The sequence below is a fragment of the Cellulomonas iranensis NBRC 101100 = JCM 18110 genome (genome assembly GCF_001552375.1).
Lineage (GTDB): Bacteria > Actinomycetota > Actinomycetes > Actinomycetales > Cellulomonadaceae > Cellulomonas > Cellulomonas iranensis.
Genome location: NZ_BCRB01000006.1, coordinates 1 through 80,763 on the forward strand (window position 1 = coordinate 1; position 80,763 = coordinate 80,763).

The 80,763-nt window shown below is 74.6% G+C and carries 78 protein-coding genes, 3 tRNA genes, 1 other RNA gene, 1 pseudogene and 1 riboswitch; of the genes and pseudogenes, 42 read left to right on the plus strand and 41 right to left on the minus strand.

Translation table 11 applies throughout. The features are described from left to right. The 3 genes and pseudogenes from CS2_RS01690 to CS2_RS01700 form a co-directional block, all read right to left on the minus strand. Positions 1-796: pseudogene (locus CS2_RS01690) on the minus strand (hypothetical protein); the annotation flags it as partial. A gap of 80 nt (positions 797-876) precedes the next feature. Beyond that, the gene (locus tag CS2_RS01695; RefSeq protein ID WP_070318686.1) at positions 877-1,923 is read right to left on the minus strand and encodes a Gfo/Idh/MocA family protein; all 1,047 of its coding nucleotides are present in this window, start codon (positions 1,921-1,923) and stop codon (positions 877-879) included. Positions 1,924-1,933: 10 nt separating this feature from the next. Beyond that, on the minus strand, positions 1,934-4,246 hold the full coding sequence (locus CS2_RS01700) for an MMPL family transporter (protein ID WP_233421031.1): 2,313 nt from the start codon (positions 4,244-4,246) through the stop codon (positions 1,934-1,936). A gap of 48 nt (positions 4,247-4,294) precedes the next feature. On the opposite strand from CS2_RS01700, the gene CS2_RS01705 reads away from it, so the two are divergent. Together CS2_RS01705 and lipB are read left to right on the plus strand one after the other, a co-directional pair. Beyond that, positions 4,295-4,792 carry a MarR family winged helix-turn-helix transcriptional regulator gene (locus CS2_RS01705; protein ID WP_156441946.1) on the plus strand — a complete coding sequence of 166 codons (498 nt, stop codon included), beginning with the start codon at positions 4,295-4,297 and terminating at the stop codon, positions 4,790-4,792. Positions 4,793-4,797: 5 nt separating this feature from the next. Continuing rightward, a complete protein-coding gene (gene lipB, locus CS2_RS01710) occupies positions 4,798-5,481 on the plus strand; it encodes a lipoyl(octanoyl) transferase LipB (protein WP_070318637.1) in 684 nt (227 codons plus the stop codon). 24 nt (positions 5,482-5,505) lie between these two features. Here the strand turns inward: lipB and CS2_RS01715 are convergent, their stop codons facing one another. Next, positions 5,506-6,009 (minus strand): flavodoxin domain-containing protein, encoded by a 504-nt coding sequence (locus tag CS2_RS01715; protein ID WP_070318638.1) that lies wholly within the window; start codon positions 6,007-6,009, stop codon positions 5,506-5,508. Between the two features lie 165 nt (positions 6,010-6,174). Between CS2_RS01715 and lipA the strand changes: the two genes are divergently transcribed. After that, on the plus strand, positions 6,175-7,188 hold the full coding sequence (gene lipA / locus CS2_RS01720) for a lipoyl synthase (RefSeq protein ID WP_070318639.1): 1,014 nt from the start codon (positions 6,175-6,177) through the stop codon (positions 7,186-7,188). A 29-nt stretch (positions 7,189-7,217) separates the two neighbouring features. Next, on the plus strand, positions 7,218-7,943 hold the full coding sequence (locus CS2_RS01725; RefSeq protein ID WP_070318640.1) for a DUF4191 domain-containing protein: 726 nt from the start codon (positions 7,218-7,220) through the stop codon (positions 7,941-7,943). Between the two features lie 18 nt (positions 7,944-7,961). Here the strand turns inward: CS2_RS01725 and CS2_RS01730 are convergent, their stop codons facing one another. Continuing rightward, complete coding sequence (locus tag CS2_RS01730; protein WP_046528593.1) at positions 7,962-8,456, minus strand: RDD family protein; 495 nt, start codon at positions 8,454-8,456, stop codon at positions 7,962-7,964. A gap of 177 nt (positions 8,457-8,633) precedes the next feature. Between CS2_RS01730 and glnA the strand changes: the two genes are divergently transcribed. Beyond that, entirely contained in the window at positions 8,634-10,058 is a 1,425-nt protein-coding gene (glnA, locus tag CS2_RS01735; protein ID WP_046528594.1) for a type I glutamate--ammonia ligase, read from the plus strand. Positions 10,059-10,168: 110 nt separating this feature from the next. Here glnA and CS2_RS01740 read toward each other — a convergent pair whose 3' ends face one another. The 3 genes from CS2_RS01740 to CS2_RS01750 all read right to left on the minus strand — a co-directional run bounded on the left by CS2_RS01740 (position 10,169) and on the right by CS2_RS01750 (position 16,303). Continuing rightward, a complete protein-coding gene (locus CS2_RS01740; protein WP_070318641.1) occupies positions 10,169-11,773 on the minus strand; it encodes a methyl-accepting chemotaxis protein in 1,605 nt (534 codons plus the stop codon). 148 nt (positions 11,774-11,921) lie between these two features. Beyond that, complete coding sequence (locus tag CS2_RS01745; RefSeq protein ID WP_070318642.1) at positions 11,922-14,963, minus strand: bifunctional [glutamine synthetase] adenylyltransferase/[glutamine synthetase]-adenylyl-L-tyrosine phosphorylase; 3,042 nt, start codon at positions 14,961-14,963, stop codon at positions 11,922-11,924. 2 nt (positions 14,964-14,965) lie between these two features. Then, positions 14,966-16,303, minus strand: coding sequence for a glutamine synthetase family protein (locus tag CS2_RS01750; RefSeq protein WP_046528597.1), 1,338 nt, complete (start codon positions 16,301-16,303; stop codon positions 14,966-14,968). Between the two features lie 163 nt (positions 16,304-16,466). Between CS2_RS01750 and panB the strand changes: the two genes are divergently transcribed. Then, complete coding sequence (gene panB, locus CS2_RS01755; RefSeq protein ID WP_070318643.1) at positions 16,467-17,288, plus strand: 3-methyl-2-oxobutanoate hydroxymethyltransferase; 822 nt, start codon at positions 16,467-16,469, stop codon at positions 17,286-17,288. Positions 17,289-17,313: 25 nt separating this feature from the next. Here the strand turns inward: panB and CS2_RS01760 are convergent, their stop codons facing one another. Continuing rightward, complete coding sequence (locus CS2_RS01760) at positions 17,314-17,496, minus strand: hypothetical protein (protein ID WP_070318644.1); 183 nt, start codon at positions 17,494-17,496, stop codon at positions 17,314-17,316. 58 nt (positions 17,497-17,554) lie between these two features. Here CS2_RS01760 and map point away from each other — a divergent pair, with 58 nt between their 5' ends. The 5 genes from map to CS2_RS01785 all read left to right on the plus strand — a co-directional run bounded on the left by map (position 17,555) and on the right by CS2_RS01785 (position 21,719). Continuing rightward, positions 17,555-18,424 (plus strand): type I methionyl aminopeptidase, encoded by an 870-nt coding sequence (gene map / locus CS2_RS01765; protein WP_070318645.1) that lies wholly within the window; start codon positions 17,555-17,557, stop codon positions 18,422-18,424. Next, positions 18,421-19,215: a polyphosphate--glucose phosphotransferase gene (ppgK, locus tag CS2_RS01770; RefSeq protein ID WP_082739648.1), complete on the plus strand. Its 795-nt coding sequence runs from the start codon at positions 18,421-18,423 to the stop codon at positions 19,213-19,215. Before map ends, ppgK begins: the two co-directional genes overlap by 4 nt. A 1-nt stretch (position 19,216) precedes the next feature. Continuing rightward, positions 19,217-19,522: a DUF6191 domain-containing protein gene (locus CS2_RS01775; RefSeq protein WP_070318646.1), complete on the plus strand. Its 306-nt coding sequence runs from the start codon at positions 19,217-19,219 to the stop codon at positions 19,520-19,522. A 74-nt stretch (positions 19,523-19,596) separates the two neighbouring features. After that, entirely contained in the window at positions 19,597-20,688 is a 1,092-nt protein-coding gene (locus tag CS2_RS01780; protein WP_070318647.1) for a fatty acid desaturase family protein, read from the plus strand. Positions 20,689-20,834: 146 nt separating this feature from the next. Beyond that, on the plus strand, positions 20,835-21,719 hold the full coding sequence (locus CS2_RS01785) for a DUF817 domain-containing protein (RefSeq protein WP_070318688.1): 885 nt from the start codon (positions 20,835-20,837) through the stop codon (positions 21,717-21,719). Positions 21,720-21,731: 12 nt separating this feature from the next. Here the strand turns inward: CS2_RS01785 and CS2_RS01790 are convergent, their stop codons facing one another. The 4 genes from CS2_RS01790 to CS2_RS01805 form a co-directional block, all read right to left on the minus strand. Beyond that, on the minus strand, positions 21,732-22,328 hold the full coding sequence (locus CS2_RS01790) for a PilZ domain-containing protein (RefSeq protein WP_070318648.1): 597 nt from the start codon (positions 22,326-22,328) through the stop codon (positions 21,732-21,734). A 120-nt stretch (positions 22,329-22,448) separates the two neighbouring features. Then, entirely contained in the window at positions 22,449-22,730 is a 282-nt protein-coding gene (locus CS2_RS01795) for a hypothetical protein (protein ID WP_134850791.1), read from the minus strand. A gap of 125 nt (positions 22,731-22,855) precedes the next feature. After that, positions 22,856-23,238: RNase P RNA component class A (rnpB, locus tag CS2_RS01800), an RNA gene on the minus strand. Between the two features lie 24 nt (positions 23,239-23,262). Beyond that, positions 23,263-23,646, minus strand: coding sequence for a tautomerase family protein (locus tag CS2_RS01805; RefSeq protein ID WP_070318650.1), 384 nt, complete (start codon positions 23,644-23,646; stop codon positions 23,263-23,265). Between the two features lie 52 nt (positions 23,647-23,698). Between CS2_RS01805 and CS2_RS01810 the strand changes: the two genes are divergently transcribed. Then, positions 23,699-24,481, plus strand: a complete 783-nt coding sequence (locus CS2_RS01810; RefSeq protein ID WP_070318651.1) for a YaaA family protein — start codon at positions 23,699-23,701, stop codon at positions 24,479-24,481. A 146-nt stretch (positions 24,482-24,627) separates the two neighbouring features. On the opposite strand, the gene CS2_RS01815 is transcribed toward CS2_RS01810, so the two are convergent. The 4 genes from CS2_RS01815 to CS2_RS01830 all read right to left on the minus strand — a co-directional run bounded on the left by CS2_RS01815 (position 24,628) and on the right by CS2_RS01830 (position 28,506). Further along, positions 24,628-25,431, minus strand: a complete 804-nt coding sequence (locus CS2_RS01815) for a histidine phosphatase family protein (protein ID WP_070318652.1) — start codon at positions 25,429-25,431, stop codon at positions 24,628-24,630. 107 nt (positions 25,432-25,538) lie between these two features. Continuing rightward, positions 25,539-26,276: a zinc ribbon domain-containing protein gene (locus CS2_RS01820; protein ID WP_070318653.1), complete on the minus strand. Its 738-nt coding sequence runs from the start codon at positions 26,274-26,276 to the stop codon at positions 25,539-25,541. Beyond that, positions 26,273-27,460 (minus strand): Nif3-like dinuclear metal center hexameric protein, encoded by a 1,188-nt coding sequence (locus tag CS2_RS01825; RefSeq protein ID WP_070318654.1) that lies wholly within the window; start codon positions 27,458-27,460, stop codon positions 26,273-26,275. Before CS2_RS01825 ends, CS2_RS01820 begins: the two co-directional genes overlap by 4 nt. Then, on the minus strand, positions 27,457-28,506 hold the full coding sequence (locus CS2_RS01830; protein ID WP_062102356.1) for a zinc-dependent alcohol dehydrogenase family protein: 1,050 nt from the start codon (positions 28,504-28,506) through the stop codon (positions 27,457-27,459). Before CS2_RS01830 ends, CS2_RS01825 begins: the two co-directional genes overlap by 4 nt. 88 nt (positions 28,507-28,594) lie before the next feature. Here CS2_RS01830 and CS2_RS01835 point away from each other — a divergent pair. Continuing rightward, a tRNA-Val gene (locus CS2_RS01835) sits at positions 28,595-28,671 on the plus strand. A gap of 66 nt (positions 28,672-28,737) precedes the next feature. Here the strand turns inward: CS2_RS01835 and CS2_RS01840 are convergent. Then, on the minus strand, positions 28,738-29,205 hold the full coding sequence (locus CS2_RS01840; protein ID WP_070318655.1) for a peroxiredoxin: 468 nt from the start codon (positions 29,203-29,205) through the stop codon (positions 28,738-28,740). Continuing rightward, on the minus strand, positions 29,202-29,624 hold the full coding sequence (locus tag CS2_RS01845; RefSeq protein ID WP_046528613.1) for a DUF3052 domain-containing protein: 423 nt from the start codon (positions 29,622-29,624) through the stop codon (positions 29,202-29,204). Before CS2_RS01845 ends, CS2_RS01840 begins: the two co-directional genes overlap by 4 nt. 298 nt (positions 29,625-29,922) lie before the next feature. Here CS2_RS01845 and aceE point away from each other — a divergent pair, with 298 nt between their 5' ends. Further along, the gene (aceE, locus tag CS2_RS01850) at positions 29,923-32,670 is read left to right on the plus strand and encodes a pyruvate dehydrogenase (acetyl-transferring), homodimeric type (protein WP_046528614.1); all 2,748 of its coding nucleotides are present in this window, start codon (positions 29,923-29,925) and stop codon (positions 32,668-32,670) included. Between the two features lie 105 nt (positions 32,671-32,775). On the opposite strand, the gene CS2_RS01855 is transcribed toward aceE, so the two are convergent. Beyond that, complete coding sequence (locus CS2_RS01855; RefSeq protein ID WP_070318656.1) at positions 32,776-33,462, minus strand: hypothetical protein; 687 nt, start codon at positions 33,460-33,462, stop codon at positions 32,776-32,778. Positions 33,463-33,578: 116 nt separating this feature from the next. On the opposite strand from CS2_RS01855, the gene CS2_RS01860 reads away from it, so the two are divergent. From CS2_RS01860 to CS2_RS01880, 5 genes are all read left to right on the plus strand, one after another. Next, positions 33,579-34,832: a PucR family transcriptional regulator gene (locus CS2_RS01860; protein ID WP_046530607.1), complete on the plus strand. Its 1,254-nt coding sequence runs from the start codon at positions 33,579-33,581 to the stop codon at positions 34,830-34,832. A 121-nt stretch (positions 34,833-34,953) separates the two neighbouring features. After that, positions 34,954-35,925, plus strand: coding sequence for an ACP S-malonyltransferase (locus tag CS2_RS01865; protein WP_070318657.1), 972 nt, complete (start codon positions 34,954-34,956; stop codon positions 35,923-35,925). Next, on the plus strand, positions 35,922-36,926 hold the full coding sequence (locus CS2_RS01870) for a beta-ketoacyl-ACP synthase III (protein ID WP_070318658.1): 1,005 nt from the start codon (positions 35,922-35,924) through the stop codon (positions 36,924-36,926). The genes CS2_RS01865 and CS2_RS01870 overlap by 4 nt, the downstream gene beginning before the upstream one ends. A gap of 81 nt (positions 36,927-37,007) precedes the next feature. Next, entirely contained in the window at positions 37,008-37,256 is a 249-nt protein-coding gene (locus tag CS2_RS01875; RefSeq protein ID WP_070318659.1) for an acyl carrier protein, read from the plus strand. Positions 37,257-37,340: 84 nt separating this feature from the next. After that, on the plus strand, positions 37,341-38,585 hold the full coding sequence (locus CS2_RS01880) for a beta-ketoacyl-[acyl-carrier-protein] synthase family protein (protein ID WP_046528619.1): 1,245 nt from the start codon (positions 37,341-37,343) through the stop codon (positions 38,583-38,585). Positions 38,586-38,672: 87 nt separating this feature from the next. On the opposite strand, the gene CS2_RS01885 is transcribed toward CS2_RS01880, so the two are convergent. The 4 genes from CS2_RS01885 to CS2_RS01900 all read right to left on the minus strand — a co-directional run bounded on the left by CS2_RS01885 (position 38,673) and on the right by CS2_RS01900 (position 41,144). After that, positions 38,673-39,173: a DUF3145 domain-containing protein gene (locus CS2_RS01885; protein ID WP_046528620.1), complete on the minus strand. Its 501-nt coding sequence runs from the start codon at positions 39,171-39,173 to the stop codon at positions 38,673-38,675. Between the two features lie 143 nt (positions 39,174-39,316). Beyond that, a complete protein-coding gene (gene def, locus CS2_RS01890) occupies positions 39,317-39,805 on the minus strand; it encodes a peptide deformylase (RefSeq protein ID WP_046528621.1) in 489 nt (162 codons plus the stop codon). Between the two features lie 156 nt (positions 39,806-39,961). Further along, positions 39,962-40,186, minus strand: a complete 225-nt coding sequence (locus CS2_RS01895) for a BldC family transcriptional regulator (RefSeq protein ID WP_046528622.1) — start codon at positions 40,184-40,186, stop codon at positions 39,962-39,964. 19 nt (positions 40,187-40,205) lie between these two features. After that, positions 40,206-40,280, minus strand: a riboswitch (cyclic di-GMP riboswitch). A gap of 81 nt (positions 40,281-40,361) precedes the next feature. Then, entirely contained in the window at positions 40,362-41,144 is a 783-nt protein-coding gene (locus CS2_RS01900) for a DUF1206 domain-containing protein (RefSeq protein WP_070318660.1), read from the minus strand. Positions 41,145-41,286: 142 nt separating this feature from the next. Here CS2_RS01900 and CS2_RS01905 point away from each other — a divergent pair. The 7 genes from CS2_RS01905 (at position 41,287) to CS2_RS01935 (ending at position 47,433) form a co-directional block, all read left to right on the plus strand. Continuing rightward, a tRNA-Ile gene (locus tag CS2_RS01905) sits at positions 41,287-41,360 on the plus strand. Between the two features lie 113 nt (positions 41,361-41,473). After that, positions 41,474-42,652 (plus strand): IS481 family transposase, encoded by a 1,179-nt coding sequence (locus CS2_RS01910; protein WP_070318661.1) that lies wholly within the window; start codon positions 41,474-41,476, stop codon positions 42,650-42,652. Positions 42,653-42,832: 180 nt separating this feature from the next. After that, positions 42,833-43,024, plus strand: coding sequence for a hypothetical protein (locus CS2_RS01915; RefSeq protein WP_156441947.1), 192 nt, complete (start codon positions 42,833-42,835; stop codon positions 43,022-43,024). 364 nt (positions 43,025-43,388) lie between these two features. Next, on the plus strand, positions 43,389-44,228 hold the full coding sequence (locus tag CS2_RS01920; RefSeq protein ID WP_070318663.1) for a PrsW family intramembrane metalloprotease: 840 nt from the start codon (positions 43,389-43,391) through the stop codon (positions 44,226-44,228). A 5-nt stretch (positions 44,229-44,233) separates the two neighbouring features. Then, positions 44,234-45,772, plus strand: a complete 1,539-nt coding sequence (locus tag CS2_RS01925) for a hypothetical protein (RefSeq protein WP_156441948.1) — start codon at positions 44,234-44,236, stop codon at positions 45,770-45,772. Continuing rightward, positions 45,772-46,206 carry a hypothetical protein gene (locus CS2_RS01930; protein ID WP_046528627.1) on the plus strand — a complete coding sequence of 145 codons (435 nt, stop codon included), beginning with the start codon at positions 45,772-45,774 and terminating at the stop codon, positions 46,204-46,206. Before CS2_RS01925 ends, CS2_RS01930 begins: the two co-directional genes overlap by 1 nt. Before the next feature lie 174 nt (positions 46,207-46,380). Next, positions 46,381-47,433, plus strand: a complete 1,053-nt coding sequence (locus CS2_RS01935; protein WP_070318665.1) for a tyrosine-type recombinase/integrase — start codon at positions 46,381-46,383, stop codon at positions 47,431-47,433. Here CS2_RS01935 and CS2_RS01940 read toward each other — a convergent pair. Continuing rightward, positions 47,390-48,610, minus strand: coding sequence for an MFS transporter (locus tag CS2_RS01940; protein WP_156441949.1), 1,221 nt, complete (start codon positions 48,608-48,610; stop codon positions 47,390-47,392). The two genes, CS2_RS01935 and CS2_RS01940, sit on opposite strands and share 44 nt — an antisense overlap. Positions 48,611-48,690: 80 nt before the next feature. Here CS2_RS01940 and CS2_RS01945 point away from each other — a divergent pair, with 80 nt between their 5' ends. From CS2_RS01945 to CS2_RS01965, 5 genes are all read left to right on the plus strand, one after another. Next, positions 48,691-49,149, plus strand: a complete 459-nt coding sequence (locus CS2_RS01945) for a winged helix-turn-helix transcriptional regulator (RefSeq protein ID WP_070318666.1) — start codon at positions 48,691-48,693, stop codon at positions 49,147-49,149. 68 nt (positions 49,150-49,217) lie between these two features. After that, entirely contained in the window at positions 49,218-49,922 is a 705-nt protein-coding gene (locus CS2_RS01950) for a phosphatase PAP2 family protein (protein ID WP_082739653.1), read from the plus strand. Further along, on the plus strand, positions 49,919-50,671 hold the full coding sequence (locus CS2_RS01955; protein WP_082131369.1) for a phosphatase PAP2 family protein: 753 nt from the start codon (positions 49,919-49,921) through the stop codon (positions 50,669-50,671). Before CS2_RS01950 ends, CS2_RS01955 begins: the two co-directional genes overlap by 4 nt. A 55-nt stretch (positions 50,672-50,726) precedes the next feature. Then, a complete protein-coding gene (locus tag CS2_RS01960; protein ID WP_070318667.1) occupies positions 50,727-51,239 on the plus strand; it encodes a hypothetical protein in 513 nt (170 codons plus the stop codon). Between the two features lie 89 nt (positions 51,240-51,328). Beyond that, positions 51,329-51,401: transfer RNA gene (locus tag CS2_RS01965), tRNA-Asn, on the plus strand. Positions 51,402-51,425: 24 nt separating this feature from the next. Here CS2_RS01965 and CS2_RS01970 read toward each other — a convergent pair. Beyond that, positions 51,426-51,998, minus strand: coding sequence for a metallophosphoesterase family protein (locus tag CS2_RS01970; protein ID WP_217997348.1), 573 nt, complete (start codon positions 51,996-51,998; stop codon positions 51,426-51,428). 225 nt (positions 51,999-52,223) lie between these two features. On the opposite strand from CS2_RS01970, the gene CS2_RS01975 reads away from it, so the two are divergent. Together CS2_RS01975 and CS2_RS01980 are read left to right on the plus strand one after the other, a co-directional pair. Further along, entirely contained in the window at positions 52,224-52,646 is a 423-nt protein-coding gene (locus CS2_RS01975) for a phage holin family protein (protein WP_070318668.1), read from the plus strand. Between the two features lie 363 nt (positions 52,647-53,009). Further along, positions 53,010-53,804 carry a transglutaminase-like domain-containing protein gene (locus CS2_RS01980; RefSeq protein ID WP_046528633.1) on the plus strand — a complete coding sequence of 265 codons (795 nt, stop codon included), beginning with the start codon at positions 53,010-53,012 and terminating at the stop codon, positions 53,802-53,804. A gap of 45 nt (positions 53,805-53,849) precedes the next feature. Here the strand turns inward: CS2_RS01980 and dnaG are convergent, their stop codons facing one another. Beyond that, on the minus strand, positions 53,850-55,805 hold the full coding sequence (gene dnaG, locus CS2_RS01985) for a DNA primase (RefSeq protein WP_046528634.1): 1,956 nt from the start codon (positions 55,803-55,805) through the stop codon (positions 53,850-53,852). Positions 55,806-55,934: 129 nt separating this feature from the next. On the opposite strand from dnaG, the gene CS2_RS01990 reads away from it, so the two are divergent. Then, positions 55,935-56,276, plus strand: a complete 342-nt coding sequence (locus tag CS2_RS01990; protein ID WP_070318669.1) for a YciI family protein — start codon at positions 55,935-55,937, stop codon at positions 56,274-56,276. 25 nt (positions 56,277-56,301) lie between these two features. Here the strand turns inward: CS2_RS01990 and CS2_RS01995 are convergent, their stop codons facing one another. From CS2_RS01995 to CS2_RS02010, 4 genes are all read right to left on the minus strand, one after another. After that, positions 56,302-57,591, minus strand: a complete 1,290-nt coding sequence (locus CS2_RS01995; RefSeq protein ID WP_070318670.1) for a deoxyguanosinetriphosphate triphosphohydrolase — start codon at positions 57,589-57,591, stop codon at positions 56,302-56,304. Positions 57,592-57,761: 170 nt separating this feature from the next. Beyond that, positions 57,762-58,670 carry a sugar ABC transporter permease gene (locus tag CS2_RS02000; protein ID WP_070318671.1) on the minus strand — a complete coding sequence of 303 codons (909 nt, stop codon included), beginning with the start codon at positions 58,668-58,670 and terminating at the stop codon, positions 57,762-57,764. Further along, positions 58,670-60,304, minus strand: coding sequence for an ABC transporter permease subunit (locus CS2_RS02005; protein WP_070318672.1), 1,635 nt, complete (start codon positions 60,302-60,304; stop codon positions 58,670-58,672). The genes CS2_RS02000 and CS2_RS02005 overlap by 1 nt, the downstream gene beginning before the upstream one ends. Before the next feature lie 109 nt (positions 60,305-60,413). After that, positions 60,414-61,649: a sugar ABC transporter substrate-binding protein gene (locus tag CS2_RS02010; protein ID WP_070318673.1), complete on the minus strand. Its 1,236-nt coding sequence runs from the start codon at positions 61,647-61,649 to the stop codon at positions 60,414-60,416. Positions 61,650-61,819: 170 nt separating this feature from the next. Here CS2_RS02010 and CS2_RS02015 point away from each other — a divergent pair, with 170 nt between their 5' ends. Together CS2_RS02015 and CS2_RS02020 are read left to right on the plus strand one after the other, a co-directional pair. Further along, entirely contained in the window at positions 61,820-62,899 is a 1,080-nt protein-coding gene (locus CS2_RS02015; protein WP_070318674.1) for a LacI family DNA-binding transcriptional regulator, read from the plus strand. Positions 62,900-62,998: 99 nt separating this feature from the next. Next, positions 62,999-64,714 (plus strand): glycoside hydrolase family 13 protein, encoded by a 1,716-nt coding sequence (locus CS2_RS02020; RefSeq protein WP_070318675.1) that lies wholly within the window; start codon positions 62,999-63,001, stop codon positions 64,712-64,714. Positions 64,715-64,771: 57 nt separating this feature from the next. Here the strand turns inward: CS2_RS02020 and CS2_RS02025 are convergent, their stop codons facing one another. Further along, positions 64,772-65,869, minus strand: a complete 1,098-nt coding sequence (locus CS2_RS02025; protein WP_070318676.1) for a carboxylate-amine ligase — start codon at positions 65,867-65,869, stop codon at positions 64,772-64,774. A 62-nt stretch (positions 65,870-65,931) separates the two neighbouring features. Here CS2_RS02025 and CS2_RS02030 point away from each other — a divergent pair, with 62 nt between their 5' ends. Then, entirely contained in the window at positions 65,932-66,600 is a 669-nt protein-coding gene (locus CS2_RS02030; RefSeq protein WP_070318677.1) for a class I SAM-dependent methyltransferase, read from the plus strand. Positions 66,601-66,646: 46 nt separating this feature from the next. On the opposite strand, the gene dusB is transcribed toward CS2_RS02030, so the two are convergent. Next, positions 66,647-67,840 (minus strand): tRNA dihydrouridine synthase DusB, encoded by a 1,194-nt coding sequence (dusB, locus tag CS2_RS02035; RefSeq protein ID WP_046528644.1) that lies wholly within the window; start codon positions 67,838-67,840, stop codon positions 66,647-66,649. Positions 67,841-67,930: 90 nt separating this feature from the next. Here dusB and CS2_RS02040 point away from each other — a divergent pair, with 90 nt between their 5' ends. Next, positions 67,931-68,593 (plus strand): hypothetical protein, encoded by a 663-nt coding sequence (locus CS2_RS02040; RefSeq protein ID WP_070318678.1) that lies wholly within the window; start codon positions 67,931-67,933, stop codon positions 68,591-68,593. 67 nt (positions 68,594-68,660) lie between these two features. Here the strand turns inward: CS2_RS02040 and CS2_RS02045 are convergent, their stop codons facing one another. Both CS2_RS02045 and CS2_RS02050 read right to left on the minus strand, forming a co-directional pair. Continuing rightward, positions 68,661-69,515 (minus strand): nucleotidyltransferase domain-containing protein, encoded by an 855-nt coding sequence (locus CS2_RS02045; protein ID WP_233421033.1) that lies wholly within the window; start codon positions 69,513-69,515, stop codon positions 68,661-68,663. Positions 69,516-69,519: 4 nt separating this feature from the next. Beyond that, positions 69,520-70,908 carry a glycine--tRNA ligase gene (locus CS2_RS02050; RefSeq protein ID WP_070318679.1) on the minus strand — a complete coding sequence of 463 codons (1,389 nt, stop codon included), beginning with the start codon at positions 70,906-70,908 and terminating at the stop codon, positions 69,520-69,522. Positions 70,909-71,071: 163 nt separating this feature from the next. On the opposite strand from CS2_RS02050, the gene CS2_RS02055 reads away from it, so the two are divergent. The 4 genes from CS2_RS02055 to CS2_RS02070 are packed head-to-tail and all read left to right on the plus strand — an operon-like array spanning position 71,072 to position 74,389. Beyond that, on the plus strand, positions 71,072-72,040 hold the full coding sequence (locus CS2_RS02055; protein WP_156441950.1) for a metal ABC transporter substrate-binding protein: 969 nt from the start codon (positions 71,072-71,074) through the stop codon (positions 72,038-72,040). Then, positions 72,037-72,807 carry a metal ABC transporter ATP-binding protein gene (locus CS2_RS02060; RefSeq protein ID WP_052748231.1) on the plus strand — a complete coding sequence of 257 codons (771 nt, stop codon included), beginning with the start codon at positions 72,037-72,039 and terminating at the stop codon, positions 72,805-72,807. The genes CS2_RS02055 and CS2_RS02060 overlap by 4 nt, the downstream gene beginning before the upstream one ends. Before the next feature lie 41 nt (positions 72,808-72,848). Beyond that, entirely contained in the window at positions 72,849-73,772 is a 924-nt protein-coding gene (locus CS2_RS02065) for a metal ABC transporter permease (RefSeq protein ID WP_163275799.1), read from the plus strand. A gap of 32 nt (positions 73,773-73,804) precedes the next feature. Continuing rightward, a complete protein-coding gene (locus CS2_RS02070; protein ID WP_233421034.1) occupies positions 73,805-74,389 on the plus strand; it encodes a DedA family protein in 585 nt (194 codons plus the stop codon). A gap of 22 nt (positions 74,390-74,411) precedes the next feature. Here CS2_RS02070 and CS2_RS02075 read toward each other — a convergent pair whose 3' ends face one another. The 6 genes from CS2_RS02075 to CS2_RS02100 all read right to left on the minus strand — a co-directional run. Next, a complete protein-coding gene (locus CS2_RS02075; RefSeq protein WP_046528648.1) occupies positions 74,412-74,768 on the minus strand; it encodes a VOC family protein in 357 nt (118 codons plus the stop codon). A 34-nt stretch (positions 74,769-74,802) separates the two neighbouring features. Then, positions 74,803-75,588 carry an isoprenyl transferase gene (locus CS2_RS02080; RefSeq protein ID WP_070318681.1) on the minus strand — a complete coding sequence of 262 codons (786 nt, stop codon included), beginning with the start codon at positions 75,586-75,588 and terminating at the stop codon, positions 74,803-74,805. 48 nt (positions 75,589-75,636) lie between these two features. Next, positions 75,637-76,368 (minus strand): DNA repair protein RecO, encoded by a 732-nt coding sequence (gene recO / locus CS2_RS02085; protein ID WP_070318682.1) that lies wholly within the window; start codon positions 76,366-76,368, stop codon positions 75,637-75,639. Positions 76,369-76,578: 210 nt separating this feature from the next. Beyond that, positions 76,579-78,351, minus strand: coding sequence for a 2-isopropylmalate synthase (leuA, locus tag CS2_RS02090; protein ID WP_070318683.1), 1,773 nt, complete (start codon positions 78,349-78,351; stop codon positions 76,579-76,581). Positions 78,352-78,556: 205 nt separating this feature from the next. Beyond that, on the minus strand, positions 78,557-80,032 hold the full coding sequence (locus CS2_RS02095; protein WP_070318684.1) for an outer membrane protein assembly factor BamB family protein: 1,476 nt from the start codon (positions 80,030-80,032) through the stop codon (positions 78,557-78,559). Between the two features lie 78 nt (positions 80,033-80,110). Next, the coding region (locus CS2_RS02100) for an FHA domain-containing protein (protein ID WP_217997349.1) at positions 80,111-80,763 on the minus strand (653 nt) is incomplete at its 5' end.

Consider the following 80,763-nt stretch of genomic DNA (forward strand, 5'->3'; position numbering starts at 1 on the left):
GCCGCGACCGCCGCGCGGGCACCGGGCCCCCCGCGGCCTCGCGCGGCGCGGACGTGCGGCCGTGCGCGAGCGCGACCTGCGCACCGGCGAGCACGTCCGGGTCGGGCACGAGGACGGGCTCGGCGTCCGCGCACGCGAAGGCGGCGTCGACGACGTCGCCCGCCGCGGCGTTCGTGCGCAGCAGGCGCTCGAGCGCGTCGCGCAGCCGCAGCGTGCCGTCGAGACCCGCGGCGAGGTGCGCGTCGAGGGGCGCCATGAGCCCCAGCAGCGTCGCGAGGAGCCGGTGCACGTCACCGGTCGGGCTGCCGTCGCCGCGCAGCGCGCCGCGCAGGTCGACCAGGACGGGCATGCCGCCCGGCCGCACGACCACCCGGTCGGCGCCGACCGCCCCGTGCGCGAGGCCGGCGGCGTGCAGCGCCCCGAGCGCCTGCGCGACCGGCACCGCGAGCGTCACGACCTCGCCGTCCGCGAGCGGCGGGCGCGCCGCCCGGACGGCGGCGACGGTCGGGCCGGGCACGTGCTCGCAGACCACCGCGACGCGACCCGGTGCGAGCGGCTCGACCGCGTGGACGCGCGCGAGGTGCGGGTGGTCGAGCGCCAGGAGCGCCGCGGCGCGCGTCGCGAGGGTCGCGTCCGCGGGTGCGTCGAGGACCTGGACCTCGAGCCAGCGCTCGTCCGCGTCGTCGAGGGGCCGCGCGACCCACCAGGACCCGTCGGTGCCGACCGGGGACGCGGGCCGTGCACCGAGCGCGTGCAGCAGCCGGAGGACGTCGTCAGGGGGCGGGACCGTGGGCACGGCCGTCATCCAACACGCGGTGCCCGGCGGCGCGTGCGCGTCGTCCACAGGCCCCGGCACGGCGGCGGGCGCGCCGCGGGTCAGCCCAGGAGCTGCGGCACCCCGGTCTCGGCGGCGACGCGCGCGGCGTCGAGCACGCGCGCGGTGGCCACGGCGTCGGCGGGGTCGACGGGCACGGGGCCGTCGGCGCGCAGCCACGCCTGGATCGCGCGGTACACGTCCTCGTGTCCGCCGGGCGCGCGAGGCACGGGGGTGCGCTCGGCGCCGCGCACCAGCCAGCCCTCGTGCGCCGGCTCGTCGGGGCCGCGCTGCGCGTCGAGCGCGTCGTCGAGCACGGCGAACGGCGTCGGCTCGCCCTCGAAGCTCGTCACGAGGTACGCCCCGCGCTCCCCCAGCACACGGGTGCGCGGCCCGGGCGCGCCGACGAGCCCGCCGGCCCACAGGTGGGACACGACGTGGTGGCCGTCGGCGTCCGCCGCGTGCTCGAGCGCGAGGAACACGTCGTCGAGCGCGGGCGTCGTCAGCGCGCGCAGCTCGGCGTGCACGCGGCGCACGGGGCCGAACAGCTGCACCGCCGAGTCGACGAGGTGCGCGCCGAGGTCGAGCAGCAGGCCGCCCGCGACCGCGTCCTGCTCCTTCCAGCGGTGCTGCGGCTCGGGGCGGTACCTCTCCCAGCGCCGTTCGAACCGGTGCACGCGACCGAGCTCGCCGGCGTCGAGCAGCGCGCGCAGCGTGAGCTGCTCGGGGTCCCAGCGACGGTTCTGGAACACCGTGAGCCGCCCGCCGCGCTCCTGCGCGAGCCGCACGAGCGCCGCGGCCTGCACGCGCGTGGTGGCCAGCGGCTTGTCGACCAGCACCGCGACGTCCGCGTCGAGCGCGGCGCGGACGTGCGCCGCGTGGTCGCCCGTCGGGCTCGCGACGACGACGAGGTCGAGCTCGTCGCGCAGCGCGAGGAGCGCCTCGACGTCGGGCACGACGTGCGCGCCGGGCCAGTCGGCCACGACCTGCTCGCCGCGGTTCCGCGTCACCACGGCCACGACGCGCTGGCCCGTCGCGCGCGCGAGGCGCGCGTGGATGCCGCGCCCCGCGCCGCCGTACCCGACCAGTCCGATGCGCAGCGGCTCCATGCCCGCCACTCTACGAGCGGCGCGCGGGATCCTCGTCCGCCGCGGTCCGTGCGGTCGCCGCGTGGACGCCGTGCTCGGGACGTCGTGCGAGCGCCGACGGCCACCAGGTGCGCGCCCCGAGGTCGTGCACGAGCCCCGGCACCAGCAGGCTGCGCACGACGAACGTGTCGAGCAGCACGCCGAACGCGACGATGAACGCGAGCTGCGCCATGAACAGCAGCGGGATCACCGACAGCGCCGCGAACGTCGTGGCGAGCACGAGGCCGGCGGACGTGATGACGCCGCCCGTGACCGCGAGGCCACGCACCACGCCGGCGCGGGTGCCGACCGCCGCGGACTCCTCCCGGACGCGCGTCATGAGGAAGATCGAGTAGTCGACGCCGAGCGCGACGAGGAACACGAACCCGTAGAGCGGGACGACGGGGTCCGCGTCGGGCAGGTCGAGCACGTGGTCGAACACGAGCGCCGAGACCCCGATCGCGGCCGCGAACGACAGCACGTTGGCCCCCATGAGCAGCAGCCCGGCGGCCACCGAGCGCAGCAGCAGCATGAGGATCAGCAGGATCACCGTGAGGACGACCGGGACGATGACCCGCAGGTCGCGCGCACCGGCGACCTGGGTGTCGAGCGTCTCGGCGGCGGGGCCGCCGACGAGCGCGTCGGGGGCGACCGTGACGACCGCGTCGCGCAGGTCGGCGACGGTGTCGACCGCCTCCTGGCTGTCGGACGGCGCCTCGGTCGCCACGTCGACGCGGACCCGGCCGTCGACGACGACGGGGTCGGCCGGGGCGGCACCGGGGCCGCCGGGGGCGGCGCCGGCGGGTGCGCCGGTCGAGCCCGTGTAGGGCGTGGCGGACGCGACGCCGTCGACGTCCTGCGCCGCGGCGACGACGGCGTCGAGCTCGTCCTGCGCGACGATCACGACCGCGGGCTGCACGGCTCCCGCGGGGAAGTGCTCGGCGAGCACCTCCTCGCCCGCGACCGAGTCGACGGGGGTGAGGAACACGTCGGTCTGGCTCGTGCCGGACGCGCGGAACGTCGGGACGAACGCGGCCGCGACCAGCAGCACGGCGGCGCTGACGAGCCACACGGGACGGGCGCGGCGCGCGACGAACCGCGCCCAGCGCGCCCACAGGCCGGTGCCCTCGGAGGGGTCGGCGGCGGCGGGCGGCACCGTGGCCGCGTGCTCGCCGTGCGTGGCGGCGGTGGTCGTCGCCGTGGCAGGCCGGGGCGCGCGGGGCCAGAACAGCGCGCGCGAACGACGACCGGCGACGAGGAGCATCGCGGGCAGGAACGTGAGCGCGGCGAGCAGCGCGGCGCCGATGCCGATCGCGGCCACGGGGCCGAGGCTGCGGTTGGACGCGAGGTCGGACAGCAGGAGGCACAGCAGCCCCGCCACGACGGTCCCCGCGCTGGCGGCGACGGGTTCGAGCGTCTGGCGCCACGCGACGCGCATCGCGTCCGCCGGGTGCTCGGCGTGCCGCAGCTCCTCGCGGTAGCGCGCGACGAGCAGGAGCGAGTAGTCGACGGCGGCGCCGACGACGAGGATCGACAGGATGCCCTGCGCCTGGCCGTTGAGGACGAGCACGCCCGCGTCGGCGAGCTCGTAGACCACCAGCCCGGCGAGCGCGAGCGCGAACACGGCCGTGAGGATGACGACGAACGGCAGGAACGGGGACCGGTAGACGACCACGAGGATGAGCAGGACCGCGCCGAGCGCGACGAGCAGGAGCAGGCCGTCGATGCCGGCGAACGCGGTGCCGAGGTCGGAGACGAAGCCGGCGGGTCCCGTGACCCACGCGTGCAGGCCGACGTCGCCGGCGGTGGTGGGGGTCGCGCCGAGGTCGTCCGCGAGCGCGGTCCGCAGGTCGCCGACGAGCAGGTTCGTGAGGGACTCGTCGTCGACGAGCTGCTCGGCGGCCTGTCCGTCGAGCGGGACGGGCACGAGGATCGCTGCGCCGTCCTGCGACGGCACCGGCACGACGGGTCCGGTGAGGTGGTCGGCCCACGTGCCGCCGTCGACGGGCAGGGCCGGGACCTGCTCGGCGAACCGCGCGACGGCCTGGAGCTGGGCGTCGGTGACGTCCGAGCCGTCCGCCGGGGCGAGCACGACGAGCGCAGGTAGGGTCTGCGTGTCGACGAAGTCGCGTGCGGCCTCGGCCGCGCGGGTGGACTGCGCCGACGACGGCAGGAACGCCGCCGCGTCGTTCGTCTGGACCTGGGAGAGGCGTCCTTGGGCCATGCCGCCCACGGAACCGAGACCGAGCCAGACGACGAGCACGACGGCGACGGCGACCGCGCGCGCCACGGGATTCCTCAGCATGCTGAGCATCATGACGCCGCGGCGACGCCTCGGCAACCTGGAGGACGAGTGAGCACGCAGCAGCCGCGGGGCCGGCCCGACCACTGGCCGGTCGGACGCCTGCTGTCGACGGCCGCGCGCCGCGTCGAGCGCGCGTGGGACGCGCACCTCGCGTCCTGGGACCTCAACCACGCGAGCCTGCCCGTGCTGGTGCACGTCTCCATGGGCGCTATGTCCCAGCGCGAGCTCGCCGACGCGTGCGGCGTGACCGAGCAGACCATGAGCCGCGTCGTGGCCCGGCTCGAGCGCACGGGGTACGTCACACGGCGCCGTCACGACGACGACCGACGCCGGCACGTCATCGCGATCACGCCCGACGGCGCCCGCGCGCTGGCCGCGTGCGCCGATCCGGGGCCCGCCCAGGAGAGCGTGCTCGGACACCTGGCGCCCGAGCGCCGAGCGCTGCTCGACGAGCTGCTGCGCGAGGTCGTGCGCCCCGAGGACCTCGACCCCGAGGGCGTCGCGGCCGCCGCCCGGCCGGGGACCGCCGACGAGGGCTTAGCCTGACGTGCATGCGCGTCGAACCGCTCGACCTCGGCACCCGCCTGCAGCCGTACGTGCCGACCTGGGACCTGCAGCGCGAGGTGCACGCGGCCGTCGCCGCGGGCGAGCGCGAGGACACCCTGCTGCTCGTCGAGCACGAGCCCGTGTACACCGCGGGCAAGCGCACGGCCCGCTCGGACCGCCCCGTCGACGGCACGCCCGTCGTCGACGTCGACCGCGGGGGTCGCATCACGTGGCACGGCCCCGGGCAGCTGGTCGGCTACCCGATCGTGCGGCTCGCCGAGCCCGTCGACGTGGTCGCGTACGTCCGCGCGCTCGAGGACGCGCTCATGCGCACGTGCGCCGACGTGGGCGTCGCGACCGTGCGCGTCGAGGGTCGCAGCGGCGTGTGGCTCCCGGCCGACCCCGCGGACGCCTCCCCCGCACCCCGCCGCGAGCGCAAGGTCGCCGCGATCGGCGTGCGCGTGGCCCGCGGCGTCACGATGCACGGGTTCGCGCTGAACTGCACGGCGTCGCTCGACTGGTACTCGCGCATCGTGCCGTGCGGGATCGACGACGCCGACGTCACGACCCTGAGCGCCGAGGCCGGGCGCGAGGTCACGATCGCCGAGGTCACGCCGCTCGTCGTCGCCCACCTGCGCGACGCGCTCGCGCCGCTGCTGGCCGCGGGCGCGGCGGTCGCCGCGGGTTGAGACGGCGGTTCCGACCCCGGGCCGCTACGCCTCCTGGCCCACGGTCCGCAGCTCGCGCGCGACGCCCTCCGCCCACGTGCGCACGACGTCGAGGTCCCGGAAGTCCCCCGCGTCCGCGCGCGTGAGCGCGACGAGCGCGCGCTCGGAGATGTTCAGGCCGTCGCGGTCCAGCCGGCCGGCGAACGTCGCGACGTCGCGCACCCCGACGGTCTCGGCGATCCGCGTGACGTCGTCCGGCACCGTCGCCGGCACCGGCGGGTCGCCGACGGGTCCCGACCAGAAGAGCCACACCGGGCGCTGCCGCAGCTGGCCGCCCTGCCGGTCCACGAGGTCGCGCAGGCCGAGCGCGAGCCGCCCGACGTACACCGCCGAGCCGAGCACGACCGCGTCGTACGGCTCGACGTGCTCGACCTCGTCCGGCTCGACCTCGTCGACGTCGTGCCCGGCCGACCTCAGGACCTCGGCGACCACGTCGCCCATCTCGCGCGTCGCGCCGTGCCGCGACGCGACCGTCACCAGGACGTGCACCGTGCCACCTCCTCGCCCGGTCGCTCGGCGACCACGGACCCCCCGCGGGTCGCGGACCGGTATCTGCCCAGCGTCCCTCCCGGTCGTCGCGCCCGCCCGGGACGGAGGTCCCCGTCACACCCGGACGACGGGCCGGGCGCCGACCGCGCGGGTTAGTCTGGCCGCGTGACGATCGCACCCGAGGGACGCCGCATGCTCCGGGTGGAGGCCCGCAACGCCGCCACGCCGATCGAGAAGAAGCCCGAGTGGATCCGCACGCGTGCGACCACCGGCCCCGAGTACAGCGAGCTCAAGGGCCTCGTGCGCCGCGAGGGCCTGCACACGGTCTGCGAGGAGGCGGGCTGCCCCAACATCTTCGAGTGCTGGGAGGACCGCGAGGCGACGTTCCTCATCGGCGGCGACCAGTGCACGCGCCGGTGCGACTTCTGCCAGATCGACACCGGCAAGCCGGCCGACTTCGACGCCGACGAGCCGCGGCGCGTCGCCGAGTCGGTGCAGGCCATGGGGCTGAAGTACTCGACCGTCACGGGCGTCGCGCGCGACGACCTGGCCGACGGCGGTGCGTGGCTCTACGCCGAGACCGTGCGGCAGATCCACGCGCTCAACCCGGGGACCGGCGTCGAGCTGCTGATCCCCGACTTCAACGCGGTGCCTGAGCTGCTCGACGTCGTCAACGAGTCGCGCCCCGAGGTGCTCGCGCACAACCTCGAGACCGTGCCGCGCATCTTCAAGCAGATCCGCCCCGGCTTCCGCTACGAGCGGTCGCTGTCGGTCATCACGCGCGCCCGCGAGGCCGGGCTCGTGACCAAGTCGAATCTCATCCTCGGCATGGGCGAGACGACGCAGGAGGCCGCGGACGCGCTGCGCGACCTGCACGAGGCCGGCTGCGACCTCGTCACCATCACGCAGTACCTGCGCCCCTCGGTGCGCCACCACCCCGTCGACCGCTGGGTGCGGCCCGAGGAGTTCGTCGAGCTGTCGGCCGAGGCCGAGCGCCTCGGCTTCCTCGGCGTCATGTCCGGGCCGCTCGTGCGCTCGTCGTACCGCGCCGGACGGCTCTGGGGCCAGGCGATGCGCCGCCGCGGGCTGCCGATCCCCGACGCGCTCGCGCACCTCGGCGAGCCGACGACGTCGCGCCAGGAGGCGTCGTCCCTGCTGGCCCGCGCGACCGTCGGCTGACCGGCCGCACCCCGGTAGACTCCTGACCCATGGCACGCGAGCGCTCCACGTCCCCCGACGCCCCCGCCAAGGGCGGCAAGGTCAAGAAGACCCGGTGGTACCACCAGGTCTGGCAGGCGTACCAGGTCACGCGGCAGACCGACCCGGCGGTGACGTGGATCATCCTCGCCGTCTTCGCCGGGGTGCTCGCGCTCGGCGTGCTCATCGGGGCCCTGACGGGCCACGTCGTGTACCTGCTGGTCATCAGCGTGCCGTTCGCGCTGCTGGGAGCGATGTTCGTGCTCGCGCGCCGCGCCGAGACCGCCGCCTACGCGCGGATCGACGGGCAGCCGGGCGCGTCGATGGCCGCGCTCAGCACGCTGCGTCGCGGCTGGACGTTCACGCAGGAGCCCGTCGCGGCCGACCCCCGCACGCAGGACCTCGTGTTCCGCGGCGTCGGACGCCCGGGCGTCGTGCTGATCGGCGAGGGCCCCGCGCACCGCATCGGCCGGCTGCTCGAGTCGGAGCGCAAGCGCACGGCGCGCGTCGTCTCGGGCGCGCCGATCCACCTGATCCAGGTCGGTGACGGCGAGGGCCAGGTGCCGCTGCGCAAGCTCCCCCGCACGGTCACGAAGCTCAAGGGCAACCTCACCAAGGCCGAGGTCGGCGAGGTGCTGCGCCGCGTGACGTCGCTCGGCGCGGTCAAGCTCCCGGTGCCCAAGGGCATCGACCCGATGCGTGCGCGCCCCGACCGCAAGGGCATGCGCGGCCGCTGACGTGCGAGGCGTCCGCCGTCAGCGACGGACGAGCACCGTGCCGGCGGCACGGTCGTGCAGGCCGCGCCCGTCGCCGTCCCAGACGACCGCGGGGATCACGAGGCACACGAGCAGCGTCCGCACGGCCGCGGCGACGATCCCGGGCGGGCCGTCGACGGGCGCCGGCGGCGTGCGCAGCGACGTCTGCGCGAGCCGGCGCACCTGCAGACCGAGCAGCCGGTGGCCGAGCGTGTGCCCGAGCGTGGCGACGAGCACGAGGTTCTCGACGGCGAACACCGCGAGCGTCGCGAGCTCGTGCCCGCGGAACAGGAAGAGCCCGTCGTCCCGCACCGGCAGCAGCACCGCGGAGACGGCGAGGCACGCGACCCAGTCGATCGCGAGCGCCACCAGGCGCCGGCCGGGCCGCGCCAACGAGCCGCTGCCCGACGCGGGGAGCCCGAGCCTGCTGCCGCGGTCCCCGTCGGAGCCGGGTCCGCCCTCGAGCCACGAGCCCACCGAGTCACGCGTCGCCATGCCACCAGCGTACGTGCGCCCTGCACGTCGCCCGCCCGGTGCACGGGACGCGAGATCGTTACACGGGGGCCCAGCGCGTAACCTGCCGGAAACAACGGGGCCACGGCGGGGAAACCCCCCGCTCCTAGCCTCGTCAGCGCCCGGGTCGACCGGGCACCACCGACCGAGGAGCAGCGGATGTTCACGAAGCCAGAGGAAGTCCTGGCGTTCATCAAGAGCGAGGACGTCAAGTTCGTCGACGTGCGGTTCTGCGACCTGCCGGGTGTGATGCAGCACTTCAACGTGCCGGCCGCCTCGCTCGACGCGGACTTCTTCACGGACGGCCAGATGTTCGACGGCTCGTCGATCCGCGGCTTCCAGGCCATCCACGAGTCCGACATGAAGCTCGTGCCCGACGTCACGACCGCGTACGTCGACCCCTTCCGCGTCGAGAAGACGCTGAACATCAACTTCCACATCGTCGACCCGTACACCGACGAGCCCTACAGCCGCGACCCCCGCCAGGTCGCCGCGAAGGCCGAGGCGTACCTCAAGTCGACCGGCATCGCGGACACCGCGTTCTTCGCGCCCGAGGCCGAGTTCTACATCTTCGACGACATCCGCTTCGAGACGAAGCAGAACGCGTCGTACTACTACATCGACTCGATCGAGGCCGCGTGGAACACGGGCCGCGAGGAGGAGGGTGGCAACCTGGGGCACAAGACGCCCTACAAGGGGGGCTACTTCCCCGTCCCGCCGGTCGACCACTTCGCCGACCTGCGCGACCAGATCTCGCTGCAGCTCGACGCCCTCGGCCTGCAGGTCGAGCGCGCGCACCACGAGGTCGGCACCGCCGGCCAGGCGGAGATCAACTACCGCTTCGACACGCTGTCCAAGTCGGCCGACAAGGTGCAGCTGTTCAAGTACGTCGTGAAGAACGTCGCTCACGAGAACGGCCGCACGGCGACCTTCATGCCGAAGCCGCTGTTCGGCGACAACGGCTCGGGCATGCACGTGCACCAGTCCCTGTGGAAGGACGGCGAGCCGCTGTTCTTCGACGAGAAGGGCTACGGCGGCCTGTCGGACATCGCCCGCTGGTACATCGGCGGCCTGCTCAAGCACGCGCCGTCGCTGCTCGCGTTCACCAACCCCACGGTGAACTCGTACCACCGCCTGGTGCCGGGCTTCGAGGCGCCGGTCAACCTGGTCTACTCGGCCCGCAACCGCTCGGCGTGCATCCGCATCCCCGTCACGGGCTCGAACCCCAAGGCCAAGCGCGTCGAGTTCCGCGTGCCGGACCCGTCGTCGAACCCGTACCTCGCATTCGCGGCCATGCTCATGGCCGGCCTGGACGGCATCCAGAACCGCATCGAGCCGCCGGAGCCGGTCGACAAGGACCTCTACGAGCTGCCCCCCGAGGAGCACGCGCTCATCCAGCAGGTCCCGGGCTCGCTCGCCGAGGTGCTCGACAACCTCGAGGCCGACCACGACTGGCTGACCGCCGGCAACGTGTTCACGCCGGACCTCATCCGCACGTGGATCGACTACAAGCGCTCGGCCGAGGTCGACCCGATCCGGCTGCGCCCGCACCCGCACGAGTTCGAGCTGTACTACGACGTCTGATCGTCAGGTGTCACGGCTGCTCCCGTGAGCGCCTGACCTGCAGGAAAGCACCCCCGTCGCCCTCGAGGCGACGGGGGTGCTCCGCTGTGCGCACCCGGTCCCGGTGGCGCTCAGTACCGGAAGTGCGACACCCGGGCGCGCAGGTCCTCCGACGTGCGGGCCATCTCGCCGATCGCGGCACCCATCTGGTTGAGGGTCTCCGACGACGAGCTCGCGGCCGTGGCGACGCCCGTGATGTTCGAGGCGATCTCCCCCGACCCCGCGGCCGCCTCGCCGACCGACCGCGACATCTCGGTGGTCGTGGCGGTCTGCTCCTCGACCGCCGACGCGATCGTCAGCTGGTAGTCGTTGATCGACGCGATGATCTCGGCGATCTCGCCGATCGCACCGACGGCGCCGGACGTGTCGGTCTGGATGGCCTCGACACGCCGCACGATGTCCTCGGTGGCCTTCGCGGTCTCCTGCGCGAGCTCCTTGACCTCGCCCGCCACGACCGCGAACCCCTTGCCCGCCTCGCCCGCGCGGGCCGCCTCGATGGTCGCGTTGAGCGCCAGCAGGTTCGTCTGCTCCGCGATCGACGTGATCACCTTGACGACGTTGCCGATCTCCTGCGACGACGTCCCCAGGCGCGAGACCTGCTCGTTGGTCGCCGCCGCGGCGTCGGTGGCCTGGCCCGCGACCTTGGCGGCCTGCGACGCGTTCTGCGCGATCTCGCGGATCGAGGCACCCATCTGCTCGGCGCCCGCCGCGACCGACTGCACGTTGCGCGACACCTGCTCGGCCGCGGCCGCCACGACGCCCGCCTGAGCCGACGTCTCGTCCGATCCCGCGACGACCTGGGTCGACGCGGCGGCGAGCTCCTCGGCCGCCGACGCGACGGTGTGCGCGGACTCCGCGACGCCGGACACGACCTCGCGCAGGCTCGTCTGCGCGAGGTCCAGCGAGCGCGCCATGTCACCGAGCTCGTCGGTGCTGCGCACGTGCGCCGTGTGCGTGAGGTCGCCGTCCGCCATGGCCTCGAGCGCCGTGCGCACCTCCCCGGCGTCCAGGGCGAGCCGCCGCGCGACCCGCAGACCGACCACCACGACGACGGTCAGGCCGAGCAGCAGCACGCCCACCACGGTCGCCAGCGTGCGGTTGACGTTGGCGCCCGACGCAGCGGCGTCCGCGTCGGCGGCCGCAGCGACGGCCGCGTTCTCGGCGGCGATCGCGTCCGCACCGATCGTCGTCTGCGGCAGGATCGCCGCCCGGTAGAACGCCGCGGCCCCCGCGACGTCCCCGCCGTCGGCCATCGGGAACAGCTCGTCCTTCGCGAGGCCGACCATCTCGGTCCAGGCGCCCTCGAACGCCGCGAACGCGTCGGCGTCGGCGGCCTGGTCCTCGTACGCCGCGAGCTGCTCGGCGATCGTCGCGACGTAGCCGTCGAGCTGGTCGCGCAGGTCGCCGCGGACCTGCTCGGAGGCCGCCGGGTACTCGACCATGCGGGCCCGTCCGGCCTGGAACGCGCGCGCGAGGTCGCTGACCTGGCTCAGCTGGGCGACGTTCGCGCTGGTCCGCTCGACGTCGGCGCGCAGCTGCGTCAGGCCCAGCGCGGCGGACACCACGACGACGACGCCGACGAGGCCCGCGGCCGCGAGCAGTCCGAGGACCTTCCCCGCGATGGACAGACGCCGACCGCGGCGACGGGTGTGCGGGGCGACGGAAGGGTACGACATGGGTCTCCTGACGGTGGGCCGCGACGGCGCGCGACAGCGACCGCACACGGAGGGGGTTCACCTCTCCATCGGTTGCCCCGGGCGAAGGGTGAGCGCTCGTGGGCCGCGACCTGCACGGACGCCGCCTCGCGTCGGGACCGGGACCGCGTCAGCCGTAGAAGACGCGCTCGACGACGGCCCGCGCGCGCCGCGCGCCGCGCAGGTACGTGTCCTCGAGCTCGGCGCCCGAGCCCGGGGGCATCCCCAGGACGCGGGACACGCCGGCGAGCGCGACCCGGTCGTGCGGCAGGACGTCGGCGTGCGCGCCCTCGGCGCGGCCCGTCCACAGCACGTTCGCGTCCCGGATGCGCGACGCGAGCTCCCACGCCTCGCGCAGCACGGTCGCGTCGTCGGCGTCGAGCAGCCCGGCCTCGGTGGCGGCGGCGAGCGCGTCGAGCGTCGACGTCGTGCGCAGCGCGGGCACGGCGTGCGCGTGCAGCAGCTGCAGGAGCTGCGCCGTCCACTCGACGTCGCTGATGCCGCCGCGGCCGAGCTTGAGGTGGCGGGTCGGGTCGAGGCCGCGCGGCAGCCGTTCGGCCTCGACGCGCGCCTTGATGCGACGCACCTCGCGGACCGCGGCGGGGTCGAGCCCGCCCTCGGGGTAGCGCAGCGGGTCGACGAGCGCGACGAACCGCTCCCCCAGCCCGGTGTCCCCGGCGACCGGTCGGGCCCGCAGCAGCGCCTGGCTCTCCCAGGTCGCGGACCAGCGCGCGTAGTACTCGGCGTACGCGTCGAACGAGCGCGCGAGCGGTCCGTTGCGTCCCTCGGGGCGCAGGTCCGCGTCCACGCTCAGCGTGGGCTCCGGCCCGACCGACCCCAGCAGCTGCCGCAGCTGCGACGCGACCGCGACCGCGAACTGCTGCGCGGCCTGCGGGTCGGCGCCCGGCACCGGGTCGTGCACGAACAGCACGTCGGCGTCGGACGAGTACCCCATCTCACGGCCGCCCATGCGCCCCATCGCGACGACGAGCAGACGCGTCGGGCTCGCGTCGACCCCCGCGGCGGCGCGCGCCTCCGCCTCGGCGACACGCAGCGTGCCCGCGAGGACGGCGTCGGCCGCGTTCGTGAGGCTGTGCGACGCGCGCACGCCCGTCGTGCCGCCGAGCACGTCGGCGACGGCGGTCCGGGCGAGCTCGCGACGGCGCAGCGCGCGCAACGCCGTCACGGCGGGCACCGGTTCGCTCGCCCGCCGCAGCACGGCGTCGGCCTCCGCGACGAGCCGCTCGGCGGACCGTGGCGCGAGCTCGGCGTCGTCGTCGAGCCACGTCACGGAGTTCGGCGAGCGCGACAGCGCGTCGGCCGCGTACCGCGAGGTCGACAGGACCTGCGCGAGACGCTGCCCCGCGGTGCCGGAGTCGCGCAGGAGCTTGAGGTACCAGTGCGTCGAGCCGAGCTGCTCGGACAGCCGCCGGAACGCGAGCAGACCGGCGTCGGGGTCGGCGCCCTCGGCGAACCAGCCGAGCATGACCGGCAGCAGCTGCCGCTGGATCGCCGCCCGCCGCGAGACGCCCTCCGAGAGCGCGGCGATGTGCCGGACCGCACCCGCCGGGTCGCGGTAGCCGATGGCCGCGAGGCGCGCGCGCTGCGCCTCGGGCGCCAGGCTCGCCTCCTCGGTCGACAGCCGCGCCGTCGCCGGCAGCAGGGGTCGGTAGAACAGCTCCTCGTGCAGGCGCCGCACCTCGCGGCGCGTCGTGCGCCACCGCTCCAGCAGCCCCTCGGGGCCCTCGATGCGCATCCGCATGGTCCGGGAGAGCCGCCGCAGGTCGGGCTCCGACGTCGGCACCAGGTGCGTGCGCTGCAGGCGGTGCAGCTGGATCCGGTGCTCCATCATGCGCATCCAGCGGTAGCAGACCGCGAGCTGAGCGGCGTGCTCACGCCCCACGTAGCCGCCGGCCGCGAGCGCCGCGAGCGCCGTGAGCGTCGACGGGCTGCGGATCGACTCGTCGGCGCGCCCGTGCACGAGCTGCAGCAGCTGCACCGTGAACTCGACGTCGCGCAGGCCCCCCGCACCGAGCTTGAGCTGCCGGTCCGCCTCCGCGCGCGGGATGTGCGCCTCGACGCGGCGCCGCATGGCCTGCGCGTCCTCGACGAAGTTGTCGCGCTGCACCGCCGCCCACACGAACGGGTTGACCGTGTCGACGTACGCGCGGCCCAGGTCGGCGTCCCCGGCGAGCGGCCGCGCCTTGAGCAGGGCCTGGAACTCCCACGTCCTGGCCCACCGCTCGTAGTACGCGCGGTGGCTCGCGAGCGTCCGCACGAGCGGGCCGTCCTTGCCCTCGGGGCGCAGCGCGGCGTCCACCGGCCACAGCGCGGGCTCGCCCGCGGGCGCCGAGCACGCGCGCGCGAGGCCCGCCGCGAGCCGCGCGCCGGCCACGAGCGCCTCGTCCTCGGGCGTGCCGTCGACCGGCTCGGCGACGTACACGACGTCGACGTCCGACACGTAGTTGAGCTCGCGCCCGCCGGCCTTGCCCATGCCGATGACCGCGAGCCGCACGCCGCACCCCTCGTCGTCGAGGTCGGCGCGCGCGAGCGCGAGCGCCGCCTCGAGGGCCGCGGCCGCGAGGTCCGCGAGCGCGGCCGCGACACCCGGCAGCCGGGTCAGGGGGTCCTCGGCGGTGAGGTCGGTCGCGGCGATGCGCAGCAGCCGCGTGCGGTAGGCGCGCCGCATCGCGTCGACGCCCGGCGTGCCGGCCAGCCCGGCGACGGGCACGTCCGCGGCGGGGTCGGCGTCCACGGCGCGCAGCAGCTCGGCGCGCACGTGGGCGGCGGCGACGCCCGTGCCCGGCGTCGGGTCGGCGACCGCGAGCAGGTTCACGGGGTGCGCCGCGAGCGCGTTCCCGAGCGCCGACGACGCACCCGTGACGGCCAGCAGGCGGGCGCGCGCGGGGCCGTCGTCGGCGAGCACGTCGTGCAGCAGCGCCGTGAGGCGGTCGTCGCGCTGGACCGCGCCCGCGAGCTTGGCGACCGCGAGCAGCGCCTCGTCGGGGTCCCCGACCTCCGCGAGCGCCGCGACCACGTGCTCGACGACCTCGGCGTCGACGGCCGCGAGCGCGGGGTCGCCCAGGAGCCGTTCGCCCCGGGGCACGTCGGCCACGCCGACGCGCGTCAGCCGCGTCGGGAGCGACGAGCCGCGGCCCGGCGTCGTGGCCACGGTCAGACGAGCGGCAGGAACCGCTGCAGCTCGTACGGCGTGACCTGCGCGCGGTACTCGGCCCACTCCTGGCGCTTGTTGCGCAGGAAGTAGTCGAAGACGTGCTCGCCGAGGGTCTCGGCGACCAGCTCCGAGCGCTCCATGACGGCGATCGCCGCCTCGAGCGACGTCGGCAGCGGCTCGATGCCGAGCGCCTTGCGCTCGGCGTCGGTGAGCTCCCACACGTCGTCGTCGGCGCCCTCGGGCAGCTCGTAGCCCTCCTCGATGCCCTTGAGCCCGGCCGCGAGCAGCACCGCGAACGCGAGGTACGGGTTCGTCGCCGAGTCCACCGCGCGGTACTCGACGCGGCTCGAGTTGCCCTTGCCGGGCTTGTACATCGGCACGCGCACGAGCGCCGAGCGGTTGTTGTGGCCCCAGCAGATGAACGAGGGCGCCTCGGCGCCGCCCCACAGCCGCTTGTAGGAGTTGACGAACTGGTTGGTCACGGCCGTGATCTCGGCCGCGTGCGTGAGCATGCCCGCGATGAACGAGCGCGCGACCTTCGACAGCTCGAGCGGCGCACCCGGCTCGTGGAACGCGTTGCGGTCGCCCTCGAACAGCGACACGTGCGTGTGCATGCCCGACCCCGGCTGGTCGGCCAGCGGCTTGGGCATGAACGACGCGAACACGCCCTGCTCGAGCGCGACCTCCTTGACGACCGTGCGGAACGTCATGATGTTGTCGGCGGTGGTGAGCGCGTCGGCGTACCGCAGGTCGATCTCGTTCTGACCCGGACCGGCCTCGTGGTGCGAGAACTCGACCGAGATGCCCATGGACTCGAGCATCGTGATCGCGGCGCGGCGGAAGTCGTGCGCGGTGCCGCGCGGCACGTGGTCGAAGTAGCCGCCCTGGTCGACCGGGACGAGCGGCCGCGACGGGTCCGCGGGCGCGTCGAACAGGTAGAACTCGACCTCGGGGTGCGTGTAGAACGTGAACCCGCGGTCGCTCGCGCGGTTCAGCGCACGCTTGAGGACGTAGCGCGAGTCCGCGAGCGACGGCTCGCCGTCGGGCGTCAGCAGGTCGCAGAACATGCGCGCGGTGCCGTGCCGCTCGCCGCGCCACGGCAGGATCTGGAACGTCGACGGGTCGGGCTTGGCGATCATGTCGGCCTCGTACACGCGCGTGAGGCCCTCGATCGAGCTGCCGTCGAAGCCGATGCCCTCGCTGAACGCCTGCTCGAGCTCGGCAGGCGCGACGGCGACCGACTTGAGCATGCCCAGCACGTCCGTGAACCACAGACGGATGAAGCGGATGTCCCGCTCCTCGACGGTCCGGAGGACGAACTCCTGCTGCCTGTCCATGCGTACATCCTGCCTGATGACCCGACCCCGCAGGGCGTGCGTCCACCGCGCGGCGCGTCCGGGCCCGACCTGGGCTCCGCGCACGTGCCGGGACGCGTGCCGACGGCGGCGCGGGTGCCCGTCCCCGGGCGTCCCGCGAGGTGCCCCGGGCTAGGCTCGCGCCATGTCGACGAGCGACGCCCCGACCCCCCGCCGAGTCCGCGTGCACCACCTGCAGGCCGCGAAGGAGCGCGGCGAGCGCCTGACGATGCTGACCGCGTACGACGCGGTCACCGCGCGCCTGTTCGACGAGGCCGGCATCGACATGCTGCTCGTCGGCGACTCCATCGGGAACACGATGCACGGCTACGCGACCACGCTGCCCGTCACGCTCGACGAGATCGTCGTCGCCGCCCGCGCCGTCGCGGGCGCCGCGCGGCGCGCGTTCGTCGTCGCCGACCTGCCGTTCGGCACGTACGAGGCCGGACCGGAGCAGGCCCTCGCGAGCGCGGTGCGGGTCATGAAGGAGACCGGCGTCTCGGCCGTGAAGATCGAGGGCGGGCAGCGCTCGGTCCCGCAGATCCGCGCGCTCACCGCGGCGGGCGTCCCGGTCGTGGCTCACCTCGGCTACACGCCGCAGTCCGAGAACGCGCTGGGCGGCCCGCGCGTGCAGGGCCGCGGCCAGGCGGCCGAGCAGATCAGCGACGACGCGGTCGCCGTCACCGAGGCCGGTGCCGTCGCGGTCGTGCTCGAGATGGTGCCCGCGCCGGTCGCGGCACGCATCACCGAGGTCGTGCGGATCCCGACGATCGGGATCGGCGCCGGCGCGGAGTGCGACGGGCAGGTGCTGGTGTGGGTCGACATGGCCGGCATGGGCGACTGGTCCCCGCGCTTCGCCAAGCGGTTCGGCGAGGTCGGGCAGGCGCTCACCGCGGCGGCCCGGGCCTTCGCCGACGAGGTGCGCGGGGGCGCGTTCCCCGCCGCGGAGCACTCCTTCGACGCGTGAGCCGGCGGGGCGGCCGCGGGCGCCGTCAGGCGTTCTCCTCGGCTTCCCGGCGGTCCTCCTCGTCCCACGCCTTCGAGCGCTCGCGCGCGGTCTCGAGCGCGTGCGCGGCCTCCTCGCGCGTGGCGTACGGGCCCATGCGGTGCGACCAGTCGCTGCGCGGACCCTCCTCGACCTCGTGCGTCCGGGTGTTGAAGTAGAACTCGGCCACCAGGGCACCTCCCGTCCCGGCGGGCCGGGCGGCACCGCCGCTACGTAGACTGCCAGTCATGCCGCCGGTCCACTCGCGCACCGCCCTCACCCCCGGCCGCGTCGGCCCCCGACGCACGGTCCCGGCGCACGTCGCGCGTCCCGAGTACGTCGACAAGCCGATGCCGACACCCTGGCGGGGCTCGGACGTGCTGGACGCCGACACCGTCGAGCGTGTGCGCGTCGCGGCTCGGCTCGCGGCGCAGGCGCTGCAGGAGGTCGGCCGGCACGTGGCCCCCGGGGTCACGACCGACGAGCTCGACGCGATCGGCCACGAGTTCCTCGTCGACCACGGTGCCTACCCCTCGACGCTCGGCTACCGCGGCTTCCCGAAGTCGCTGTGCACGTCGCTCAACGAGGTGATCTGCCACGGCATCCCCGACTCGACCGTGATCGAGGACGGCGACATCGTCAACGTCGACGTCACGGCGTACGTGGGCGGCGTGCACGGCGACACCAACGCGACGTTCCTCGCGGGCGACGTCGACGAGGACTCGCGCCTGCTCGTCGAGCGCACGCGCGAGGCGCTCGAGCGCGGCATCAAGGCCGTCCGCCCGGGCCGGGAGATCAACGTCATCGGCCGCGTCATCGAGAAGTACGCCGCGCGGTTCGGGTACGGCGTGGTGCGCGAGTTCACGGGCCACGGCGTGGGCCCCGCGTTCCACACGGGCCTCGTCGTGCCGCACTACGACGCCGCACCCGCGTACGACACCGTGATCCAGCCCGGGATGGTGTTCACGATCGAGCCCATGCTCGACCTGGGCACCGCGGACTGGGAGATGTGGGACGACGGCTGGACCGTCGTCACGGCCGACCGCAGCCGGTCGGCGCAGTTCGAGCACACCCTGCTGGTCACCGACACCGGGGCGGAGGTCCTGACGCTGCCATGAGTAAGGACGAGCACACGGGCGAGAAGCACGCGCACGACGACGAGGTGACGACGGCCTTCGGCGTCGACATCGGCGGGTCGGGCATCAAGGGCGCGCCGGTCGACCTGGGCACGGGCGAGTTCGCCGCCGACCGGGTGCGCATCCCGACGCCGCAGCCCGCGACGCCGCAGGCCGTCGCCGAGACCGTCGCCGAGGTCGTCGACGCGTTCTCGCTCGGCACGCACGTGCCCATCGGCGTGACGTTCCCGGCCGTCATCCGGCACGGCGTCGCGCAGTCCGCCGCGAACGTCGACGACTCCTGGATCGGCACCGACGTCGAGAAGACGATCGGCGCCGCCACGGGGCGGCGCGTCGTGGCCGTGAACGACGCCGACGCCGCCGGGTACGCCGAGGTCGTCCACGGCGCCGCCAAGGACGTCCCGGGCGTCGTGCTGGTCGTCACGCTCGGCACGGGCATCGGCTCGGCGCTCGTCGTCGACGGCGTGCTCGTGCCCAACACCGAGCTCGGGCACCTCGAGATCGACGGCCACGACGCCGAGTCGCGCGCGTCCGACGCGGCGCGCGACCGCGAGGACCTCACGTTCGAGCAGTGGGCGACGCGGCTGCAGCGCTACTTCACCGTGGTCGAGAACCTGTTCTGGCCCGACCTCATCGTCGTGGGCGGCGGCGTCAGCAAGAAGCACGACCAGTTCCTGCCGCTGCTCGACCTGCGCACGCCGATCGTGCCCGCGGGGCTGCGCAACGCGGCCGGCATCGTCGGGGCCGCGCACCTGGCCGCGAGGCGTCGCTGACGTGCCCGGCTGGGTCGTGGTCGTCGCGGCCGTGGTCGTCGCGCTCGTGGCGCTCGACCGGGCCGTGGCGCACGGGTGGTTCGACCGCTGGCGGGTGAGCGTCCGCTCGGGGCGGGACGCCGACGGCGGCGGCGTCACTGGCGGCGGCGGAATGATGGGCGACTTCGTCGAGATCTTCCAGCCGAGCGTCACGCACCTCGTGGCCGAGCAGGAGCGGCAACGGCTCGACGTCGTGCGCGAGGGCGACGCGGCACCTCCACGAGATCGACCCGCCCCGGACGGAGACACGCAACCTACGGTCCCGTAGGGTGGGCGGCATCCGGAAGACGAGCACCTGCTCACTCCACGGCTGGGAAGTCGACGTCGAGCCCTGGAGGTCATGTGGCTCCTGCACCCGTACCCACCGCTCCCACCCGCCCGCGACAGGCGGCCGCCACCGGCAGCTACCACGAGCTCCTGGCGGAGGTGCGTGAGGCCGGTCTGCTCGAGCGGACGCTCGGGTTCTACGCCTGGCTCGTCGCCGGCCTCACCGTCGCGCTCGCCGGCCTCGTGACCGCGTTCGTGCTGATCGGCCACTCGTGGTGGCAGCTCGCGGTCGCCGCCGGCCTGGGGATCGTGCTGACGCAGTTCGCGTTCGTCGCGCACGAGGCGTCGCACCGCCAGGTCATGCTGACGGGCCCCGCCAACGACCGGCTGGGGCGGATCCTCGCCAACGGCGTCGTCGGCATCAGCCACTCGTGGTGGATGACGAAGCACACGCGGCACCACGCCAACCCCAACCGGATCGGCAAGGACCCGGACATCGAGCGGGACACGATCTCGTTCCTCGAGCAGGACGCCGCGCAGCAGAGCGGGTTCATGGGCGCCCTGACGCGCCGCCAGGGCTGGCTGTTCTTCCCGCTGCTGACGCTCGAGGGCGTCAACCTGCACGTGCTCGCGGTCCGCAGCCTCCTCGCGTCGCCGTCGACGCGTGCGCGCAACCTCGAGCTGCTGACGATCGCCCTGCGGCTGAGCGTCTACGTCGCGCTGGTCGTGTGGGCGCTGCCGCTGGGCATGGCCGCCGCGTTCCTCGCCGTGCAGCTCGCGGTCTTCGGCGTGTACATGGGCGCGTCGTTCGCGCCGAACCACAAGGGCATGGCGGTCATCCCCGCCGAGAGCCGGCTCGACTTCCTCTCCAAGCAGGTCCTCACGTCGCGCAACATCCGCGGCGGCGCCTGGGTGACGACGCTCATGGGCGGCCTGGACGCGCAGATCGAGCACCACCTCTTCCCGAGCATGGCGCGCCCCCACCTCGCGCGGGCCCGTCGCATCGTGCGGGAGCACTGCGCACGCGTCGGCATGCCGTACACCGAGACGTCGCTCGCGCGCTCCTACCTCCTGGTCGTGCAGTACCTCAACCGCGTGGGCCTCGCCGCGCGCGACCCGTTCGACTGCCCCATGGTGCAGCGGTTCCGCCCGCGCAGCTCACGCTGACGACACCAGGCTGACGCCCGACGACGCGCGTCACAGGATCTGCACAGGTCCCGCCGCCGACCCGACGCCCGCACCCGCGGGCGGGCGTCGCGCGCTGAGATGGTCACGTGCTGCGCGACCTGCGACTCCACCTCCCGCGGCCCGGCGTGCGCGAGCTCACGGTCGTCGAGGAGCGCATCGACGCGTGGGCGCGCGGCCGCCTCCAGCGCCTGCGGGGCCGACGCGCGCGGACGTGGCTCGTCGAGCTGACGGTCTTCACGCTCAAGCAGGGCTGGGCGTGCCTGTTCGGCGCCCTGCTGCTGGCGCTTCTTCTCGCGGCGCGGTTCTGGTACCCCGACGGCGCGTGGCTCGCGCGGAACGACGCCCTGACGCTGGCGGCCCTCGGCCTGCAGGTCGGCATGCTCGCGACCCGGCTCGAGACGGTGCGCGAGATGCGCGTCGTGCTGCTGTTCCACGTCGTCGGCACCGTCATGGAGGTCTTCAAGACCGACGTCGGGTCGTGGTCCTACGCGACCGAGGGCGTGCTGCGCGTCGGCGCGGTGCCGCTGTTCTCGGGGTTCATGTACGGCGCGGTCGGCTCGTACCTCGTGCGCGTGTTCCGCATCTTCGAGCTGCGGTTCGACCGCTACCCGCGGCGCTGGGTGACGGCCGTCGTGGCGGCGGCGATCTACGCGAACTTCTTCACGCACCACTGGGTGGCCGACGCCCGCTGGGTGCTGGTCGGCGCGGTCGTGGTCGTCTTCGGCCCGTGCGTCATGCACTTCCGCGTGCACGCCGCGCGTCTGCGCATGCCGCTGCTGCTGGCGTTCACGCTCGTGGCGTCGTTCATCTGGCTCGCCGAGAACGTCGCGACGTTCGCCGGCGCGTGGCTCTACCCGTCGCAGGAGGCCGGGTGGCACCCGGTCGGCGGGGCGAAGCTCGGGTCCTGGTTCCTGCTGATGATCATCTCGGTCGTGCTCGTCACGTGGGTGCACCCGCCGCAGCGGCCCGACGCCCCGGCGACGCCCGGCGACGCGACGGGGGGCCACTGACGGGTGCCGGGCTCAGTGCCGCGCGGCGCGCTCGCGCGCCCACGCGCGGTGCAGGCTCAGCACCAGCCGGAAGAGCCGCTCGCGCGTGCGCTCGTCGAGCTCGAGGAGATCGCAGCCGTACCGCCACTCGTGCTGCCCCTCCTCGACGCGCAGCACGCGGGCGACGAGGTCGACCGACTCGTCGCCGACGGGCATGGGGAAGCGCACGACGTCACCCCGGTGGAGCAGGCGCCGCGTCACGAACCGCACGCCCGACGCGCTGACGTCGACGACCGTGACCGGCAGGGCCTGCGTGCCGCCGGCGGTCTCCAGCTTGCCCAGCGCGCTCACACGGTAGAACGCGCGCGCCGCGGACCTGCGCTGGTTCGGCTCGCCGCGCTCGAGCACGACGACACGCACCTCACCGTCCGTCATGCCGCCCAGCAGCCCGACGTACGGGCAGCGGCCGCGCACCGGGTCGAGCACCGTGACCGTCGCCGCGTCGCCGATCTCGCGCCCCTCGGGGAGCTCGTCCACCTCGAGCACGAGCAGGTCGCCCTCGAAGGTCCGGACGTGGCCCTCGACCTCGCCGGTCTTCGTCCCGAGACGGCACAGGGCCAGCTCGTGCACGTGACACCTCCTCGGGTTCGCGCAGGACGCGCCGCGGCGCGTCCACGATCAGGACATCCGCCCAGTTGTACTGGGCGGCCCCTTCGCCGCCAACCGCCGGCCGGGTGGTCACGGACAAGATCACCCGGCGCGGGGGTCGCTCCCCCGGGTGGGGCGTACGTCCTCGTCCGCGTCCGCCGACGAGGAGGGCCCGTCGCCGCCGTCACGCCGACGCCGGTGCGTCTGGCGGAACTGCTCGGCGATCTGCTGGGCCTGCGCGCTCACCAACCAGCGGTAGGAGTCGTGCAGGCGAGCGGTACGTGCAGGGTCGAGCCCACGGTCGCAGGCCGACAGCCAGGCACGCTTCGCGGCGAGGATGTCCGCGTCGGTCACGTCCACACGAGGGTCGGTCTCGTCTGCCATATGTCCAGAATGAGCGCCTATGCCCGCAATGTGCGCGTCGTCCGGCAGCATTCACCCGCTGCACCAGGCTCCCGGGTGACGCTTTTCACCCGGTGCTGGGCCATGCAGGTCAAGCGCCCGAAGGGCGGATGAGTCAGCCGGTACGCCGGGTTCTGTCCCCCCGTCCGGTTGCCCGGGCAGGGGTGGCGACCATCCATCTACGACGTACGTTGCCGCACGCCTCCAGCGGCCTACCCGGGAGCTCGGGCGGGCAACCCTCGAACGCTCCCTGTCTGGCCTTGCTCCGGGTGGGGTTTGCCGAGCCGCACCGGTCACCCGGTGCGCTGGTGGTCTCTTGCACCACCGTTTCACCCTTACCCCGCCGGCCGAGGCCGACGTGGCGGTCTGTTCTCTGTGGCACTGTCCCGCGGGTCACCCCGGGTGGGCGTTACCCACCACCCTGCCCTGCGGAGCCCGGACGTTCCTCGGCGGGACCCGAGGGTCCCGACGCGGCCGCCTGGCTGACTCATCCGCGGCGGTCAGCCTACCCGTGTCAGACGTCGACGCGGTACGGCAGCGCGAGCTCGTCGCCGCTGCGCCCGCGGATGCCCCAGTGCGTGGGCGGGCTCTCGAGGACCACGACCTCGAGGTCGTCGGCGTCGAGCCCGAGCGCGGGGGCGACGTCGTCGAAGAACGCCGCGATCAGCGCGCGCACGGCCGCCGGGCTGCGCGCGCCGAAGCAGACCACCTCGACCACGAGGCAGGCGTCCGAGCGCGGCGCGACGAGGTCGTCGTCGTCCAGCAGGGAGAAGCGGTGGAACCGCTTGTCGGCGGGCAGCCCCCACGCGCCGGTGAGCGCGGTGTGCACGGCGTCGGACACCTCGGCACGCCGCGCGGCCCACACCGAGCGCCGCCCGTGGATCTTGACCTGCGCCACGTCACACCCCTGCGTCGTCGGACGCCCGGCGCGCACACCGTACCCTCGTGCGGTGCTCGTCCTGCTCCCGCCGTCCGAGGGCAAGACGCCCGCCCCCGCCGACGCCGCCCCGGTCGACCTGTCGACGCTCGCGCACCCCGCGCTGACGCCGGTCCGCGAGCGCGTGCTCGACGCGCTCGCCGCGGTCAGCGCCCGGCCCGACGCGTGCACCGTGCTGGGCGTCTCCCCCGGCCTCGCCGCCGAGGTGGCGCGCAACACGACGATCCGCACCGCCCCGGCCGCACGCGCGTCCCGGGTCTACACGGGCGTGCTGTACGGCGCGGCGGCCCTGGACACCCTGAGCCCGGCGGCACGGGCACGCGCCGTCGCGAGCGTGCGCGTCGTCTCGGCGCTGTGGGGCGTGCTCACGGTGGACGACGCCGTGCCCGCCTACCGGCTGTCGATGGGGACTGACCTCCCAGGCGTCGGCCCGCTCGCCGCCGCGTGGCGCGGGCCGCTGGGCGACGCGCTGGACGTCGAGGCCGACGGCGACCTCGTCGTGGACTGCCGCTCGGCGGCCTACCGGGCCGCGTGGACGCCGCCGGCGGGCGCCCGCTGGGTCGACGTGCGCGTGCTGCGGGAGGTCGACGGCCGCCGGTCGGTCGTGTCGCACCACGCCAAGCACACGCGTGGCGTGCTGACGCGTCACCTCGTGACCCGGCGCGGCCGCGCACCGCGCGACGCCGAGGAGCTCGCGCACGCCGCCAGCGCGCTCGTGGGCGACGCGCTGCACGCGGTCGAGCTCGGGCCCGCGCCGCGACGCGGTGCGCGCACGCTCAGCCTCGTCGTGCTCTGACACCCGCGCGGGCCGCGTCGACGCGACCCGCGCGTCGGTGCGCGACGTCCTGGGGCTGCGCGGCTCCGCGCGCGCCTGCCACGTGGCCGCCGGCCCCTGTGCGGCTCTCCGGCCGCCAGACGGCCGGAACGCCGCACACGAGCGCCTCAGCCGCGCGCCCAGCCCTCGCTCGGCGCCCCCGCGACCGCGATCTCGTCGCGCCGGTCGGCGAACAGCCGGACGATGCTCACGGACGCGGGTGCCACGCGCAGCTGGCTCCAGGTGCCCGGATCGGACCCGAGCGTGACGCCGAGCGCCGCGCGGATCGCCACCGCGTGCGACACGACCACGACCGTGCGGTCCCCGCCGCCGGCGCGCAGCGCGTCGAGCCCGCGCCGCAGCCGCTCGCCCACGTCGGCGATGGACTCGCCGCCGGGCGGCCGCACGCGGCCCGACGTGTGCCACGGCTCGAGCTCGCCGGGCCACCGCTCCTCGATCTGCTCGGCCGTGAGCCCCTGCCACGCGCCGAAGTCGGCCTCCTGGAAGGCCGCGTCGGTGCGCACCGGCAGCCCGAGCCGCTCGGCGATCACCGCGGCGGTCTCCTGCGTGCGCACCATCGGGGACGCGACGACCTCGCCCGGGAAGGGGATGTCCCCCCACAGGTCGCGTCCGACGCGCTCGACGAGCGCCGCGGCGGACCGGGCCTGCGCACGGCCGTGCTCGTCGAGCGGCGGACCGGGCTCCGACGAGCCCGAGTACCCGCGGGACACCGTCATCGTCGTCTGGCCGTGCCGCACCAGCACGACCGTCGTCGGCTGCTCGTCGTCGAAGCGCGGCGACGCGCCGGACGGCCGGGACGCCCGGCGCCGCGGCGTGGCCGAGGCGCCCGACGCGGTCGGGTCCGCCGGGTCGACCGCGAGCGGGTCGAAGGTCGGGTCGGGCGAGGCGTCGGCCGGCTGCGTCGGGGTCACCCCCGCAGTCTCGGCCGTGGGCGCCCGGGCGTCCAACCGGTGTCGGCGCGCCACCGCCCCCGCCCGGGCGCGGCCTCCCGCACCGGCGGGCCCGCGGTCCGCGGGCGTCAGCCCTCGGCGCCCCGCACGAGGATCCGGCCGCACTCCTCGCAGCGCACGATCGCGTCCGCCGGGCGCGCACGGATCGCCTCGAGGTCGAGCGGGTTGAGCTCGAGGCGGCAGCCCTCGCAGCGGCTGCCGCGCAGGGCCGCGGCCCCGCTGCCGCCGAGCTGGCCGCGCAGCCGCTCGTAGAGCGCCACGAGCCCGGCGTCGAGCCCGTCCGCGGTGCGGTCGCGCTGCGCACGCACGCGGTCGGCCTCGGCGTCGACCTGCGCCCAGCCGGCGTCGCGCTCGGCGACGACCTCGTCGCGCGCGGACACGAGCGCGGCGTGCGCCTGCTCGAGCTCGGCGAGCGCCGCCTCATGGGCTTCGAGCCGCTCCATGACCTCGAGCTCGACGTCCTCGAGGTGCGACTGCCGGGCCGCGAGGCTCGCGAGCTCGCTCGTGAGCGCCTGCGCGTCCTTCGCCGACACCTGCCCCGCGTCGAGGCGCTGCTGGTCGCGCGTGGCGCGGTTGCGCACCTGGGCGACGTCGGCCTCGGCCTTCGCGAGCTCGGCGCGCAGGTCGGAGGCCGCCGTGCGCGACGTGACGAGCGCGGTGTCGAGGTCCGCGAGCTGGGCGTCGAGCTCGACGATCCGGGCGAGCGCCGGGAGCGACCGCCGCTGGTGCGCGAGCTGCGCGAGTCGGGTGTCGAGCTCCTGGACGTCGAGGAGTCGTCGCTGGTCGGCTGCGGGGGCGGTGCTCACGGAGATCCTTCCGGCTGGGACGTCTGCCGCACGTGTCCCGTCCACGGGTCGGTGCGGCGCGTGCTGACGCGGGTCTCCACCGTAGTGCCCCCGGCTGCCAGGTCGGCGCGCAGGTCCACCGCGGCGCGCGGCAGCCACACCCACTCGGACGCCGCGTGCGCGAGGTCGACCAGCGCGGGCCGCGGCGGGCCGCCCGCCGACTCGAACGCGGCGCGTTCCTGCTGCTCGGACGCGGGGTGGTGACGCAGGTCCGCCGTGACGTACGCGTCGACGTCGGCGGCGCGCACGGCGTCGAACAGCGAGTCGCCCGACCCGCCGAGCACGGCGACGCGCCGCACGGGCATGTCCGGGTCGCCCGCCCAGCGCACGCCCTGCGCCGTGGCGGGCACGGCCGCGGCGACGTCGGCGGCGAACCGCACGAGCGGCACGGGCTCCGGGAGCGTCCCGACGCGCCCGAGCCCCGTGTCACCGGGCAGCGCCGCGAGCTCGAGGACGTCGAACGCGGGCTCCTCGTACGGGTGCGCCGCGCGCATGGCGGCGACGACGCGCGCCCGCAGGCCGCGGGGCGCGACCATCTCGACGCGCACCTCGGGCAGCGTCTCGCGGCGCCCGACCTCGCCGACCGCGGGTGCCGCACCCGCGAGCGGCGTGAACGTCCCTTGCCCGGTGGTGGTCCAGGCGCACCGCTCGTAGGCGCCCACGTGCCCGGCGCCGGCGGCGGCCATCGCGTCGACGAGCGCGTCGGCGACGTCGACCGGCGCCATCACCACGTGCTTGTCGAGCGCGGGCGCGTCGGCGGCCACGAGCGGCACGGTGCCGACGAGGCCGAGGACGTCGGCGAGCGACTCGGCGACACCGCCGTGCGCCGAGTCCGCGTTGGTGTGCGCCGTGTACAGGCCGCACCCCGCGCGGACCAGGCGGTGCACGAGCGCACCCTTGTACGTCGTGGCGGCGACCGAGTGCACGGGTCGCAGCAGCAGCGGGTGGTGGGTCACGAGCAGGTCGGCGCCCCACTCCTCGGCCTCGTCGACGACCGCCGCGACGGGGTCGACGGCGAACAGCACGCGCCGCACGGGCGCGGCGGGGTCGCCGACCGCGAGGCCGACGCGGTCCCACTGCTCGGCGGTGCGGGGCGGGTACCGGGTCTCCAGGGCGCGGACGACGTCCGCGAGCGTCGCGGTCACGGCAGCACGAGCGCCTTGGTGCACGTGCGCTCGTCCATCGCGCGGTACGCGTCCGCGACGTCGTCGAGCGCGAACGTCCCGTCGAACACCAGGCCCGGCTCGATGGTCCCGGCCCACACGTCGGGCAGCAGCCCCTCGATGTAGCCGCGCACGGGCGCGACGCCGCCGACCACGCCCTTGTTCGTGCCGAACATCAGCCCGACCGGCAGCTCGGGACCGCCCGCGGGGACGCCGACGAACCCGACGCGGCCACCGGGCCGCACGGTCGCGAGCGCCTGCGCCATCGACTCCTTGGTGCCGACGCACTCGAGCACGCCGTCAGGCCCGACGCCGCCGAGCAGGTCGAGCACGGCGGCCGCGCCCTCGTCGCCACGCTCGGCGACGACGTCGGTCGCGCCGAACCGGCGCGCGAGCGCCTGCCGGGCCGGGTTGCGCGACATCGCGACGATCCGCTCGGCACCGAGCCGGCGCGCCGCGATGACGCCGCACAGCCCGACCGCGCCGTCGCCGACGACCGCCACGGTCGACCCGGCGCGCACGCCCGCCGACAGCGCGGCGTGGTGCCCGGTCCCGAGCACGTCCGTGAGCGTGAGGACGTGCGGCAGCAGCGCGTCGTCCGGGTGCTCGGGCGTGACGACGAGCGTGCCGTCGGCCAGGGGCACGCGCACGTACTCGCCCTGCGCGCCGTCGGACGGCACGCCGTCGTGGTCGGGCGAGCCCCACCACGCGACCTGCTCGCACGAGGTGTGGACGCCGTTGCGGCAGTGCACGCACGTGTTGTCGCAGATCGAGAACGGCGCGACGACGAAGTCGCCGACGCGCACGCGACGCACGTCGGACCCGACCTCCTCGACCACGCCGACGAACTCGTGCCCGATCCGGTGAGGGCCGTCGGTGGGCCGCACGCCGCGGTAGCCCCACAGGTCGGAGCCGCACACGCACGTCGCCACGACGCGCACGACCGCATCGGTGGGTCGCTGGATCTCGGGGTCCGGCACCTGCTCGACGCGCACGTCGCGGGGGCCGTGGATCACTGTCGCTCGCACACCGGAAGCCTACGGCGCGGGCCACCCGCGGCGCCCGGCGACGGCGGCGTCGGCGCTGCCCGCACGCCGGTAGGCTGACCGACCGCAGGGGCCTGTAGCTCAGTTGGTCAGAGCGCCGCGCTTACACCGCGGAGGTCGTCGGTTCGAGACCGGCCGGGCCCACCAGCACGCGTCACCGGGCCCGGGACCCGAGCGTCGCGCGCGCGCCGCGTGATCGACGCCGCACGGGCGTCAGAGCGTCGCGAGGGCCTCGCGGTAGGCCTCGAGGGGTCGCGCACGGCCACGCGGGTGCACCAGGCTCCAGCGCAGCACGCCGTCGGCGTCGACGAGGAACGAGCCGCGCAGCGCGTGCCCGGTCGACTCGTCGAGCACGCCGAAGGCACGCGCTGCCGCGCCGTGCGGCCAGAAGTCCGACAGCAGGTCGAACGGGTAGCCCTCACGCTCCGCCCAGGCGCGCAGCGTGAACATCGCGTCGCACGACACCGCGACGAGCCGGGCGCCGGCGTCGTCGAACAGGCCGATCTCGTCGCGCAGCTCGCCGAGCTCGCCCGTGCAGGTGCACGAGAACGCGAAGGGGACGAACACGAGCACGAGCGGCTCGCCGCGCAGCTCGGACAGCGCCACGGGCGTGCCGTGCGTGTCGGGCAGCGTGAGGTCGGGGACGGGGTCGCCGACGCGCAGGGTCTGCCCTGCGCTCACTTGCCGCGGCCGCGCGTCGCCAGACGCGTGGCCGACCAGTCGGGGCCGATGGCGAACGTCGTCATCGCGTGCAGGCCGGACGTGGTCGCGGCCTCCTCGATGTCGGAGTGCGACACGTGGCCCGGGCGCCCGGCCTTCGGCGAGAACACCCAGATGGGGCCCGAGTCGTCGAGGACCGTCATCGCGTCGACGAGGTAGTCGGTGAGGTCGCCGTCGTCGTCGCGGAACCAGATGATCGCGCCGTCCGTGACGTCGTCGTAGTCCTCGTCGACGAGCTCGCTGCCGGTGACGGCCTCGAGCGCCGCGCGCACGTCCCCGTCGACGTCGTCGTCGTAGCCGAGCTCCTGGATCGTCTGCCCGGAGCTGAAGCCGAGCCGAGCGACCGCCTGAGACACGGCGTCGTCCGCGGTGGGTGACACGTCGAGCGGTTCCCTTCTCCCGGGGCCGCTCACGTGACGCGGACCCACCTGTTGATGTCGGGACACGTTAGCCCACCGCACGCCCCGAGGCCCTGGGAAGCGGGCAGCGGGAACGCGTGTCACCGACGTCACGCCCTGATCAGGGCCCGCGGGTGTGACTTTCGGGCCTCGCCGGACGGAGAATGGTGCGACCACCCGCCATCCCCCTGCCGACACGTGTCAGGGCGTCGGGTGCCGACACGGAGCGTGCCGAGGCGCCGACAGGCGCCGGGCGCGCACGAGACGCGAAGGAGCACCGGTGGCTTCCATCGACGAGACGGGCCCCCTGATCGGCGGTCTGCTTAGCCAGGTCCCGGACATCGACCCGGAGGAGACCGGTGAGTGGCTCGAGTCCCTCGACGGCCTGATCGGGGACAAGGGCGGCCCGCGCGCGCGGTACGTCCTCATGAGCCTGCTGCGGCACGCACGTGAGCGCAACGTCGCGATCCCGGCGTCGCTGAACACCCCGTACGTCAACACCATCGCGGTGCACAACGAGCCGTACTTCCCGGGCGACGAGGTCATCGAGCGCCGCTACCGCTCCTGGATCCGCTGGAACGCCGCCGTCATGGTGACGCGCGCGCAGCGTCCCGGCATCTCGGTCGGCGGCCACATCTCGTCGTACGCGTCGGTCGCGACGCTCACCGAGGTCGGCCTCAACCACTTCTTCCGCGGCAAGGACCACCCCGGCGGCGGCGACCAGGTGTACTTCCAGGGGCATGCCTCCCCCGGCGTGTACGCGCGTGGCCTGCTCGAGGGCCGCCTGACCGAGCACCAGCTCGACGGGTTCCGCCAGGAGCTGTCGCACCCCGGCGGCGGCCTGCCGTCGTACCCGCACCCGCGCCTCGCGCCCGACCTGTGGGAGTTCCCCACGGTGTCGATGGGCCTGGGCCCGTCGTCGGCGATCTACCAGGCGTGGACCAACCGCTACCTGCACAACCGCGGGATCAAGGACACGAGCCAGCAGGACGTCTGGGCGTTCCTCGGCGACGGCGAGATGGACGAGCCCGAGTCGCGCGGCATGCTGCAGCACGCCGCCCAGCAGGGCCTGGACAACCTCACGTTCGTCGTGAACTGCAACCTGCAGCGCCTCGACGGCCCGGTCCGCGGCAACGGCAAGATCATCCAGGAGCTCGAGGCGCAGTTCCGCGGCGCCGGCTGGAACGTCATCAAGGTCATCTGGGGCCGCGAGTGGGACACCCTGCTCAACGCCGACAAGGACCGCGCGCTCGTGCACCTCATGAACACGACGCCCGACGGCGACTTCCAGACGTTCCGCGCCGAGGACGGCGCGTTCATCCGCGAGCACTTCTTCGGGCGCGACCCGCGCACCAAGCAGCTCGTCGAGAAGATGACGGACGACGAGATCTGGGCGCTCAAGCGCGGCGGCCACGACTACCGCAAGCTCTACGCGGCGTACAAGGCCGCACGTGAGCACACCGGCCAGCCGACCGTCATCCTCGCGCACACCATCAAGGGCTACGGCCTGGGCTCGGGCTTCGCCGGGCGCAACGCCACGCACCAGATGAAGAAGCTCAAGATCGACGAGCTCAAGACGCTGCGCGACTCGCTGCACATCCCGATCACGGACGAGCAGCTCGAGGCCGACCCGTACCTGCCCCCGTACTACAACCCGGGGCCGGAGGACGAGGCGATCCAGTACATGCTCGAGCGTCGCCGTCAGCTCGGCGGCTTCGTGCCCGAGCGCCGCAGCACGCACACCAAGCTCACGCTGCCGGGCGACAAGGTCTACGAGACGCTCGCCAAGGGCTCGGGCACGCAGGAGGTCGCCACGACCATGGCGCTCGTGCGCCTGTTCAAGGACCTCGTGAAGGACAAGGAGTTCGGCCACCGCCTGGTGCCGATCATCCCCGACGAGGCGCGCACGTTCGGCCTGGACTCGATCTTCCCGAGCGCGAAGATCTTCAACACCAACGGCCAGAACTACATGGCCGTGGACCGCGAGCTCATGCTGAGCTACAAGGAGTCCGAGGCCGGGCAGATCATGCACACCGGCATCAACGAGGCCGGGTCCGCGTCCGCGTTCCAGGCGGTCGGCACGTCGTACGCCACGCACGGCGAGCCGCTGATCCCGTTCTACTTCTACTACTCGATGTTCGGGTTCCAGCGCACCGGCGACCAGTTCTGGGCCGCGGGCGACCAGATGGCGCGCGGGTTCCTCATCGGCGCCACCGCCGGCCGCACGACCCTGACGGGCGAGGGCCTGCAGCACGCCGACGGCCACTCGCCGCTGCTCGCGGGCACCATGTCGCACGTCGTGCACTACGACCCGGCCTACGGGTACGAGATCCGGCACATCGTGCGCGACGGCATCGAGCGGATGTTCGGCGAGAACGCGCAGGGCCGCGACCAGGACGTCATCTACTACCTGACGGTCTACAACGAGCCGATGGTGCAGCCGGCGGAGCCCGAGGGCGTCGACGTCGAGGGCATCCTCAAGGGCATCCACCTGGTGTCCCCGGCCGAGGGTGACGGGCCGCGCGCCCAGATCCTCGCGTCCGGCGTCGCCGTGCCGTGGGCGATCGAGGCGCAGCACCTGCTCGCCGAGGACTGGGGCGTGCGCGCCGCGGTCTGGTCGGTCACCAGCTGGAACGAGCTGCGCCGCGAGGCGCTCGCCGCCGAGCAGCACGCGTTCCTGCACCCGGGCGAGGAGCCCCGCACGCCGTACCTCACCGCCAAGCTGCAGGGCGCCGAGGGCCCGTTCGTCGCCACCACGGACTTCGACCACCTGGTCGCCGACCAGGTGCGCGCGTGGGTCCCCGGCCGGTACGCGACGCTCGGCGCCGACGGCTTCGGCTTCTCGGACACGCGGGCCGCCGCACGTCGTCACTTCAAGATCGACGGGCCGTCGACCGTCGTGCGCGTGCTGCAGCAGCTCGTGCTCGAGGGCAAGGTCGACCCGTCCCTGCCCGCGCAGGCCATCGAGCGCTACCGCCTGCACGACGTCACGGCCGGCACGTCCGGCAACACGGGCGGCGACGCCTGACGCGCGCCCCCGCGCACGACGAGACCCCCGGCCGCAGCGGCCGGGGGTCTCGTCGTTCCTGGACCGTGACGCGGAGGCAGCCGCCGTGGCGGCGCCTGCCCGGCGTCAGGTGCCGGGGATGGACTGCTGGGCCTGCGCGACCTCGCGCGTCAGCTCCGCCTTGAGCGGAGCGACGGCCGAGGCGTCGGGGTAGAGGTCGAGCGACGCCAGGTGCTGCTTGGCCTCGAGGGGACGGTCGGCCAGCAGCGCGGCGTGCACGAGCGCGCGCGCGACCTCGGGGGCGTGCTCGCGGGGACGCCAGTGCCCGACGCCGAGGTTGAGCGCCTCGACGGGCTGCCCCGCCTCGGACAGCAGCGCGAGCGCCTGCGCGAGCGCGAGCCCGGACGGGTCGCGCTCGGCCGCGGTCGTGAGCCGCCGGATGGTGCCCTCGTGGTCGTCGCGGACCGAGAGCCGCGCGAGCTCCACGAGCGGGTACCAGGCGCGGGGGTTGCCGGCGAGCTCCTCCCCCAGGGCCCAGACCGCCAGATCGGCGGCGTGCTGCCGCTCGTGCTCGGCGTTCGGGGCCGTCAGCGGGTCGTCCTCCGGCACGGACTCGGCGGCGCGGCGGCGGACGATCTCGGCGAGCGCCTGGAAGGCCCGTTCGTTGTTGGGGTCGTCGCTCAGCATCGACCGCAGCGCGTCCTCGTGGAGGGTGTCCCCCCGGCGCGAGGCCGTCGTCGGGCGGCGCGCCCCGACCCGGGAGGCCGAGGAGGGTCGCCGCATGAGCTGGCGCAGGCGGGGCAGGAGAGCCATGGCGCGACCTTATCCGTTCTGCCCCGTCCGCACCCGTTCTGGGAGCGCCCCCGCCGTTCGACGACGCGCGACGGCTTTGTCGACTTCCCACAAGCCCGCCGCCTATGCTCGCGGCCATGGCGACGTCTCCGAGGACGCCGGCGGCGCGCACGCCCCGCCGCCGCGGCACCACCCCGCAGGCCGGCGCGGCGGCCCCCGTCCTCCCCCCGGCCGGAGCCGACCAGAGCGAGACGCAGCGCCGCGTGCGCGAGGGCGCGGGGCTGCTCGCCGCGGCCGCGATGCGCCGGCTCGACGCCGACCTCGAGTGGTACCGCGCGCTGCCCGCCGAGGACCGGTCGTGGGTCAACCTCGTCGCGCAGGCCGGCATCACGGCGTTCATCTCGTGGTACGCCGACCCGACGCGCCCGCCGCACGGCGTCGGCGAGATCTTCGCGGCCGCGCCGCCCGAGCTGACCCGGTCGATCTCGTTGCAGCACACGCTGCAGCTGGTCCGCGTCGTCGTGGACGTCGTCGAGACGCACTCCGACCGGCTCGCGGCGCCCGGCGCCGAGCGCGAGCTGCGCGAGGCGGTCATGCGGTACTCGCGCGAGGTCGCGTTCTCGGCCGCCGAGGTCTACGCGCGCGCCGCCGAGGTGCGCGGCGCGTGGGACGCGCGGCTCGAGGCGCTCGTGGTCGACGCGCTCGTGCGCGGCGACGGCGACGACTCGCTGCGCTCGCGCGTGTCGGCGCTCGGGTGGAGCGGACGCGGCTCGACGCTCGTCGTGGTCGGCACGGCCGCCGCGCACATGGACGAGGTGCGCTCGGCCGACCTGCGGCGCGCGACCCGCCGGTCGGCCGACGACGCGCTCGTCGGGATCATGGGCGACCGCCTGGTGGTGTTCCTCGGCGGCGAGGGCGACCTGCGCGCCGCCGCGATGTCGCTGCTGCCGCGGTTCGGGCCGGGACCCGTCGTCATTGGGCCGCTCGCGCCCGGGCTCGCCGAGGCGACCCGGTCGGCGCGCGCGGCCCTCGCCGGGCTCGCGGCCGCACCGGGCTGGGAGCAGGCGCCGCGGCCCGTGCTCGCCGACGACCTGCTGCCCGAGCGCGTGCTCGTCGGTGACGACGACGCACGACGTGCGCTCGTCGAACGGGCCTACACGCCGCTCGCCGCGAGCCAGGGCTCGCTGCTCGAGACGCTGTCGGCGTACCTCGGCGCGGGGCGCTCGCTGGAGGCCGCCGCGCGCACGTTGTACGTCCACCCCAACACGGTCCGCTACCGGCTCAAGCGCGTCGCGGACGTCACGGGGTGGGACCCGCTGGACGCGCGGGAGTCGTACGTGCTGCAGACGGCCCTGGCCGTCGGGCGGCTCGACGCCGCCGCGGCCCCCTGAGCCCCGCGCCCGCCGGAGGCGTGCCGCGACGCGGCCTTTGTACAGGTCCGACAAGCACGGGACCCGAGGTTGGTACGTGCCGTGACCGGGTGACGGCGCGCGCCCACGGCACAGTGGTCGGGTGCTCGTCGTCGCCTGCCCCGGCCAGGGGGCCCAGTCCCCCGGCATGCTCGTCCCGTGGACCGAGGTCGACGGCTTCGCCGACTCCCTCGCGCGTGCGAGCGACGTCGTCGGGGTCGACCTGCTGGCCCACGGCACCACGTCCGACGCCGAGACGATCCGTGACACCGCGGTGGCCCAGCCGCTGCTCGTCGCCACCGCGCTCGCGAGCCTGCGCGCGGTGCTCGGCACCGACGCCACGACCGACCTCGCACGGCTCGCGCCCGCGTCGTTCGACGTCGCCGCGGGCCACTCGGTCGGCGAGCTCGCGGCCGCCGCGGCCGCGGGCGTCCTGACCGACGACGACGCGCTGCGGCTCGTCGCGGTGCGTGGCGCCGCGATGGCGCACGCGGCCGCCGCGACCCCGACGGGCATGAGCGCCGTGCTCGGCGGCGACCCCGACGAGGTGCTGGCGCGGCTCGAGGCGCTCGACCTCGTGCCCGCGAACGTGAACGGCGGCGGGCAGGTCGTCGCCGCGGGGGCGCTCGACGCGCTCGCCGCGCTCGGCACCGAGGCCCCGGCGCGTGCGCGCGTCGTGCCGCTGCAGGTCGCGGGCGCGTTCCACACCCGCTACATGGCGCCGGCCGTCGACGAGCTCGCCGCGGCGGCCGCCGCGGTGACGCCGCGCGAGCCCGTGGTCACGCTGCTCGGCAACGCCGACGGCGCGGCCGTCACGAGCGGCGCGGACGCGCTGACCCGCATCGTCGGCCAGGTCGCGCGCCCCGTGCGCTGGGACCTGTGCCAGGCCACGCTGCTCGAGCTGGGCGTCACGGCGCTGCTCGAGGTCGCACCCGGTGGTGTCCTCACCGGGCTGGCGCGACGTACGCTGCCGGGCGTCGAGACGCTCGCGCTGAAGTCCCCCGCCGACCTCGACGCCGCGCGCGACCTCGTGCGTCGGCACGCCGGCACCACCGCACAGGAGAGCCAGTCGTGACCCGTCCGACCCTCACGCAGTCCACCGGCCCCGCGCACACGCGCATCCTCGGACTGGGCGGTGTGCGCGGCGAGCGCGTCGTGCCCAACGACGAGCTCGTGGGCCCCATCGACTCGTCCGACGAGTGGATCCGCCAGCGCACCGGCATCGTCACGCGTCGTCGCGCCGAGGCGGGCACCGACGTGCTCGACCTCGCCGAGGGTGCCGCGCGCGCCGCGCTCGAGAACGCCGGGCTCACGGGCGCCGACATCGACGCCGTGATCCTGTCGACCGTCACGTACTTCCACCAGACGCCCGCCGGCGCCGCGATCGTCGCGGACCGCATCGGCGCGACGCCCGCCGCGGCGTACGACATCTCGGCCGCGTGCGCGGGCTACTGCTACGGCATCGGCCAGGCCGACGCGCTCGTGCGCGCCGGCACGGCACGCAACGTGCTGGTGATCGGCGCCGAGAAGATGAGCGAGTTCGTCGACCCGACGGACCGCACGATCTCGTTCCTGCTCGGCGACGGGGCCGGCGCCGTCGTCGTCGGCGCGTCCGACACGCCCGGCATCGGCCCGACGATCTGGGGCTCCGACGGCGGGCAGGCGCAGGCGATCCGCCAGACGCACTCGTGGCTCGCGACGCGCGACGAGGGCGCCGGCTGGCCGACGCTGCGCCAGGAGGGCCAGTCGGTCTTCAAGTGGGCGGTGTGGCAGATGGCGCCCGTCGCGCAGAAGGCCATGGACGCCGCCGGGATCGCCCCCGAGGACATCGAGGCGTTCATCCCGCACCAGGCGAACATGCGGATCATCGACCAGATGATCAAGCAGCTCAAGCTGCCCGACTCGGTCGTCGTGGGCCGCGACATCGCCGACACCGGCAACACGTCGGCCGCGTCGATCCCGCTCGCGGCCGAGCGGCTGCTGCGCGAGGGCCAGGTGCCCTCGGGCGCGCTGGCCCTGCAGATCGGCTTCGGCGCGGGCCTCGTCTACGCCGCGCAGGTCGTCGTCCTGCCCTGACCCGTGACCCGGGCGGACGGCGCACCGTGCGCCTGTACCGTTCAGCACGTCCCTGCACCACCTGACACGAGGAGACCCCCGATGGCGCACAGCGAGCAGGAGATCCTGGCCGGCCTGGCCGAGATCGTCAGCGAGGAGACCGGTCTGCCGACCGACGCCGTCCTGCCCGAGAAGTCCTTCACCGACGACCTCGACATCGACTCGCTGTCGATGATGACGATCGTCACGCTGGCGGAGGAGAAGTTCGAGGTCCGGATCCCCGACGACGAGGTCAAGAACCTCGCGACCGTCGGCGACGCCGTGAGCTTCATCGCGAGCGCCCAGGCCTGAGCCTGCGCGCCGCACCTGCGGCCACGGGCGGTGCGCCGGCACCCCTGCCGTGCGCACCGCCCGACCCACCCGAGGAGAACCCCCATGAGCACCGTCCCCGAGGTCGTCGTCACCGGCCTGGGCGCCACCACGCCGCTCGGCGGTGACGTCCCCAGCACGTGGCGCGCCGCGCTCGCCGGCGAGTCCGGCGCCCGCCCGTTCGACAACGACTGGGCCGAGCGCTACGAGATCGGCGTGTCGTTCGGCGCGACCATCAAGGTCACGCCCGACCAGGTGCTCACGCGCCCCGAGATCAAGCGCATGGACCCGTCCGCGCAGTACGCCGTGATCGCGGCGCGCGAGGCGTGGGCCGACGCGGGCGCCCCCGAGGTCGACGGCGAGCGCCTGGGCGCGGTCGTGTCGTCGGGCATCGGCGGCATCTGGACGACGCTCGACGCGTGGGACACCCTGCGCGAGAAGGGCGGCCGTCGCGTGCTGCCCATGACCGTGCCGATGCTCATGCCGAACTCCCCCGTCGCGTACGTCTCGCTCGAGCTCGGTGCGCGTGCGGGTGCGCACGCGCTGGTCTCGGCGTGCGCGTCCGGCGCGGAGGCGATCGGCTACGGCGTCGAGATGATCCGCTCGGGCCGCGCCGACGTCGTCGTCGCCGGTGGCACCGAGGCCACCATCCACCCCATGCCGATCGCCGCGTTCGCGGCGTCGCGCACGCTGTCGTTGCGCAACGACGACCCGACCGGCGCCTCGCGGCCGTACGACGTCGACCGTGACGGCTTCGTCATCGGCGAGGGTGCGGGCGTGGTGGTGCTGGAGTCGGCCGCGCACGCGGCCGCCCGCGGTGCGCGCGTGTACGCGCGCATCGGCGGCGTCGGCCTGTCGGCCGACGGCTACCACATCACGTCCCCCGAGCCGTCGGGCGACGGCCAGGTCCGCGCGATGCGCGCGGCCCTCGCCGACTCGGGCGTCGCCGCGCGCGACGTCGTGCACGTCAACGCGCACGCGACGTCGACGGTCGTCGGCGACCTCATCGAGGCCCGGTCGATCCGCGGCGTCCTGGGCGACGACGCCGACCACGTGGCGCTCTCGGCCACCAAGTCGATGACGGGTCACCTGCTGGGCGGCGCAGGCGCGCTCGAGACGATCTTCACGGTGCTCGCCGTGCACGACCGGCAGGCGCCCCCGACGATCAACGTCGAGAACCCCGACCCCGAGCTCGTGCTCGACCTGGTGCGCGGCACGCCGCGCGCGCTGCCGGACGGCCCGATCGCGGCCGTCAACAACTCGTTCGGGTTCGGCGGTCACAACGTCGCGCTGGTGGTCACCTCCGCCTGACGCCGCATCGCCGCACGCTCACGTCGCCCCGTCCGCGCCCTGGCGCAGGCGGGGCGACGTGCTCCGGGTGGCACCTCGGCGGTGCGGTCAGCCCACGCGGTGCAGCCAGCGCACGGGCGCGCCCGCGCCCGCGTAGCGGAACGGCTCGAGCTCGTCGTCCCAGGCCTGCCCGAGCGCGAGGTCGAGCTCGGCCCGCAGCCGCTCCGGGTCGCCCGCGTGCTCGAGGGCCGCGCGGATGCGGTCCTCGGGGACGACGACGTTGCCGTGCACGTCCGTCTGGGCGTGGAAGATGCCGAGCTCGGGCGTGTGGCTCCAGCGGGAGCCGTCGACGCCGACGCTGGCCTCCTCGGTCACCTCGTACCGGAGGTGGGCCCAGCCGCGCAGCGCGGACGCGAGGCGCGCTCCCGTGCCGGGTGCGCCCTGCCAGGACAGCTCGGCGCGGTAGAAGCTCGGACCGGCCGGCTGCGCGGTCCAGTCCATGCTGACGCGCACTCCCAGCGCGTTGCCGGCCGCCCACTCGACGTGGGGGCACAGCGCACGCGGCGCGGAGTGCACGAAAAGGACACCGCGGGTGACGGCACCGGCCATGTTGTCCTCCCAGTGGGCTCGAGGGTCGCCTTCCCCAACGACCTCGTACCCCGACAGGAAGCGTCGACGGCACAGCACCACGCACGCGGCGTGCAGGCACAGGATGCCTCATGCGTCCCCGCAGGTCCAGCGGACGCGCGGGACTAGAGCTGCTCGCGGATCGCGCGCATCGCCTTCTTGCGCACGGACCGCTCGAGGCGGTCGAGGTAGAGCAGCCCGTCGAGGTGGTCCACCTCGTGCTGGAGGCACCGCGCCATGAGCTCGACGCCCTCGACCACGACCTCCTTGCCGTCGAGGTCGGTGCCGACGACGCGCGCGTACCAGGCGCGGTGCGTCGGGTACCACAGCCCCGGCACCGAGAGGCAGCCCTCGTCGCCGTCCTGGTACTCGTCCTCCGACAGCTCGACGATCACGGGGTTCAGCACGTAGCCGATCTCGTCGTCGATGTTCCACGAGAAGGCGCGCAGGCTCACGCCGATCTGGTTGGCCGCGAGCCCGGCGCGACCGTCCTGGTCCACCGTCTCGAGCAGGTCCTCGACGAGCGAGCGGACGCGGTCGTCGATCGTGGTGACGGGGTCGCACGGGGTGCGCAGGACGGGGTCGCCGACGGTGCGGATCTCACGCAGGGCCATGACCCGATCCTTTCACGTCGCGCGGGCACGAGGCGCCACGCAGCGGCTCTCGCGGCGCGGTGCGCACGAGGCGCTGGACACAGCACGACGCCGGTGGTGACCAGGTCACCACCGGCGTCGGGACGTGCGGTGCGTCGTCGTCGGACGACGCGGGGGTCACTCCCCGGCGCGCTGCTGCGGGACGCCCGTGAGGAGCTGACGCACCTCGGCCTCGTGGAAGCGGCGGTGCCCGCCCAGCGTGCGGACGGCGGAGAGCTTGCCGGCCTGCGCCCAGCGCGTCACCGTCTTGGGGTCGACGCGGAACAGGACCGCGACCTCACCCGGCGTGAGCAGCGCGCCCTGCGTGAGGGGGGCGTCGGTGGCAGGCGTCTGAACAGCCATGGGTGGTGCTCCTTCGTCGTTCGGTAGCTCGGCTGACCCCGTGGGCCCCGTGGCTTTGCGTCCCCACCTTGCGGCGGGTTTGCCGTTTGTCGCTGACGAAGGACGACTATGCCCGAAACTGGACAAGCGTGCAAGAACCGGAGCCCGCCGGATCTGTCCCGGAGCGGGTGAAACGTCACAGGCGGCCGAAGCGGGCCCTGACCGCGCAGTAACCACCGAACGCGACGAGCCCCAGCGCGACCAGGACCAGCAGCACCGGACCTGCCGGGGCCTCACGCAGCGCCTGCAGCGCACCGTCGAGCCCGGACGCCTCGTCGGGGTTCGCGTGGAGCGCCGCCACGACGAACAGCACCCCGACGACGCCGAGCGCCACACCCTTGGCCGCGTAGCCCACGACCCCCGCGGTCCGTGCCACGCGTCCGGTCGTGCCGCTCGGCAGCCGCTGCAGGTCCTCGAGGAACTTCTTCGCCAGACCCTTGTAGACGTGGTACGCGCCGACCACGACGACGGCGACGCCGACCGCGCCGACCAGCACACGCCCCGCGGGCGCCTGCATGAGCTGACCGGTCATGCTCGTGGTCTGGCCGCTGCTCGAGGAACCGCCACCCTGCACCACCGAGAACGCCGTGCCCGCGAGCACGAGGTACACGACGGCCTTCGCCCCGCACTTCACGCGGTCGGACGTCTCCCCCGCCGCCCCGCTCAGCGCCGCCGCAGCCTGCCACGCGCCCAGCGCGACGAACGCCACGACCGACACCCACAGCACGAGCGCCCCGAACGACGTCTGCGCGATCTGCTGGAACGCCCCCGACTGGTCGGCGCTGCCCTCGCCCGAGCCGAGCGCGAGCTGCAGCGCCAGCACCCCGATGAGGACGTGCACCAGACCGCTCGCCGCGTACCCCGCGCGCGCACCGACCTCCCACGCGTGCTGACCCGACCTCGCCGCGACCGTGGACATGCGACCTCCCTCGCTGCGGGCTCCCCCACCCGTGCCGGCCCGCGCCGGACGCCCGCGGCGATGCTCGCAGCGGTCGGCCCGCTCCGCGACCGGAACGCCGCGAACCGGGCGCGAGCGCTCCCCTCGGTAGGCTGCCGCCTGCGGGCCAGTAGCTCAGTCGGTCAGAGCAGCGGACTCATAATCCGTCGGTCGTGGGTTCAAGCCCCACCTGGCCCACCGCGCTGACTGTGTTGTTCCGGCTGATGCTGGACGTTGGATGTTCGGCTGAGGGTTGACGGGGTTCCGGTTGAGGGTTGACACCGGTTCCGGTTGATCCTTGACGCTCTTCCATGAGGGAGATGAGCGTGGCCGAGCAGCGGTACAAGGCGGTGTCGGCTGTCATCGCGGATGGTCGGACGATCACCGAGGTCGCAGCGTCATGGGGCATCTCGCGCCAGACGTTGCATGTGTGGCTGGCCCGGTACGAGGCCGGAGGGCTCGAGGCGTTGGTCGACCGGTCGCACCGGCCGGTGTCCTGCCCGCACCAGATGGATCCCGACGACGAGGTCGCGGTGCTGGAGATGCGACGCACTCACCCGGGGTGGGGTCCGGTGCGGATCGTTCACGAGCTGGCCCGGCGCGACATCGTGGTCTCACGCTCGGGGGTCTACCGGGCGCTGCGCCGCGCTGAGCTCATCGTGACCGGTGGGCGACGTCGGCGTGATGAGCACTGGCGTCGCTGGGAGCGCGGTCGGGCGATGGAGCTGTGGCAGATGGACGTGGTCGCCGGGGTGGTGCTCGTGAACGGGACCTCGACGAAGTGCCTGACCGGGATTGACGACCACTCCCGGTTCTGCGTGTGCGCGAGGTTGATGCCAGCTGAGCGCACCCGGTTCGTCTGCGAGGGGCTGAGCGACGCGTTGGACCAGCACGGCGTCCCCGAACAGATCCTGACCGACAACGGCAAGGTGTTCACCGGCCGCTTCAACCATCCGCCGGTCGAGGTGCTCTTCGACGCGATCTGCCGGCGTAACGGCATCGAGCACCTGCTGACCCAGCCCCGATCACCGACCACCACCGGGAAGATCGAACGGTTCCACCGCACTCTGCGCACGGAGTTCGGCACTTCTCGGCAGTTCGCGACCTTCGCCGAGGCCCAGGACGCACTCGATCGGTGGGTTGCCTTCTACAACACCGACCGGCCGCACCAGGCCATCGCCATGGCGACCCCCGCAGCAAGGTTCGCCGGCGCGGCCCACCGTGAGCGAGCCCCCGAGCCCGACCGCACCGGACCGCAGTGGGTCGCCCGCAAGGTCTCTACCGTCGGCGTCGTCTGCGTGTCATGGCAGCAGGTCTCGGTCGGGGTCCACCGCGCAGGCGAGCGCTGCGATGTCCTGGTCGGTCCGGACACCTTGCAGTTCTGGGTCGGCAACGAGCTGCTGCGCACTGTCCAGCGCACCAGCACCGGTCCCGTCCGCAACAAGCGAGCCCTGGGAGGTGCACTGACCAAGACCCGACGAGCACACTGACGACAACGTCAAGGATCAACCGAACCCGAACCGTCAAGCATCACCCGGAACCCAACAGGCCCACCGCGCTGACCTGCACGTTCGCACGCCGCCACCGGATTCGCGGGCGCCTCGTGCAGCAAAACGTGCAGCAGCGGAAGCCCCTCAGGTCGGTGAACCCACGCGCCGATGTCCCAGGTCATGAGCGACTCCCCGCGCACGAAGGCCGACCGGTCCATGCCCGTTCCGCTGGGCGTCGGCATCGCACTGGTGCTCGTTGGCGCACTCGTCGGACCCGGGCCGCTGCGCCTCGTCGGGTCCGTCGGCGGCGTGCTCGCGATCGCCTACGGCGTCGGTCAGCACCTGCGCCAGACGCGCGACCCCGAGGCCTGACGCACAACCTCAGGGGTGTGTGCGTCGTCGAACGGACCCTTTGCGCCGCGTAACGCGCTCGGTGGGCACCCAAGCGAGCCACGGGCCACGCCCGGGGACGTCCTGCCGAATGCACACCGCACCGCGCGCAGTCGCGAGGACGTGCACCTCGAGCACTCACGCGCGCCGTCCCAGAGCTCGACGTCCGCGAGCGCTGGTACCGGCGGGTCGACGACATGCCGGGGGCCGGCGGGCTCGCCGTGATTGACGGCCCAGCGGCAGCAGTCCGGGTGGCCGGGTGGGATGCGCACGAGGACCACGGTCGCGCCGGGGTGCGACAGGCACGCCAGCGCCCTCGTCGGGTGGAGTCCGCTGATCCGCATGGGTGGACCTGCGCCCGATCGTCAGGCAGGCGCATGACCAGCCGCTACGGTTCTCGGCGTCCGTTTTGCTCTGTTTGCAGGGGGTGCTGGTGACGACGTCCGTCGTCGACGACCGTCAGGTGGGCACTGCGCCACTGCGGGAGTGGTGGCAGGTCTGGGCGGAGCGGCGCGCGCAGTGGTGGGCGGAGCGACCCGTGCTGGCTCAACGGTGGACACGGGTGCGTGCGGTCGGGCCATGGGCCGCGTTGGCGTGGGCGGCCGGGTTGTTCGTGTTCGTCCCGGACGTGCGCCTGTCAATGCGCGCGTGGCTGGGGTGCGTGTGGGTAGTCGTGGCGTGGTGGGCCCTTGCGCGGACGAAGACGTTGACGTGGACCGGGTTCATGCGGTTCTTCGCCGCGTGCATTCCGTGGTCGGTCGCGATCGGCCTGATCTCGACGTGGCTCGCCAGCTCGGCGCTGAGCGCGGCCGTGCGGGACGTCGGCCCCTCGATGGGGATCGCCTCGATCACCGAGGAGACCCTCAAGCTCGTACCTGTCGCGCTGGTCGCGATGCTCGCGCCGCGTCGAGCGTCACGGTTCGCCGCGGTCGACTGGCTGCTGCTCGGCCTGGCGTCCGGCACCGCCTTCCTCCTGGTCGAGGAGAGCCTGCGGCGCCTCACATTGAGCATGGAGCCGCAGAGCCTCCTCGGTCGACTGTTCGAGGCGATGCTTCCTCGTTCCGAGGGGCTCCCGCCGGACTGGACGACGTTCCGGCCGTGGCCTCCGCTGCCGACGGACTGGGCACAGGCTGGTCGCGGCTTCGGTGGACATGGCGTGGTCACCGCGATTGTCACGGTCTCGTAGGTCTGGTGCTGGTCGCGCTTCGGCACGTTCGGGGCCGCTCGGACCGTGCAGCGCAACTGGTGCGCGCCGGTGCGGTGACGGTGCCGTTCGTGGCGCTGGTCGTCGCGATCGCCGACCACGCGGCGTACAACGGCGGCGGCGGGCTCAACGCCCCGGACGGAACGCCGCGGTGGTTGGATCCCGCCACGACGAACGTGCCATGGTGGATCCGCGCACCGTGGTCGCTGTTCGGCCATGGACACTTCCGCCCGACCGTGCTCGTCGTGCTGGCCGTCGTCCTGCTGCTGCTCGACGGCGCGCGCCTGGCGCGGGTGCCCGCCGCGACGCTCGACCCTCGCCCTCGACCCGGATGGATCGACCGCGTCACGGGCGCACTGGCCGCGACGACCCGGCGGTGGCCCGCTGCGCTGCGCGCACTGCCGGCACGGTGCGCGTTCGCCGTGCTAGGCACCGGATGGGTCCTGGCGCGTGACTGGCGCACCGCCCTGGCCGGGTTCGCACCCGAGCCCGGGCAACCGCACCTGGCGGCCGTCCGGCAGGGCGCCTCGCTCCTGGCCGGTCAACGCGCCGCTCGTGAGCTCGGGTACGCCGAGCTCGCCGGCCGCGTCGACGTGCGCACCCGACGGTGGATCGCGGGCGTGGCGCTGCTCACGCTGCTGGCCGGAGCGTTGGTGCTCGCGCCTTTCACCGCGCAGGGCCTCGAGCGCACCTACGACCTGTTGGGCTGGCTGGCAGGGGTCATGGCCGCCGTCGCCTCGTGGTGGGACGGCCTGTCACCGGCCCAGAAGACAGCGATCGGCTTCGGTGTCGGAGCGCTGCTCGCCCTGACCCCGCTCGGGCTGGGCGGCGCCCTGTTCACCACGGGTGCCCTGACGTGGGCGATGGACAAGCGCGAGGGCATCGCGACCTTCGCCCAGGACCCGAGCACCGCCACACGCGACTACCTGACCACGACCCCACCGTCCCAGATGGCCATGGACGGCGTCGCGTTCGTGTTCACGTTCCTCCCAGCTGGCGCCGGAGCCGCCACAGGCACCGTGATGCGCCCCGCCCTGCGCGAGGCGGCCTGGGCGCTACGCCACCACCCCGGCGAGCTCCTCGACAGCATCGCCGCACGCATCCGCTGGCAGCTACGCCACGCCGACGAGGACATCGGCGCCGTCGTCGTCCAGTCCAAGCGCCTGCCAGGTGACCCGGCCTCTGTCGGCTGGGCCACCACACAGCAGTACCGGACGACCTTCGAGCGCGCCTACCCCGAACTGCCGATGCAGGATCTCGTGATCCACCACGCTGTCGAGCAGCAGGTCATGCGGCGATACCCCGGGCTCTTCGACAGGTACGAGCTCCACTCGATCGAGAACCTTCGCGGCATCCCCACCCACTTGAACCGCGACATCCACCTCGTCCGGATCCGTGAGCTCTGGGACGACTTCTACGACGCGTTCGCCGACGCTGGGCGCCCGCCCACCAAGGCGGAGGTGCTTGGGTACACGACGAAGATCGATGATCTTCTCGGTCACCACTTCATCCCGAGGGAGCGTTGATGCACTGGATCAAGCCAGAGGTTGCTGGCGGGCTCGGTGAGGGATCGGACTACGACGTCGCTCGTGAGCCCCAGCTCCTGGGCGACCTGTACTTCGAGTTCGCTGACTGGCTCGGAGACGACATCGTGTCGACGTCGGGGTTCTGGCTCGTCACCGACCGGCTCGCTGATGCCTTCCGAAGCGCTGGGCTGACCGGCTGGGAGTTGGGTGTCGTTCACGTCTCTCGGTCGGAGGAGCTCGCGCGGCGCAAGCCTGATCTCGAGCTGCCGAACTGGAACCGTCTGCTCCCCACCGGCACTGAAGGTGACGACATCCTCCTGGTCCGTCGGGTGTACCTGTGCGTCAGCGAGCGCGCTCTGCAGGTCCTCCGCGGTTTCTCGATCGAGCACGCACGCGTCCGCGACGTCTCTGCCATCCCACCGCCGATCGTGTAGCGCGCCGTGCACCCCGCCCCCCGCGGCGTCACGGCCCCGGACGCCCCGAGGTGCTGCCCTACCGCGAGCGCCCCGCCAGGCGACGCCGGGCATGACGCTGCGACAGCCACTGCCGGGAGCGTCGGACCGACCACACTCCGTTCGAGTGCGGATCGAACAGCTTGTGAGGGTTTCATGACGATCCTGAAGTTCGGCCCCGCCGCCGCATGGCCGCGCGACATCGTCCGCTCAAGCGCTCGCGCCCTCGTGCCGATGGCAGGAGGACAGCAGGAGCACCGCGACGTGAAGGCCTGGGCCGCCTCGCTGCGCTCCGGAGGCCTGTCGCCCGGGAGCGTGCAGCGCACCGTGCACCTGCTCTCTGCGTCGCTCAACGCCGCCGTGGAGGCCGAGGTGCTGCCGGCCAATCCCGCCGCGCGCCTGCGCCTTCCGGCGCCCGCGCCGTCGGTCGAGCGCTACCTCACGCACGAGGAGCTCGACGACGTCGTCGCGCACCTCGACGGCGTGTGGCGGCAGATGGCGATCCTGCTAGCCGGCACCGGCATGCGGTGGGGTGAGACCGCCGGGCTGCACCGGGGCCGCGTCGACGCCAAACGCGGCTTCATCGAGGTCGCCGAGGTCTCGTCCGACGCCGAGGGCGCGATGAAGCCGTTCCCGAAGGGCAAGTGCCCCCGGCAGGTCCCGATCGCTCCGTGGCTCGAGCTCGGCGCCCCGCGCCGCGGCGCGTGCACCCTCGGCGACGGGCACGACGTGTGCCGCGGTCCGCTCGTGCTCACGAGCGCATCCGGCACCGTGCTCGACCTCGACAACTTCCGGAAGCGGTGGACGGCCGCGTGCAGGGCCGCCGGCGTGGGGCGCGTGCGTGTGCACGACCTGCGGCACACCTACGCCTCGTGGCTGCTGCAGGCCGGGGTCCCGCTGGCCGAGGTCGGCCGGCTCCTGGGGCACCAGTCCCCGTCACCACCCAGCGGTACGCGCACCTCGCCGAGGTGCCGTCGACGGCCGTCCTGGCAGCGCTCGGGGACCGCGGGCGTGCAGCAAACGTGCAGCAGAGTGCTGCATCACAGGACACCACGACGCACCGCCGCGCTCATCTACGGATCGTCGGAAACGGCACTTGACCTGCACGAACACACCATCGGACATCACGACGCACCACAGGGCAGCACCCCCTGTCGTGCTCTCATCATCCGTCGGTCGTGGGTTCAAGCCCCAACAGGCCCACCGTGACCGCATGCCCGCGCGACCGTCGCGCGGCGCGGAGCACCGGGACGCCCAGCGCCCAGGCCAGCAGGCCCAGCGCGGCGAACGCCGCGCCGAGGGCAGCCGTACCGGTCCAGCCCGCGACGGCGTGGGCCGCCGCGGTGGTGGTGGCGCCGAGTGCGGAGCCGAGCGAGTAGAAGACCATGTACGCGCCGACGACGGTCGCCGTCGCGTCGTCGCGGCCGTCGGTGAGGACGTGCTGGTTGCTGACGTGGACCACCTGGACCGCGAGGTCGAGCAGCACGACGCCGAGCGCGAGCAGGAGCAGCGAGCGCGGCAGCTCCGCGATGAGCACCCAGGAGGCGACCAGGAGCGCGAGGGCGACGCCCGTGGCGTGGTCGGCGCGCCCGCGGTCGGCCCAGCGGCCCGCGCGCGCCGCGCCGAGGGCGCCGGCGAGGCCGGCGACGCCGAACAGCCCGACGGCGGTCTCGCCGAGGTGCCAGGGCGCACCGGCGAGCGGGACGGCGAGCCCGCTCCAGAGCGTCCCGAACGACGCGAAGAGGAAGAACGCCACCGTGCCACGGCTGAGGAGGACCGGGTCGCGGAACGCGCCGGCCAGGCCGCGCAGCGCCGCGCCGTACCGCGGCGGGGGGTCTCGCGGGTCGGGCGGGAGCACGCGCGGCACCACCAGGGCCAGGACGAGGGACACGGCGGCGAGGACCACGTAGACGGCGCGCCAGCCCCACGCCTCGGCGACCAGGCCGGCGACCACGCGCGAGCCGAGGATCCCGACCACGACGCCGGACGTGACGGCGCCGATCGACCGCCCACGGTCGGTGGGCGAGGACACGCGAGCGACGTACGCGACAGCGCTCTGGACGACGACGGCGAACAGGCCCGCGAGCGCGAGGCCCGCGAACGCCACCCACGCGGCCGGGGCGGCGGCGGCGAGGCCGAGCCCCGCGGCGAGCGCGAGCAGGTGCGCGGCGACGAGCCGCCGGCTGTCGAGCACGTCGCCGAGCGGGACGAGCAGGACGAGCCCGGCGAGGTAGCCGAGCTGCCCGGCCGCCACGACCCAGCCGACCTCGCCGGGGGCAAGCCCGAGGTCGTGACCCATCGGCGCGAGCACGGGCTGCCCGGCGTAGACCCCGGCGACCGCGACCCCGCAGACCACCGCGAGCAGCGATCTCGTCCGTGCCGTCACCCTCGCCCCTTCGGTAGCATTGTGAAACCAACGCACCGTAGGCCCGATCAGTTGCAGATCGCAACTTTGAAGGAGTGGTCATGCCCGCCCACGCTGCACCCCCCGTCTGGACGGACGCGGCGTGCCCGGTGGCCCGCGCCGCCGACCTCGTCGGGGACCGCTGGAGCCTGCTGGTCGTCCGCGACGCGATGGACGGCGCACGGTCCTTCACGGAGCTCCAGCGCCGGACCGGCATCGCGCGCAACATCCTCAGCGACCGGCTCCGGCGGCTCTGCGCCTTCGGCGTCCTCGCGCAGGTCGACGCCCCCTCCGGCAGGCGTCAGGTGTACGAGCTCACGGTCGCCGGCAAGGACCTGTTCGGCGTCGTCGTCGCGCTCCGGCAGTGGGGCGAACGGCACGCCTTCGCCGACGGGGAACCCCGCTCCACGCTGGTCGACGGCCACGGCGAGCCGGTGCCGCGGCTGATCCCGACCGACAGCCACGGGCAGGAGCTGACCTGCGACGACGCGCGCGTCGTGCACGTCCGGCCCCCCGCGTGACCACCGCGCCCGGACCTCCCGGCAGGTCTCGCCGCGCGCGCGGCACCACGCGCACCTAGCCTCTCGCCATGCGCGACGCCGGAGCCCCGTCCCGAGCGCTGCTGCGCGCGGTGCTGCTCGGCGCCGCGGTCGCGCTGCCCGTCGTCGCGCTGGCGGTCGTCGTGCGCGGCGGGTCCAACGACGTCGTGCGGTTCGACGAGTCGACGGTCGTCGCGGCCACGGACCTCACGCGCGCGTCGCCGGCGCTGCGCACCGCGCTCGTGCTGTGGCAGGACGTCCTCGCGCCGCGGTGGCTCAACCTCGTCGTCGTGCCGCTCGTGTGCGTGTGGGCGTGGCGGCGCCACGGTCTCGGCGCGCGCGCGGCGTGGGCCGGGGCCACGGTCGCCGCCGGGTGGGCGCTGCAGCTCGCCGCCAAGGGCCTCGTGCAACGCGCACGGCCCGTGATCGAGGACGCGGTCGCGCACGCGCCCGGGTCGAGCTTCCCGTCCGGCCACGCGGCCGGCACGACCATGGCGGCTCTCGCCCTCACCGTCCTGGCGTGGCCGGCGCTGCGGCGGCGCGGCCGCGTGACCGCCGTCGCGGTCACGACGCTCGCGATCGTCGGCGCCGCGGCGGACCGCGTCCTGCTGGGCGTGCACTACCCGTCCGACGTCGTCGCCGGGACGCTGCTGGGCGTCGCGGTCGTCGGCGCGTCGTACGTCGGGTTCCGCGGCCGCGGCACCCACGACCCGGACGCCGCACCGGTGTCCGCCGGCCGCCCGGAGGGCGCATGAGCAGGTTCTGGCACCGCTGGGAGACCGACACCCGCGCCCCGTCGGGCCGCGAGTGGCGGCGTGACGTGCTGCGGCGCGCGCTGCTGCCCACGGCCGTGCTGTGGTGCGTCGTGGTGGGGACCGGCTTCCTCCTCACCGGTCCGCTGCACGGGCTGCCCGCGGAGGCGGCCGTCAACCGGTGGTTCGTCGACGCGCGCACGCCCGCCCTCGACACCCTCACCACGTGGCTCTCCGCGATCGGCCAGACCGAGCCGCTGATCGGCGCGTGCCTCGTCGGCATCGCGCTGACGTGGTGGCGCACGCGGCAGTGGTGGTACGCGACCGTGCTGGGGCTCGCGGTCGCGCTGCAGGCGGCGGTGTTCCTCAGCGCCGCGGCCGTGGTCGGCCGCGAGCGGCCCGACGTCGAGCACCTCGACCACGCGCCGCCGACGTCGAGCTTCCCGAGCGGGCACACCGGGGCCGCCGCCGCGTTCTACCTCACGCTCGCGCTCGTCGCGCAGCGCATCCGCCGCCCGGCGCTGCGGTGGACGGTCACGGTGCTGTGCGTGCTCGTGCCGTTCGCGGTCGGGACCGCGCGCGTCTACCGCGGCATGCACTCGGTGAGCGACGTGACCGTCGGGTTCCTCAACGGCGCGACCTGCGCCGTCATCGCGTGGGGCTACCTGCGGCGTTCGCCGCGGACGCCCGAGGAGGTCACGGACGCCCCCGGACCCGGCAGCAGCGTGCCGTCGCCCGCACCGGCCCGCTGAGCACCCCGGCACGTCGCGTGCCGGTGGCGCGGCACGCGCGGACTACCGTGGGGCCGTGGCCCTGTTCTCCCGACGCCGTCGCCTGCCCGACCCGCTGCGCCGCGCGCTCGACCTGCGCGCCGACGCGATCCTCGCGAGCGCACCCCTCACCGACGGACGCTGGGCGGTGACGGCGCGTCGCGCGCTGCACCTCGTGGGCGACGAGGGCGCGGTGCGCACGCCGTGGGCGGACGTCGACCGCGGGTCGCTCGACGCCGCGACGAGCACCCTCACGGTGCACTGGGTCAGCGGGGCGCGCACCGAGCTGCCGCTCGACCCCGAGGCGGACGCGTGGGACTTCGCGCAGTCGTTCCGCGAGCGCGTGCAGCAGTCGGTGGTGCACGTCGAGCACGTCGAGGTCCCCGGCGCCCGCGGCCCCGTCCGCGTCGCGCTGCGGCGCGACGAGCACGGCGACCTGTTCACGCAGGTCATCGGCGACGGGACCGTCGACCTGGGCGACCCGGCGGTCGCACGGGTCGTCGCCGCGGCCGAGGCGCACGTGCGCGCCGAGGCGGGCCTCGCGCGCTGAGCCCGTGCGACGTGGCGCACGTCGCACCGACCGCGGGCGGGACGGTGTCCGAGGCACCCTCGCGGGCCTGCTAGGGTTTTCCCGCACGATCCCCCGTAGCTCAATTGGCAGAGCATTCGACTGTTAATCGAAGGGTTACTGGTTCGAGTCCAGTCGGGGGAGCATCCACGAGGCCTCCGGCCCGCGTCACCGCGGGCCGGGGGCCTTCGTGCTTCCCGAGCCGGGACGGCGCCGCGCCGGCGCGCGCAACGGCAGCCGGTGCAGCACGACGTCCTCGACCGCGCCGTCGCGCAGCGTGAACGTCAGGTACGTGCACGCCGGCTGCCGGCGCCGGTCGGTGGGCGACCCGGGGTTGAGCAGGCGCGTCCCGCGCGGCGTCACGGAGTCCCACGGCACGTGGCTGTGCCCGAAGACGAGCAGGTCGAGGTCGGCGAACCGCTCGTCGCAACGGCGCTCGCGCCCGCCGGCCGCACCGGTCTCGTGGACGACCCCCACGCGGACGCCCGCGACGGTGGCCGTGGCGACCTCCGGGACGCGTGCGACGAGGCCCGCGGGGTCGTTGTTGCCGTGGCACGCGAGGAGCCGGGTCGCGCGGCGCTCGAACGCGTCGAGCAGGTCCTCGTCGACCCAGTCCCCCGCGTGCACCACGAGGTCCGCGTCGTCGACGGCGCGCCACACGGCGGGCGGCAGGTCGCGGGCCCGGGCCGGGACGTGCGTGTCCGCGACGGCCACGACCCGCACCGCGTCGGCGGCCGTCACCGCCACCCGCCGCGACGTCGGACCGGAGGCGCCGGGACGGCTGGGGCGACCGGGAGGGCCGGGACGCGTGTGGTCATCCCCCGATGCTCGCGCGCCACGCCCGCCGTCGCACCCGCGCCACCCCACGGGCACGGGCACGGGCACGGGCACGGGCACGGGCACGGGCACGGGCACGGGCACGGGAGGACCCTCGCCGCGGCAGCACGCCGGGGCTACGGTGACCCCATGACCCGCCTGCTGCTGCGCGCCGTCGTGTTCCTGGGCTCGGCCGCGCTCGGACTGCTCGCGGCCGCGCTGCTGGTCGACGGCGTGCGCGTGACCGCGTCCGGGTTCGTCGTCACCGTGGTGGTGTTCGCGGTCGCGCAGTCGCTGCTGGCGCCGTTGGCCGTGCGCGCGACCACGCGGTACGCCCCCGCGCTGCTCGGCGGCGTCGGTGTCCTGTCGACGTTCGTCGCGCTGCTGCTCGCACGGCTGCTCACGTCAGGGCTGCGCATCTCGGGGGTCGCGGCGTGGGTCCTCGCGACGCTCGTCGTGTGGGTCGTGACCGCGCTCGCGACGATCGTGCTGCCGCTCGTGCTGCGACGCGAGGACCGGCCCGCGGACGGCCCTCCCGCCGCGGCCGGACGACGGCGCGGCGGCCGCGCCTGACGCGACGCCGGCCCGTCCGCGCGACGGCGTGCGACCGGGCGGTCCCGGCACGCTCGAACACGCCCCTGACCTGCACGGACACCAGCGTCACCGACGGGGCTGGACGAACGTCCGCGCAGGCCTCACACTGACGACGTCCGTGCGCCGGACGCCGGGCTCCCGCCCCGTCGGCACGGGCCCTGCCGCGCCCCGCACCGCCGTTCCCCCTGCTTCTCCCCCGCTCCGCCCCGCGCGCCGTCGGACGCCCTCCGACGCCCGCCCGGGGACGTCGTGGACCCCGCACGCCCCACCCCGCTCGACCCCCGCTCGTCTCCCCCGTCACCACCCGTCGTCCGGCCCGTCCTGGCCGGGGAAGGACCCGTCGTGCTGCGCTCCGTGGCCGCCCACCTCTCGCTCGACGTGCACGCACCGCTCGAGCTGCTGCTGTCCGTGGCCGTCGCGGAGGGGCCCTTCGACCGCACCGAGACGCTGCACGTGCGGTCCGACGACGCACCGCTCGACGTGCAGGAGATCAAGACGCCGCACGGCGGACGCGTGCACCGCGTGCTGGCGCCCGCCGGGCGCGTCGTCGTCGACTACCAGGCGACCGTCGTGGGGCGGTCCGTCACGACGCCCGTCGAGGACGTCGACCTGGTCGAGTACCGGCGCCCGAGCCGCTACGCCGAGTCCGACCGGCTGCTCGCGTTCGCACGCGACCAGTTCCGCGGCCTGTCCGGCGCCGCGCTGCTCGACGCCGTGGTCGCGTGGGTGAACAACCACGTCACCTACCTGTCGGGGTCGAGCCTGCCGACCGACGGTGCGACCGACACGCTGCTCAAGCGTCGCGGCGTGTGCCGCGACTTCGCGCACCTCGTGGTCGCGCTGCTGCGCGCCTGCGACACGCCCGCGCGGCTCGCGGCCGTGTACGCGCCGGGCCTGCGGCCCATGGACTTCCACGCCGTCGCCGAGGCGTACGTCGAGGGCGCGTGGCACGTGGTCGACGCGACCCGGCTCGCGCCGCGCGGCTCGCTGCTGCGCATCGCGACCGGGCGCGACGCGACCGACACCGCGTTCCTGTCGTACTACGGCGGCAGCCTGCGGCTGCGTGCCCTCACGGTCACGGCCGTGAGCGACACGCGTGTCGAGGACGACGGCACGGGGCTCGTCACGCTGGGCTGAGCGCGGACGCCGCCGCGGGGGCGTCCGACGTGCGGGAGCCCCGGGTCAGGCGCTCTCGCGCAGCGACCGACGGCGCGCCTCGAGCTCGAGGAGCTCGCCGAGCAGCGCGCGCTGCTCCCCCGCGTCGGCCGCCGCGTCGAGCCGCTGCAGGCGGCCGCGCACGTCGGCGATCCGGCGCGTGTACCCGATGTCGACGAGCCGCATGACGACGCCGCGCACGTAGCCCGGCAACGACTCCGGGCGGTCCTCGGGCAGCGGGGCGACCGACATCTCGGTGAGCAGCGGGCGCACCGGCTCGGCGGCCTCCTCGAGCACCGCGCCGACCCACGCGGCCTCGCCGCCGCGTGCCACCAGGTCGGCGGCCGCGCTCACGCCGCCCGCCGCGCGGACGGCCTCGTGCACGGCGCGGTAGGCCGGTGCCGTGCACGCGTCGGGCGCGAGCGCGTCGAAGTCCGGCGGGACGAGCGTGGGGTGCTGCAGCACGACCTCGAGCGCCGTGCGCTCGACCTGCGCGACGGGGTCGCGGCGGTCGGGCGCGGTCATGCGCGCGACCGGCACGGGTGCGGGTGCCGCGTCGCCCGCGACCGGCCGCCGGGCGTCCCGCTCGGGCCCGGGCCGCGCACCCGGGCGTGCACCGCGCCGGGACGCGTCGGACACCGCACGCCGCACGGCCGCGACGTCGTCCATGCCCAGCCACCCGGCCAGCAGACGCTCGTACTCGGGCCGCAGCGCCGAGTCCCGGATGCCCGCGACCACGGGGGCCGCGGCACGCAGCGCCCCGACGCGCCCCTCGGCGGTCGTGAGGTCGTGCGCCGCGAGCGTCGAGCGGATGACGAACGCGAACAGCGGCTGCCGCGTGCTCACCAGCGCGCGCACCGCGTCCGGGCCGCGCGCCTGCCGCAGCTCGCACGGGTCCATGCCCGACGGCTCGACGGCCACGAACGTCTGCGCGCTGAACGCCTGGTCCTCGCCGAACGCGCGCAGCGCGGCCTTCTGACCGGCCGCGTCGCCGTCGAACGTGAACACGATCTCGCCGCCCACCGACGACCCGCCCGCGAGCTGCACGCCCCCGGCGCCGCCCGCGTCGCCCACGAGCCGCCGCACGATGCGCGAGTGGTCGGACCCGAACGCGGTGCCGCACGTCGCGACCGCGGTGGGCACGCCCGACAGGTGCATCGCCATGACGTCGGTGTAGCCCTCGACGACCACGACCTGCTTGGCCTTGGCGATCTCCCGCTTGGCCAGGTCGATGCCGTAGAGCACGTGCGACTTGCGGTAGAGCGGCGTCTCGGGGGTGTTGAGGTACTTCGGTCCGTTGTCCTCGTCGTACAGGCGCCGCGCGCCGAAGCCCACGGTGTCGCCGGTGACCTCGCGGATCGGCCACACCAGGCGCCCGCGGAACCGGTCGTACACGCCGCGCTGCCCCTGGCTCACGAGCCCGGACGCGGTGAGCTCGGCCTCGGTGAACCCGCGCCCGCGCAGGTGACGCAGCAGCGCGTCCCAGCCCTGCGGCGCGTACCCCACGCCGAACGTCTCGGCGGCCGTACGGTCGAACCCGCGCTCCGACAGGAACGCGCGCGCGGCCGCGGCCTGCGGCGTCACGAGCTGCTCGCGGTAGAACTCCTCGGCGACGCGGTGCGCGTCGAGCAGCCGCCGACGACGACCGGGCTCCTCGCCGGGGCGCGTCGGGCCGCCGTCCTCGTAGCGCACCTGGAGGCCGACGCGCGACGCGAGGTACTCGACCGCGTCGGTGAACCCCAGCCCGTCGACGGCCTGGACGAACGCGATGACGTCGCCGCCCTCGCCGCACCCGAAGCAGTGGTAGCGCCCCACCTGGGGGCGCACGTGGAACGACGGCGTGCGCTCGTCGTGGAACGGGCACAGGCCCTTGAGGGAGCCGACGCCCGCGGGCCGCAGCGCGACGTGCGCGCCCACGACGTCCTCGATCCGGACGCGCTCGCGGACGGCCTCCACGTCCTCCCGCCGGATCCGTCCCGCCACGGGCGTGAGTCTAGGCGTCCGCGGGCGTGGTCGGATCGCGGCGACGGGCGGCCGGGTGTCGAATGTGGCGACCGTCGCTCGTCATGGCGACGACCGGGCGGCACGCGCCCGCGGCACGAGGAGGACGACGTGGAGTACCTGCTGCTCATCTGCACCGACCCCGACGGCGAGGACGCCGCCCCCGGGGACCCGACCATCGAGGAGTGGGGCGCCGACGTCGACGCGCGCGGCGTGTGGCGGCACGGCGACCGGCTGCGCCCCGTGGAGGCCGCGACGACCGTGCGACGCCGCGGCGACCGCGTGGTGCTCACGGACGGCCCGTTCGCGGAGACCCGCGAGCAGATCGCGGGCTACGACGTGATCGACTGCGCGGACCTCGACGAGGCGCTCGCGGTCGCGGCGGCGCACCCGATGGCGCGCGCGGGACGCATCGAGGTGCGCCCCGTGTGGCCGCTGGGCGCCGACGACTGAGCGCACGGTTCCGTCCGTCGCGGCGTCAGTGCCGCGGCGGGCGGACCAGCCGGGAGTGCCACGCGACCGCCGACACGTCGGTGAGGGACGCGACCTGGTCGACGACGACGCGCAGGCGTGCGGCGTCGTCGCCGGCCGCGCGCCAGTCCGCCGCGAACGGCGGCTCGAGCGCGTCCGGGCCGCGGTCGGCCAGCACGGTCACCAGGTCGTGCAGCACGTCGCGCTGCCGCTGGTACAGCGGCTCGAGCTCGCGCGGCGCCATGACGTACGCGACCGCGAGGCCCTTGAGCACGAGGATCTCGGCGAGCGTCTCGTGCGGGACGACGAGCTCGGCGGCGTAGCGGGTCAGCGGGCCGTCGCCGTAGCGCGCGCGGGTCGCCTGCTGCGCGGCCTTCGCGAACCGTCCGATGAGCTGGCTGGTCGCGTCCTTGAGGACCGCGAGCGCGCGCCGCGACCCGTCGAAGCCCGGCTCCCAGAGCCGCGCCGCCACCAGGCGGTCCATCGCGGCCTCGAGCTCCGGCCCGGACACCTGCGCGCCGTACCAGGTGTCGACCGCGTCGAGCACGCGGGCACGCTCGTCGGGGCGCGTGAGCACGCCGAGGTCGACGCGGTCGCCGACGACCGCGTCCTCGACGTCGTGCACCGAGTACGAGATGTCGTCGGCGAGGTCCATGACCTGCGCCTCGAGGCACTTGCGTCCCTCGGGCGCGTCGGCCCGCAGCCACGCGAACACCGGCAGGTCGTCCTCGTAGACGCCGAACTTGTGCGTGGGACGCCCGCTCGCCGGGCTCACCGGGCCCTGCCCGTAGCGCCACGGATACTTGACCGAGGCGTCGAGGCTCGCGCGCGTGAGGTTGAGGCCGACCGACGTGCCGTCGGGAGCGACGACCTTGGGCTCGAGGCGGGTCAGCAGGCGCAGGGTCTGGGCGTTGCCCTCGAAGCCGCCGATGCCGCGCGCGAGCTCGGCGAGCGCCCGCTCGCCGTTGTGGCCGAACGGCGGGTGGCCCAGGTCGTGCGCGAGGCACGCGGTGTCGACGACGTCGGGGTCGCACCCCAGCGCCTTGCCGATCTCGCGGCCGACCTGCGCGACCTCGAGCGTGTGCGTGAGGCGCGTGCGCACGAAGTCGTCCGTGGAGGGTCCGAGCACCTGGGTCTTGGCGCCGAGGCGGCGCAGCGCCGAGGAGTGCACGAGTCGCGCGCGGTCCCGCTCGAACGGCGTGCGCTCACGCGACTTCTCCCCCTCGGCGAGCCAGCGGTCGCGGTCGGCGGCGCAGTAGCCGTCGAGGTCGCGGACGGTGGGGTCGAGGGCTGTCACGTGCCCAGGGTAGGCGTGGCGCCGCCCACGACCGGCGCGACGCCCGTCTAGAGCTCCGTGCCCACGGGGTCCGCGAGCACGATTCGTCAGCGCGCCGAGCAGCGACGCCAGCGGGCCGCGCCGCGCCCGCGTCCCCTCGCCGCTCGTGCCAGGGAGGGCAGCGGGACCGCTCAGCCCTTGACCGAGCCCGCCGTGAGCCCGCCCACGATGTACTTCTGCAGGAACAGGAAGAGCAGCAGCACCGGCAGCGCGGCGATCACCGCACCGGCCGCGAACAGCCCCCAGTTGGCCTCGAGCAGCGACGACACCCAGCCGTACAGCCCGACGGCCACGGTCCAGTTGCGCTCGGACTGCAGCACGAGGCGCGCGATGATGAACTCGCCGAACGTCGCGATGAACGACAGCAGCGCGACGACCGCGAGGATCGGCGTGACGAGCCGCAGGATGATCGTCCAGTAGGTCTGCGCGTGCGTCGCGCCGTCGATCTTCGCGGCCTCGTCGAGCTCGCGCGGGACGGTGTTGAAGAACCCGTACATGAGGAACGTGTTCACGCCGAGCGCGCCGCCCAGGTAGACGGCGATGAGCGCGAGCTTGCTGTTGAGGCCGAGCGACGGGACGACGTTGCCGAGGCCGATGAGCAGCAGGAAGATCGCGACGAACGCGAGCATCTGCGGGAACATCTGGATGATGAGCAGCGCCGTGAGGCCCGCGCGGCGCCCCGTGAACCGGAACCGCGAGAACGCGTAGGCGGCCGCGGCGCCCATGAGGACCGTGCCGACGCCGGTGGCGATCGCGATCTGCAGGGAGTTGCCGAGCCACGTCCAGAACATCGTGCCGCCGAGCGCCTCGTAGTTGGCGGGGCTGAGCGACGCGAACAGCCGGTTGGAGCCCGTGAGCGTGCCGCCGTCGGTGAGCGAGGCGGAGATGACGTAGACGATCGGGAACACCGCGTACACGACGGCGACGACCCCGACGAGGTGCCGCCACCCGAGCTCGGCGAACCAGCGGTGCGGACGCATCCGGGGGGCGGCGGCGCGGGCCGCGGCGGTGCGCGTGGGCGTGACGTGCGACGTGGTCATCAGCTGATCTCCTCGAACTGCTTGGTGCGCTTGAAGGTGATCGCGGAGATCGTCGCGACGATGACGAAGATGACGATCGACAACGCGCTGGCCAGGCCGTAGTTCTTCGCGGCCGTGCCGTCGAGCCCGGACACCGAGTAGACCATCGAGATGAGGATGTCGGTGTGGCCGAGCGGCACGGACGCGTCGGCGAACCGCGGCCCGCCGCCCGTGAGCATGTAGATGAGCGTGAAGTTGTTGAAGTTGAAGGCGAAGGACGAGATGAGCAGCGGTGCGGTCGCGACCAGCAGCAGCGGCAGCGTGACCGAGCGCCACGTGCGCATCGCGCTCGCGCCGTCGACCTTGGCGGCCTCGAGCACGTCGGACGGCAGGGACTGCAGGGCCCCGGTGCAGATGAGGAACATGTACGGGAACCCGAGCCACAGGTTGACCCCGAGCACCGAGAGCTTCGCGAGCCACGGGTCGGTGAGCCACGGCACCGCGGCCCCGCCGAGCAGCACCTGGTTGACGAACCCGAAGGACCGGTTGAGCAGGCCGGACCACAGCAGCGCCGCGAGGAACCCCGGGATCGCGTACGGGAAGATCAGCAGCGTGCGGTAGATCTTGCGCCCGCGCAGCCGCGTGTCGTTGAAGGTGATCGCGAGGAACAGCCCCAGCAGGAACGTCGTGACGACGGACAGGATCGCGAACGCGAACGTCCACGCCAGGATGCGCAGGAACGGCCCCGCGTAGCGCTCGTCGCCGAACGCGGTGCGGAAGTTGTCGAAGCCGACCATGACGCGCCAGCCGACGTTGAGCCGCTGGCCGTCGTCCGACTGGAACCAGCCCTCGGACGTCGCGCGGTACACCGTGCCGGTGGCGACGTCGGTCATCGTGTCGGCCTCGGGGTCCCACGTGAGCGACGGCGTCGACACGAAGCCGGTGCGCGCGTCCTGCGTGCGGATCGAGCCGTCGTTCGGGTCGTCGGAGACGGGCACGCGCAGCGCGGTGACCTCGGCCTGCCGGGCCAGGATCTCCTGGCGTCCCAGCACGGTCGCGTCGGGCACCTGCGTGACCCGGCCGTCCTCGACCGTCGCGCCGTCGGCCGCGGCGAGCGGCTGGTCGGCCGTGCCGACGAGCGCCTCGTCGTCCTCGACGACCGCGAAGCCCAGCTGCCCGCCGCGCTCGACGACCGTCAACGGGTACGAGGCCGAGCCCTCGACGCGGCGCTCGTTCTGGATGAGCAGCGCCTCGACGGCCTGCTCCTGGGTGGAGTTGTGGCCGTCGCCGTAGTTGGTGAACGCGACGAACCCCGTGTAGGCGACGACGTACACCTGGTAGACCAGCAGGAACGCGAGCCCGGGCAGGATGTACTTCATCGGCAGCGAGCGCCGCGAGAAGTACACCCAGTCGGCGACCGCGACGAGCGCGACCATCGACACGAGGATGCCCATGCTGCCCTCGCGCCACGCCGCGAGGATCCCGAACACGCCGAGCGCGTTCACGACCGCCATGAGTGCGATCTTCACGAGCGTGCCGGGCCGGACGGGGCCGCGCCCGGGGCCGCGGCCCGCGCGGCGGTCGGTGGGGCCGGACGGACCCGGTGGTGTGACGGCGTCGCTCGTGCCGTCGACCGTGGGAGCCTGCGTGGACATCGCGCGCCTTCCGAGCGGTGGAGGTCGGCGCGTCGGTGCGCCGCAGAAGGTGGACCGGACCGCCCGGCCGCGCCGCGGGGGGATCCGCGGCGCGACCGGAGCGAGGGGGTCAGGAGCCGATGGCTCCCTGGATGTCGGCGATCATCTTGTCCCACGCCGCGACCGGGTCGGCCTGGCCGGAGATGATGTTCGCCTCGGTGACGCCCCAGAAGGCCCAGACGGAGCCCATCTCGGGGATCGAGGGCATCGGGACCGCGTCGGCGCCGACGGCCGCGAAGCCGGCGGTGATCGGGTCGGCGGACGCCTGCTCGGCGGCCGACTTGAGCGCCGGCGGGCGGTTGCCGGCCTCGTAGAGCGCGAGCTGCGCCTCGTCGGTCGCGATGTAGTTGACGAGGAAGTCGTTCGCCAGGAGCGCCTTGTCGCTCTGCGCCGAGACGTAGAACCCCTGGACGCCGACGAACGGCTGCGCGGCCTGCGGCCCGGCCGCGGGGACCGGGTCGATCGCGAGGTCGAGGTCCGCGAACTGCTCGAGCATCCACGGGCCGCCGACGATGAACGGCGACTCGCCGTTCTTGAACGCCTCGACCGCGATGTCGTACGTGATGTCGGTCGACAGCACGCCCGCCGCGCCCTGCGCCTGCAGCCACGTCGCGAACGCCTGCCCGGGCGCGCCGCCCATGGCGAGGTCGGCCGTGTACGAGCCGTCCGCGTTCTGCGCGAACACGGGCGCGCCGAACGACGTCTGCAGCGGGTAGTACGTGTACGGGTCGCCCTCGGTGCTCGTCTGGATGAGGAACGGGTACTTGGTGCCGGCGGCCTGCCCGGCGGCCACGGCCTCGTCCCACGTCGCGGGCGCGGTCGCGGCCAGCGCGGTGTTCCGGATGAGGGCGATGTTCTCGATCGCGTAGGGCAGGCCGTACACCTGGCCGTCCTGCGTGAACGCCTGGATCGCGACGTCCTCGAAGTCGGCGGTCTTGTCGCCGAGCTCGATGGGGGCGACGACGCCGTTGGTGGTGAGCTCGCCGAGCCAGTCGTGCGCGCCGACGGTGATGTCGGGGCCCTCGCCCGTGGGGACCTGCGCGAGGAAGTCCGCGCGGATGTCCTCGAAGTTCTTGAGCACGAGCTCGACGTCCACGTCGTTCTCGTCCTCGAACGCCTTGGCGGCCTGCTCGACCGCGTCCTTCCGGGTCTCGTCGACCCAGACGACGAGGCCGTCGCCCGAGCCGCCGTCGGCCGTGCTGCCGGGCGTCGAGCCGCCCGTGGTGTCGTCGCTGGAACCGCCGCACGCCGTGAGCGTGAGTGCGAGGCCGAGCGCCACCGCTGCGGCCGGGATGCCTCGTCGCATCGTTCGTCTCCTGTAGTCGTTCGACTCACCGACGCCGGTCGTGCCGCCGTCGGCCCATGACGTGAAGGTAGGTGCGTTGCACCCGTTGCTGCAAATCGTTACGGTAACTTTCAGGCAACGGTTTCACAGCGTGCTCCGCACGAGGAGCGGCACCAGGACGAGGAGGTCCGATGACCCCGACTACGCTGCCGTCTGTGCGCACACGACTGACCGACCTGGCCGAGCAGGCCGGGGTGAGCACCGCGACGGTGTCGCGCGTGCTCAACGGCAAGCCGGGCGTGTCCGCGCAGGCGCGGCAGGCGGTGCTCACGGCGCTCGACATGCTCGGCTACGAGCGGCCCGAGAAGCTGCGGATGCGCTCCGCCGGTCTCGTCGGGCTCGTGGTCCCCGAGCTCACCAACCCCGTGTTCCCCGCGTTCGCGCAGATCATCGAGACCATGCTCAGCGACCGCGGGTACACGCCGCTGCTGTGCACGCAGTCCCCCGGCGGCACCACCGAGGACCAGTACGTCGAGCTGCTCATGGAGCACTCCGTCGACGGCATCGTCTTCGTGTCGGGCCTGCACGCCGACACCACCGCCAGCAAGGACCGGTACCACCGGCTGCGGGGGCGCGGCGTGCCGCTCGTGCTCGTCAACGGCTATGCCGAGGGCGTGGACGCCCCGGCGGTGTCGACCGACGACTCCGCCGCGATGGACCAGGCGTTCCGCCACCTGTACTCCCTCGGCCACCGTGCGATCGGGCTCGCCGTCGGGCCCACGCGCTTCGTCCCTTCGCAGCGTAAGCGCGACGCGTTCGTCTCGCTCCTCGAGAAGCACCTCGGGGCCACCGACGCCGACGCGCACGTCGTCTCGACGCTGTTCACGGTCGAGGGCGGCCAGGCCGCCGCGACCGAGCTGTTCGCGTCGGGGCACACCGCGGTCGTCTGCGGCTCCGACCTCATGGCGCTCGGCGCCGTGCGCGCCGCTCGCCAGCTCGGCCTGCGCGTCCCCGAGGACGTGTCGGTCGTCGGGTTCGACGACTCGCCCCTCGTGGCGTTCACCGACCCGCCGCTGACGACCGTGCGCCAGCCCGTCGCCGCGATGGGCCACGCCGCGGTCTCGGCTCTCGTCGCCGAGATCACCGGCACGCGCGCCGCGCGCGCCGAGCTGCTGTTCCACCCCGAGCTCGTCGTGCGCGGCTCGACCGGCAGCGCACCCGCGGCGCCCGCGGACGCGCCCGTCGCCGCCGCGGTCCCCGCCGCGCGCTGACTGCGCGCGTCGTCCCCGCCCGACCCCCGGCGCCCCCGTGGGCCCCGGCGGCGCCCTCCGCGCCGTCCCCCGACCCCGCACCCTGCAGGAAGGCACCCCGTGACCCTCGCGTCCCCCTCGACCGAGCTCATCGCGCACCACCCCGACACCGGGACGCAGTGGTGGCGCACCGCCGTCATCTACCAGGTCTACCCGCGCTCGTTCGCGGACGCGTCGGGCGACGGCGTGGGTGACCTGCCCGGTGTCACGTCGCGCCTCGAGCACCTCGTCGACCTCGGCGTCGACGCGGTCTGGCTCTCGCCGTTCTACCGCTCGCCGCAGGCCGACGCCGGGTACGACGTCGCCGACTACCGCGACGTCGACCCGCTGTTCGGCACGCTCGCCGACGCCGACGCGCTCGTCGCGCGCGCGCACGAGCTCGGCCTGCGCGTCATCGTCGACCTCGTGCCGAACCACACGTCCGACGAGCACGTGTGGTTCCAGGCCGCGCTCGCCGCCGGCCCGGGCTCGCGCGAGCGCTCCCGCTACCACTTCCGCGACGGCCGGGGCGAGCACGGCGAGCTGCCGCCCAACAACTGGGAGTCGATCTTCGGCGGCCCCGCGTGGACGCGCACGACCGACCCCGACGGCACGCCCGGCCAGTGGTACCTGCACCTGTTCGACAGCAAGCAGCCCGACCTCAACTGGGACGACCCCGAGGTCCGCGAGGAGTTCGAGGACGTCCTGCGCTTCTGGCTCGACCGCGGCGTCGACGGGTTCCGTGTCGACGTCGCGCACGGCATGGTCAAGCAGCCGGGCCTGCCCGACTGGGACGGCCACGTCACGATGATCGAGGGCTCCGACGACGTCGACGGCGTCGACGCGGTCGACGGCTCGGGCAACCGCGGACCGATGTTCGACCAGGACGGCGTGCACGAGATCTACCGCGCGTGGCGTCGCGTGCTCGACACGTACGACGGCGACCGCGCCATGGTCACCGAGGCGTGGGTCGAGCCGCTGAGCCGCCTCGCGCGCTACGTGCGGCCCGACGAGGCGCACCAGTCCTTCAACTTCGCGTTCCTCGCGGCCGGCTGGCACGGTCCGTCGCTGCGCCGCGTGATCACGTCGTCGTACGCGGCCAACGACGCGGTCGGCGCACCGACCACGTGGGTGCTGTCGAACCACGACGTCGTGCGCCACGCGTCCCGCCTGGGGCTGCCGGACCCGACGCACCGCCCCAACGGCATCGGCCACGGCGACGAGCAGCCCGACGCCGCGCTCGGCCTGCGGCGCGCCCGCGCCGCGACGCTGCTCATGCTCGGGCTCCCCGGCTCGGCGTACGTCTACCAGGGCGAGGAGCTCGGGCTGCCCGAGCACACCGCGCTCGACGACGACCTGCGCCAGGACCCCGCGTTCTTCCGCACGGGCGGCGGCGAGCGCGGCCGCGACGGCTGCCGCGTGCCGCTGCCCTGGGAGGGCGACGCGCCCGGCCTGGGGTTCTCCCCCACCGGCGCCACGTGGCTGCCGCAGCCCGCCGAGTGGGCCGAGCTCGCCGCCGACCGGCAGCGCCGCACCGACGGGTCGACGTACGAGCTGTACCGCTCGGCGCTGCGCACGCGCCGCACCGAGGACCTCGGCGCGGGCGGCCTGGAGTGGCTCGAGGGGCACGGCTCCGAGCACGTCCTGGCGTTCCGCAACCGCGACGTCGTGGTGGTCGCGAACCTCGACGACGAGGCCGTCGCGCTGCCCGCGGGCGCGCAGGTGCTGCTCGCGTCCGGCCCGCTCGACGGCGGGTTGCTCCCGGCCGGCACGACGGTCTGGCTGCGCGCGTCCTGACGCCGGCGCCACGCTCGACGACGGCCCGGTCGCCCCACGGCGGCCGGGCCGTCGGCGTCACGCCAGGGTCGCGGCGACCGCCTGCTCGACGACCGCGGGCAGGCCGCCGTCGCGCGCCCAGCCGCGCTGCTCGTCCGCACCCGTGCCGCGCTCCCACAGCCGGGCCAGCAGGTCCTGCACGGTCGTGAGGTCACCCGCGTCGACGAGCGCGGGTCGCACGTGGTCGAGCAGCGCGACGACCGCGTCACGCGCCGGCACCGGCGTCATCGACGGCGGCACCAGCAGGTCGCCCGCGAGGCCCGAGCGCGCGGCCCGCCACGTCGCGGCCCGCAGCGGCTCGACCCGGTGCACGGCGGGGGGCACGCCGTCGGACGCCTCGCGCGCCGCCGTCTCGACCAGACCGCGGCACAACGCGGCGACCAGCACCGCGTCGTCGGCGCGCAGGCACACGTCCGCGACGCGCAGCTCGACCGTCGGATAGCGCTGCGACAGCCGGGCGTCGAAGTAGATCATGCCGGCGTCGAGCGCCACGCCGGAGGCCACCAGCCCGGCGACGGCCTCGTGGTACGCCGCGGCCGAGCCGTAGACCGCTGTCGGCCCGGCGGTCGGCCAGCGGTTCCACTGCTGCGCCCGGACCGACGCGTACCCCGAGTCCTCGCCGCGCCAGTACGGCGAGTTCGCGCTCAGCGCGAGCAGCGTCGGCAGCCACGGCCCGATGCGGTCCAGCACCGCGACGCCCTCGTCGTCGTCCGCGACCGCGACGTGCACGTGGCACCCGCTCGTGAGCTGCTCGCGGACCGTCAGCGCGTAGGCCTGCGCGATGGCCTCGTACCGCGCGCCGTGCGTCAGCGTCGTCGGGCCGGGCAGCGGCGACGTCGCGAGCGCGACGAGCCGCGCGTCGGCCGCGAGCGCGGCGTCCGACGCGCGGCGCCGGCCCGCCCGCACCTCGTCGGCCACGTCGGCCAGGTCGACGCGCGGCGGCGTGCCGGTCTCGACCTGCTGCTCCTGCAGCTCGTGCTCGAGACCGCCGCCGGGCGTCGGGTCCTGCTCACCCCCCGAGCGCTCGAACGCGCGCACGGCCGCGTCGGCCACGCCCGTGGGCACACCCTGCCCGTCGACCAGCAGGTACTCCTCCTCGACACCGATGCTCCGCACGCCGTGCAGTCTGCTGCCCCGCGGGCGGGTGCGCGCGCCGAGCCGCTGCGTAGGCTCTCCCGGTGCCCGCGACGACCGCCCCCGGACCGACCGACCCGGACGCGCACGCCGCGCGCGTGCGCGTCGCCTACGACACGGTCGCGGACGCGTACGCGGCCCTCCTGCCGGGCACCGAGGCCGAGACGCCCCTCGACCTCGCGACCGTGGGGGCGTTCGCGACGCTCGTCGGCACGACGGGCCCGGTCGCGGACATGGGGTGCGGCGCGGGCCGCATGACCGCGCACCTCGCCGCGCTCGGGCTCGCGGCGCACGGCCTCGACCTGTCGTCCGCGATGGTGGCCGCCGCGCGCCGCGCACACCCGACGCTGCCGTTCGTGGTCGGGTCGCTGGCCGCGCTGCCGTACGCCGACGTGTCGCAGGCCGGCGTGCTGGCCTGGTACTCGCTGATCCACGTGCCGCCCGCGCAGCTGCCGGGCGTCGCCGCCGAGCTGCACCGCGTGCTCGCACCCGGCGGGCACCTGCTGGTCGGCGTCCAGGCGGGCGACGGACCGCGGCACCTGTCCCGCGCCTACGGGCACGACGTCGACCTGGACGCCTGGCTCTGGCGGCCGGACGAGCTGGCCGGCGTGCTCACAGGCGCCGGGCTGGACGTGCGGGCGCGGGTCGTGCGCGAGGCCGAGGCGCACGAGCGGCACGCGCAGGCGTTCCTGCTCGCGCGCCGACCGGGCTGAGCGGCCGGCGCGGCCCGCGGCACGGGGCCGGTGGTCGACGTCCGCGTCAGCCGCCCGAGACCGACAGCTCGGCCTCGTGCAGGTCGCGCCGGAACTCCTCCGACAGCTCGCGCGAGTCGAGCCACCCGTACGGCAGGATCGGACGCTTGGGCGACCCGGCGCGGCCGCGCGGACCCTCGGCGGCCTCGCCCGGGTACGGCTGGTCGAGGTCGAGCCCCGCGAGCCGGTCGTCGAGCTCGGCGAGCGACGACACGAGCCCGAGCTGGGCGCGCGTCTCGCCGCCCACCACGTAGCCCTTGAGGTACCAGGCCATGTGCTTGCGCATCTCGCGCAGCGCCTTGCCCTCGTCGCCGAACGTGTCGACCATGAGCTCGGCGTGCCGACGGACGACCTGCGCGACCTCGCGCAGCCCGGGCCGCACGCGCACGTCGGACCCCGCGAACGCCGCCGCGAGGTCGGCGAACAGCCACGGTCGACCCTGGCAGCCGCGACCCACCACCACGCCGTCGCAGCGCGTGTGCGCGACCATCGCGAGCGCGTCCTCGGCCGACCAGATGTCGCCGTTGCCGAGCACCGGGATGTCGGTGACCGCCTCCTTGAGGGTGGCGATCGCGTCCCAGTCGGCCGTGCCCGAGTAGTAGTCGGCGGCGGTGCGCCCGTGCAGCGCGACCGCCGCGACGCCCGCGTCCTGCGCGACGAGCCCGGCCTCGACGTACGTGAGGTGGTCCTCGTCGATGCCCTTGCGCATCTTCACGGTCACCGGCACGCCGTGCGGGCGCGCCGCGTCGACGGCCGCGCGGACGATGGCCGCGAAAAGGTCCCGCTTCCACGGGAGCACCGCGCCGCCGCCGCGGCGCGTCACCTTGGGCACGGGGCAGCCGAAGTTCAGGTCGACGTGGTCGGCGCGGTCCTCCTCGACCAGCAGCCGGACCGCCGCGCCGACCGTGGTCGGGTCGACGCCGTAGAGCTGCACCGAGCGCGGCACCTCGTCGGGCTCGAACGCGATGATCCGGAACGACTCGGGGCTGCGCTCGACGAGCGCGCGGCTCGTCAGCATCTCCGCGACGTACAGCCCGGCCCCCGACTCGCGGCACAGCCGCCGGAACGCCGCGTTCGTGACACCGGCCATCGGTGCGAGCACGACGGGCGTGTCGACCGTGATCGGCCCGATGCGCAGCGGCGGGAGCGCGGGGCTCGCGCCGGTCACGGGCGTGGCGGGGACGGGGGTGGACGCGGGCACCCGCCCATTGTCCCCCACGGCCCCGCCGCGGCCCACGCCCGCACCCCGCAGCGGTTGTGACGGCCCGTACGGCGCGGCTAGCGTCCCGGCGTGACCGACCTGCCCCCGCCCCCGCCCGGCGCCGTGCGCATCGACTTCCGCGGGGGCGCCACGCCGCTGCTGACCGTGGGCGTCGCGCTGGCCGCGCTGCTCGCGGTCGGCTGCGGCGTCATGCTCGCCGGCCCGCTGACCTCGGAGAACGACGACCCGACCACGATCGCCGTGGCGCGGGTCGTGCTGATCTGCGGCGTGCTGCTGTTCGGTGCGGTGGCCCTGGGCGGGGTCGTGACGCTACGGAACCTGCGGCGCCCGGCCGGCCTGCTCGTCGACCACGACGGCCTGGACTGGTGGCAGGGGCACGACCGCGTACGGCTCGCGTCGTGGGACGAGGTCGGCGCGGTCGCGGTGTCCTACATGCGCAAGCCCGTCGCCCTGAGCGCGGGTGCCGCGATCGGCAACGCGCTGATCGGCGTGCAGGGCTGGTCGCTCGAGATCTGGATGAGCGAGGCGACGCTCGGCGGCCGGTCGCGACGGCTCCTGCACGTGCCGGCCGATCCCGCCCCCGTCGACGGGCTCCCGCCCGTGCGCTACCGGCTGTTCCTCGCACCGTCGCCCGACGTCGCGCGGGCGACCGCCGAGGCCGTCGCCGCGGCCGCACCGCAGCGCTGGATCGGCACCGTCGAGCGGCCGTGGAACCCGGTTCCCGGCAGCTGACGACGCCGTGGGGCCTCCGCCCGCCGACCGGCGACGACACGCGGGTCCGCGCGGGGCGGCGCGCTCGTCAGCCGTCGGGCGCCCACCGCGCGAGCAGGTCGCGGAACCGGTCCGCGACCTCGGCGCGGCGCGGCTCCTCGGGCGTGCCCCCCGCACCCCCGGCGAGCGCCGCCTCGGCGCCCGCGAACCGCGCCTCGACCCACGCGCGCAGCACGTCCGGCACGACGCCGTCGCCGAGCTCGCGCGTGACGGCCTTGGCCGCGACGAGGTCGTCGACGGCCGCGCGGACCTCGGCGGGCGGCGGCGCCTGGTCGAGCAGCTCGCCGAGGTTCATGGGTGGCGTGGGCGCGTCGTGCGCCGCGAGCCAGTGCAGGACGGCGGCGGGCCGGACCGCGTAGAACACCCGCTTGAGCGGCACGCGCGCGCCGTCGGCGGCGCCGCTGCGACGCCAGTGGTCCGTGCCGACGTGCAGGTGGTGACGCACCAGCCCGGCGCGGTCGCCGACCGCGTCGACGAGCGCCAGCAGCTCGTCGCGGAAGCCCGCCTCCCCGCCGTACACGAGCGGGGACCGCAGCCACTCGCCGACGGTGGCGTTGCCCTTGACCGCCAGCCGTACCGCCTTGAGCACGTCCCAGCCGCTGACGTCGAGGACCGCGTCGAGCGGCGTCTCGACCACGTCGCGCGGCGGCCACGGGTCCAGGTAGCGCGCGACCGGGCGGACGTACAGGAAGCGGCAGTCGTAGTCCGAGTCGGGCGACGGGAAGCCCCAGGCCCGGCTCCCGGACTCGACCGCCCAGGCGACGTGGACGCCCTCGGCCGCCGCGACGCCGGCCAGGCGCGCGTCGACCGCGGCCACGACCGCGGGGTCCAGGGACCCCGGCAGGTCGTGGCCGCGCGGCGCGACGCGCGGCGCGCCGGGCACGACGTCAGGCGCCGACGAGGCGCTGCGCGAGGTAGGCCGTGACCCGGTCGAGCGCGACCCGCTGCTGCGACATGTCGTCGCGGTGGCGGATCGTCACGGCCTGGTCCTCGAGCGTGTCGAAGTCGACCGTGATGCAGAACGGCGTGCCGATCTCGTCCTGCCGGCGGTACCGGCGGCCGATCGCGCCGGCGTCGTCGAAGTCGACGTTCCAGCTGCGCCGCAGCTCGGCGGCGAGGTCGCGCGCCTTGGGGCTGAGCGCCTCGTTGCGCGACAGCGGCAGCACGGCGGCCTTGACCGGCGCGAGGCGCGGGTCGAGCTTGAGCACCGTGCGCTTGTCGACGCCGCCCTTGGTGTTGGGGGCCTCGTCCTCGTGGTACGACTCCACGAGGAACGCCATGAGCGAGCGGGTGAGGCCCGCGGCCGGCTCGATGACGTACGGCACGTAGCGCTCGTTCTTGGCCTGGTCGAAGAACGACAGGTCCTGGCCCGAGTGCTCGCTGTGCGTGCCGAGGTCGAAGTCGGTGCGGTTGGCGATGCCCTCGAGCTCGCCCCACTCGCTGCCGGTGAAGCCGAACCGGTACTCGATGTCGACCGTGCGCTTGGAGTAGTGCGAGAGCTTCTCGGCGGGGTGCTCGTAGTGGCGCAGGTTCTCGCGGTCGATGCCGAGGTCGACGTACCAGTCGGTGCGGGTGTCGATCCAGTACTGGTGCCACGTCTCGTCGGTGCCGGGCTCGACGAAGAACTCCATCTCCATCTGCTCGAACTCGCGCGTGCGGAAGATGAAGTTGCCGGGCGTGATCTCGTTGCGGAACGACTTGCCGATCTGGCCGATGCCGAACGGCGGGCGCATGCGCGCCGAGGTGTAGACGTTCTTGAAGTTCACGAAGATGCCCTGCGCGGTCTCGGGGCGCAGGTAGTACAGGCCCGACTCGTCCTCGATCGGGCCGAGGTACGTCTTGAGCATCATGTTGAAGTCGCGGGGCTCGGTCCACCGGCCGCGCGTGCCGCAGTTGGGGCAGGCGATGTCGCCGAGGCCGTGCTCCGGCGCGCGGCCCTTCTTGGCCTCGTACTCCTCGACCAGGTGGTCCTCGCGGAACCGCTTGTGGCACGAGAGGCACTCGGTCAGCGGGTCGGTGAACACGCCGACGTGGCCCGAGGCCACCCAGACCTGCCGCGGCAGGATGACGGACGAGTCCAGGCCGACGACGTCCTCGCGGCTCTGGACCATCGCGCGCCACCACTGGCGCTTGATGTTCTCCTTGAGCTCGACGCCCAGCGGTCCGTAGTCCCACGCGGAGCGGGTGCCGCCGTAGATCTCGCCGCTGGGGAACACGAATCCCCGGCGCTTGGCGAGGGAGACGACGGCGTCGAGACGGGACGGTGCGGCAGCCACGGTGGTTCTTCTCCTGGGTCGAGGAAGCCCGCGGCTGGGTGCCGCGGGGGACAACCGGGACAGGCTATCGGTCGCGCGTGCGGGACCTCCGGACCGGACCGGTCCGCGCGGCGGCGGGGAGACTGTTTTGACAACGGTTCTCGCCAACCTGAGAATGGGTCTCATGTCGAGCAGCATCCGCCGCACCCCCCTCCGCTCCCGCACCGCGACCCTCGCGGCCGCGCTCGCCGTCCCCGTGCTCGCCCTCGGGGCGTGCTCGACCGCCGCGGGCGGCGACGACGGGACCCTCAGCGTCCTCGCGTCGTTCTACCCGTTGCAGATGGTCGCCGAGCAGGTCGGCGGCGACCGCGTCGACGTCGGCTCGCTGACGCCGCCCGGCGCCGAGCCGCACGACGTCGAGCTCTCGCCCGCGCAGGTCGCGTCCGTCGCCGCCGCGCAGCTCGTCGTCTACCAGTCGGGCTTCCAGGCCGCCGTCGACGCCGCCGTGTCCGAGGCCGGTCCCGCGCACGTCGTCGACGCCGCCGAGGTCGCCGACCTCGAGACGACCGCGCAGGAGGGCCACTCGCACGAGCTCGGCGAGGACGACGAGCACGCCGACGACGCCCACGACCACAGCGGGCTCGACCCGCACTTCTGGCTCGACCCCACGCGCATGCCAGCCGTGGCCGACGCCGTCGCCGACGCGCTGAGCGAGATCGACCCCGACGGCGCCGACACCTACCGCGCCAACGCCGCCGCGCTCGGCACACGCTTCGGCGAGCTCGACGACGCGTACGCCGCCGGGCTGGCCACGTGCGAACGCCGCACGGTCGTCACGACGCACGAGGCGTTCGGGTACCTCGCGCAGCGCTACGACCTCGAGCAGGTCGGCATCGCGGGCGTCGACCCCGAGACCGAGCCCTCGCCCGCACGGCTGCGCGAGGTCGGCGACCTCGTCCGCGCCGAGGGCGTCACGACGATCTTCTTCGAGACGCTCGCGTCCCCGAAGGTCGCGCAGACCCTGGCGTCCGACCTCGGGGTCGAGACCGCCGTCCTCGACCCGATCGAGGGGCTGACGGACGACGCGCAGGACTACTTCTCGATCGCGCAGGCGAACCTCGAGGCCCTGCGCGTGGCATTGTCCTGCTCGTGAACGCGATCGACGCCACCGACGTCCACGTGACGCTGGGCGGCCAGCCCATCGTCCGCGGCGTCGACCTCGCGGTGCCCCCCGGCCAGGTCGTCGCCCTGCTCGGCGCCAACGGCTCCGGCAAGTCCACGCTCGTGCGCGCGCTGCTCGGCGTCGTGCCGCTCGCGTCCGGCGACGTCCGGCTCCTGGGCGAGCCGCTCGGCCGCGGCGTGCCGTGGCAGCGCGTCGGGTACGTGCCGCAGCGCATGGCCGCCGCGGGCGGCGTCCCGACCACGGCGCTCGAGGTCGTCGTGTCCGGCCTGCTGCACGGCCGTCGGCTGCGCCCCCCGCGCGACCGGCGTGCCCGCGCGACCGCGGCGCTCGCCGCGCTGGGCGTCGAGGACCTCGTCGACCGGCGCGTGCAGGAGATGTCCGGCGGGCAGCAGCAGCGCGTGCTGATCGCGCGCGCCCTGGTCCGCGAGCCCGCACTGCTGGTGCTCGACGAGCCGACCACGGGCATCGACCTGCCGACGCAGGACACGTTCGTCACGGCGCTGTCGCGGCTGCGCGACGCCGGCACCACGGTCGTCGTCATCCTCCACGAGATCGGGCCCTTCGCGCCGCTCATCGACCGGGCCGTCGTCCTGCGGCACGGCCGCGTCGTGCACGACGGCCCGCCGCCGCCCGCGCGCGGCGAGCACGGTCACGCCGAGCACGACCACCTGCACCCGCACGCCGACCCCGAGCCGCCCGCCGACGGCCCCGACCTCACGCTGGAGGTGACCCCGTGAGCGCGTGGGACCAGGTGCTGACACTGCTCGGCTCGCCGCTCATGCAGCGCGCGCTGATCGCCGCGGTGCTCGTCGGCGCCGCCGCACCCGTCGTCGGCACGTTCCTCGTGCAGCGCCGCATGGCGCTCATGGGCGACGGGATCGGGCACGTCGCGCTGACGGGCGTCGCGCTCGGGTGGCTCGTGGGCAGCTGGGCGGCCGTCTCCCCCGCCGACGCCCTCGCGGTACCCGGCGCGGTCGTGGCGGCCGTCGTCGGGTCCGTCGTGATCGAGCTCGTGCGCGAGCGCGGCCGCACGAGCGGCGACCTCGCGCTCGCGATCATGTTCTACGGCGGCATCGCCGGCGGCGTGCTCCTCATCAAGGTCGCCGGCGGCACCAACGCCAACCTCATGAGCTACCTGTTCGGCTCGATCTCGACCGTCTCGACCGGTGACCTGTGGTGGACCGTCGCCCTCGCGGTCCTCGTGCTGGGCGTGGGCGTCGGCCTGCGCTGGACGCTGTTCGCCGTGAGCCACGACGAGGAGTTCGCGCGCGCCAGCGGGCTGCCGGTGCGCCTGGTGTCGATGCTCGTCGCGACGCTCGCCGCGCTCACCGTGACCATCGCGATGCGCGTGGTCGGGCTGCTGCTGGTGAGCGCGCTCATGATCGTGCCCGTCGCCGTCGCACAGCTCTACGCGCGCTCGTTCGGCCGCACCATGGCCGTGGCCAGCGGGATCGGCGTCGCCGTGAGCGTCGTGGGGCTCGTCGTCACGTACTGGAACGACGTGCCGCCGGGCGCGACGATCGTGGTGCTCGCGATCGTCCTCTACGCGCTCTCGGCGCTGCTGCACCCCGTCCTCGCACGCCGGCGCACCGCGCACGACCCGCACCCCGACATGTCCGACGACGTGCTCGTGCCGGCCGTCGACGCGGCGTGCGCACCGGACGCCGGGCACGAGGCCCCCACGGCGCCGCGACGGCCGTGAGGCCGCGCCCGCGCGCGACGTAGGATCGAACGGTGACGCTGGCACAGGTCCTGCAGGGGTACGGCCTCGACGGGATGCCCGTCGCGGTCGCGTTGCTGTGCCTGTTCGTCATCGTCCTGGCCCGTTCCCACCTCACCTACTGGGCGGGACGCGGCGTCGCGCGTGGTGCGCGCTACGAGGGCGAGCACCGCCACGGGCCCGCCTGGTGGCAGCGCACGGTCGACCGCACGGCACGCCTGACGTCGACGCCCGCGGCCCGCCGCGGGGTCGCGCTCGTGCACCGCTGGGGCCCGGTGGCGGTGACCGTGGCCTACGTGACCGTCGGTGTGCAGACGGCGGTCTTCGCGGCGGCCGGCCTCGTGCGCATGCCCTACCTGCGCTTCACGCTCGCGTCGCTGCCCGGCGCGGTCGCGTGGGCGGTGATCTGGGGGACCGTCGGGATCGGCGCGGTCTGGGGCGCCCTGAACCTGGCCACCGGGTCGCCGTGGGGCCTCGTCGTCCTGGGAGCAGTCCTCGCCGCGGTCGCCGCCGGCGTGATCACCGCGGCACGTCGACGCACGACGGCCCCCGCCGAGGCCGCCGCCGTCGACGAGCCGGCGTCCTCCGGCTCACGCTGACGCCCGCCGCGCCCGCGCCGCGTCAGTCGGCGTGCGCCGCCGACACGCAGAACTGGTTGCCGTGCGGGTCGGCCAGGACCGTCCAGGTGAACCCGTCGGCCAGCCCGTGGTCACCGACGCGGGTGGCACCGGCCGCGACGAGGTCCGCGACCGCGGCGGCCGGGTCCGGTGCCGCGAGGTCGAGGTGCACGCGGTTCTTGCCCGGTGCGACGTCGGCCACGCGCTGGAACCCCAGCGCCGGGAGCCCCGCGGGCGGCGCGAGGACGACGAACCCGTCGTCCTCGTGCACCACGGCGGCGCCGGTCCGGTCGCGCCACCAGGCGGCCAGCTCGCGCGGGTCGGTCGTGTCGAAGGTCACCATGTTCAGCGTCAGGCTCATGGGGCGACCGTAGCGACCGGCACCGACATCCGGGTCAGGAGGTCGCCGGGGCGTCCACCGCTCCCCCGTAGCGCCGGTCGCGGCGCGCGTACGTCTCGACCGCGCGCCACAGGTGCCGCCGGTCGACGTCGGGCCACGGCTCGTCGAGGAACACCATCTCGGCGTACGCCGACTGCCAGAGCATGAAGTTCGAGATGCGCTGCTCGCCCGACGACCGCAGGAACAGGTCGACGTCGGGCAGGTCCGGCTCGTCGAGGAACCGCTGCACGGTCTTCTCGGTCACCCGCTCGGGGTTGAGCCGGCCGGCCGCGACCTCGCGTGCGATCTGCCGCGCGGCGTCGGCGATCTCGGCGCGGCCGCCGTAGTTGACGCACATCGTCAGCGTGCAGGTCGTGTTGTCGACCGTGAGGCGCTCGGCCTCCTCGAGCTCCGAGATGACCGAGCGCCACAGGCGCGGCCGCCGACCCGCCCAGCGCACCCGCACGCCCCACGAGTGCATGAGGTCGCGCCGTCGGCGCAGCACGTCGCGGTTGAAGCCCATGAGGAACCGCACCTCCTCGGGCGAGCGCGACCAGTTCTCGGTCGAGAACGCGTAGGCCGACACGTGCTGCACGCCGATCTCGATGGCCCCGGCCACGACGTCGAGCAGCGACGCCTCGCCCGCGCGGTGCCCCTCGACGCGCGGCAGCCCGCGCGCGTTGGCCCACCGCCCGTTGCCGTCCATGACCACGGCGACGTGCCGCGGCACGAACTGCCGCGGGATCTGCGGCGGACGGGCGCCGGACGGGTGCGGGTAGGGCGGCACGATCTCGCGGGGCACGGACACATCGTGCCAGGCCGTCCGGTGCGCTGGGCCGCCCGGCGGGGATCAGACCCGCTCGACCATCGGCAGCGACCGCAGCCGCCTCTCGAGGTGGAACTGGCAGAACACCGCGACGAGCCCGTTGCCCTCCGCGCGGTGCCGCTCGGCGCTCGCGTCGGCGACGTCCCAGTCGCCCGAGAGCAGCGCCGCGAGCAACGTGAACGTCTCGGGCGCCGGTGCCGCCGCACCCGGGGGGCGGCACGCGCCGCACACCGCGCCGCCGACCGCGGGCGCGAACGCGTGGTGCGGGCCCGGCGCGCCGCAACGCGCGCAGTCGGTGAAGCTCGGCGCCCAGCCCGCGACCGCGAGCGCCCGCAGCAGGTAGGAGTCCAGCACGAGCCCCGGCGCGTGCGCGCGCGTCGCCAGGGCGCGCACGGCGCCGACCAGCAGGCGGTACTGCTGCACCGACGGCTCGCGCTCGGCCTCGACGAGGCGCTCGGCCGTCTCGAGCATCGCCGTGCCCACGGTGTACAGCGCGTAGTCCTCGCTGACGTGGCGGCCGTACGGGCCCAGCGTCTCGACCTGCGTCACGACGTCGAGGTTGCGGCCCGTGCTGAGCTGCACGTCCACGTGCATGAACGGCTCGAGCCGCGAGCCGAAGCGCGACGTCGTGCGACGCACGCCCTTGCCGACGGCGCGCACCTTGCCGTGCTCGCGCGTCAGGAGGGTGACGATGCGGTCGGCCTCCCCCAGCTTGTGGGTGCGCAGCACGATCGCCTCGTCGCGGTAGAGGCTCACGCGGTCATTGTCCCCCGTGCCGCCGACACGGACCGGACGCGGCGCGCGGGTGGGTGCGCCGGGGCCGGGCCGTGGGTCGGGGTCGCCGACGACGGGTCGGCGGCACGGGGGACGCGGGGCACGACGGACGGGGTCGCCGCCGCCGCGCCCCGCGGGTCCGGCCCCGCGCGCTCGTGCGCGCGCCGGGACGGACGATCAGGGGACGGCGCGTCAGCGCTCGTGCCGGTTGACCGCGGAGACGATCGCCTTGAGCGACGCCGTCGTGATGGACGGGTCGATGCCGACGCCCCACAGGATGTCGTCGCCGATCGCGCACTCGACGTACGCGGCGGCGGTCGCGTCACCGCCGGCGGACAGCGCGTGCTCGGCGTAGTCGAGCACCGCCACGTCCGCGCCCACCTGGGCGAGCGCCGCGACGAACGCGGCGACCGGGCCGTTGCCGGTGCCGGTCAGGGTGCGCTCGACGCCGCGGTCCACGAGGTCGACCTCGAGCGTGTCCTGGCCGCCCTCGGTGCTGGTGGCACGCGTGCCGCGCAGCGAGAACCGGCCCCACGGCGCGAGCGGACCGCCCGGCGTCACCGGCAGGTACTCGTCGTTGAAGATCGACCACAGGTCGTCGGCCGTGACCTCGGTGCCGTGCTGGTCGGTGTGCTGCTGCACGACCTGCGAGAACTCGATCTGCAGCCGGCGCGGCAGGTCGAGGTCCTTCTCGGACTTCAGCAGGTACGAGATGCCGCCCTTCCCGGACTGCGAGTTCACGCGGATGATCGCCTCGTACGACCGGCCGACGTCCTTGGGGTCGATCGGCAGGTACGGCACGGCCCACTCGGCGTCGGCGACGGCGACGCCCTGCGCGGCCGCGCGCACCTCCATCGCGTCCAGGCCCTTCTTGATCGCGTCCTGGTGCGAGCCCGAGAACGCCGTGAACACCAGGTCGCCGCCGTACGGGTGCCGCTCGTGCACCGGCATCTGGTTGCAGCGCTCCACGGTCCGCCGGATGCGGTCGATGTCGGAGAAGTCGAGCTGCGGGTCGATTCCCTGGCTGAACAGGTTCATGCCCAGCGTGACCAGGTCGACGTTGCCCGTGCGCTCGCCGTTGCCGAACAGGCAGCCCTCGATGCGGTCCGCACCGGCCAGGTACCCCAGCTCGGCCGCCGCGACCGCGGTGCCGCGGTCGTTGTGCGGGTGCAGCGACAGCACGACCGACTCGCGGTGGTGCAGGTGACGGCTCATCCACTCGATCGAGTCGGCGTAGACGTTGGGCGTCGCCATCTCGACCGTCGCAGGCAGGTTGATGATGACCGGGCGCTCGGGCGTCGGCTCCAGGACGTCGAGCACGGCGTTGCACACGCGGACGGCGTACTCGAGCTCGGTGCCCGTGTACGACTCGGGGCTGTACTCGTAGAACACCTCGGTGTCGGGGATCAGCTCCTCGTACTTGCGGCAGAACCGCGCGCCCGAGACGGCGATGTCGGCGATGCCGTCCTCGTCGGAGCGGAACACGACCTCGCGCTGCAGCGTCGACGTCGAGTTGTACAGGTGCACGATCGCCTGCTTGGCACCCGCGAGCGACTCGTAGGTCCGCTCGATGAGGTGCTCGCGTGCCTGCGTCAGCACCTGGATGACGACGTCGTCGGGGATGCGCTCCTCCTCGATGAGCATGCGCACGAAGTCGTAGTCGGTCTGCGACGCCGACGGGAAGCCGACCTCGATCTCCTTGAACCCCATCGCGACCAGCAGCTCGAACATCTCGAGCTTGCGCGCCGGGCTCATCGGCTCGATCAGCGCCTGGTTGCCGTCGCGCAGGTCGACCGCGCACCACCGCGGCGCCTGCGTCATGCGCTTGTCGGGCCACGTACGGTCCGGCAGCTCGACGCGGATCTGCTCGTGGAACGGGCGGTAGCGGTGCACCGGCATGCCGGACGGCTGCTGCGGGTTGCGCTGCGCGGCCGGGGCGGGCGTCACGGGGGTCTGGCTGCTCATCGGGGGTCCTTCGTCACGGTGCGGACGGTGTCGTCAGCCGGGCACGCCAGCACTCCGCGACGAGGAGCCGGCCTAGAGGGCCTCGTCGCGGCGACGAAGGAGCAGCGAGCGTGTACGCACGCGCCGACCATACCCCCGTAGGTGGCCACGGCCGCAACCCGTGGCCACGGGTCGGACGCGCCGACCGCGCGCACCGCCGCGGCGCTCACCCCAGGACGAGCGCCTCCGCACCCGTGAGCGCGACGAGCCGGCCACCCACCGCGACGACCTGCTCGACGTCGGCGGGCAGCGCGACGTCCCAGGCCAGGACGCCGTCGTGCAGTCCCCGGGCCACCAGGTCGGTCGCGTCGCGGCCCGGCACGGCGACGATCGCGTGCAGGCCGTCGGTCACCGGGTCGGACAGCACCTCGCGCGGCTCGCGCCGCTCCCACAGCTCGCGGCCGTCGCCGCCGTCGACGACCAGGACGGTCGCGTCGCGGGCGAGCACCACGACACCGTCCACCGCCGCGACCGGCTCCGCGGGCGTCGTCAGCCGCCACAGCGGCGCACCGTCCTGCGCCGCGACGGCCTCGACCTGGTTGCCGGTGTCGACCAGCAGCCACCCGTCGAGCGACCCGTCCGTGACGACGCGCACCGGGAGCGCCGGCACCTCGCCGCGCACCGTGCCGTCCGCGGCGCGCAGCTCGGCCCCGACCGTCCAGACCCACAGGACGTACCCGCCGTCGGGCAGCCCGCGCGCGAGCATCTGCCGCCCGCGCCCGCCCGACCTGATGACGTCGCCGCTGCGCGCGTCGAGCACGGTGGGCGCGATGCCGGCCATCGTGACGACCCGCCGGTCGGCGACGAGCCGCGGCGGGACGCGCACCCCGGTGGGGTCCACGAGCGACTCCGGCGACGTCCACGACCAGCGCACCTCGCCGCTGGTGCCGGCCCGGCGCTCGACCGTCACCCGGCGGTCGGGCCGCGCCACCGCCACCACGAGGTCGTCGTCGACGCGCGTCACGCCGAGCGTCGGCCCCGCGGCCTCCCACTCCCCCAGCACCGCACCGTCGGCCGGGTCGACCGCGACGACGCGCGTCGGCGGCGCGTACGGCGTCGTCACCTCGGCGCCGCCGTACAGCACGTCCGGCTCGGCCCACGCGCACAGCAGCACGTCCTGCTGCGCGTCGCCCGCCGCGCACGTGACCACGAGACTCTCGAACCCGGCGCCCGGCTGCTCGACCAGCGGGAGCTCCCACCGCACGTCGCCCGTGGCCGGGTCGTGCGCACGGGCGGTCCACGTGCCGTCGGCGACCGACAGCAGGACCAGCGCACCGCCCGCCGCGACGGCCGGCGCCGGGCCCTCGGCCGGTGCACGCCACCGCACCGCGGGGGCCTGCTCGACGGGCCGGACCATGCCCGGGACGCGCGCGATCCGGTCGGCGCGCTCGCGCGCGAGCGCGTCGGCCTGCACCGTCGCGACGCCCGCCGACGACACCGCGAGGACCGCGACCCCGACGACCCACGGCCACCACCGGCGCCACGACGGGCCGCCGGCTCCCGCGGTCGAGCCGTCGTCGGGCCCGTCGTCACCGGGCCCGGCGTCTCCGTGGCGCGCGGACGTGACCGACGTCGGACGTTCGTCGTCCTCGTCGACAAGCTCGACCGGTCGCATCCGCGCGCCCGGGCGCGTGCCGCCCATGCGCCGACCCTAGGCCACGGCCGTCACCGCCGGGAGGGGTTCCGGCCGACGACCCCCGGACGGCCCTCGCGCCGCGTGCTACGCGGGGTCGCCGGCCCCCCGGGCGGGCACCTGCACGACGCGCAACGACCGGTCGCCGAACGCGACGACGACGCCCTCGCGCAGGCGTACGGGATGGTCGACGCGGCACACGACCTGCCCGCCGTCGGGCAGCGTCACCACCGTCCCGTTGGTCGAGCCACGGTCGACGACCCACGCCCCCGTCGCGTCCACCTCGAGCTGGAGGTGCGTCTTGGACACCGACCGTCCGGGGTCGACCACGCGCACGACCTGCACGGCGGGCGCGGGCGTGGGGTTGCGGCCGACGAGGGCCACGCGTTCGACGGTCAGGACCCGACCGTCGTCGAGCGTGACCCGCAGCCCGGACGCCGCCGCACGCGGCTCCGGCAGGACGTCCGTCCGCGGCGGCGCGGGGCGCGTCAGCTCGAGCTCGGGCGCGAGCCCGAAGGTCAGCGCGGGGTCCTCGGCGCGCACCACGGGGATCGCCCGGGTGTCGAGGTCGGGCGCCGAGCGCTGCTGGTGCAGCGGCGCGAGCACGAGGCCGTCGGTCGGCGGCCCGGCGCGGTGCGCACCGACGACGGGCGTCGCGCCGGTGAAGGGCGGCGGCACGGCGGCCGCCGCGGGCGGCCGGAACGGCGCGTCGTCCACCGCCGGGGCGCTGGGGGCGGGGG

Excerpts from the sequence above, each read along its gene's own strand:
- leuA (WP_070318683.1), bottom strand. The coding sequence starts at position 78,351 with ATGAGCAGCCAGACCCCCGTGACGCCCGCCCCGGCCGCGCAGCGCAAC.
- CS2_RS01945 (WP_070318666.1), top strand. The coding sequence starts at position 48,691 with ATGCCCGCCCACGCTGCACCCCCCGTCTGGACGGACGCGGCGTGCCCG.
- CS2_RS01750 (WP_046528597.1), bottom strand. The coding sequence starts at position 16,303 with ATGGACAGGCAGCAGGAGTTCGTCCTCCGGACCGTCGAGGAGCGGGAC.
- CS2_RS01880 (WP_046528619.1), top strand. The coding sequence starts at position 37,341 with ATGAGCACCGTCCCCGAGGTCGTCGTCACCGGCCTGGGCGCCACCACG.
- CS2_RS01935 (WP_070318665.1), top strand. The coding sequence starts at position 46,381 with ATGACGATCCTGAAGTTCGGCCCCGCCGCCGCATGGCCGCGCGACATC.
- CS2_RS01855 (WP_070318656.1), bottom strand. The coding sequence starts at position 33,462 with ATGGCTCTCCTGCCCCGCCTGCGCCAGCTCATGCGGCGACCCTCCTCG.
- CS2_RS01700 (WP_233421031.1), bottom strand. The coding sequence starts at position 4,246 with ATGCTGAGGAATCCCGTGGCGCGCGCGGTCGCCGTCGCCGTCGTGCTC.
- CS2_RS01860 (WP_046530607.1), top strand. The coding sequence starts at position 33,579 with ATGGCGACGTCTCCGAGGACGCCGGCGGCGCGCACGCCCCGCCGCCGC.
- CS2_RS01885 (WP_046528620.1), bottom strand. The coding sequence starts at position 39,173 with ATGGCCGGTGCCGTCACCCGCGGTGTCCTTTTCGTGCACTCCGCGCCG.
- CS2_RS01950 (WP_082739653.1), top strand. The coding sequence starts at position 49,218 with ATGCGCGACGCCGGAGCCCCGTCCCGAGCGCTGCTGCGCGCGGTGCTG.
- CS2_RS01740 (WP_070318641.1), bottom strand. The coding sequence starts at position 11,773 with ATGTCGTACCCTTCCGTCGCCCCGCACACCCGTCGCCGCGGTCGGCGT.
- CS2_RS02010 (WP_070318673.1), bottom strand. The coding sequence starts at position 61,649 with ATGCGACGAGGCATCCCGGCCGCAGCGGTGGCGCTCGGCCTCGCACTC.
- panB (WP_070318643.1), top strand. The coding sequence starts at position 16,467 with ATGTCGACGAGCGACGCCCCGACCCCCCGCCGAGTCCGCGTGCACCAC.
- CS2_RS01910 (WP_070318661.1), top strand. The coding sequence starts at position 41,474 with ATGAGGGAGATGAGCGTGGCCGAGCAGCGGTACAAGGCGGTGTCGGCT.
- CS2_RS02075 (WP_046528648.1), bottom strand. The coding sequence starts at position 74,768 with ATGAGCCTGACGCTGAACATGGTGACCTTCGACACGACCGACCCGCGC.
- CS2_RS01930 (WP_046528627.1), top strand. The coding sequence starts at position 45,772 with ATGCACTGGATCAAGCCAGAGGTTGCTGGCGGGCTCGGTGAGGGATCG.
- CS2_RS01695 (WP_070318686.1), bottom strand. The coding sequence starts at position 1,923 with ATGGAGCCGCTGCGCATCGGACTGGTCGGGTACGGCGGCGCGGGGCGC.
- CS2_RS02065 (WP_163275799.1), top strand. The coding sequence starts at position 72,849 with ATGCAGCGCGCGCTGATCGCCGCGGTGCTCGTCGGCGCCGCCGCACCC.
- glnA (WP_046528594.1), top strand. The coding sequence starts at position 8,634 with ATGTTCACGAAGCCAGAGGAAGTCCTGGCGTTCATCAAGAGCGAGGAC.
- CS2_RS02015 (WP_070318674.1), top strand. The coding sequence starts at position 61,820 with ATGACCCCGACTACGCTGCCGTCTGTGCGCACACGACTGACCGACCTG.
- CS2_RS01915 (WP_156441947.1), top strand. The coding sequence starts at position 42,833 with ATGAGCGACTCCCCGCGCACGAAGGCCGACCGGTCCATGCCCGTTCCG.
- lipB (WP_070318637.1), top strand. The coding sequence starts at position 4,798 with ATGCGCGTCGAACCGCTCGACCTCGGCACCCGCCTGCAGCCGTACGTG.
- CS2_RS02095 (WP_070318684.1), bottom strand. The coding sequence starts at position 80,032 with ATGGGCGGCACGCGCCCGGGCGCGCGGATGCGACCGGTCGAGCTTGTC.
- CS2_RS02055 (WP_156441950.1), top strand. The coding sequence starts at position 71,072 with ATGTCGAGCAGCATCCGCCGCACCCCCCTCCGCTCCCGCACCGCGACC.
- CS2_RS02005 (WP_070318672.1), bottom strand. The coding sequence starts at position 60,304 with ATGTCCACGCAGGCTCCCACGGTCGACGGCACGAGCGACGCCGTCACA.
- def (WP_046528621.1), bottom strand. The coding sequence starts at position 39,805 with ATGGCCCTGCGTGAGATCCGCACCGTCGGCGACCCCGTCCTGCGCACC.
- CS2_RS01975 (WP_070318668.1), top strand. The coding sequence starts at position 52,224 with ATGACCCGCCTGCTGCTGCGCGCCGTCGTGTTCCTGGGCTCGGCCGCG.
- CS2_RS01730 (WP_046528593.1), bottom strand. The coding sequence starts at position 8,456 with ATGGCGACGCGTGACTCGGTGGGCTCGTGGCTCGAGGGCGGACCCGGC.
- CS2_RS01725 (WP_070318640.1), top strand. The coding sequence starts at position 7,218 with ATGGCACGCGAGCGCTCCACGTCCCCCGACGCCCCCGCCAAGGGCGGC.
- CS2_RS01900 (WP_070318660.1), bottom strand. The coding sequence starts at position 41,144 with ATGTCCACGGTCGCGGCGAGGTCGGGTCAGCACGCGTGGGAGGTCGGT.
- ppgK (WP_082739648.1), top strand. The coding sequence starts at position 18,421 with ATGAGTAAGGACGAGCACACGGGCGAGAAGCACGCGCACGACGACGAG.
- CS2_RS01795 (WP_134850791.1), bottom strand. The coding sequence starts at position 22,730 with ATGGCAGACGAGACCGACCCTCGTGTGGACGTGACCGACGCGGACATC.
- map (WP_070318645.1), top strand. The coding sequence starts at position 17,555 with ATGCCGCCGGTCCACTCGCGCACCGCCCTCACCCCCGGCCGCGTCGGC.
- CS2_RS01955 (WP_082131369.1), top strand. The coding sequence starts at position 49,919 with ATGAGCAGGTTCTGGCACCGCTGGGAGACCGACACCCGCGCCCCGTCG.
- CS2_RS02000 (WP_070318671.1), bottom strand. The coding sequence starts at position 58,670 with ATGACCACGTCGCACGTCACGCCCACGCGCACCGCCGCGGCCCGCGCC.
- CS2_RS01875 (WP_070318659.1), top strand. The coding sequence starts at position 37,008 with ATGGCGCACAGCGAGCAGGAGATCCTGGCCGGCCTGGCCGAGATCGTC.
- CS2_RS01895 (WP_046528622.1), bottom strand. The coding sequence starts at position 40,186 with ATGGCTGTTCAGACGCCTGCCACCGACGCCCCCCTCACGCAGGGCGCG.